This is a genomic window from Cupriavidus cauae (assembly GCF_026210475.1).
GTDB classification, from domain to species: domain Bacteria; phylum Pseudomonadota; class Gammaproteobacteria; order Burkholderiales; family Burkholderiaceae; genus Cupriavidus; species Cupriavidus cauae.
This window is the reverse complement of the sequence record NZ_CP080293.1, coordinates 3,066,096-3,181,438: the sequence shown is the minus strand read 5'-3', so window position 1 is coordinate 3,181,438 and position 115,343 is coordinate 3,066,096. Positions and strand designations below refer to the sequence as shown.

At 67.9% G+C, this 115,343-nt stretch carries 89 protein-coding genes, 6 tRNA genes and 3 pseudogenes (1 of these 98 only partly in view); 48 read left to right on the top strand and 50 right to left on the bottom strand.

Translation table 11 applies throughout. From position 1 onward, the window contains the following. Nucleotides 1–30: 30 nt before the first annotated feature. From rpsU to fdxA, 4 genes are all read right to left on the bottom strand, one after another. On the bottom strand, nucleotides 31–243 hold the full coding sequence (rpsU, locus tag KZ686_RS14175; RefSeq protein WP_006578041.1) for a 30S ribosomal protein S21: 213 nt from the start codon (nucleotides 241–243) through the stop codon (nucleotides 31–33). Between the two features lie 234 nt (nucleotides 244–477). Beyond that, nucleotides 478–553 (bottom strand) — tRNA-Asn (locus KZ686_RS14170). A 314-nt stretch (nucleotides 554–867) separates the two neighbouring features. Then, entirely contained in the window at nucleotides 868–1,974 is a 1,107-nt protein-coding gene (locus KZ686_RS14165) for an NAD(P)/FAD-dependent oxidoreductase (protein WP_149317012.1), read from the bottom strand. 107 nt (nucleotides 1,975–2,081) lie between these two features. Continuing rightward, nucleotides 2,082–2,405: a ferredoxin FdxA gene (gene fdxA / locus KZ686_RS14160; protein ID WP_226107524.1), complete on the bottom strand. Its 324-nt coding sequence runs from the start codon at nucleotides 2,403–2,405 to the stop codon at nucleotides 2,082–2,084. A 373-nt stretch (nucleotides 2,406–2,778) separates the two neighbouring features. On the opposite strand from fdxA, the gene pncB reads away from it, so the two are divergent. From pncB to KZ686_RS14135, 5 genes are all read left to right on the top strand, one after another. Beyond that, nucleotides 2,779–3,954: a nicotinate phosphoribosyltransferase gene (gene pncB / locus KZ686_RS14155; protein ID WP_149317013.1), complete on the top strand. Its 1,176-nt coding sequence runs from the start codon at nucleotides 2,779–2,781 to the stop codon at nucleotides 3,952–3,954. Between the two features lie 186 nt (nucleotides 3,955–4,140). Beyond that, the gene (locus KZ686_RS14150; protein ID WP_265632664.1) at nucleotides 4,141–4,827 is read left to right on the top strand and encodes a LutC/YkgG family protein; all 687 of its coding nucleotides are present in this window, start codon (nucleotides 4,141–4,143) and stop codon (nucleotides 4,825–4,827) included. 217 nt (nucleotides 4,828–5,044) lie between these two features. Beyond that, nucleotides 5,045–6,490 carry a sodium:proton antiporter gene (locus tag KZ686_RS14145; protein ID WP_265632663.1) on the top strand — a complete coding sequence of 482 codons (1,446 nt, stop codon included), beginning with the start codon at nucleotides 5,045–5,047 and terminating at the stop codon, nucleotides 6,488–6,490. Nucleotides 6,491–6,498: 8 nt separating this feature from the next. Beyond that, nucleotides 6,499–7,536 carry a 2-hydroxyacid dehydrogenase gene (locus KZ686_RS14140; protein WP_150083594.1) on the top strand — a complete coding sequence of 346 codons (1,038 nt, stop codon included), beginning with the start codon at nucleotides 6,499–6,501 and terminating at the stop codon, nucleotides 7,534–7,536. A 90-nt stretch (nucleotides 7,537–7,626) separates the two neighbouring features. Further along, on the top strand, nucleotides 7,627–9,024 hold the full coding sequence (locus KZ686_RS14135) for a DNA recombination protein RmuC (protein WP_150083595.1): 1,398 nt from the start codon (nucleotides 7,627–7,629) through the stop codon (nucleotides 9,022–9,024). Nucleotides 9,025–9,148: 124 nt separating this feature from the next. Here KZ686_RS14135 and KZ686_RS14130 read toward each other — a convergent pair whose 3' ends face one another. The 5 genes from KZ686_RS14130 to KZ686_RS14110 all read right to left on the bottom strand — a co-directional run bounded on the left by KZ686_RS14130 (nucleotide 9,149) and on the right by KZ686_RS14110 (nucleotide 16,449). Next, a complete protein-coding gene (locus KZ686_RS14130) occupies nucleotides 9,149–9,427 on the bottom strand; it encodes a hypothetical protein (protein WP_150083596.1) in 279 nt (92 codons plus the stop codon). Nucleotides 9,428–9,649: 222 nt separating this feature from the next. Further along, a complete protein-coding gene (gene moeA / locus KZ686_RS14125) occupies nucleotides 9,650–10,969 on the bottom strand; it encodes a molybdopterin molybdotransferase MoeA (protein ID WP_265632662.1) in 1,320 nt (439 codons plus the stop codon). Nucleotides 10,970–11,119: 150 nt separating this feature from the next. Continuing rightward, nucleotides 11,120–11,719: a molybdenum cofactor guanylyltransferase MobA gene (gene mobA / locus KZ686_RS14120; RefSeq protein ID WP_150083598.1), complete on the bottom strand. Its 600-nt coding sequence runs from the start codon at nucleotides 11,717–11,719 to the stop codon at nucleotides 11,120–11,122. Nucleotides 11,720–11,777: 58 nt separating this feature from the next. Then, nucleotides 11,778–12,902 (bottom strand): GTP 3',8-cyclase MoaA, encoded by a 1,125-nt coding sequence (gene moaA / locus KZ686_RS14115; protein ID WP_149317021.1) that lies wholly within the window; start codon nucleotides 12,900–12,902, stop codon nucleotides 11,778–11,780. 241 nt (nucleotides 12,903–13,143) lie between these two features. Beyond that, nucleotides 13,144–16,449 (bottom strand): Rne/Rng family ribonuclease, encoded by a 3,306-nt coding sequence (locus KZ686_RS14110; protein ID WP_265632661.1) that lies wholly within the window; start codon nucleotides 16,447–16,449, stop codon nucleotides 13,144–13,146. 838 nt (nucleotides 16,450–17,287) lie between these two features. Between KZ686_RS14110 and KZ686_RS14105 the strand changes: the two genes are divergently transcribed. The 4 genes from KZ686_RS14105 (at nucleotide 17,288) to KZ686_RS14090 (ending at nucleotide 20,802) form a co-directional block, all read left to right on the top strand. Beyond that, nucleotides 17,288–18,310, top strand: coding sequence for an RluA family pseudouridine synthase (locus KZ686_RS14105; protein WP_149317023.1), 1,023 nt, complete (start codon nucleotides 17,288–17,290; stop codon nucleotides 18,308–18,310). A gap of 54 nt (nucleotides 18,311–18,364) precedes the next feature. Continuing rightward, nucleotides 18,365–19,024, top strand: a complete 660-nt coding sequence (locus KZ686_RS14100) for an HAD-IA family hydrolase (protein ID WP_149317024.1) — start codon at nucleotides 18,365–18,367, stop codon at nucleotides 19,022–19,024. Further along, nucleotides 19,017–19,469: a Rieske (2Fe-2S) protein gene (locus KZ686_RS14095; RefSeq protein ID WP_149317025.1), complete on the top strand. Its 453-nt coding sequence runs from the start codon at nucleotides 19,017–19,019 to the stop codon at nucleotides 19,467–19,469. The genes KZ686_RS14100 and KZ686_RS14095 overlap by 8 nt, the downstream gene beginning before the upstream one ends. A gap of 118 nt (nucleotides 19,470–19,587) precedes the next feature. After that, nucleotides 19,588–20,802, top strand: coding sequence for a S49 family peptidase (locus tag KZ686_RS14090; RefSeq protein WP_265632660.1), 1,215 nt, complete (start codon nucleotides 19,588–19,590; stop codon nucleotides 20,800–20,802). Nucleotides 20,803–21,018: 216 nt separating this feature from the next. On the opposite strand, the gene KZ686_RS14085 is transcribed toward KZ686_RS14090, so the two are convergent. Continuing rightward, nucleotides 21,019–21,750 (bottom strand): SAM-dependent methyltransferase, encoded by a 732-nt coding sequence (locus KZ686_RS14085; RefSeq protein ID WP_265632659.1) that lies wholly within the window; start codon nucleotides 21,748–21,750, stop codon nucleotides 21,019–21,021. Between the two features lie 41 nt (nucleotides 21,751–21,791). Next, a complete protein-coding gene (locus tag KZ686_RS14080) occupies nucleotides 21,792–22,451 on the bottom strand; it encodes a Maf-like protein (protein WP_395895086.1) in 660 nt (219 codons plus the stop codon). Nucleotides 22,452–22,709: 258 nt separating this feature from the next. On the opposite strand from KZ686_RS14080, the gene KZ686_RS14075 reads away from it, so the two are divergent. From KZ686_RS14075 to nagZ, 20 genes are all read left to right on the top strand, one after another. Continuing rightward, nucleotides 22,710–23,303, top strand: a complete 594-nt coding sequence (locus tag KZ686_RS14075) for a DUF177 domain-containing protein (RefSeq protein ID WP_226107541.1) — start codon at nucleotides 22,710–22,712, stop codon at nucleotides 23,301–23,303. A gap of 133 nt (nucleotides 23,304–23,436) precedes the next feature. Next, nucleotides 23,437–23,616 (top strand): 50S ribosomal protein L32, encoded by a 180-nt coding sequence (rpmF, locus tag KZ686_RS14070; protein WP_006577657.1) that lies wholly within the window; start codon nucleotides 23,437–23,439, stop codon nucleotides 23,614–23,616. 174 nt (nucleotides 23,617–23,790) lie between these two features. Then, nucleotides 23,791–24,870, top strand: a complete 1,080-nt coding sequence (gene plsX, locus KZ686_RS14065; RefSeq protein ID WP_149317030.1) for a phosphate acyltransferase PlsX — start codon at nucleotides 23,791–23,793, stop codon at nucleotides 24,868–24,870. A 132-nt stretch (nucleotides 24,871–25,002) separates the two neighbouring features. Then, complete coding sequence (locus tag KZ686_RS14060; RefSeq protein ID WP_149317031.1) at nucleotides 25,003–25,983, top strand: beta-ketoacyl-ACP synthase III; 981 nt, start codon at nucleotides 25,003–25,005, stop codon at nucleotides 25,981–25,983. 99 nt (nucleotides 25,984–26,082) lie between these two features. Beyond that, on the top strand, nucleotides 26,083–27,015 hold the full coding sequence (gene fabD, locus KZ686_RS14055) for an ACP S-malonyltransferase (protein ID WP_149317032.1): 933 nt from the start codon (nucleotides 26,083–26,085) through the stop codon (nucleotides 27,013–27,015). A 55-nt stretch (nucleotides 27,016–27,070) separates the two neighbouring features. Then, nucleotides 27,071–27,820, top strand: coding sequence for a 3-oxoacyl-ACP reductase FabG (fabG, locus tag KZ686_RS14050; protein ID WP_053822165.1), 750 nt, complete (start codon nucleotides 27,071–27,073; stop codon nucleotides 27,818–27,820). A 138-nt stretch (nucleotides 27,821–27,958) separates the two neighbouring features. Then, nucleotides 27,959–28,198 (top strand): acyl carrier protein, encoded by a 240-nt coding sequence (acpP, locus tag KZ686_RS14045; RefSeq protein ID WP_006577662.1) that lies wholly within the window; start codon nucleotides 27,959–27,961, stop codon nucleotides 28,196–28,198. A gap of 298 nt (nucleotides 28,199–28,496) precedes the next feature. Then, nucleotides 28,497–29,729, top strand: coding sequence for a beta-ketoacyl-ACP synthase II (gene fabF, locus KZ686_RS14040; RefSeq protein ID WP_226107543.1), 1,233 nt, complete (start codon nucleotides 28,497–28,499; stop codon nucleotides 29,727–29,729). 681 nt (nucleotides 29,730–30,410) lie between these two features. After that, nucleotides 30,411–31,010, top strand: a complete 600-nt coding sequence (rpoE, locus tag KZ686_RS14035) for an RNA polymerase sigma factor RpoE (RefSeq protein ID WP_006578764.1) — start codon at nucleotides 30,411–30,413, stop codon at nucleotides 31,008–31,010. 108 nt (nucleotides 31,011–31,118) lie between these two features. Further along, nucleotides 31,119–31,757 (top strand): sigma-E factor negative regulatory protein, encoded by a 639-nt coding sequence (locus tag KZ686_RS14030; RefSeq protein ID WP_265632658.1) that lies wholly within the window; start codon nucleotides 31,119–31,121, stop codon nucleotides 31,755–31,757. Between the two features lie 8 nt (nucleotides 31,758–31,765). Next, a complete protein-coding gene (locus KZ686_RS14025) occupies nucleotides 31,766–32,839 on the top strand; it encodes a MucB/RseB C-terminal domain-containing protein (RefSeq protein ID WP_226107549.1) in 1,074 nt (357 codons plus the stop codon). A gap of 158 nt (nucleotides 32,840–32,997) precedes the next feature. Further along, nucleotides 32,998–34,479, top strand: a complete 1,482-nt coding sequence (locus tag KZ686_RS14020) for a DegQ family serine endoprotease (protein ID WP_149317037.1) — start codon at nucleotides 32,998–33,000, stop codon at nucleotides 34,477–34,479. A 450-nt stretch (nucleotides 34,480–34,929) separates the two neighbouring features. Continuing rightward, the gene (gene lepA, locus KZ686_RS14015; protein WP_150082691.1) at nucleotides 34,930–36,723 is read left to right on the top strand and encodes a translation elongation factor 4; all 1,794 of its coding nucleotides are present in this window, start codon (nucleotides 34,930–34,932) and stop codon (nucleotides 36,721–36,723) included. 98 nt (nucleotides 36,724–36,821) lie between these two features. After that, nucleotides 36,822–37,721, top strand: coding sequence for a signal peptidase I (gene lepB, locus KZ686_RS14010; protein ID WP_149317039.1), 900 nt, complete (start codon nucleotides 36,822–36,824; stop codon nucleotides 37,719–37,721). Nucleotides 37,722–37,780: 59 nt separating this feature from the next. After that, on the top strand, nucleotides 37,781–38,551 hold the full coding sequence (gene rnc / locus KZ686_RS14005; protein ID WP_149317040.1) for a ribonuclease III: 771 nt from the start codon (nucleotides 37,781–37,783) through the stop codon (nucleotides 38,549–38,551). Further along, nucleotides 38,548–39,498 (top strand): GTPase Era, encoded by a 951-nt coding sequence (gene era, locus KZ686_RS14000; protein WP_150082689.1) that lies wholly within the window; start codon nucleotides 38,548–38,550, stop codon nucleotides 39,496–39,498. The genes rnc and era overlap by 4 nt, the downstream gene beginning before the upstream one ends. Further along, nucleotides 39,491–40,378 (top strand): DNA repair protein RecO, encoded by an 888-nt coding sequence (gene recO, locus KZ686_RS13995; RefSeq protein WP_149317042.1) that lies wholly within the window; start codon nucleotides 39,491–39,493, stop codon nucleotides 40,376–40,378. The genes era and recO overlap by 8 nt, the downstream gene beginning before the upstream one ends. 7 nt (nucleotides 40,379–40,385) lie before the next feature. Continuing rightward, nucleotides 40,386–41,168 carry a pyridoxine 5'-phosphate synthase gene (gene pdxJ, locus KZ686_RS13990; protein ID WP_265632657.1) on the top strand — a complete coding sequence of 261 codons (783 nt, stop codon included), beginning with the start codon at nucleotides 40,386–40,388 and terminating at the stop codon, nucleotides 41,166–41,168. Further along, a complete protein-coding gene (gene acpS, locus KZ686_RS13985) occupies nucleotides 41,165–41,593 on the top strand; it encodes a holo-ACP synthase (protein WP_150082686.1) in 429 nt (142 codons plus the stop codon). Before pdxJ ends, acpS begins: the two co-directional genes overlap by 4 nt. Before the next feature lie 17 nt (nucleotides 41,594–41,610). Beyond that, a complete protein-coding gene (nagZ, locus tag KZ686_RS13980; protein WP_149317045.1) occupies nucleotides 41,611–42,660 on the top strand; it encodes a beta-N-acetylhexosaminidase in 1,050 nt (349 codons plus the stop codon). Nucleotides 42,661–42,766: 106 nt separating this feature from the next. Here the strand turns inward: nagZ and efp are convergent, their stop codons facing one another. Both efp and earP read right to left on the bottom strand, forming a co-directional pair. Next, entirely contained in the window at nucleotides 42,767–43,327 is a 561-nt protein-coding gene (gene efp, locus KZ686_RS13975) for an elongation factor P (RefSeq protein ID WP_006578548.1), read from the bottom strand. A 175-nt stretch (nucleotides 43,328–43,502) separates the two neighbouring features. Further along, nucleotides 43,503–44,810: an elongation factor P maturation arginine rhamnosyltransferase EarP gene (gene earP, locus KZ686_RS13970; protein WP_265632655.1), complete on the bottom strand. Its 1,308-nt coding sequence runs from the start codon at nucleotides 44,808–44,810 to the stop codon at nucleotides 43,503–43,505. Nucleotides 44,811–44,988: 178 nt separating this feature from the next. Here earP and uvrC point away from each other — a divergent pair, with 178 nt between their 5' ends. The 6 genes from uvrC to ybaL all read left to right on the top strand — a co-directional run bounded on the left by uvrC (nucleotide 44,989) and on the right by ybaL (nucleotide 50,294). Further along, entirely contained in the window at nucleotides 44,989–47,253 is a 2,265-nt protein-coding gene (gene uvrC / locus KZ686_RS13965; protein ID WP_265632654.1) for an excinuclease ABC subunit UvrC, read from the top strand. A gap of 255 nt (nucleotides 47,254–47,508) precedes the next feature. Next, nucleotides 47,509–48,108: a CDP-diacylglycerol--glycerol-3-phosphate 3-phosphatidyltransferase gene (gene pgsA, locus KZ686_RS13960; protein ID WP_150082683.1), complete on the top strand. Its 600-nt coding sequence runs from the start codon at nucleotides 47,509–47,511 to the stop codon at nucleotides 48,106–48,108. Between the two features lie 159 nt (nucleotides 48,109–48,267). After that, nucleotides 48,268–48,343, top strand: a tRNA-Gly gene (locus KZ686_RS13955). Nucleotides 48,344–48,397: 54 nt separating this feature from the next. Continuing rightward, nucleotides 48,398–48,473: transfer RNA gene (locus KZ686_RS13950), tRNA-Gly, on the top strand. Nucleotides 48,474–48,577: 104 nt separating this feature from the next. Further along, nucleotides 48,578–48,651, top strand: a tRNA-Cys gene (locus KZ686_RS13945). Nucleotides 48,652–49,061: 410 nt separating this feature from the next. Continuing rightward, complete coding sequence (ybaL, locus tag KZ686_RS13940) at nucleotides 49,062–50,294, top strand: YbaL family putative K(+) efflux transporter (protein ID WP_149317048.1); 1,233 nt, start codon at nucleotides 49,062–49,064, stop codon at nucleotides 50,292–50,294. Between the two features lie 185 nt (nucleotides 50,295–50,479). Here the strand turns inward: ybaL and KZ686_RS13935 are convergent, their stop codons facing one another. Then, nucleotides 50,480–51,409, bottom strand: coding sequence for a LysR family transcriptional regulator (locus KZ686_RS13935; protein WP_265632653.1), 930 nt, complete (start codon nucleotides 51,407–51,409; stop codon nucleotides 50,480–50,482). A 102-nt stretch (nucleotides 51,410–51,511) separates the two neighbouring features. On the opposite strand from KZ686_RS13935, the gene KZ686_RS13930 reads away from it, so the two are divergent. Beyond that, nucleotides 51,512–52,621 carry a YeiH family protein gene (locus tag KZ686_RS13930; RefSeq protein ID WP_265632652.1) on the top strand — a complete coding sequence of 370 codons (1,110 nt, stop codon included), beginning with the start codon at nucleotides 51,512–51,514 and terminating at the stop codon, nucleotides 52,619–52,621. A 292-nt stretch (nucleotides 52,622–52,913) separates the two neighbouring features. Here KZ686_RS13930 and KZ686_RS13925 read toward each other — a convergent pair. Beyond that, nucleotides 52,914–53,000 (bottom strand) — tRNA-Leu (locus KZ686_RS13925). 180 nt (nucleotides 53,001–53,180) lie between these two features. Here KZ686_RS13925 and KZ686_RS13920 point away from each other — a divergent pair. After that, entirely contained in the window at nucleotides 53,181–53,546 is a 366-nt protein-coding gene (locus KZ686_RS13920; RefSeq protein WP_265632651.1) for a hypothetical protein, read from the top strand. 159 nt (nucleotides 53,547–53,705) lie between these two features. Further along, nucleotides 53,706–54,113 (top strand): heme-binding protein, encoded by a 408-nt coding sequence (locus KZ686_RS13915; protein WP_149317052.1) that lies wholly within the window; start codon nucleotides 53,706–53,708, stop codon nucleotides 54,111–54,113. A gap of 127 nt (nucleotides 54,114–54,240) precedes the next feature. Here the strand turns inward: KZ686_RS13915 and KZ686_RS13910 are convergent, their stop codons facing one another. From KZ686_RS13910 to KZ686_RS13895, 4 genes are all read right to left on the bottom strand, one after another. Beyond that, entirely contained in the window at nucleotides 54,241–54,585 is a 345-nt protein-coding gene (locus KZ686_RS13910; RefSeq protein ID WP_265632650.1) for a hemin uptake protein HemP, read from the bottom strand. Between the two features lie 238 nt (nucleotides 54,586–54,823). Further along, a complete protein-coding gene (locus KZ686_RS13905; protein WP_149317054.1) occupies nucleotides 54,824–55,237 on the bottom strand; it encodes an ExbD/TolR family protein in 414 nt (137 codons plus the stop codon). A gap of 38 nt (nucleotides 55,238–55,275) precedes the next feature. After that, nucleotides 55,276–56,004: a MotA/TolQ/ExbB proton channel family protein gene (locus KZ686_RS13900; protein ID WP_149317055.1), complete on the bottom strand. Its 729-nt coding sequence runs from the start codon at nucleotides 56,002–56,004 to the stop codon at nucleotides 55,276–55,278. Between the two features lie 46 nt (nucleotides 56,005–56,050). Beyond that, a complete protein-coding gene (locus KZ686_RS13895; protein WP_149317056.1) occupies nucleotides 56,051–56,716 on the bottom strand; it encodes an energy transducer TonB in 666 nt (221 codons plus the stop codon). Nucleotides 56,717–57,294: 578 nt separating this feature from the next. Here KZ686_RS13895 and KZ686_RS13890 point away from each other — a divergent pair. Beyond that, nucleotides 57,295–59,595 (top strand): AAA family ATPase, encoded by a 2,301-nt coding sequence (locus tag KZ686_RS13890; RefSeq protein ID WP_149317057.1) that lies wholly within the window; start codon nucleotides 57,295–57,297, stop codon nucleotides 59,593–59,595. A gap of 147 nt (nucleotides 59,596–59,742) precedes the next feature. Here the strand turns inward: KZ686_RS13890 and murI are convergent, their stop codons facing one another. The 4 genes from murI to KZ686_RS13870 all read right to left on the bottom strand — a co-directional run bounded on the left by murI (nucleotide 59,743) and on the right by KZ686_RS13870 (nucleotide 64,215). Continuing rightward, complete coding sequence (murI, locus tag KZ686_RS13885; protein WP_265632649.1) at nucleotides 59,743–60,591, bottom strand: glutamate racemase; 849 nt, start codon at nucleotides 60,589–60,591, stop codon at nucleotides 59,743–59,745. A 121-nt stretch (nucleotides 60,592–60,712) separates the two neighbouring features. Next, nucleotides 60,713–62,236, bottom strand: a complete 1,524-nt coding sequence (locus KZ686_RS13880; RefSeq protein WP_149317059.1) for a fumarate hydratase — start codon at nucleotides 62,234–62,236, stop codon at nucleotides 60,713–60,715. A gap of 287 nt (nucleotides 62,237–62,523) precedes the next feature. Further along, a complete protein-coding gene (locus KZ686_RS13875) occupies nucleotides 62,524–63,072 on the bottom strand; it encodes a TIGR00645 family protein (protein WP_149317060.1) in 549 nt (182 codons plus the stop codon). Between the two features lie 144 nt (nucleotides 63,073–63,216). Continuing rightward, nucleotides 63,217–64,215, bottom strand: a complete 999-nt coding sequence (locus KZ686_RS13870; protein WP_265632648.1) for a DMT family transporter — start codon at nucleotides 64,213–64,215, stop codon at nucleotides 63,217–63,219. 305 nt (nucleotides 64,216–64,520) lie between these two features. Between KZ686_RS13870 and acs the strand changes: the two genes are divergently transcribed. Together acs and KZ686_RS13860 are read left to right on the top strand one after the other, a co-directional pair. Continuing rightward, a complete protein-coding gene (gene acs, locus KZ686_RS13865) occupies nucleotides 64,521–66,503 on the top strand; it encodes an acetate--CoA ligase (protein ID WP_265632647.1) in 1,983 nt (660 codons plus the stop codon). A gap of 88 nt (nucleotides 66,504–66,591) precedes the next feature. Beyond that, entirely contained in the window at nucleotides 66,592–68,643 is a 2,052-nt protein-coding gene (locus KZ686_RS13860) for a sodium:solute symporter family protein (protein ID WP_265632646.1), read from the top strand. Here the strand turns inward: KZ686_RS13860 and KZ686_RS13855 are convergent. The 9 genes from KZ686_RS13855 to KZ686_RS13815 all read right to left on the bottom strand — a co-directional run bounded on the left by KZ686_RS13855 (nucleotide 68,640) and on the right by KZ686_RS13815 (nucleotide 85,275). Then, the gene (locus KZ686_RS13855) at nucleotides 68,640–69,812 is read right to left on the bottom strand and encodes an HlyD family efflux transporter periplasmic adaptor subunit (RefSeq protein ID WP_265632645.1); all 1,173 of its coding nucleotides are present in this window, start codon (nucleotides 69,810–69,812) and stop codon (nucleotides 68,640–68,642) included. The two genes, KZ686_RS13860 and KZ686_RS13855, sit on opposite strands and share 4 nt — an antisense overlap. Nucleotides 69,813–69,816: 4 nt before the next feature. Then, nucleotides 69,817–71,988, bottom strand: a complete 2,172-nt coding sequence (locus KZ686_RS13850; RefSeq protein ID WP_407648550.1) for a type I secretion system permease/ATPase — start codon at nucleotides 71,986–71,988, stop codon at nucleotides 69,817–69,819. 166 nt (nucleotides 71,989–72,154) lie between these two features. Beyond that, complete coding sequence (locus tag KZ686_RS13845; RefSeq protein WP_265632644.1) at nucleotides 72,155–73,639, bottom strand: TolC family protein; 1,485 nt, start codon at nucleotides 73,637–73,639, stop codon at nucleotides 72,155–72,157. Nucleotides 73,640–73,868: 229 nt separating this feature from the next. Further along, nucleotides 73,869–80,057 carry an Ig-like domain-containing protein gene (locus KZ686_RS13840; protein ID WP_265632643.1) on the bottom strand — a complete coding sequence of 2,063 codons (6,189 nt, stop codon included), beginning with the start codon at nucleotides 80,055–80,057 and terminating at the stop codon, nucleotides 73,869–73,871. Nucleotides 80,058–80,351: 294 nt separating this feature from the next. Beyond that, nucleotides 80,352–81,317, bottom strand: a complete 966-nt coding sequence (locus tag KZ686_RS13835) for a helix-turn-helix transcriptional regulator (RefSeq protein WP_265632642.1) — start codon at nucleotides 81,315–81,317, stop codon at nucleotides 80,352–80,354. Nucleotides 81,318–81,853: 536 nt separating this feature from the next. Beyond that, nucleotides 81,854–82,183 carry a DMT family transporter gene (locus tag KZ686_RS13830; protein ID WP_149319773.1) on the bottom strand — a complete coding sequence of 110 codons (330 nt, stop codon included), beginning with the start codon at nucleotides 82,181–82,183 and terminating at the stop codon, nucleotides 81,854–81,856. A 124-nt stretch (nucleotides 82,184–82,307) separates the two neighbouring features. Then, the gene (locus KZ686_RS13825; RefSeq protein WP_149319774.1) at nucleotides 82,308–82,796 is read right to left on the bottom strand and encodes a GFA family protein; all 489 of its coding nucleotides are present in this window, start codon (nucleotides 82,794–82,796) and stop codon (nucleotides 82,308–82,310) included. 163 nt (nucleotides 82,797–82,959) lie between these two features. Next, entirely contained in the window at nucleotides 82,960–84,198 is a 1,239-nt protein-coding gene (locus KZ686_RS13820) for an NAD(P)/FAD-dependent oxidoreductase (RefSeq protein WP_265632641.1), read from the bottom strand. Between the two features lie 156 nt (nucleotides 84,199–84,354). Beyond that, nucleotides 84,355–85,275 (bottom strand): LysR family transcriptional regulator, encoded by a 921-nt coding sequence (locus KZ686_RS13815; RefSeq protein WP_265632640.1) that lies wholly within the window; start codon nucleotides 85,273–85,275, stop codon nucleotides 84,355–84,357. 263 nt (nucleotides 85,276–85,538) lie between these two features. Here KZ686_RS13815 and KZ686_RS13810 point away from each other — a divergent pair, with 263 nt between their 5' ends. Beyond that, nucleotides 85,539–86,468, top strand: coding sequence for a Bug family tripartite tricarboxylate transporter substrate binding protein (locus tag KZ686_RS13810; RefSeq protein WP_265633488.1), 930 nt, complete (start codon nucleotides 85,539–85,541; stop codon nucleotides 86,466–86,468). 6 nt (nucleotides 86,469–86,474) lie between these two features. Continuing rightward, entirely contained in the window at nucleotides 86,475–88,004 is a 1,530-nt protein-coding gene (locus KZ686_RS13805; protein WP_265632639.1) for an amidase, read from the top strand. Here the strand turns inward: KZ686_RS13805 and KZ686_RS13800 are convergent. Further along, nucleotides 87,940–88,842: a DUF3800 domain-containing protein gene (locus KZ686_RS13800; protein ID WP_226107574.1), complete on the bottom strand. Its 903-nt coding sequence runs from the start codon at nucleotides 88,840–88,842 to the stop codon at nucleotides 87,940–87,942. The genes KZ686_RS13805 and KZ686_RS13800 overlap by 65 nt on opposite strands. Nucleotides 88,843–89,383: 541 nt before the next feature. Between KZ686_RS13800 and KZ686_RS13795 the strand changes: the two genes are divergently transcribed. Further along, the gene (locus KZ686_RS13795; protein WP_265632638.1) at nucleotides 89,384–90,001 is read left to right on the top strand and encodes a hypothetical protein; all 618 of its coding nucleotides are present in this window, start codon (nucleotides 89,384–89,386) and stop codon (nucleotides 89,999–90,001) included. Between the two features lie 13 nt (nucleotides 90,002–90,014). After that, a complete protein-coding gene (locus KZ686_RS13790; RefSeq protein WP_265632637.1) occupies nucleotides 90,015–90,803 on the top strand; it encodes a hypothetical protein in 789 nt (262 codons plus the stop codon). 761 nt (nucleotides 90,804–91,564) lie between these two features. Here the strand turns inward: KZ686_RS13790 and KZ686_RS13785 are convergent. From KZ686_RS13785 to KZ686_RS13770, 4 genes are all read right to left on the bottom strand, one after another. Continuing rightward, nucleotides 91,565–91,655 (bottom strand) — tRNA-Ser (locus KZ686_RS13785). A 93-nt stretch (nucleotides 91,656–91,748) separates the two neighbouring features. After that, a complete protein-coding gene (locus tag KZ686_RS13780; RefSeq protein WP_226107585.1) occupies nucleotides 91,749–92,096 on the bottom strand; it encodes a BrnA antitoxin family protein in 348 nt (115 codons plus the stop codon). Nucleotides 92,097–92,112: 16 nt separating this feature from the next. Beyond that, nucleotides 92,113–92,397 (bottom strand): BrnT family toxin, encoded by a 285-nt coding sequence (locus tag KZ686_RS13775; RefSeq protein WP_190286327.1) that lies wholly within the window; start codon nucleotides 92,395–92,397, stop codon nucleotides 92,113–92,115. Nucleotides 92,398–92,573: 176 nt separating this feature from the next. Continuing rightward, nucleotides 92,574–92,951, bottom strand: coding sequence for a VOC family protein (locus tag KZ686_RS13770; RefSeq protein ID WP_407648549.1), 378 nt, complete (start codon nucleotides 92,949–92,951; stop codon nucleotides 92,574–92,576). A 377-nt stretch (nucleotides 92,952–93,328) separates the two neighbouring features. Between KZ686_RS13770 and KZ686_RS13765 the strand changes: the two are divergent. Together KZ686_RS13765 and KZ686_RS13760 are read left to right on the top strand one after the other, a co-directional pair. Then, nucleotides 93,329–93,925: pseudogene (locus KZ686_RS13765) on the top strand (copper resistance protein CopQ); the annotation flags it as partial. A 233-nt stretch (nucleotides 93,926–94,158) separates the two neighbouring features. Continuing rightward, complete coding sequence (locus tag KZ686_RS13760; protein ID WP_149319781.1) at nucleotides 94,159–94,881, top strand: TetR/AcrR family transcriptional regulator; 723 nt, start codon at nucleotides 94,159–94,161, stop codon at nucleotides 94,879–94,881. Here KZ686_RS13760 and KZ686_RS13755 read toward each other — a convergent pair. The 13 genes and pseudogenes from KZ686_RS13755 to glpK form a co-directional block, all read right to left on the bottom strand. After that, nucleotides 94,862–95,131, bottom strand: a complete 270-nt coding sequence (locus KZ686_RS13755) for a hypothetical protein (RefSeq protein WP_149319782.1) — start codon at nucleotides 95,129–95,131, stop codon at nucleotides 94,862–94,864. The genes KZ686_RS13760 and KZ686_RS13755 overlap by 20 nt on opposite strands. Beyond that, on the bottom strand, nucleotides 95,128–96,801 hold the full coding sequence (bcsG, locus tag KZ686_RS13750) for a cellulose biosynthesis protein BcsG (RefSeq protein ID WP_265632636.1): 1,674 nt from the start codon (nucleotides 96,799–96,801) through the stop codon (nucleotides 95,128–95,130). Before bcsG ends, KZ686_RS13755 begins: the two co-directional genes overlap by 4 nt. 114 nt (nucleotides 96,802–96,915) lie before the next feature. Then, entirely contained in the window at nucleotides 96,916–99,483 is a 2,568-nt protein-coding gene (gene bcsA / locus KZ686_RS13745) for a UDP-forming cellulose synthase catalytic subunit (protein ID WP_265632635.1), read from the bottom strand. After that, on the bottom strand, nucleotides 99,480–100,427 hold the full coding sequence (locus tag KZ686_RS13740; RefSeq protein WP_265632634.1) for a cellulose synthase operon protein YhjQ/BcsQ: 948 nt from the start codon (nucleotides 100,425–100,427) through the stop codon (nucleotides 99,480–99,482). Before KZ686_RS13740 ends, bcsA begins: the two co-directional genes overlap by 4 nt. Beyond that, nucleotides 100,424–100,627 (bottom strand): hypothetical protein, encoded by a 204-nt coding sequence (locus tag KZ686_RS13735; RefSeq protein ID WP_149319785.1) that lies wholly within the window; start codon nucleotides 100,625–100,627, stop codon nucleotides 100,424–100,426. Before KZ686_RS13735 ends, KZ686_RS13740 begins: the two co-directional genes overlap by 4 nt. 7 nt (nucleotides 100,628–100,634) lie before the next feature. Continuing rightward, nucleotides 100,635–102,647: a cellulose biosynthesis protein BcsE gene (bcsE, locus tag KZ686_RS13730; RefSeq protein WP_265632633.1), complete on the bottom strand. Its 2,013-nt coding sequence runs from the start codon at nucleotides 102,645–102,647 to the stop codon at nucleotides 100,635–100,637. A gap of 18 nt (nucleotides 102,648–102,665) precedes the next feature. After that, nucleotides 102,666–106,514, bottom strand: a complete 3,849-nt coding sequence (locus KZ686_RS13725) for a cellulose synthase subunit BcsC-related outer membrane protein (protein WP_265632632.1) — start codon at nucleotides 106,512–106,514, stop codon at nucleotides 102,666–102,668. Next, nucleotides 106,496–107,704, bottom strand: a pseudogene (bcsZ, locus tag KZ686_RS13720) (cellulose synthase complex periplasmic endoglucanase BcsZ). Before bcsZ ends, KZ686_RS13725 begins: the two are co-directional and overlap by 19 nt. Nucleotides 107,705–107,720: 16 nt before the next feature. Further along, nucleotides 107,721–110,054, bottom strand: a pseudogene (bcsB, locus tag KZ686_RS13715) (cellulose biosynthesis cyclic di-GMP-binding regulatory protein BcsB). A gap of 488 nt (nucleotides 110,055–110,542) precedes the next feature. Continuing rightward, nucleotides 110,543–110,926, bottom strand: coding sequence for a hypothetical protein (locus KZ686_RS13710; protein ID WP_053822121.1), 384 nt, complete (start codon nucleotides 110,924–110,926; stop codon nucleotides 110,543–110,545). A gap of 83 nt (nucleotides 110,927–111,009) precedes the next feature. Continuing rightward, entirely contained in the window at nucleotides 111,010–111,399 is a 390-nt protein-coding gene (locus tag KZ686_RS13705) for an MliC family protein (protein ID WP_226107599.1), read from the bottom strand. Nucleotides 111,400–111,481: 82 nt separating this feature from the next. After that, the gene (locus KZ686_RS13700) at nucleotides 111,482–113,092 is read right to left on the bottom strand and encodes a glycerol-3-phosphate dehydrogenase/oxidase (protein ID WP_265632631.1); all 1,611 of its coding nucleotides are present in this window, start codon (nucleotides 113,090–113,092) and stop codon (nucleotides 111,482–111,484) included. Between the two features lie 180 nt (nucleotides 113,093–113,272). Then, the gene (gene glpK / locus KZ686_RS13695) at nucleotides 113,273–114,871 is read right to left on the bottom strand and encodes a glycerol kinase GlpK (protein WP_265632630.1); all 1,599 of its coding nucleotides are present in this window, start codon (nucleotides 114,869–114,871) and stop codon (nucleotides 113,273–113,275) included. A 92-nt stretch (nucleotides 114,872–114,963) separates the two neighbouring features. Here glpK and KZ686_RS13690 point away from each other — a divergent pair, with 92 nt between their 5' ends. Then, a protein-coding gene (locus KZ686_RS13690) for an NUDIX hydrolase (protein ID WP_265632629.1) crosses the window boundary here: on the top strand, nucleotides 114,964–115,343 show its 5' end (the start). The gene runs 517 nt beyond the window's last position; only the first 380 of its 897 coding nucleotides appear in the window; the start codon lies at nucleotides 114,964–114,966; its stop codon lies beyond the right edge, outside the window.

Sequence of the window (115,343 nt, the reverse complement as noted above, 5' to 3'; positions counted from 1 at the left end):
GCCAGCGGGACTCCCGGCAGTCGAAGACGATCAGTACATCTTCTTCGGCAGCATCTGCATGCGCAGACGCTTGCGCAGGCGCGACTCGGCGGCCTTCTTCTTGCGCTTGCGCTCGGTGGTCGGCTTCTCGTAGGCCGTGCGGCTCTTCAGTTCGACGATCAGGCCATTTTGCAGAATGGCCCGGCGGAATCGCCGCATGGCGACGTCAACCGGTTCGCCCGGCTTCAAAACGATCTTGGTCAAAGCTTGTCCTTCGGGGTGCCGCTGCTGCGGCGGGGTGGAACGGTGAGCCTCGGCAGCCTCGAGCCTGTGCTCGCTGCCGATACCCGCGGAGCTGGGTGTTGGCAAAACCCCGCAAGCATGGCGGGGCAGTGGACCGGAAGGGTGGGCGTGCGAGTCGCGACAGGGTCGGTCACGCAGGATGCCAGCGCACCAGTGAAAAGGCCCGCCATCTCGGATGGCGGGCCTTTTATTCTTTGGCTCCCCGACCTGGGCTCGAACCAGGGACCTGCGGATTAACAGTCCGTCGCTCTACCGACTGAGCTATCGGGGAACAGCTGAGAAAAGGATTATAGCCAGTTTCTCGTTACTTCGTCAACAACGTTTCGACATTTTGTTGTCGTTGCGTCATCCGCAAAACGCCGCGCCGAAGTGTCCGGCCTGCCTGCGCATTCGTTGGGTCGGAAGCCCTGGGGCCGATCCGGTGCCGCGAATGTGCGTTGGCGAGGGGCGCATTATAGACGGCGGGCGAGCGGAATGCCAAGAAGAATTTGCGGGAGGCAATGAAAAACCGCCCGAAGGCGGTTCTTCAACAGACCTGCGAGACGATGCCCGGCGTTGGCCATGCATCGCTCCGTCGAGCATCGCTCAGTCGAACACCGGCGATTCGACGCCCAGGATCTTGTGCAGCTTCGGCGAGGTCGTCGTGTACTGCATGTGGATCTTCTTCTCGGGGAAGATGTACGGGGCGGCGCCGAAGGCGGCCAGCGCGGCCTCGTGGAAGCCCGACAGGATCAGCTTCTTCTTGCCCGGATAGGTGTTGATGTCGCCGACCGCGAAGATGCCCGGGATATTGGTCTCGAACTTCTCGGTATCGACCTTGATCTGCTTGCGCTCCAGGTCCAGGCCCCATTCGGCGATCGGGCCGAGCTTGGGCGACAGCCCGAAGAACACCAGCAGATCGTCCAGCGGCATGCGGCGCGTCACGCCGTCGCCGCCGGTGACCTTGATCTCGGTCAGCACGCCGTCCTTTTCCTCGTAGCCGCTGATCTGGCCGACCATGAACTGCATCTCCATCTGCTCGCACAGTTCCTTCATCTTGGCGACCGAGGCCGGTGCGGCGCGGAAGCCGTCGCGACGGTGGATCAGCACGACCGACTCGGCCTTGCCGACCAGGTCCAGCGTCCAGTCCAGCGCCGAGTCGCCGCCGCCGACGATCACCAGGTTGCGGCCGTGGAAGCGGCTCGGATCCTTGACGCGGTAGAACAGCTGCTTGCCGTCGAACTTGTCCAGGCCCTCGACCTTCAGCGTGCGCGGCTGGAACGAACCGACGCCGGCGGCGATGAAGATGGTCTTGGTCAGGAAGCGGGTACCGAGCGAGGTCTCGACGAAGAAGCGGCCGTCCTCCTGGCGCTCGACCACCGAGACTTCCTGGCCGAGATGGAAGGTCGGCTCGAACGGCTCGATCTGCTTGAGCAGGTTGTCGGTCAGCTCCTGGCCGGTGCAGATCGGCACCGCCGGGATGTCATAGATCGGCTTGTCCGGATACAGCTCGACGCATTGGCCGCCGACGACCTTCAGCGAGTCGATCACGTGCGCCTTGATCTCGAGCAGGCCGAGTTCGAAGACCTGGAACAGGCCGACCGGACCGGCGCCGACGATCAGCGCGTCGATTTCGAGGGGCTGGCCACCGCCAGCGTTGCCGCCGACCTGATTGGTGGTGTCCGCGACGGGGTTGGGGATGCTCAAGTCCATATGCGTCCTGATACGTTTGGGGGCACGGGGTGCCCGGCATTGCGGGAAAGCGCGTGGGGACGGCCTTCTCTTTGTCGCTATCGGGTGGGGGTGGCTGGCGCGTCGGCTCAGCGTTCCAGGTATTGCAGCTTGCCGGTGGCGTCCTTCCATTCCTCGGCCTCGGGCAGCGGGGCCTTGGTCTTGGTGATCGAAGGCCAGCTGCGGGCCAGTTCGGCGTTCAGTTCGATGAACTGCAGCTGGTCGCCCGGCACGTCTTCCTCGGCATAGATCGCGTTGACCGGACACTCCGCGACGCACACCGCGCAGTCGATGCACTCGTCCGGATCGATCGCGAGGAAATTGGGGCCCTCGCGGAAACAATCAACCGGACACACGTCAACGCAGTCGGTATAGCGGCAACGGATGCAGGATTCGGTGACAACGTGAGTCATTTCGGTTCCAGGAAAACGGATCGGCTTCGATGGGAGACTGTTTTGGGCCGCTTGTGCCGGTACTTGTGCCCCGTGCTTGTGTCCGCGCTTGTTCCCGTACAGCGCACGCACACGCGGGACGAGCGTCGACCGCGGCCTTTCAAAGATCGGTATTGTAGCCGACCCGTTCGTGCCGCACAGCGGCCCTATATAGCCGAATCAGATAGTTTTCTTATTTCTTTATGCGGCACTGTTCGGCATTGGTCCGCGGGTCGATCCGGTGGCCGCTTTGGTCCCGGTATGGGCCGCCGTCGCGCATTGGCCCCATGCGCGACGAGGTCGCCCGATGGGTTAGCATGTGGGCCTGATTCGGCACACTTGTGCGGGTTACGCCATGATCATCCAATCTCTGCTCGACACCGACCTCTACAAATTCACGATGATGCAGGTCGTGCTGCATCATTTTCCGGCGGCCCAGGTCGAGTACCGCTTCAAATGCCGCAATGCCGGCGTGGATTTGACGCCGTACGCGGACGAGATCCGCGCGCAGATCGAATTGCTGTGCCAGTTGCGCTTCACCGAGGACGAACTGGAATATCTGCGCGGCTTCCGCTTCATCAAGAGCGATTTCGTCGATTTCCTCGGCCTCTTCCAGCTCAACGCCAAATACGTGTCGGTGAACCCGTCGCCGACGCATCCGGGCGAAATCGACATCACGATCCGCGGCCCGTGGCTGCATACCATCCTGTTCGAAGTCCCGCTGCTGGCGATCGTCAACGAGGTGTACTTCCGCCATACCCAGCCGCAGCCCGACTGGGAGGAAGGCCGGCGCCGGCTGGTCGACAAGCTGGCGCTGCTGCGCATGCCGGGCCGCGACGACTGCGTGATCGCCGACTACGGCACGCGCCGGCGCTTCTCGCGCGACTGGCAGGAGGAGGTGCTGTCGTCGATGCAGCAACTGCTGGGACCGCAGCTGGCCGGCACCAGCAACGTGCATTTCGCCCGCAAGCACAACCTGACGCCGCTCGGCACCATGGCCCACGAATACCTGCAGGCCTGCCAGTCGCTCGGGCCGCGGCTGCGCGATTCGCAGGTGTTCGCGCTGGAGACCTGGGCGCGCGAATATCGCGGCGACCTCGGCATCGCGCTGTCCGACACCTACGGCTTCGATGCCTTCCTGAACGACTTCGATCTGTACTTCTGCAAGCTGTTCGACGGCGTGCGGCACGACTCGGGCGATCCGGTGGCCTGGGGCGAGCGGATGCTGGAGCACTACAGCAGGAACCGCGTCGATCCGCGCAGCAAGACGCTGATCTTCAGCGACAACCTCAATATCCCGCGCGTGATCGAGCTGTACGAACGCTTCGGCGGCCGCTGCCGGCTGGCGTTCGGCGTCGGCACCAATCTGACCAACGACCTGGGCTACACGCCGCTGCAGATCGTCATCAAGATGGTCCGCTGCAACGGGCAACCGGTCGCCAAGCTGTCGGACACGCCGGAAAAGACCATGTGCGACGATCCGGCCTACCTTGGCTATCTGCGCCAGGTGTTCGGCGTCGAGCCGGCCTGATCCTGGCCGGTTTCCGCAACCGCTTTCCGCCGCTGCTTTCCGCCGCCGCTTCCGGACGCAGCTTCGGGCGGCGGCTTCCGGCGGCTGCGTCCGGCGGCCGCTTCCCGCTGCGTTTCGGCGAAAGCCGCGGGCAGGGGGACTTATAATGCCCGCTGCCCCGGCCTCCCGACACCGATCGTCCGCACCATGAATACCGATTCCGCTCGCGACCGCATCTTCGCCCGTATCCGTGCCGCCCAGGGGCGGCCGGCGCAACCGACCCGAGGCGAGCGCGAGGCGGTGGCCGACTACCTGGCGCGCCATCCGCAAGGGCCGCGTCCCGGCGTGGCGGGCGATCTGGTCGAAGCGTTCAGCGTGCAGGCGCGCAAGATGGCCTCGACGGTCCAGCGCGTCGCCACGCTGGCCGACGTGCCGGCGGCGGTGGCGCACTATCTGAGCGGACTGGCGCTGCCCCCGCGCGCGGTCGCCTGGCCCGCGCTCGCCGCGCTCGACTGGCAGGCGCAGGGCATCGCGGTCGAAGCGCGGCCGCCGCTGCGCGATCCGGAGGCGGACCGAGACCATGGCGATCTGGTCGGCATCACCGGCTGCTTCTGCGCGATCGCCGAGACCGGTTCGCTGATGCTGCTGTCGGGGCCGGAAACCTTCGCCTCCGGCGCGCTGCTGCCCGAGACCCATATCGCGGTGGTGCCGGCCGGCCGCATCGTCGCCGACCTCGAGGAAGCCTTCGCGCTGGTGCGCGCCGAGCGCGGTGAGCTGCCGCGCGCGACCAACATCATCAGTGGCCCGTCCCGTACCGGCGATATCGAGCAGACCATCGTGCTGGGCGCGCACGGGCCGTATCGCGTGCACGTGGTGCTGGTCGAACAGGCCTGAGGGCGCGTTGACGTGCAGGTGCGTGCCGGAACGGTTTTCGTGCGTGCCGCAGCGTGGTTGAGCGTGGTTGAGCCGGCCTGAATATCGCTGCGCCACGGCACGCGACGCCCGTCCTGCTCTCCCGCGCCGCATCCCGTCGCGCCGGCCCTGATACGACGACGGGCATCCCGCATTCGACCCACTTCCAACAAACAGCAATAACAGGAGACCGAACACGATGCAGTCCGCCCTCGCGCCGCGCTTGTCCAACGCGCCCCGGCTGGCGCTGCCGGCCATGCTGGCGATGTTCCCCGCGCTGGCCGGCGCCGCCGAACTGGACGGCGCCGTGCTGGGGCCGCAGTGGGCCTTGCCCTTCGCCGGCATCCTGCTGTCGATCGCGCTGTTTCCGCTGCTGGCGCCGCGCTTCTGGCATCACCACTTCGGCAAGGTCGCCGCCGCCTGGGGCCTGCTGTTCCTGGTGCCGTTCGCGCTCGCATTCGGCATGCATGCCGCCACGGCCAACGTCGTGCATGCGCTGGTGGCCGAGTACATTCCGTTCATCGTGCTGATCGGCGCGCTGTATATCGTCGCGGGCGGCATCTGCGTGCAGGGCAACCTGCATGGCACGCCGAAGCTGAACACCGGCATCCTCGCGCTCGGCACCTGCCTGGCCAGCGTGATGGGCACCACCGGCGCGGCGATGCTGCTGATCCGTCCGCTGCTGCGCGCCAACGACAACCGCCGCCATGTCGCGCACGTGGTGGTCTTCTTCATCTTCCTGGTCGCCAATGCGGGCGGTTCGCTGACGCCGCTGGGCGATCCGCCGCTGTTCCTCGGCTTCCTGAAGGGCGTCGAATTCTTCTGGACCACGCGCCATATCTTTCCGCAGACGCTGTTCCTGTGCATCGCGCTGCTGGTGATCTTCTATTTCGTCGATCGCCACTACTTCCTCAATCGCGAGGAGGAACTGCCGCCGCGGCTCGATCCGACGCCGGATTCGCGCGGCATCCGCATCGACGGCAAGGCCAATTTCGCGCTGCTGCTGGCGATCATGGCGCTGGTGCTGATGAGCGGCCTGTGGCAATCGGATATCGCGTTCGACGTGATGGGCACCGTGGTGCCGTTGCAGGCGCTGGTGCGCGACGTGGCGCTGGTGGTGGTGGCGCTGGTGTCGCTGGCGATCACGCCGCACAGCGCGCGCGCCGGCAACGAGTTCAACTGGGATCCGATCCTGGAAGTGGGCAAGCTGTTCGCCGGCATCTTCCTGACCATCATCCCGGTGATCGCGATGCTGAAGGCGGGCACCGACGGTGCCTTCGCCGGCGTGATCCGCGCCGTCAGCGACAGCAACGGCCAGCCGATCGACAGCATGTATTTCTGGGCGACCGGCCTGCTGTCGTCCTTCCTCGACAACGCGCCGACCTACCTGGTGTTCTTCAATACCGCCGGCGGCGACGCGGCCACGCTGATGACGCGCGACGCCACCACGCTGGCGGCGATCTCGGCCGGCGCCGTATTCATGGGCGCCAACACCTATATCGGCAATGCGCCGAACCTGATGGTCAAGGCGATCGCCGAGGACCGCGGCGTGCGCATGCCGAGCTTCTTCGGTTATATGCTGTGGTCCTGCGGCATCCTGGTGCCGCTGTTCGGGGTGATGACCCTGCTGTTCTTCCGCGTCTGAGGTTCACGATGGCTTCGCAATCCCAACCGCAATCCCAAGCGCAATCTTCCTCGCCGCGTCCGGCCGTGCTGGTCACGCGGGCGATCTTCCCCGATGTGATCGAACGCCTCGCGCAGTATTTCGAGGTCGACCATAACCAGCCGGACGTGCCGCTCGACGCCGCCGCGCTGAAGGCACGCCTGGCCGGCAAGGCCGGTGTGCTTTCCAATGCCGCCGACCGCATCGACGCCGGGCTGATCGGCGCGCTGCCCGAACTACGCGCGGTCTGCAACATGGCGGTGGGCTACAACAACCTGGACCTGCCTGCGCTGACGGCGGCCGGCATCGTCGCCACCAACACGCCGGACGTGCTGACCGAGACCACCGCCGATTTCGGCTGGGCGCTGCTGATGGCCACCGCGCGGCGCGTCACCGAGTCGGAGCACTTCCTGCGCGCCGGCAAATGGGAGCGCTGGTCCTACGACATGTTCCTCGGCATGGACCTGCACGGCAGCAAGCTGGGCATCCTCGGCATGGGCCGCATCGGCCAGGCGCTGGCAAGGCGCGCCGCCGGTTTCGGCATGACGGTGCTGTACCACAATCGCAGCCAGCTGCCGGCCGAGATCGAGCAGGGGCTGGGCGCGCGCTACGTCAGCAAGGCCGAACTGCTGCGCGAGTCCGACCACCTGATCCTGGTGCTGCCGTACAGCGAGCAGAGCCACCATGCGATCGGCGCGGCCGAACTGGCGCAGATGAAGCCGACCGCGACGCTGATCAACCTCGCACGCGGCGGCATCGTCGACGATGCGGCGCTGGCCGAGGCGCTGCGCGAGCGGCGCATCTTCGCCGCGGGGCTGGATGTGTTCGAGGGCGAGCCCAAGGTCCATCCCGCGCTGCTGCAGGTGCCCAACGTCGTGCTGACCCCGCATATCGCCAGCGCCTCCGAAAAGACGCGGCGCGCGATGGCCAATCTCGCCGCCGACAATCTGATTGCCGCGCTCGGCGCCGGGCCCGATGCCGGCCGGCCGCCTTGTGTGCTGAACCCCGAAGTGCTGGCGCGCCGCTAGCTTGCCGCTGTGGTGGCCACCGCGCGGTGGCCACGCCCGGCCTGGCCGCGGCGGCGCCGGCTTCCACCCGGCTTCATGACTCGATCCCCGATGTCTTCCTCCTCGCTGATCCTGATCGCGCTGGCCGCGATCCTGCTGCTGACCCTGCTGACGCTCGTCGTGCTGCTGATGCGCGGGCGCGACGGCAGCGCCGGGCAGCTGCATGCGGAACTGATGCAACGCCTGGCCGACTGGCGCGAACGCGGCGAGCGCGACAGCGAACGGCTCGAACGCAGCCTGCGCGGCGAGGTTGCCGAGGCCGCGCGACTGGGGCGCGACGAAACCAGCGAGCAGATGATGCGCTTCCAGCAGACGCTGTCGGCGCAGATGACGCATATCGCCACGCTGCAGAACAACCAGATCGACATGTTCGCGCAGCAGCTCGCCAAGCTGACCGAATCGAACGAGCGGCGCCTGGGAGAGGTGCGCGCCACGCTGGAGCAGAAGCTCAAGGACATCGAGGCCAACAACGCCGCCAAGCTAGACGAGATGCGGCGCACCGTCGACGAGAAGCTGCACGCGACGCTGGAGCAGCGGCTGGGCGAATCGTTCCGCATGGTGTCGGACCGGCTCGAGCAGGTGCATCGCGGCCTGGGCGAGATGCAGATGCTGGCGCAGGGCGTCGGCGACCTCAAGCGCGTGCTGACCAATGTGAAGACGCGCGGCACCTGGGGCGAGGTCCAGCTGGAAATGCTGCTGCAGCAGATCCTGACGCCCGAGCAGTACGCGCGCAACGTCGAGACCGTGCCGAACTCGGGCGCGCGCGTCGAGTTCGCAATCCGCCTGCCGGGCAAGGAAGTGGGCGTCGGCAACGGCGGAGGGAGCGGCAGCGGCAACGGCACGGTCTGGCTGCCGATCGACGCCAAGTTCCCCAAGGAGCAGTACGAACGGCTGACCGACGCGCAGGAACGCGGCGATGTCGAAGGCGTGGCCGCCGCCGGGCGCGAACTCGAAGTGGCCATCAAGCGCGAGGCCCAGACCATCGCCGAGAAGTACCTGTCGCCGCCGGCCACCACCGACTTCGCCATCCTGTTCCTGCCGACCGAGGGCCTGTATGCCGAGGTGCTGCGCCGGCCCGGATTGACGGACCTGCTGCAGCGCAATCATCGCGTCACGGTGGCCGGCCCGACCACGCTGACCGCCGTGCTGAACAGCCTGCAGATGGGCTTTCGCACGCTGGCGCTGGAAAAGCGCTCGAGCGAGGTGTGGGAGGTGCTGGGCGCGGTCAAGACCGAGTTCGGCAAGTTCGGCGACGTGCTGGCGCGCACGCGCGACACGCTCGAGCGCGCCGCCCGCAATATCGAGCAGGCCGAGGTACGCAGCCGCCAGATGGCGCGCAAGCTGCGCAAGGTCGAGGCGCTGCCGTCCGAGGCCGCCGAGCAGCTGCTGGGCTTGCCGGAGGAGGACGACGGCGAGGCCGGGCCGAAGGATGCCGGCCCGGCGGCCTGAGCGGCGCCGGCAGGGATTCGGGCCCGCCGGCCTGGGGGCTGCCGGCGGCAGCGTCCGAGCAAAAAAAAAAGCGCATCCGCCGGGATGCGCTTTCTTTGTCGGAGAAGGGCCCGGCTGCCGGAGCTTATTGCCCCTCGGGCGGCAGATTGCGGATCGTCACCTCGATGCCGCCGAAGCGGGCCGCCACCCAGTTGTAGGCCTTGCAGGCCAGCCACAGCAGGCCGAAACCGACCAGCGCATTCAGGATCAGCGCGGTGAACACCGTGATGCCGGGCAGATCGCCGTAGCGGACAAAGGCCACGAACAACCCCATCGACACGATCGGCACCGAGAAGCACAGGTAGACCAGAACGAGCGCGCGTGCGGTCTTGACGGGGTGGAGGTAAGCGATCTCCTGATTCATGACAGCGTGGCAGTGGGGAAGAGTTGGGGTGCGGCAAGTGTAGCGAATGGGTGGCGTGGCGCATAGCCTCGCCCCGCCGGGGCGGCCGCACGCACGGCTTCGGTACGCAAAAAAACGACAGTGGCGAGGGACGAACCCGCCGGCCCGCAGGCGGATGCGCGATGGGTCGAGCGAAGGTCCAGCGATGGGGGCGGCGAGGGGGCTGGGCGCGGTGCCCCGGCCTTACAGCAGGCCCTCGAACAGCATCACCTCGACCGGATCGCCGGCCGCGACGCCGCCTTGCTCGTGGCCCAGCACGATGAAGCAGTTGGCCTCGCTCATCGAGCGCAGCACGCCGGACCCCTGCTGGCCGGTAATGCGCACCTCCCACTGGCCGTCGGCGCCGCGCGCGAGGATGCCGCGCTGGTATTCGGTGCGGCCGGGCTTCTTGCGGATGGCGTGCGCGCTGCGCACGCGCATCAGCGGCGGCGGCGCGATGTCCGCGCCCATCATCCGATGCAGCGCGGCGCGGACGAAATGGTAGAAGGTCACCATCACGGCGACCGGATTGCCCGGCAGGCCGAACAGCAGCGCCTGATGGCCGTTCGACGCGATGCGGCCGAAGGCCATCGGCCGGCCGGGGCGCATCGCGATCTTCCAGAAGGTCACGTCGCCGAGTTCGGCCATGATCTGCCTGGTGTAGTCGGCTTCGCCGACCGACACGCCGCCCGAGGTGATCACCGCATCCGCGTTCTCGCACGCGCTGCGCAGCGCAGCCTCAAGCGCGGCCGGATCGTCGCGCACCACGCCCATGTCGATCAGCTCGACATGCAGGCGTCGCAGCATGCCGTGCAGCGTGTAGCGGTTCGAGTCGTAGACGCAGCCGGCGTCGAGCGGCTCGCCGATCGAGCGCAGTTCGTCGCCGGTCGAGAAGAAGGCCACGCGCAGGCGGCGCCGTACCTTGACCTCGGCGATGCCGAGCGAGGCCAGCAGGCCGAGGTCGGCCGGCTGCAGCACGCGCCCCTGGTTCAGCGCGGGTTTGCCGCGGGCCAGGTCCTCGCCGCGCAGGCGGCGGTTGTCGCCGGCCCGGACCGCGTCGGCGGCAAAGCGCACCGCTTCGCCTGCCGCTTCGCCGCCCGATTCGCTGCCCGCCCCCGGCACGGCCTGCGTGAATTCCTGCGGGATCACCGTGTCGCAGCCGACGGGCATCACGGCGCCGGTCATGATGCGTACCGCCTCGCCGGCCGCCGGGGTCAGCCCGTGGGTCTCGCCGGCCAGCGCGGTGCCGATGACGCGCAGCGTCACCTCGCCGCCGTTCGCCGCCTGCAGCGCGGCGCTGGAGAAGGCATAGCCGTCCATCGCGGAGTTGTCGTGCGCCGGCACGTCGATCGGCGAGACTACGTCCTCGGCCAGCACGCGATCCAGCGCCGAGCGGATCGCGACCTGCTCGATGCCGCTGACCGGTTCGATCACCTCGGCGATGATCCGGTTGGCCTGCTCCACGGGCAGCGCGCTGGGATCGTAGTCGGACAGGCAGGAGATCACGGATTGCAGGGACGGCATGGCAGGGTTCGCGTTGGGGTTCGGTTCGGGTTCGGGTTCGGTTCGGGGCTCAGGCTGGCGAGGGGTCGTGCGCCGGTCGGGCAGCAGGGCAGCAGGACAGCAGGGCGGCGAGGGCGGTGGAGCAGCTCAGGGCCGCGCCTCGGCCCCCGCTCAGCGCGCCTCGAAGGTGCGCAGTTCGTCCAGCGTGTTGATGTTGGCGAAGGGCGCCGCGTCGTCGAACGGCACTTCGGCCAGCCGATGCTGCGAGGCCCAGGCCTCGATCTTGCGGCCGCCGCCGTTGAGGAAGACCACCAGGCTGTCCAGCGCGGTATGCGGCATCAGCAGGAATACCGGCTGGGTCTGACGGCGGCCCTGTTCGTCGACGGTGACCGGCATCGCCATCTCGGCGCCTTCGCGCTCGATTGCCTGCGCCAGCCGCGCGACCAGATCGGTCGGCAGGAACGGCGAATCGCACGGGGCGGTGACCATCCAGCGGGTCTGGCACTGTTCCAGCCCCGCCAGCATGCCGGCCAGCGGGCCGGCGAAGTCGGGCACCGAGTCGGTGACCACCGGCACGCCGAACGATTCGTAGGCGGCCAGATTGCGGTTGGCGTTGATCAGCAGCGCGCCGGTCTGCGGCGCCAGCCGCATCATCGTGTGCATCGCCATCGGCGCGCCGCGCAGCGACTGCAGGCCCTTGTCGGTGCCGCCCATGCGGCTGCCGCGTCCGCCGGCCAGGATCAGGCCGGTAATGTCTTCGCGTTCGATCATCGCAGGTGTCGGGGAAAAGCGGTGAAGCGTTGAACGGGGTCGGGGGCGAGGCGAACGCCTAGCCGCCGATATAGGACATCTCGATCTTGCGGGCCGCGCGGGCCGCGCGCACCTGCGCGTCGCCGCGCTGCTCCGAATAGTTGTCGGTGCGTTCGCGCCAGACACCGGCGATCGCGTTGGCGATCTCGAGATCGCTGTGCCCGCCGCGCAGCAGCGCGCGCAGGTCGTAGCCCTCGGTGGCGAACAGGCACAGGTAGAGCCGGCCCTCGGTCGACAGCCGGATGCGGCTGCAATCGCCGCAGAAGGCGTGGGTGACGCTGGAAATCACGCCGATCTCGCCGGCGCCGTCGCGGTAGCGCCAGCGCTGCGCCGTCTCGCCGCTGTAGTTGGCGGCGATCGGCTCGAGCGGGAATTCCGCGTCGATGCGCGCGACCACTTCATCGGACGGCAGCACCTCGTCCATGCGCCAGTGGTTGCTGGCGCCCACGTCCATGAATTCGATATAGCGCACGATGATGCCGCTGCCGCGGAAATGGCGCGCCATCGGCACGATCTCGGCGTCGTTGGTGCCGCGCTTGACCACCATGTTGACCTTGAGCGGCGCCAGCCCGACCGCCTGCGCGGTCTCGATGCCCTTGAGCACGTCCGCCACGGCGAAGTCGACGTCGTTCATGCGGCGGAAGGTGGCGTCGTCGATCGCATCGAGGCTGACCGAAACCCGCGTCAGCCCGGCATCGCGCAGCGCGCGCGCCTTGCGGGCCAGCAGCGAGGCGTTGGTGGTCAGCGTCAGGTCCAGCGGCTTGCCGGCGGGCGTCTCGATGCGCGCCAGCATCTCGACCAGCTTCTCGATGTTCTTGCGCAGCAGCGGCTCGCCGCCGGTCAGCCGGATCTTCTCGACGCCGTGGGCGACGAACAGCCGCGCGACGCGCTCGATCTCCTCGAAGCTGAGCAGTTCCGAATGCGGCAGGAAGGTGTAGTCCTTGTCGAAGACTTCCTTCGGCATGCAGTAGACGCAGCGGAAATTGCAGCGGTCGGTCACCGAGATGCGCAGGTCGTGCAGCGGCCGTCCGCGACGGTCGGCCAACAGCCCGGTCGGCGATTCGAGTTGCGCCGGAATCGCGGGCTGCATCGAGTGATAGCGATGCTCGCGCAGGTCGAAGATGGGGATGACGGATTCGGTCATGTCGTGATAGGTCGCCGCCAGACCGGCGCCGTTCTGCCGCCATTCTAGCCGAGCTTGCGTTGAGGGGTCGCCGAAGCGCCCGCGGGCACGCGCGGCCATGAAAAAGGGGACGGCGGTGCCGTCCCCCTGGATCGCGTCGTTCCCGCGCATGCGGGAAGCCAGCGTCGTTGCAAGCCCTCGGAGTCCCCGCTTTCGCGGAGACCACGGGGCTATCGTCGCGCTTGTTCGCGCTTGTTCGCGCCTATTGCTGCGCGGCGGACTGCTGCTGCGAGTCCATGGTGACCTCGCGGCCGCCGGTCTCGACCAGCACCATCGGGCCCTGCGGCAGCGGCGGCAGCGGCTTGCGCTCGCGCGGCACCCGCGGCGCCGGCACGATGCGGGCAGCGGCTTCCTGCGCGGCACGGTACTTGGCGCTGTCGGTGTGCACCCACTGCAGGCCGGCGGCGTTCAGCATCGGCTCGAGCGCGTCGGCCGACAGCGGTGCGGCTGCTGCGGCCGGGGCCGGGGCCTGGGTTTGGGCCTGCGCCGGGGCAGCCTGCGGCTGCTGCGCTGCCGGGGCGCTGACCGCCTCGACGGCCTGCTGGGCGACCGGCTGGGCGATCGGCTGGGCGATCGTTTCCTCGGCCGGTTGCTGCACGGCCTCGGCGGCCGGGGCCGGCGTGGCTGGCATGGCGACCTCGGACGTCACGTCGGCCAACGCTTTCGTGGCTGCTTCGGTGGCTGCTTCAGTAGCCGCTTGCGCGGGCACTGCCTCGGCGGCTGCCGTGGCAGGCGCCTGCGGCGCCGGGGCGGTCGGGGCGACGGCCTCGGCCGGCGACACCTGCGTGGCGGCCGAGCTGCCCGGGGCCAGTTCGGCGGCGATCACCGGAGCGGGGGCCGGCTGGGCCGGCACGGCCTGGGTCGGCATCGCGGCGGTCGGTGCGACGCCCGCGGTTTCGGCTTCGGCAGCCGCGACCGCGGCGACCGGCACCGGCGTGACGTCGGCAGCCTCGCTGGCCTCGGCCAGGGCCTGGCCGGTGGCCGGCATGGTGGCGATGGCGTTCTCGGCCTGGCCTTCCGCGCCTTCTGCGTCGGCGGTCTCGGACGTTTCGGTGGTGGCGCCTTCCTCGCGCTCGCGGCGATAGCGGTTGCGGCCACGGCGATTGCGGCGGCGGCGCTCCTCGCCCTCGCCGTTTTCGGCGGTATCGGCGGTTTCCGGCAGGTCGGCGCGGACGGCACCGGCCTCGTCGGTCAGTGCGGCCACCGGCAGCGGCTGGGTCGGGACGCCGGCTTCCAGGTCGGCCTGGTCGGCGTCGGCGGCGCGCGCCTCGCTGCGCTCACGTTGCCGGTCGCGCTGGCGCTCGCGGCGTTCCTGGTTGCGTTCGCGACGGTTTTCGCTGCGCTCGGTGCGCTCGCCACGTTCGCCTTGCAGGGCGTCCGGCTGGCGGGCTTCGGCCTGCGCCGGCTGCGCCTCGCCCTGGCGCGGCTGGCGCGGCTGACGCTCGGCGCGATCGCCACGTTCGGCGCGCTCGCCGCGTTCCGCACGTTCCCCGCGTTCGGCACGCTCACCGCGCTCGGCGCCACGCTCGCCGCGTTCCGCACGCTGGCCACGAGCGGCCTGGCGCTCGCCGCGTTCGGCGCGCTCACCACGTTCTGCGCGGTCGCCACGCTCCGTGCGCTCGCCGCGTTCACCGCGCTGGCCACGTTCGCCACGCTGGCCGCGCTCGCGCCGGCCGCCTTCGCCATTGCCGCCGGTGCGGGCTTCCGCCGCGGCGGGCTTGGCCGGCTGCACGGGAGCCGGCGCCGGACGGGCGCCGAACAGGCCCTTGAGCCAGGCGATGAAGCCGCCGCTGCCGATCGGCTGCGTCGCCGCTGCCGGAGCGGCCGGCTTGGCGGCCGGGGCTTCCTGGCGCGGGGCGCGCTCGGGGCGCGGCACCGATACCGGGGCCGGCTGCTCGGGGGTGATGCCCTTGACCGCGGCTTCCTGGCGCGGCTTGGCGTCTTCCTTCTTGCGGCTGCTGTAGCTGGTGTCCGCCTCCAGTTCCTTGGCGGCGGCCTCGGCCATGCGGTAGCTGGCCGTGCTCTCTTCCAGGCGCGGATCGTCGTGGCGCAGGCGCTCGAGCTTGTAGTGCGGCGTTTCCAGATGCTTGTTCGGGATCAGCAGCACGTTGACCTTGAAGCGCAGTTCGATCAGGTTGATGTCCTGGCGCTTTTCGTTCAGCAGGAAGGCGGCGACCTCCACCGGGACCTGGCAGTGGATCGCGGCGGTGTTTTCCTTCATCGCCTCTTCCTGGATGATGCGCAGCACCTGCAGGGCGGACGATTCGGTATCGCGGATATGGCCGGTGCCGTTGCAGCGCGGGCAGGTGATATGCGAACCCTCGGACAGCGACGGACGCAGGCGCTGGCGCGACAGCTCCATCAGGCCGAAGCGGCTGATCTTGCCCATCTGCACGCGCGCGCGGTCATGGCGCAGCGCGTCCTTCAGGCGCGTTTCGACGTCCTTCTGCGCCTTGTTCGACTCCATGTCGATGAAGTCGATGACGATCAGGCCGCCCAGGTCGCGCAGGCGCAGCTGGCGGGCGATCTCGTCGGCCGCTTCCAGGTTGGTGCGCAGCGCGGTTTCCTCGATGTCGGCACCCTTGGTGGCGCGCGCCGAGTTGACGTCGACCGAGACCAGCGCCTCGGTGTGGTCGATCACGATGGCGCCGCCCGACGGCAGCATCACCATGCGGGAATACGCGGATTCGATCTGGTGTTCGATCTGGAAACGCGAGAAGAGGGGCACGTCGTCCCGGTACTTCTTCACGCGGTTCATGTTGTCGGGCATCACCACGCTCATGAAGGCGCGGGCCTGCTCGTAGATGTCGTCGGTGTCGATCAGGATCTCGCCGATGTCGGGCTGGAAGTAATCGCGGATCGCGCGGATCACCAGGCTCGATTCGAGATAGATCAGCAGCGGCGCCTTGTTGTCCAGCGCGGCGCCGTCGATGGCCTTCCACAGCTGCAGCAGATAGTTCAGGTCCCACTGCAGTTCCTCGGCCGAGCGGCCGATGCCGGCGGTGCGGGCGATGATGCTCATGCCGTCGGGGACGGTCAGCTGGCCCATCGTCTCGCGCAGTTCCTGGCGGTCCTCGCCCTCGATGCGGCGCGACACGCCGCCGCCGCGCGGGTTGTTCGGCATCAGCACCAGATAGCGGCCGGCCAGCGAGATGAAGGTGGTCAGCGCCGCGCCCTTGTTGCCGCGCTCTTCCTTCTCGACCTGGACGATCAGTTCCTGGCCTTCGTGCAGCGCATCCTGGATGCGCGCGTTGCGCACGTCGACGCCTTCCTTGAAGTAGGCACGGGCCACTTCCTTGAACGGCAGGAAGCCGTGGCGCTCTTCGCCGTAGTTGACGAAACACGCTTCGAGCGACGGCTCGATGCGGGTGATCACGCCCTTGTAGATATTGCCCTTGCGCTGCTCGCGCCCGGCGGTCTCGATGTCGATGTCGATCAGTTTCTGACCGTCGACGATGGCGACGCGCAATTCCTCCTGCTGCGTCGCATTGAACAGCATGCGTTTCATCGCAAACCCTCGTTCCAATGCCGCGGCCGGCACCGGTAGTGCCGCGCGGCGTTTCGAAAGCACGCGAGGAAGCGAGAGGTGGCGTGAGAATTGCCGAAGGCGCCGGGGCGAATGCAAGCCGCCGGCTGGGCACGGGTGAAAGAGAGAGACGTCGGCGCGCTGCGCGGGGTTCGGACCGCCATGCCCGCCCTGCGCGAGCTGCGCGCAGGGTCAGGCGGCGATATCGGACGGAGGCCGGGGTGCGGGGGAGGGCAGCGACGACAGGATGCCGCTTGCGCTTCGGCTCGCACCGGGGCCGGCCACGAACGGCCAGGACGCGTCAAAGAGCAAGGTTGTCGGACGCGGCGGCATGCCACCACGACCTGAGCGACCGACAAGGCAGGCGCACCTGCTGCTTGTTGGAGTTCTGCGACCGGGCGCCGCGATTGTCACCATGTCGTCGATCAGGCGAGGGGCCAGGCAACCGGCCGGCACCGATTTCCGGTGCGGCGGGACTTTCTCTCACCGAAGCGAATGCCGTATCGGCATCCGCCTTCAAATTCTGTTCTACCTGAACACTCTGCTCCCACGTGACCGCGTCCGCGCCGAACCCGCCTTTGGGCGGTTTTCCTGCGCACAGCCGGTACCGTGCGTGCTGCTTGTTACTTTATTTACTGCTGTAGGCTGCCAGCGGAGCTGTCGGCCTGTACCGCCATTTGCCCGTCCGGCGCCTGCGGATTACGCGATGGCGGGGGACCGGGCCGGGCCAGCGGTGACCCGAAGTGTAAAATGCGACAATTCGCTTACACCGCTTGCGCTGCCGGCTATGGCCGGGGTAGCGCGGAAATTATATTTGAAAATGAATGAGTTACGCCATCGAATTGAAAAAGAGGTGCGATCCGGCACGGATGCGCCCCAGGTGGCGTATGTGACCATCGGGGAAGACGCCGACGGTCAGCGTATCGACAACTACCTGCTGCGGGTCGCCAAGGGCGTGCCCAAGAGCCATGTCTACCGGATCCTGCGCTCCGGCGAGGTACGGGTTAACAAGGGCCGCGTCGATGCGACCTACCGGCTGAAGCTGGGCGATGTTGTGCGCATTCCGCCACTTCGGGTGGCGGCGACGGCGGCGGCCGACGTCTACGTGCCCGCGGCCTCGTTTCCGGTGCTGTTCGAGGACGCGCATCTGCTGGTGATCGACAAGCCGGCCGGGGTGGCGGTGCATGGCGGCTCCGGCGTGGCCTTCGGCGTGATCGAACAGCTGCGCCAGGCGCGCCCCGAGGCCCGCTTTCTGGAGCTGGTGCACCGGCTCGACCGCGAAACCTCCGGCATCCTGCTGCTGGCCAAGAAGCGCGCCGCGCTGGTGCACCTGCACCAGCAGATCCGCGACAACGCGATGGACAAGCGCTATTTCGCCTGCGTCGCCGGCGAATTCGGCCACAACCGCCAGCACGCCCGCTTTCCGCTGTTCAAGTACACCACGCCGGACGGCGAGCGCCGCGTGCGCGTGCAGGCCGATGGCCAGCCGTCCCATACGGTGTTCAACCGTGTCGCGTCCTTCCCCGGCTACACGCTGCTGGAGGCCGAGCTCAAGACCGGCCGCACCCATCAGATTCGCGTGCATCTGGCGCAACTGGGCTTTCCCATCGTCGGCGACGACAAGTACGGCGACTTCGCGCTGAACAAGGCACTGGCGCGCGCTGGCGCCAAGCCGGGCCTGAAGCGGATGTTCCTGCACGCGCACCGGTTGACGTTCGTGCATCCGGGTACCGGCCAGCCGTTGACGCTCAGTGCGACGCTGCCGGACGAGTGCGAAGCCTTCCTGCGCCAGTTGAAGCAGATGGGACAGGCCGGCCACGCGTCCACGACCCACGCCCCCTAGCCGGATGACGTCATCGTCACCTCGGCGGCCCAATTTTTTCGATCGAGAACCCCCATGGCCCGGCAACGCTTCGACCTGATCGTCTTCGATTGGGATGGAACCCTGATGGATTCCACTCCGACCATCGCCAAATGCATCCAGCTTGCCAGCCGCGACCTTGGCCTGCCAGTGCCCGACGAGGACGCCGCCCGCCACGTGATCGGACTCGGGCTGAGGGACGCGCTCGAATATGCGATCCCGACGCTGGACCCGGTCGACTATCCGAAGCTGGCCGAGCGTTATCGGTATCACTTCCTGACCCGCGACGCCGAGCTGGTGCTGTTCGACGGCGTGCTGGAGATGCTGCAGGCGCTGCGGGCCCAGCACTATTTCCTCGGCGTGGCCACCGGCAAGACCCGCGTCGGACTGCAGCGGGCACTGGCCGCCACCGGCCTGACGGCGCTGTTCGATGCCACGCGCTGCGCCGACGAGACGTTCTCCAAGCCGCATCCGGCAATGCTGCACGAGCTGACGCGCGAACTGGGCCAGGAGATGGGGCGCACCGTGATGATCGGCGACACCACGCACGACCTGCAGATGGCGGTCAACGCCGGCGCCCACGGCATCGGCGTCTGCTATGGCGCCCACCCGGCCGATTCGCTGCGGGCGATGACGCCGCTGCACTGCGCCAGCTCGATCGCCGACCTGCACGACTGGCTGCATACCCATGGCTGATGCCGGTCCCGGACCCGATCGACCCGGCTCGGCGGCGGGCACGCCGGCTGTGCCGGCCGGCGCGCGCCGGCTGTGCGCGGCGGACGAGCTGGTCGAAGGCGGCGTCGGCGTGCGCTTCACGGTCGCGATCGGCGGCCGCGAGATCGGCGCCTTCGCGGTGCGCTACGAGGGCGCGGTGCATGGCTATCTGAACCAGTGCGCCCATGTGCCGATGGAGCTCGACTGGCAGGAAGGCCACTTTTTCGAATCGTCGGGCCTATACTTGATGTGCGCCACACATGGCGCGATCTATGCGCCCGACAGCGGACTGTGCGTCGGCGGACCGTGCCGCGGCGCTTCGCTCGCCAAGCTGCGGGTCGAAGAGCGCGACGGCGCCGTCTACTGGATACCGGAGTCGCCGTACGACGATCCGCCGGCGTCGCCGTCGCCACCGCCGGTGCCGTAGGCGGCGGACGCCGCGACCGCGCATCGGAAACCCCGAGAACCGCGATTTGACCGAGGAAACCCTCGGGGCCGCCTGCGCAACGATGTTTGCGCGGTGACACCCGTTCGAGAGTATTTGCATGACAGACCAGAACAAACCGTCGGTGAACCCGAACGAGCCGGATGCCGAACCGGGTCGCCACGACGAGGGCCAGGGCCGGCGAGAGGGCGGAAGCGAGGGCCGAAGCGAGGTCCGGCGTGAGGGCGGGAACGAGCCCGGCGAGCGGCTTGAAACCGCGCCCCACGCCGACTATCCGCTCGAGGCCGAGGTCCGGGACGCCGAGGCCGCCGCGCGCCGCGAGTCGGTCGAGCGCAAGGCGCGGCTCAAGGGCGAGTCGGCGGGGCCGGTCAAGACCGGCGCCGGCTGGGAGCGCGATGTGCTCGAGCGCGTGCTGATGGCGACCTTGCGCGAGCAGCGGGCCGCGCGCCGCTGGAAGATCTTCTTCCGTCTTGCCGGCTTCGCGCTGGTCGCGCTGGTGCTGTTCTCGCTGTTCGACTTCAAGCCCGACGGCGCCATCACCAGCGGCCGGCATACCGCGATGGTCACGCTGGAGGGCGAGATCGCCGCCGGCACGCCGGCCAGCGCCGAATCGATCAATGCCTCGCTGCAGGCCGCCTTTGCCGATGCCAACGCCGCCGGCGTGATCCTGAAGATCAACTCGCCCGGCGGCTCGCCGGTGCAGGCCGGCATCATCAACGACGAGATCCAGCGCCTGCGCTCGCTGCATCCGTCCAAGCCGCTGTATGTGGTGGTCGAGGAGATCTGCGCCTCGGGCGGTTATTACGTGGCGGCCGCGGCGGACAAGATCTATGTCGACAAGGCCAGCATCGTCGGCTCGATCGGCGTGCTGATGGACGGCTTCGGCTTTACCGGGCTGATGGACAAGCTCGGCGTCGAGCGCCGGCTGTACACCTCGGGCGCCAACAAGGGCATGCTCGACCCGTTCTCGCCCGAGTCGCCGCAGCAGAAGGCCTTTGCCGAGCAGATGCTGCGCCAGATCCACGAGCAGTTCATCGCGGTGGTCAAGGAAGGGCGCGGCAACCGCCTGAAGGACGATCCGACGCTGTTCTCCGGCCTGTTCTGGTCGGGCGAGCGCAGCATCGAGCTGGGCCTGGCCGACGGCCTGGGCAGCGCGGAATCGGTTGCGCGCGACGTGCTGAAGGCCGAGAACATCGTCGACTACACGGTCAAGGAGAACATCGCCGAACGCGTGGCCAAGCGCTTCGGCGCCGCGGTCGGCACCGCGGCGGCCAAGACGCTGATGTGGAGCTCGCGGGTGCAGTCGCTGTATTGATTGGATCGCCAGGGGGGGCGCTCGCGTACCGCGCGCGGCGCGGCTTGCTCGCCGGCTCCCGGCCTGGTGGCCTGCGTGCTTCTGGGCTTGCTCGGCCCGGCCCCGGCTGGCCGCTCCTCGGCTCCTCGGCTCCCCGGCTCCCCGGCTCCCCGGCTCCCCGGCTCCCCGGCCGCCTCGGCCCGGCCCCAAGGCCTGCCGGCCGGCGCGGCCAGCCGCTCAAGCCGCGAGGATCGAAAAGATCGCCGGCCGCTTGTGCAGTTCAAGCCGGCCCGGCTGCCAGGCCGACAGCGGCTGCGTGACGATGGTCTCGCTCGGCAGCGTCAGGTCCACCGCGATCGACAGCAGCGTGGTGCCGGCGCAGCTGGCCTTCAGCGCCGCCAGTAGCGCATCGTTGCGATACGGCGTCTCGATCCAGACCTGGGTTTGCCGGTGCCTGCGCGACCATTGCTCCAGTTCGCGCAGGCGCTGCGTGCGCTCGGCCGGATCGACCGGCAGATAGCCGTTGAACGCAAAGCTCTGGCCATTGAGCCCCGAGCCCATCACCGCCAGCAGGATCGAACTCGGGCCCACCAGCGGCCGCACGCGCACGCCGCGCGCATGGGCGAGCCGCACCAGATTGGCGCCGGGGTCGGCCACCGCCGGCACGCCGGCCTCGGACAGCAGGCCGGCGTCGCGGCCGGCCAGCACCGGGGCCAGCAGTTCCGCCAGCGCCGCCTCCGGCGTATTGACGTTCAGCTCGCGGATCTCGATCTGCTGGATCGGCCGCGCCAGCGGACAGGTCTGCCCGAGCTTCTTCAGATAGGCGCGCGCGGTCTTGGCGTTTTCCGCGACCAGGTAGTCCAGGCTCGCGGCGATCTGCTGCACGTCGGCCGGGATCACGGCCGGCAGCGGATCGGCTTCGTCGCGTTTGCCGAGCGTGTTGGGAATCAGGTATAGCGTGCCGCTCATGGGCGGATGTCCTCGACAGCGAAGAAGGAAGGCCCGGGGAATCAGGCCTTGAAGAAGGGATAGCCGGCGCGGCGCAGCATGCTGGTCAGCGCGATCAGCGGCAGGCCGACCAGCGCGGTCGGATCGTCGGACTCGACGCGCGACAGCAGCGCAATGCCGAGTCCCTCCGATTTGGCGCTGCCGGCCACGTCATAGGGCCGCTCCAGCCGCAGATAGGCTTCCAGTTCGTCGTCATCCAGCTCGCGGAAGGTCGCCTGGGTGCGCACGTCCTCCAGCTGGACCTCGCCGCTGCGGCCGTCCAGCAGGCACAGCGCCGAATGGAACGTCACGGTGCGGCCGCGCATCCAGCGCAATTGCGCCAGGGCCTGTTCGTGCGAGCCGGGCTTGCCGACCTGCGTGCCGTCCAGCGTGGCGACCTGGTCGGAGCCGATCACCAGCGCGCCGGGGTGGCGGGCCGCGATCGCCTCGGCCTTGCGGCGCGACAGGCGCAGCGCGGTCGCCTCGGGTGTCTCGCCCGGCAGCGGCGTCTCGTCGATGTCGGGCACGTCGATCTCGAACGGAATGCGCAGGCGCTCCAGCAGTTCGCGGCGATAGCGCGAGCTGGAACCGAGAATCAGCCTGGGAACCGCGGCGGGTGCCGCGTGGGAAGCCACTTCGGGCGCCGCACCGGGCGCCGCATCGCGTGTCACAGCGGAAGACATATAAGTGTTTGAAGCGAAAGAGGAATGCGCAACGGGCAAAGCGCGTTCGGTTTTGACCGCGGCGGAGATTTCGACGTATAATCACGCGTTTTACCGCGCAGGCATCCGCCGCGTGGTGTCCTGCAGGTGCCAAAGTCCGCTCGATTTGGACTTTGCGCGGCGGCCTCGTCACTCGACGGTTGCGGCGGCGACAGGACCAGCGTTCAGCAGCATTGCCAGCGCCAGCTTGGTACAAGGTACAGAGGCGCACTCAGCGACATGACTCAGCCCATCGACTTGCAAGCGTTCGATCTCTTCGAGTTCTGCCGGTCCTCGGGCTCGGCGGCCGGCGAGATCGCGGCGCGTGAATTGCCGCGCATCATAGCCGAGACCTCCGCCGAAGCGCCAGCCTCGGCCCCGGACGAAGTGTTCCGCTACACCATGAGCGGTTCCACTCAGGACGAAGCGGCCGAGCCCGGCAAGCCGGCGCGCCGGCGCCTGTTTCTCGATCTGGCGGTGCAGGGCAGCATGTGGCTGAACTGCCAGCGTTGCCTGGCGGTCTACGCCGAGCCGATCTCGACCGCGACCCGCTTCGAGGTGGTGGCCAGCGAAGCCGAGGCCGACGCCGCGCCGATGGACGACGACGAGATCGATGTCATCGCGGGCTCGCGCCGGTTCGATCTGCTGGCGCTGATCGAGGACGAGATCCTGCTGTCGCTGCCGGTGGCGCCGAAGCACGAGGTCTGTCCGGCGGTGCACGAGAGCCTGGTGACCGGCACCGACGGCAGCGTCGAGCCGGAACCCGAGGACGAGCAGGAAGAAAAGCGGCCATCGCCCTTCGCGGCGCTGGCCAGTCTGAAGACGAAGCACTGACGCCCGGACATGGTCCGCGGCGGCGCGCTTCGGCAGTAAAAACGTCGTACCCGTAATCAGCATCCGGCCGGGCCCGGCTACGCCTCGTGCGGGATGCGTGTGTTAATATCCGCAAATTCTCCAAGGAGTCATCATGGCTGTTCAACAGAACAAGAAGTCGCCGTCCAAGCGCGGCATGCATCGTTCGCACGATCACCTGTCCGTCGCGCCGCTGGCAGTCGAGCCGACCACGGGTGAGACGCACCTGCGCCACCACGTGAGCCCGAACGGCTACTACCGTGGCCGCAAGGTCGTCAAGACCAAGAACGACTGAAGCATTCGCTCGGCGCGACGCTGCGTCCCGCACGCGCTTGCAGGTAGAAGACATACAAAGAAGCGGCAAACTCCTTGCCGCTTTTTTGTTGGGCGCGGCAAGCGTGGACGCTGGCGCCGCTTTCCCTGCGAGGCCACCGCAGCGCGGATTCGGCGCCTCGCGCATCAGCAAACAATGACGATCAAACTCGCTATCGACTGCATGGGCGGCGATCACGGCGTGTCCGTGACGGTGCCGGCGGCGATCAGTTTTCTTGCCGCCCACGAGGATGCCGAGATGGTGCTCGTGGGGCGGCCGGATGCCATCGAGCCGCAGCTCAGGAAGCTGCACGCGCAGAACCATCCGCGCGTGACCGTGGTGGCCGCCACCGAAGTGATCACGATGGACGACCCGGTCGAGGTCGCGCTGCGCAAGAAGAAGGATTCGTCGATGCGCGTCGCGGTGACCCAGGTCAAGGAAGGCCGCGCCGACGCCTGCATCTCGGCCGGCAACACCGGCGCGCTGATGGCGGTGTCGCGCTATGTGCTCAAGACGCTCGAAGGCATCGAGCGCCCGGCCATCGCCACCACGATCCCGAACGAGCAGGGCTGGGGCACCACGGTGCTGGACCTCGGCGCCAATGCCGACTGCGAACCCGAACATCTGCTGCAATTCGCCCGCATGGCCGAGGCCATGGTGGCAGTGGTCGACCACAAGGAACACCCGACGGTCGGCCTGCTGAACATCGGCGAGGAAGTGATCAAGGGCAACGAGGTGGTCAAGCGCGCCGGCGAGCTGCTGCGCGCCTCGGAGCTGAACTTCTACGGCAACGTCGAGGGCAACGACATCTTCAAGGGCACCACCGACATCGTGGTGTGCGACGGCTTCGTCGGCAACGTGGCGCTCAAGAGCACCGAAGGCCTGGCCAAGATGATCGGCAGCATGATCAAGGAGGAATTCACCCGCTCCTGGTTCACCAAGCTGCTGGCCGGCATCGCGATGCCGGTGCTGACGCGGCTGGCGCGGCGGCTCGATCCCGCCCGCTACAACGGCGCCTCGCTGCTCGGGCTGCGCGGCCTGGTGATCAAGAGCCACGGTTCCGCCGATGCCCACTCTTTTGAGTGGGCTATCAAACGCGGGTATGATGCGGCCAGGAATGGCGTCATCGCCCGTATTTCGCAGGCGTTCGCCAACAAGACGAGCACCGCGGGCACCGCATCCGCGGGCCAGGAGACGGACCCGCCGGACGCGGGTCGCAGCGCACACGCCGCATGATCCTGCCCTGCATCACCCAGGCAGCGGCGACGCCGGTGCCCCTGGTCCCACGCCCCGCGCGCCAGCACCGGCCAGGCCGGCATGCCGCCGCGGCGGGGTCGCGCTGAGTCCGGCAATACGATCCGACACCACATGACAAGCTACGCAAAAATCATCGGCACGGGGAGCTACCTGCCTCCGCGGCGCGTCACCAATCACGAGCTCGCGGCGCAGCTGGCCGAGAAGGGCATCGAGACCAGCGACGAGTGGATCGTCTCGCGCAGCGGCATCTCGGCGCGCCACTGGGCCGAGCCCGATGTCACCAGCAGCGACCTGGCGGTCAAGGCCGCCGAGCGCGCGCTGGAAGCGGCCGGCATCGATCGCCAGTCGATCGACCTGATCATCGTCGCCACCTCGACGCCGGACTACGTGTTCCCGAGTACCGCCTGCCTGGTGCAGCAGAAGCTCGGCATCACCAACCATTGCGCGGCGTTCGACCTGCAGGCGGTGTGCTCGGGCTTCGCCTATGCGCTGGCCACCGCCGACAAGTTCATCCGCAGCGGCTCGCATCGCAACGTGCTGCTGATCGGCGCCGAAGTGTTCTCGCGCATTCTCGACTTCAACGATCGCACCACCTGCGTGCTGTTCGGCGACGGCGCCGGCGCGGTCGTGCTGACCGCTTCGGACGAGCCCGGCGTGTTGTCCTCGGCGATGCACGCCGACGGCAGCCATGTCGATATCCTGTGCGTGCCGGGCAATGTGGCGGCCGGCAATATCACCGGCAATGCCTTCCTGCACATGGATGGGCAGGCGGTGTTCAAGCTCGCCGTCAGCGTGCTCGACAAGGTCGCGCGCGAAACGCTGGCCGCGGCCGATTTTCCGGCCGAGAAGCTCGACTGGCTGATTCCTCACCAGGCCAATATCCGCATCATGCAGGGCACCGCGAAGAAGCTGGGCCTGCCGCTCGAGCGCATGATCGCGACCGTGCACGAGCACGGCAACACCTCGGCCGCGTCGATTCCGCTGGCGCTCGACGTCGCGGTGCGCGACGGGCGCATCCGCCCCGGCCACCACGTGCTGATGGAAGGCGTGGGCGGCGGTTTCACCTGGGGCGCGGTGCTGCTGCGCATGTAATTCGCAGGCCGGTGCCCGGCATCGGCGCGCGGCAACCGCTGCGCGACCGGATGCGTGATGGCGCACCGGCGATTCCATTTTCAAACCGATCGGAAACCGATGAAATTCTCATTCGTCTTCCCCGGCCAAGGCTCGCAGTCGGTCGGAATGCTCAATGCCTTCGCCGACAACCCGGTGGTGCGCGCGACGCTGCAGGAAGCGTCCGACGCGCTCGGCCAGGACCTGGCGCGCCTGATCGCCGAAGGTCCGGCCGAAGAGCTGAACCTGACCACCAATACCCAGCCGGTGATGCTGACCGCCGCGGTGGCGATCTACCGCGCCTGGCGCGAGGCCGGCGGCCCGGCCCCGGCGCTGGTGGCCGGCCATAGCCTGGGCGAATATTCGGCGCTGGTCGCCGCCGGCGTGATTCCGTTTGCCGATGCCGTGCCGCTGGTGCGTTTCCGCGCCCAGGCGATGCAGGAAGCAGTGCCGGTGGGCGAGGGCGGCATGGCCGCGATTCTCGGCCTGTCCGACGACGACGTGCGCGCCGCCTGCGCCGAGGCCTCGGCCGCCGGCGTGGTCGAAGCCGTCAACTTCAACGCCCCGGCGCAGGTGGTGATCGCCGGCGCCAAGGCGGCGGTCGAAAAGGCCTGCGAAATCGCCAAGGCCAAGGGCGCCAAGCGCGCGCTGCCGCTGCCGGTCTCGGCGCCGTTCCATTCGTCGCTGCTCAAGCCCGCCTCGGACCGCCTGCGCGAACGCATGGCGGGCCTCACGTTCTCGGCGCCGTCGATCCCGCTGATCAACAACGTCGACGTGGCGATCGTCAACGATCCGGAGGCGATCAAGGACGCGCTGGTGCGTCAGGCCGCGGCGCCGGTGCGCTGGGTCGAGTCGGTGCAGAAGATGGCCGCCGACGGCGTCACGCATGTGATCGAATGCGGCCCGGGCAAGGTGCTGGCCGGCCTGACCAAGCGCATCGACGGCAATCTGGTCGGCGGCGCGATCGTCGATCCGGCCTCGCTGCAGGACACGCTGGCGCTGGTGCGCGGCTGATCCGCGTACGGCAAACGGATACGGCTAGGCCAAGCGAACAAGGAGAAATAACGGGATGAGCAAGACCCTGGACAATCAGGTCGCGCTGGTGACGGGCGCCTCGCGCGGCATCGGCCGCGCGATCGCACTGGAACTGGCCCGGCAGGGCGCGCTGGTGATCGGCACGGCAACCAGCGAGAAGGGCGCCGCCGCGATCGGCGAATACCTGGCCGCCGAGCAGCTCAAGGGCGCCGGCGCGGTGCTCGACGTCAACGACGCGGCGCGCTGCGAGGCGCTGATCGACGAGATCGTCAAGAATCACGGTGGCATCCATATCCTGGTCAACAATGCCGGCATCACGCAGGACCAGCTGGCGATGCGGATGAAGGACGAGGACTGGAGCGCGGTGATCGACACCAATCTGACGGCGGTATTCCGCCTGTCGCGCGGTGTGCTGCGGCCGATGATGAAGGCCCGCGGCGGACGCATCATCAACATCACCTCGGTGGTCGGCTCGACCGGCAATCCGGGCCAGATGAACTATGCTGCGGCCAAGGCGGGCGTGGAAGGCATGACGCGGGCGCTGGCCCGCGAGATCGGCAGCCGCAACATCACCGTCAATTGCGTCGCACCGGGGTTTATCGATACCGATATGACCAAGGTGCTGTCGGAAGAGCAGCATGCCGCGCTCAAGACACAGATTCCGCTCGGCAGGCTCGGTCAGCCCGAGGACATCGCCAACGCGGTGGCTTTCCTGGCCGGTCCGCAGGCGGCTTATGTGACCGGCACCACGCTGCATGTCAACGGTGGCATGTATATGAACTGAGGGGGCGCGACGCCTTGGCGTCACCCCCTTTTTTAGAAGAACGGGCGCATTTCTTGCGAAAGACTGCGGACGGCATTTTCACGGGCCAAACCTGCTAAAATGCGCCCACTTTTTTGTCGAACTTCCCTGGAGGGCTAAATGGACAATATCGAACAACGCGTCAAGAAGATCGTGGCAGAGCAACTCGGCGTCGCCGAAGCCGACATCAAGAACGAATCCTCGTTCGTGAACGACCTCGGCGCCGACTCGCTGGACACGGTTGAACTCGTGATGGCGTTGGAAGATGAATTCGGCATGGAAATTCCCGATGAGGAAGCCGAAAAGATCACGACCGTGCAGCAGGCCATCGACTACGCCTCGGCGCACGTCAAGGCGTAAGCCTGTCGTATCCGGATTCCGGGCCACAGAAAACGGGCGAAGGGGTCGTCAGATCCCGTTGTGCCGTTTTCTGTGGCTTTCGTTTGTTCGAGCAAGCGGAGTTGCGGTGGAGCTGAACCTGGCTCCATCAGCGGCCATCGTGCCGCCGCGCTGCCGGCCCCGGATCGGGTCCGTCGGTCCGGCCGGCATGTTGGCCGATGCGCCGGTCCGCCGGCGCGGCGGAATCGCCATGGCGCCTTCACGGTGCCGCGGGCTGCCGCCCGTTCCGCCTTGCCTCATCCACCCGTAGGAAATCATAGTGAGCCGTCGTCGCGTCGTCGTCACCGGGCTCGGCCTTGTGTCTCCGGTCGGAAACACGGTTGCCGAAGGCTGGGCCAATCTGGTTGCCGGCAAGTCCGGCATTGCCACCATCACCAAATTCGATCATTCCGCGCTGGCGGTGCATTTCGCCGGCGAGGTGAAGGGCTTCAACGTCGAGGACTACATCCCGGCCAAGGAAGCGCGCCATATGGATACCTTCATCCACTATGGCATCGCGGCCGGCACCCAGGCCCTGCGCGACAGCGGCCTGGAAGTGACCGAGGCCAACGCCGATCGCATCGGCGTGCTGGTCGGCTCGGGCATCGGCGGCCTGCCCATGATCGAGGATACGCACGCGGAGCTGACCAACCGCGGCCCGCGCCGGATCTCGCCCTTCTTCGTGCCCGGCTCGATCATCAACATGATCTCCGGCCACCTGTCGATCAACCATAACCTCAAGGGCCCGAACCTGGCCGCCGTGACCGCCTGCACCACCGGGCTGCACAGCATCGGCCTGGCCGCGCGGCTGATCGAGGCGGGCGACGCCGACGCGATGCTCGCCGGCGGTGCGGAATCGACCGTGTCGCCGCTGGGTATCGGCGGTTTCGCCGCAGCGCGGGCGCTGTCGACCCGCAACGACGATCCGGCAGCCGCCTCGCGTCCGTGGGATGTCGATCGCGACGGCTTCGTGCTGGGCGAAGGCGCCGGCGTGATGATGCTCGAGGAGTACGAGTCGGCCAAGGCGCGCGGCGCGAAGATCTACGCCGAACTGTCCGGCTTCGGCATGAGCGGAGACGCGTTCCACATGACGGCGCCGAGCACCGACGGTCCGCGCCGCTGCATGGTCAATGCGCTGAAGAACGCAGGCGTCAACCCGGACGAAGTGCACTACCTGAACGCGCACGGCACCTCGACGCCGCTGGGCGACAAGAACGAGTCCGACGCGATCAAGCTGGCCTTCGGCGAGCACGCCTACAAGATCGCGGTGAACTCCACCAAGTCGATGACCGGCCATCTGCTGGGCGGCGCCGGCGGCCTGGAGTCGGTCTTCACGGTGTTGGCGCTGCATCACCAGGTCGCGCCGCCGACGATCAACATCTTCAATCAGGACCCCGAGTGCGATCTCGATTACGTGCCGAACACCGCGCGTGAGATGAAGATCGACGTGGCCGTCAAGAACAACTTCGGCTTCGGCGGTACCAACGGCACGCTCGTCTTCCGTCGTGCCTGAAGCCGGCGCCCGCCGGCCCCTCCCTTGCTTGCTGTCCCGGGGACGTCATCCGCAGCGTTGGCTGCTGACGGCGTTCCTGGGCTGCGAGCTTGCCGCGTTGCTGTGGTTGCTGTGGCGGGCAGGGCAGGGTTGGGCGGCGGGCGAGACGGCGCCGCTGTGTTGGGCGGTCCTGGCAGTGGCTGCCATGCTGTCGGGTGGCCGTACCTGGCGAGGGGCGTGGCGGGCGGCGGCATGCCGCCTTGCCGGCGTCGCGCCGGGCGGTTCGCCGGCTCGGATCGTCGTCGCGTTGCCCGACGGCGGCCAAGTCAGGGCCCGCGTGGTGGCGTGCTGGCAGTTGGGCGGGGTTGCCGCGGTGCTTCGGCTGGCGCCTGTGGAGTCCGGGCAAGCCGCCGTGCCACCCGTGCTGGTGATGGGCAGCGGTGGCGTTCCGGACGATCGGGACAGCGCCTCCGGTGCCTCGCGGCGAGCGATGCTGCGGGCGCTGCATGCGTCCTCTGGGCCGCTTTGAACACGATCGGCGGCCCAAGCGGTGCCGCTTAATGCATACTGACGCCCGGTGGCATTCGCCCCGGCTGTCAATACGCTTTTCGCTCCACGGCGGTTTCGCGGGGTGCGGCGTAGGTAAAATACAACGTTTGTTTTGACAGCGATACCAAGAGATACACTGCAGGTGAACTATTCGTGAGCGAACGCGAAGCCGACCAGCTCCTTGTTGAACGCGTCCAGCAGGGCGACAAGCGGGCCTTTGAACTGCTGGTGGCCAAATACCACCGCAAGATCATCCGGTTGATCTCGCGTCTGGTCAGGGACCCCGCTGAAGTGGAGGATGTGGCGCAGGATGCCTTTATCAAGGCATATCGCGCCTTGCCCCAATTCCGCGGGGAATCGGCGTTCTACACCTGGCTGTATCGGATCGCTGTCAACACGGCCAAAAACTACCTGGCCACGCAGGGCCGCCGGCCCGAGGCGTCCAGCGACATCGATGCCGAAGAGGCTGAAACTTTTGCGGATGGTGAGCAACTAAGGGATATCAATACGCCGGAGTCGATGCTCCATACGCGCCAGGTGGCAGACACCGTCAACCGCGCCATGGAGGCCCTGCCGGAGGAATTGCGAACCGCCATCACGCTGCGCGAGATCGAAGGCCTCAGCTACGAGGAAATCGCCGAAGCGATGGGGTGTCCGATCGGTACGGTCAGATCGCGCATTTTCCGGGCACGCGAAGCGATTGCGGAAAAATTACGCCCGCTGCTGGGAACGGCAGAAGGCAAGCGGTGGTAGAAGTCAAAGACATGTCGTGCGGCCAGCGTTGCAGCCTGCTCCTGCATCGAGAAGCGACAGTATTGTGACGGGATTGTTCGGTGTTCGATGGTTATCGAGGGGTTGGAAATGGGTCAGGCTCACAGGCAATCGGTTCATGCGCCCGAGGCAGCGGAGCAGATTTCCGCATTGATCGACGGCGAACTGGCGCCGAATGAATTCGAGGCCGTGCTGGCGCTCGCGAAAAGCGAGCCGGGCCAGGAGCAATGGTCGGTGTTCCAGTTGATCGGCGATACGCTGCGTTCCGAGGAGCTGGCCCATGCCGGCTCGACCGCGGCCTTCGTGTCGCGCTTCGCCAGCCGTCTCGAAGACGAGCCGCATCTGCTGGCGCCGGCCGCGCTGGCCGATGCGCCGGTACGCCGCCACCGTCTGCTGCTGCGCCCGTCGTGGGTGCGCCGCGTGATGCCGGGTACCGCGATCGCGGCCGCCGTCGCGGCGGTCAGCTGGGTGGTGGTGCCGCAAATGCGCGATGCCGATCCGGCCGCGCCCGGCGCCATCGTCGCCAGCACCAGTGAAGGCGTCCCCGCGGCGCCCAAGGCCACCGGCGTGCTGACCGTCGCCGCCGATGCCGGCCAGATGATCCGCGATCCGCGCCTGGACGAGTACCTGCGGGCTCACCGGGTGTCCGTGACGACCAACGCCATGGTGCCGACCATGCGCAACGTCGCCAATAGTGCAAGCTTCTCTCAGGACAACACGCAGGAATAATGCCGGACATGCAAAAAGGATGGGCGCCCGCCCATGCAGCGGGCGCACAAGGAATAAGGGCCCTGAGGAGGTCCTTTTTTCTCGCCTTGTGCCTGACGGCCGCGGTGGCGACGGCACAGACGCCCGAGCCCACGCTGGCGCGCCGCGATGCCGCGGCCTGGCTTGGCAAGATCCACCGCGCCGCGCAGCGCGAAAACTACGTCGGTACTCTGATCTACCAGCGTGGCAGCGTGATGCATGCCTCGCGCATCCAGCATTTCAGCGACCTGGTGCACAACGAGTACGAGCGGCTCGAGACGCTCGACGGCAAGCCGCGCGAGGTCCTGCGCCAGAACGACATCGTCCATAGCCTGATCCCCGAAGCCAAGCTCGTGGTGGTCGAGCGCCAGGACGCCAAGGACCGTTTCCCGGCACTGCTTGCCACCAACAAGGGCGATGTGCTCGATCTCTACGAGATGCGCAGGCTGTCGCCGGAACGCGTGGCGGGCATGGAATGCGAAGTCTTCTCGCTGGTGCCGCACGACGGCGCCCGCTATGCGGTCCGCCTCTGGGCCGAGAAGCACTCCGGCCTGCTGATGCGTGCGCAGACCATCGGCGAGGGCGGCAAGGTGCTCGAGCAGGTCGCGTTCTCGCAGATCGAGATCGGCGTGCCGTCCGAAAAGCAGAAGATCCTCGGCGCGATCAAGAGCGCCGCCAACTGGCAGCGCTACGAGATCAACTACCAGCCGGCCAATATCGCCGAAGAGGGCTGGCTGATCACGGTGCCGGTCAAGGGTTTCCAGAAGATTCGCGAGGTCCGTCGCCCGCTGGGCGATCTGCGCAGCGCGCAAGGCAGCGGCCGCGAACAGGTGTTCGAGGTGCTGCAGGTCGTCTACAGCGATGGCCTGACCGGGCTGTCGGTATTCATCGAACCGGTATCGGAGCAGCGGGTGCGCCGCGAGGGCGTTGCCTCGCTGGGCGCGACCCAGGTGGTGGTGCGCAAGGTCGCCGATTTCTGGATCACCGTCGTCGGCGAGGTGCCGGCGGCCACGGTCAAGCAGTTCGCGGCCGCGGTGGAATACCGCGCGCCCAAGCCACGCTGAGCCGGGATGCGGCGCGCGCCGGCGCGCCCGCCTGCACACGCCGGGCAATTCTTCGGATGTTCTCCGCACGGTTGCGTGGACACCCTTCGGGCTGGCCCTGACTGGACCGGACGCCCCGGCTTGCTTACCCTGTTACGCTGAACTCGCGGGAGTCGACCATGTCGTCAAACTATTACGCCGTGGCCAGGACCATGGCATTGGCCGCCGTGCTGGCGGCGGGTCCCATGCTGGCCACGCCGGTCCATGCGCAGGCCACCGCTTCCAATTACAGCCTGCCCGACTTCACCGACCTGGTGGAGCGCGTCAGCCCGGCCGTGGTCAATATCCGCACCACCGAGCGCGTGCGTTCGCGCGGCATGACGCCCGAGGACGAGGAGATGGCCGAGTTCTTCCGGCGCTTCTTCGGCATCCCGATGCCGGGCGCGCCGACGCCGCCGGGAACGCCGCGCCGCGGCCAGCCGCCGCAGGGCGAGGAGCAGAGCCGCGGCGTCGGCTCGGGCTTCATCATCAGCCAGGACGGCTACGTGATGACCAACGCCCACGTGGTCGCCGACGCCGAGACCATCTACGTCACGCTGCCCGACAAGCGCGAGTTCAAGGCAAGGCTGATCGGCACCGACCGGCGCACCGACGTCGCGCTGCTGAAGGTCGATGCCAATGGCCTGCCGCGCCTGCAGATGGGCGATTCGAACAAGATCCGCGTCGGCGAATGGGTGCTGGCGATCGGCTCGCCGTTCGGCCTGGACAACAGCGTGACCGCCGGCATCGTCTCGGCCAAGGGGCGCGACACCGGCGACTACCTGCCGTTCATCCAGACCGACGTCGCGGTCAACCCCGGCAACTCGGGCGGACCGCTGATCAATCTGCGCGGCGAGGTGATCGGCATCAATTCGCAGATCTACAGCCGCAGCGGCGGCTACATGGGCATCTCGTTCGCGATTCCGATCGACGAGGCGCTGCGCGTCAGCGAGCAGCTGAAGTCGACCGGCAAGGTCACGCGCGGCCGTATCGCGGTGGCGATCGGCGACGTCACCAAGGAAGTCGCCGATTCGCTGGGCCTGGGCCGGGCGCGCGGCGCACTGGTCGGCAGCGTCGAGCCGGGCGGTCCGGCGGAGAAGGCCGGCATCGAGGCGGGCGACATCATCCTGAAGTTCAACGGCCGCGATATCGAACGCGCCTCGGACCTGCCGCGCCTGGTCGGCGAGACCAAGCCGGGTACGCGCGTGCCCATGCAGCTGTGGCGCAAGGGCGGGACCCGCGAGGTCACCATCACGGTGGCGGAGCTGGAGCCGGATGCCAAGCCGCGTCCGCGCGCCGGCACCACGCCGGGCGATGACGGCGCGGCGGGCGCCAAGCCCAATGCGCTGGGACTGGTGGTCGGCGATCTGTCCGAGGCCAGGTTGCGCGAGCTGAAGATCAAGTCCGGCGTCGAGGTCCAGGCGGCCGAAGGCGTCGCGGCACGTGCCGGCATTCGTCCGGGCGACGTGATCCTGCGCCTGGGCGACACCGATGTGACCAGCGCCCGCCAGTTCAACGAACTGGTGCGCGGCCTGGACAAGAGCCGGATGGCGGCGGTCTTCGTGCGCCGCGGCGACGCCACCCAGGTGCTGACGCTGCGCCCGAACGGCGGCGCACGCTGAGGCAGGCCGAGTCGGGTTGAAGGGGGGCGAGTCGGACCGAGGCCGACTGGCGCGAAAAAAAACGCCCCAGATATGCGCTCCGGCCGTCCCCGCGCAAGCGGGGCGCCGGCGCCTTTCCGGGCGGACTGCGCGGTCGGTCCAGGGCGCTTTTCTGCGCCCGGACGACCGCGATATCGATGCCGCCGTCGTTGCCACGGCATTTTCCCGCTTCGCTCTGCGATTGAGCACCGGGACCCCCTTGAAAATCCGGTAAAATCGCCGTCTGGCGCGAAAGCCGCCGACCCTGTGAAACGGTCGGGCCCAAGCGCGCCACCAACCTGCGGCCGGGCCCAGGCGCGCCCGGCGGGCCGCCCGTCCCTCCGCCCATGACATGCTGTGCCGCGGCCGGATGCGCGTACGTCGCCATCGCCCGTTGCCAATGCGCTGCCGCGGCGCTCCCCTGACCAACCGATGGACCATATCCGTAACTTTTCGATCATTGCCCATATCGACCACGGGAAATCGACCCTGGCCGATCGCATCATCCAGCTGTGCGGAGGCCTTTCCGACCGCGAAATGGAGGCCCAGGTCCTGGATTCGATGGATATCGAAAAGGAGCGGGGCATCACGATCAAGGCCCAGACCGCTGCGCTGAGCTACAAGGCGCGCGACGGCAAGCTCTACAACCTGAACCTGATCGACACGCCGGGACACGTCGACTTCAGCTACGAAGTCAGCCGCTCGCTGTCCGCCTGCGAAGGCGCGCTGCTGGTGGTCGACGCCTCGCAGGGCGTCGAGGCCCAGACCGTGGCCAACTGCTATACCGCGATCGAGCTCGGCGTCGAGGTCGTCCCGGTGCTCAACAAGATCGACCTCCCGCAGGCCGATCCCGACAACGCGATCCAGGAAATCGAGGACGTGATCGGCATCGACGCGCATGACGCGACCCCGTGCTCGGCCAAGACCGGCCAGGGCGTCGAGGACGTGATCGAGGCGCTGATCGCCAAGGTGCCGCCGCCCAAGGGCGACCCCGACGCGCCGCTGCAGGCGCTGATCATCGATTCGTGGTTCGACAACTACGTCGGCGTGGTGATGCTGGTGCGCGTGGTCAACGGCACGCTGCGTCCCAAGGACAAGGTGCTGCTGATGGCCAACGGCTCGCAGCATCTGGTCGAGCAGGTCGGCATCTTCTCGCCCAAATCGATTCCGCGCGAGGCGCTGTCGGCCGGGCAGGTGGGCTTCGTGATCGCCGGCATCAAGGAACTGAAGGCGGCCAAGGTCGGCGACACGATCACCACGGTGACGCGCAAGGCCGAGGCGCCGCTGCCGGGCTTCAAGGAAGTCAAGCCGCAGGTGTTCGCCGGCCTCTATCCGGTCGAGGCCAACCAGTACGAGGCGCTGCGCGAATCGCTGGAGAAGCTGCGCCTGAACGATGCCTCGCTGCAGTTCGAGCCCGAGGTCTCGCAGGCGCTGGGCTTCGGCTTCCGCTGCGGTTTCCTCGGCCTGCTGCATATGGAGATCGTGCAGGAGCGGCTCGAGCGCGAGTTCGACATGGACCTGATCACCACCGCGCCGACGGTGGTCTACCAGGTGCAGATGCGCGACGGCACCATGGCGCAGGTCGAGAACCCGGCCAAGATGCCCGACCCCAGCAAGATCGACGCGATCCTGGAACCGATCGTCACGGTCAACCTGTACATGCCGCAGGATTACGTCGGCTCGGTGATCACGCTGTGCACGCAGAAGCGGGGCACGCAGGTCAACATGAGCTACCACGGCAAGCAGGTGCAGCTGACCTACGAGATTCCGATGGCCGAGATCGTGCTCGATTTCTTCGACCGGCTCAAATCGGTATCGCGCGGCTATGCGTCGATGGACTACGAGTTCAAGGAGTACCGCGTTTCCGATGTGGTCAAGGTCGATATCCTGATCAACGGCGACAAGGTCGATGCGCTCTCGATCATCGTGCACCGTTCCAATTCGCAATACCGGGGCCGCGAAGTTGCCGCGAAGATGCGCGAGATCATTCCGCGCCAGATGTACGACGTCGCCATCCAGGCGGCGATCGGCTCGAACATCATCGCGCGCGAAAACGTCAAGGCACTGCGCAAGAACGTGCTGGCCAAATGCTATGGCGGCGATATCTCGCGCAAGAAGAAACTGCTGGAAAAGCAGAAGGCCGGCAAGAAGCGCATGAAGCAGGTCGGCACGGTGGAAATTCCGCAGGAAGCGTTCCTGGCCATCCTGCAGGTGGAAGAGAAATGACGCGCCGGACGGCAAGCGTGGCGAATCGGCGCAGCGCCGGTCCAGCCCACACGCCCTCCGGTTCGTACCAATAAGATTTCGCCAACGATCTAGCCGTCATGAATTTTGCACTGATCCTTTTTGTGCTGGTGGTCATCACCGGTATTGCCTGGGTAGCCGACAAGCTGGTGTTTCAGAAGCAGCGCCGCGTTTCGGCGCAGGCCGCGCTGGCCGAGTTCGATGCGCGCCGCGCCGCGATGCCGGGGCACGGCTCGGGCACCGACTTCGAATCCTCGCGCAGCCGGCTGGCCGAGGAAAAGCTGCGCCAGCCCTGGTGGCTCGAATATTCGGCCAGCTTCTTCCCGGTGATCCTGGCCGTGTTCGTGCTGCGCTCGTTCGTGGTCGAGCCGTTCAAGATCCCGTCCGGCTCGATGATCCCGACGCTGCTGATCGGCGACTTCATCCTGGTCAACAAGTACGAATACGGCCTGCGCCTGCCGGTGATCAACAAGAAGATCGTCTCGCTGGGCGAGCCGCAGCGCGGCGACGTGATGGTGTTCCGCTATCCGAAGGATCCGTCGCTCGATTACATCAAGCGCGTGATCGGCGTGCCCGGCGATGTGGTGACCTATGAAAACAAGCGGCTGACCGTCAACGGCAAGCCGGCGCAATACGACGCGCTGCCCGATTATCTGGACGAGGAGCGGCTGTCGTATTCCAAGCATTACAAGGAAACCCTGCCGGGCGGCGCGCCCCATGGCATCCTGAACGACGCCGACCGGCCGGCCTTCGTGGCCGGTGCCGACCCGGATTTTCCCTTCCGCGAAAACTGCACTTACAATCAGCAGGGCGTGACCTGCAAGGTGCCCTCGGGTCACTATTTCGTCATGGGGGATAACCGGGACAACAGCCTGGATTCGCGCTATTGGGGCTTCGTGCCGGACGAGAATATCGTCGGCAAGGCATTCCTGATCTGGATGAATCTCGGCAACCTGGGCCGGGTGGGGTCGTTCCAATAAACGGCGGCCGCCGGCCGGAGCGCGCCATTCGATTACCTCTTCGGGAACGCAGTACTGACATGAACCTCGACGCCTTGCAGCAACGACTCGGCTACCGTTTCAGCAAGCCCGAATTGCTGCAGCAGGCGCTGACGCACCGCAGCCATAGCGCGCACCACAACGAGCGGCTGGAATTCCTCGGCGACTCGGTGCTGAACTGCGCCGTCGCGGACATGCTGTACGGCATGTTCGGCAAGCTCGACGAGGGCGACCTGTCGCGGGTGCGGGCCAATCTGGTCAAGCAGCAGGCGCTGTACGAGATCGCGCAGATGCTGCAGCTGTCCGAGTCGCTGCGGCTGGGCGAGGGCGAGCTGAAAAGCGGCGGTTTCCGCCGCCCCTCGATCCTCGCGGACGCCCTCGAAGCCATCGTCGGCGCGGTCTTTCTCGACGCCGGTTTCGAGGCCGCCCGCAGCCTGATTCGCAAGCTCTATATCCCGATCCTCGAGCAGGTCGATCCCCGCACGCTCGGCAAGGACGCCAAGACGCTGCTGCAGGAATACCTGCAGGGCCACAAGATCGCGCTGCCCCAGTACAACGTGATCGCGACCCACGGCGCCGCCCATAACCAGCAGTTTGAAGTCGAATGCATCGTGCCTAAACTGGAGGTGCAGGTATTCGGCACCGGGGCCTCGCGCCGCGCCGCCGAACAGGCCGCCGCCAAGCTGGCGCTGGAAGAGGTGCAGCGGCTGGTGCCCCAGCTGCTCAAGCGCAGCCGCGCCGAACGCACCGGCAAGACCCGCAAGCAGCCCGTTCCCCCGGATCCGCAGTTGTCTCTCAGGTTGAAGGAATGACCGAATCGAATCGCCCGCAGCCGGAGTCCACGGACTCCGCGGCGGCAAACCCGCCCGCAGCATTCCGCTGCGGCACCGTGGCCATCGTCGGACGGCCCAACGTCGGCAAGTCGACCCTGGTCAATGCGCTGGTCGGCCAGAAGATCAGCATCACCTCCCGCAAGGCCCAGACCACGCGCCATCGGCTGGTCGGCATCCAGACCACCGACGATACGCAGTACGTGTTCGTCGATACGCCGGGCTTCCAAACCCGGCATGCCAGTGCCCTGAACCGTTCGCTCAATCGCGCCGTGACCTCGACGCTGTCGTCGGTCGACCTGGTGCTGTTCGTGGTCGAGGCCGGCCAGTACGGGCCCGACGACGAGAAGGTGCTGACGCTGCTGCCGCGCAATACGCCGGTGCTGCTGGTGGTCAACAAGATCGACCGTCTGCCCGGCGACCGGCGTTCGGAGATCATGTTCCCCTTCCTCGAGAAGATGGGACACCAGTTTCCGTTCCGCGAGGTGGTGCCGATGTCGGCCAAGACGCGCGACCATATCGAACGCCTGCTCGGCATCATCCGGCCCTATCTGCCGGAAGGCGAGCCGATGTACGACACCGACGCGCTGACCGACCGCAGCGAGCGCTTCCTCGCCTCGGAGATCATCCGCGAGAAGGTGTTCCGCTGGACCGGCGACGAGCTGCCGTACACCAGCACCGTCGTGATCGACAAGTTCGAGACCGAAGGCCGGCTGCGGCGCGTGTTCGCCACCATCCTGGTCGAGCGCGATGCGCACAAGGCGATGGTGATCGGCAGCAAGGGCGCCAAGCTCAAGCAGATCTCCACCGAGGCGCGCCTGGACATGGAAAAGCTGTTCGACGGCAAGGTCTACCTGGAGCTGTGGATCAAGGTCAAGAGCGGCTGGGCCGACAACGAAGCCGGATTGCGTGCCTACGGATATGAGTGACCGCCCGGCGGTCCCGGCGCCTGCGCGGCGCGGGACCGCCTCCGCGCGCCGCGCGGACCCGGTGGCAGAGGAAGCCGCCGAAGTGCTCGACAGCGTCGGCGCCGAGCTGGCCGGCGCGCGCGCGATGATGGATCGCGCGATGCGGATCGTACCGGCGCGCACCGAGCTGCGCGTGGTCAATCAGCCGGGCTTCGTGCTGCATGCCTGGCCGTATCGCGAAACCAGCCTGATCGTCGATGTCTTCACGCGCGACCATGGCCGCATGGCGCTGGTCGCCAAGGGCGCCAAGCGCCCGCATTCTGCGCTGCGCGCGGTGCTGCAGCATTTCCTGCCGATCTCGCTGTCGTGGAGCGGGCGCGGCGAGGTCAAGACACTGACCAAGGCGGAGTGGATCGGCGGCATGCCGCCGCTGGCCGGCGAGGCCCTGCTGTCCGGCTTCTATCTGAACGAATTGCTGCTGCGCTTCTGCCCGCGCGAGGACGCCCACGAAGCGCTGTTCCGCCATTACATGGCGACGCTGACGCGGCTGGGGCAGGGCGAGCCGGCCGGACTGGTGCTGCGCGGGTTCGAGCGCGTGCTGCTGCAGGAGACCGGCTTCGCGGTGGCCTTCGACCGCTGTACCTCGACCGGCGAGGCGGTGCAGCCGGGGCTCGACTACGTCTACCAGCCGGAGCGCGGCGTGCGGCGCGCGCATGCCAGCGATCCATCGTCGTGGCCGGTGGTATCGGGGCAGACGCTGCTCGACATGTCCCGCGACGACTACAGCCGGCCGCAGACCGTCACGCAGGGCCGCGCGCTGATGCGCTTTCTTCTGCATTATCATCTGCAAGGCGTGCCACTGAAGACGCGCCAGATCCTGATCGACCTGCAAGCCCTGTGATCTCCCTATGATTTTCCACGCTCATCCCGGCGTCATTGCGCTCGGCGTCAACATCGACCACGTTGCGACGTTGCGCAACGCGCGCGGCACCGTCTATCCGGATCCGATCCAGGCCGCGCTGCAGGCCGAGGAGGCCGGCGCGGACCTGATCACGCTGCATCTGCGCGAGGACCGCCGCCATATCCGCGATGCCGACGTGCGCGCGCTGCGGCCGCAGCTGGCCACGCGGATGAACCTCGAATGCGCGCTGACCCAGGAGATGCTGGACATCGCCTGCGAGATCCGTCCGCAGGACGTCTGCCTGGTGCCCGAGCGCCGCGAGGAAGTGACCACCGAAGGCGGGCTCGACGTGGCGGGGCGATTCGAGCAGGTCAAGGCGGCGTGCCGCCAGCTGGCCGACGCCGGCATCCGCGTGTCGCTGTTCATCGATGCGCAGGCCGAGCAGATCGAGGCCGCCGCCGCCAGCGGCGCGCCCGTGATCGAGCTGCATACCGGCCGCTATGCCGATGCCGAGACGCCCGAGGCGCAGGCGCTGGAATTCCGCCGCATCGCCGACGGCGTCGAGACCGGCCTGAAGCATGGCCTGGTGGTCAACGCCGGCCATGGCCTGCACTACACCAATGTGCAGCCGATCGCCGCGCTGCCGGGCATCGCCGAACTCAATATCGGCCACGCCATCGTCGCCCACGCGGTATTCGCCGGCTGGCAGAACGCGGTGCGCGAGATGAAGGCGATCATGGTCGCCGCCCGGCTCGGCACGCGCTATCCCGCGCCGAAGGCTCCGGCGTGATCTACGGCGTCGGCACCGACATCATCCAGATCGAGCGCGTGCGCGGCGTGATGGCCCGCACCGGCGGCCGCTTCGCCGAGAAGGTGCTGGGCCCGCAGGAGCTTGCCGTCTATCATCGGCGCCGCGCGCGCGTCGAAAAGCGCGGCCTGGCCTTCCTGGCGACGCGTTTCGCCGCCAAGGAGGCCTTCTCCAAGGCGATCGGCCTGGGCATGCATTGGCCGATGACCTGGCGCGCGATGGAGCTGCTGAACCTGCCGTCCGGCGAGCCCTATGCGCACTGCCACGGCGAGCTGGCGCAATGGCTGGACGAACGCGGCCTGACGGTGCGCGTCAGCGTCAGCGACGAACACGACTATGCGGTCGCCTTCGCGATCGCGGAACGGACCGGGCCGGCCGAGACCTCGGGCGTGTCCCTACCCAGATAACTCCCTCTCTTTCACCGATGACCAAGAAGAACGCAGGCAAGCGACCGGGCCCGGTCGTGCTGGATGTCAAGGGCAAGCAGCTGGACGCCGACGATGCGCGCCGCATCTCGCATCCGCTGACCGGCGGCGTGATCCTGTTCGCGCGCAACTTCGAGTCGCGCGCGCAACTGGTGTCGCTGACGCGCGAGATTCGCGCGCTGCGCGACGACGTGCTGATCTGCATCGACCATGAAGGCGGGCGGGTGCAGCGCTGCAAGACGGACGGCTTCACCCATCTGCCGGCGATGGCAAAGCTGGGCGAGCTGTGGGATCGCGACGTGCTGGCCGCGACCCGGGCGGCAGTGGCGTGCGGCTATGTGCTGGCGGCCGAGCTGCGCGCCTGCGATATCGACCTGTCGTTCACGCCGGTGCTCGATCTCGATTACGGGCGCAGCGGCGTGATCGGCGATCGCGCCTTCCACGCGGATCCGCGCGTGGTGGCGATGCTGGCCAACCATCTGACCCATGGCCTGCTGCTGGCCGGCATGGCCAACTGCGGCAAGCATTTCCCGGGGCACGGCCACGTCGAGGCGGATTCGCATGTCGCGGTGCCGGTCGACGAGCGCACGCTGGACGAAATCCTGGAACAGGACGTGCGGCCCTATCAGTGGATGGGCATGACGCTGGCCTCGGTGATGCCGGCCCACGTGATCTACCCCAAGGTCGATCCCAATCCCGCCGGCTTCTCGCGCTATTGGCTGCAGGACATCCTGCGCGGCCAGCTCGGCTTCGAGGGCGTGATCTTCAGCGACGACCTCAGCATGGAGGGCGCCAGCGTCGCGGGCACCGTCACGCAGGGCGCGCGTGCCGCGCTGGATGCCGGTTGCGACATGGTGCTGATCTGCAATCATCCCGAGCGCGCCGACCAGCTGCTGGCCGAGCTCGACGTGTCGATCGACAAGGCCTCGCAACGGCGCGTGCGCCGGCTGTTCGCGCGCGGCAAGGCGATGGACTGGAACAAGCTCGAGCAGGACGCGGGCTATCGCAGCGCGCTGCGGCAGCTGCGCGACGAGGCGCTGATCGGCTGAGGCCGCAGCGCTCGCGGCAATCATCGCGCCGCAACGAAAAAGGGCAGCCGGTCGGGCTGCCCTTTTTTCGTCTCGGCACGGACCGCGAGGGTCCGTCTGCCTCGCCTTAGTTGGCGCGGCTGCGGTATTCGCCGGTACGGGTGTCGATTTCGATCTTGTCGCCGATATTGCAGAACAGCGGCACCTGCAGTTCGAAGCCGGTATTGATCTTGGCGTTCTTCAGCACCTTGCCCGACGAGGTGTCGCCCTTGACGGCGGGCTCGGTGTAGACGATCTCGCGCACCAGCGTGGTCGGCATTTCGACCGAGATGGCCTTGTCGTTGTAGAACACCACTTCGACGTTCATGCCGTCTTCGAGGTAGTGCAGGGCATCGCCCATGTTGTCGCTTTCGACTTCGTACTGGTTGTAGTCGGCGTCCATGAACACGTACATCGGGTCGGCGAAGTACGAGTAGGTGCATTCCTTGCGATCCAGCACGACCACTTCGAACTTGTCGTCGGCCTTGAACACGGCCTCGCCCGGTGCGTCGGTCAGCAGGTTCTTGTACTTCATCTTGACGACCGCGGCGTTGCGGCCCGACTTGTTGTACTCGGCCTTCTGCACGACCATCGGATCGGCACCGATCATGAACACGTTACCGACGCGGAGTTCCTGTGCGGTTTTCATCTGAACTAATCTTCCTGAATTAAAAATGTCTGGGAGTTCGGCGTGGCGAGGGCGCGCCGGGGCGGCGCGTTCGCGATCCGTGCTCAGTTCCGCGCGGGGCCCGCAGGCTCGGACGCCGTCAGGCGCCGTGCGGGCAACCCAGGATTTCCAGCCCGGTCGCCATCAAATCAACCCGCTATTTTACCCGACTTTCGCAAAACGCTACGAGGTTCGCTGCGAGATCGCCCAGCGCGGCCAGGCTGTGCTGCCAGCGCTGCGCCGTGCGCGCCAGGCCGGGCAGCGCGTCGCGCAGGCCGTCCCACGCGGCCGCGATGTCCTCGGGCGGCGCGGCGCCGTTCCACACATGCCAGAAGCGCGTCATCGCCTCGGCGTGGGCCGGCTCGCCGATCTGCTGGCGGTACAGCGCCAGGAAGGCGTCCAGCTTGACGCGATGGGCGTCGTCGGCCTGCGGATAGATGTGCCAGACGAAGGGGCGCGCGGCCCATTGGGCGCGCACGAACGAATCCTCGCCGCGCACGAAGTTGACATCGCAGGCCCACAGCAATTCGTCGAACTGTTCCTGGGGCAGGAAGGGCACCTGCTGCAGATGCAGCCGGCCCAGCGTGCAGGCCGCCCCCGGCGACGCTGCCGCCGCGGCGTCCGTGCCCGCCCAGGCGAACGCCTGCTGCGCCGCCGGGCCGGACGGCATCAGGCACTGCACCGGCTCGTCGCCGTCGCGCCAGCGGGCCAGCAGCGCCGGCAGCGCCGGGTTTGGGTAAGCGAACAGGCTGACCCGGCGCGCGCCGTCGATCGGCGTGACGCCGAGCCGATGCCACAGCCGCGCCTGTGCTGCCGGCGAGTCCGTAAAGCTGCGCCGCTGCATGGCGAGCAGCGATTCGCGCAGCACGCCGCCGGTGCCCGGCTCGAAGCCGGGGAAAAAGAAGTACTTGACCAGCGGCAGGCGCGGATGCGGCGACGCCATGCCGTGATGCTCGCGCACCCAGGGCTCGGCGCTCAGGTATTCGAGATTGACCCACACCGGCTTGCGCGGCGCCTGCGCCATCCGGGCGACGAAGGCCGGCGGCAGCTCGCAGGCGAAGGCCTCGATCACCGCGTCGTGCGGCGCGATGTCGCCCATCGACTCGCCCGCTGACTTGCCTGCCGACTTGCCCGCCGACTTGCCTGCCAACTCGCCAGCCGACTTGCCTGCCGACTCGCCCACGGTCTCTCCGGCCGTTTGGCCCCCGGACTCGCCCGCCGGCCCGGCCAGCCCCTCGTCGCTGCCCGCGACCCAGCGGCGGACCTCGACGCCGGCCAGGCGCTGGCGGTCGGCAGCGGGGTCGATGGCCGGCGCCAGGCGCGCAAAGCTGGCCAGATCGTCGACCCACAACCGCACGGCGTGGCCATGCTCCTGCGCGAGTTGGCGGGCCAGCCGCCAGCAGACACCGATGTCGCCGAAGTTGTCGATCACGGTGCAGAAGATGTCCCAGGAGCGGATGGTCATAGGGAAGTCGGCCGTTTCCGGCGCGGGCCAGGCCCGGTGAGGCGAAGACGGGGCCGCCGGTTTGGCAGGAGGCGGGCGGAATTGCTCTAAACTTGCGATTTTAGAGCCCCGCCAGCCTTCGCGCGTGCAGCGCGTCACGTTTGCGGCGGCCCCTCGCATGTCCCTGCCGCCTTCCCCGATGTCACGTCCGGATCCGCAACCCACTGGCACGCCCGCCGAGGTCGAGCCGCGCATCGACACGCCTGCCGAGGCCGAGCCGCACCTCCACGCGCCCGAGCCAGGGCCCGACACGCCCGGGTCGACGTCGCCCGCCGCCAAGGCTTCGTCGGCCGACGCTTCGGTCGCACCCGCGAAGGCCGGTGCACCGCGGCAGGAGCCGCAGCGGAAGCCGGAGCAGGGGCCGGAGCAGGGGCCGGAGCAGGGGCCGGAGCTTGAACAGGAATCGGAGCAGGAAAGCCACTTCGACCCTCGCCCCGTGATCGCCGCGCTGCCGGGCCTGCCCGGCGTCTACCGCTATTACGACGCGGCCGGCGGCGTGCTCTATGTCGGCAAGGCGCGCGACCTGAAGAAGCGCGTCTCGAGCTATTTCAACAAGACCCAGCTGTCGCCGCGCATCGCGATGATGGTGTCGCGCATCGCCCGCATCGAGACCACGGTGGTCCGCAGCGAGGCCGAGGCGCTGCTGCTCGAGAACAACCTGATCAAGGCGCTGACGCCGCGCTACAACATCCTGTTCCGCGACGACAAGTCGTACCCCCTGCTGAAGCTGTCGGCGCATCGCTATCCGCGCATGGCGTACTACCGCGGCGCGACCGATCGGCGCCACCAGTATTTCGGCCCGTTCCCGAGCGCGCATGCGGTGCGCGAAAGCATGCAGATCCTGCAGAAGGTGTTCCAGCTGCGGACCTGCGAGGACACCGTCTTCAACAACCGCACCCGGCCGTGCCTGCTGCACCAGATCCACCGCTGCACGGCGCCCTGCGTCGGCGCGATCAGCGAGGAGGATTACGCGCGCGACGTGGGCAACGCCGCGCGCTTCCTGCAGGGCCGACAGAAGGAGGTGCTCGAAGGCCTGCAGCAGAAGATGGAGCAGCACGCCGAGCGGCTCGAGTTCGAGCAGGCCGCCGCCGTGCGCGACCAGATCGGCGCGCTGTCGACGGTGCTCAAGCGCCAGGCCGTCGAGGAAGTGGGGCAGAGCAGCGATATCGATATCCTGGCCGTCGCGGTGCAGGGCGGACGCGCCTGCGTCAACCTGGCGATGGTTCGCGGCGGCCGCCATCTGGGCGACAAGGCCTACTTCCCCGCGCATGTCGAGGAGGCCGCGATGATCGTCGACGAGGAGGCCGAGGACGTCGTTGCCACCGCCGAGGGCGGCGCGCTGTCCGATCCAGCCAATTCGGTCGAACCGGCCAATTCGGTCGAACCTGCCGAACCTGCCGAGGCGGCCGCGCCTGCGGAGTCCGGCGCCGCGACGGCCGAGCGCGTCGCCGCCAACGTGCTGGCCGCCTTCATGGCGCAGCACTATCTCGATCAGCCGGTGCCGCCGATCCTGGTGGTCAGTCACGCGCCGGCCGACGGCGCGCTGATGGAGGCGCTGACGATGCAGGCTGGCCGCCGCATCACGCTGGTGCGCCAGCCGCAGGGCCAGCGGCGCGCTTGGCTGGAGATGGCGCAGCAGGGCGCGGCGCTGGCGCTGGCACGGCGCCTGGCGGAGCAGGGCAGCCAGGAGGCCCGCACGCGGGCGCTGGCGGAGACCATCGGCATCGAGCTCGACGATCTGGGCGCGCTGCGGGTCGAATGCTTCGACATCAGCCATACCGCCGGCGAGGCGACGCAGGCCTCGTGCGTGGTGTTCCATCACCATGCGATGCAGAACAGCGAATACCGCCGCTACAACATCGACGGCATCACGCCCGGCGACGACTATGCGGCGATGCGCCAGGTGCTGACGCGCCGCTATCAGAAGCTGGTCGAGCGCAGCCAGGAGGACAGCGCCGCGATGCCGCATATCGTGCTGATCGACGGTGGCAAGGGGCAGGTCGAGGTCGCGCGCCAGGTGTTCGAGGAGCTCGGTCTCGATATCGGGCTGCTGGTCGGCGTGGCCAAGGGCGAAGGCCGCAAGGTCGGCCTCGAGACGCTGGTGTTCGCCGACGGCCGGCCCGCGCTGGAACTGGGGCAGGGCAGCGCGGCGCTGATGCTGGTGGCGCAGATCCGCGACGAGGCGCACCGCTTCGCCATCACCGGCATGCGCGCGCGCCGTGCGAAGACGCGGACCACCTCGCGGCTGGAGGAGATCGAAGGAATCGGCGCGCGCCGGCGGCAGAAGCTGCTGACCCGTTTCGGCGGCATCCGCGGCGTGATGGCGGCGAGCGTCGACGAGCTCGCCAGCGTCGACGGCATTTCGCGCGCGCTGGCCGAGGAAATCTATCGGCAGTTGCACTGACGCGGCGTCCGGTTGCGGTGACCGGTTGCGGTGACCGGTTGCGGCATCGGTTGCGGCATCCGGTTGTGGGACGCCGGTGGCCGCACTCCGGTCGTGGTCCCCCCGGTTGCAGGTCCGACATGGGTTCGGCCGCCGATACCGGCCACCGCCGGCGCGGAACGTGATCGGTCGTCCCCGCTTCGAGAAATGCTCAATTGATGTCGGAATCGGCGACAATCGCGTGATTGTCCCGTCTTCGACCCTGCCGATCCGCCTATGCCGCTGAATATTCCGATCCTGCTGACCTGGCTGCGCGTGGCCATGATCCCGCTCGTGGTCGGCGTCTTCTATCTGCCCGATGCCTGGCTGTCGATGCCCGCCAAGAACCTGACGGCGGCCGTGTTCTTCATCGTGGCGGCGGCCACGGACTGGCTCGACGGATTCCTGGCGCGGCGCTGGAACCAGACCTCGTCGTTCGGCGCCTTCCTCGACCCGGTTGCCGACAAGCTGATGGTCGCCGCTGCGCTGCTGTCGCTGCTCGCGCTGGACCGCGTCAGCGATCTGATCGCCCTGGTGATCATCGGGCGCGAGATCACCATTTCGGCGCTGCGGGAGTGGATGGCGCAGATCGGTGCCTCCAAGAGCGTCGCCGTCAATTTCCTGGGCAAGCTCAAGACCACGTTCCAGATGATCGCGATCCCGCTGCTGCTGTTCGATGCGCCGCTGTTCGGCATCGACGCCGGCATGCTCGGCGGCTGGCTGATCTACGTCGCCGCCGTGCTCACCCTTTGGTCGATGTTCTATTACATGAAGCTCGCCTGGCCGCAGATCCGGGAGCGCAGCGCGGCCGCCGCCCGGGCCGCCGCGCAAAAGTGAGGATCAGTGCAAAAATATGCTTGACTTCATTGTCGGATGTTTGCATAATTTCGTTCTCGCTTCTGACGAAACAAAACGAACGAAGCGAGATGCAGCAAGAAGCGGTCTATATGCAGTGATTTAGCACCGTGTTGTTGCAAGTGCAGTACGCAGGACACTGCGGGAGTAGCTCAGTTGGTAGAGCGCAACCTTGCCAAGGTTGAGGTCGCGAGTTCGAGACTCGTCTCCCGCTCCAGAATTTTCTGGTCGATCCGGTAGCGATTTCCGGGTTTGCCGCAGCAGGTGTCATGCGGGAGTAGCTCAGTTGGTAGAGCGCAACCTTGCCAAGGTTGAGGTCGCGAGTTCGAGACTCGTCTCCCGCTCCAGTCCGAAAGGGAAGCAGCGCTTCCCTTTTTAGTTTGCGATGCTGCCGCATCGGCCTCCGGCGCCCGGAAGCCGCAGCGGCTACAATCCAGCATCCAGGTCACCCGGCGGGGTGGCAGAGTGGTTATGCAGCGGCCTGCAAAGCCGTGTACGCCGGTTCGATTCCGACCCCCGCCTCCATCGATCTTCCCCCTCTGTTGCGCCCGATCCGCGGCGCCCGATCCGCGGTTTTCGCCGCCGATCCCGTGCCCTCGCGGGCATTCACAGCGGTCTCTCGCTGACTTTTCTCTGTCTCTGCGCGGCGTTTTTGCGGTCTTATCGCGGCTTTACCGCGTGGCTCGCGTGATACATTACGTCTATCGCACCAGTCGTCGCCGTTGCTGGACCATGCTGGCAACGTGCCCAGGCCTCGCGCCCCGGGCACCGCTGCCGGTGGCGACGACTCCCATTCGGTTTCATTTCCGCAGACTGTCCGCCCGGGCGGCGCCGGCACCAGGCCCCGTCGATGGCGGCGTGTCCGCGTCGATCGGGACCGGATCGCCGTTCGACTTCCCGGCGCCACGCCGGCCATCAGAAGGAAACCACCACGCATGCATCACGCTACTCCGCTCATCAGCACCATCGTCGGCGGCATTGTCCTGGCATTTGTCCTCGGTGCGTTGGCGGGGCGTTTACGGTTGCCGCCCTTGATCGGCTACCTGTGCGCGGGCGTGGTGGTCGGACCGCATACGCCGGGCTATACCGCCGACCAGGCGCTGGCGCCGGAGCTGGCCGAGCTGGGGGTGATCCTGCTGATGTTCGGCGTGGGCCTGCATTTCTCGATCCGCGACCTGATGGCGGTGCGCAAGATCGCGATCCCCGGCGCGGTGGCGCAGATCGGCATCGCGACACTGCTTGGCATGGGCGTCGCCTGGGGCTTCGGCTGGAGTTGGGGCCAGGGCCTGGTCTACGGGCTGGCCCTGTCGGTCGCCAGTACCGTGGTGCTGCTGAAGGCCTTGCAGGATCGCGATCTGGTCGACAGCGAGCAGGGCCGCATCGCGGTCGGCTGGCTGGTGGTCGAGGATCTGGCGATGGTGCTCGCGCTGGTGCTGCTGCCGGCGCTGTCTGGCCTGCTGGTGCCGGCCGGTGCCAGCGGGGAGGCGCCGGCGGCCAGCGTCACGGACATCCTGCTGACGGTGTCGCTGACGCTCGGCAAGGTCGCGGCCTTTGTCGCCGTGATGCTGGTGATCGGCCGCCGCTTCATTCCGTGGATGCTCGAGCGCATCGTCTGGACCGGCAGCCGCGAACTGTTCCGCCTAGGCGTGCTGGCGACCGCGCTCGGCGTCGCCTTCGGCGCCTATTCGCTGTTCGGCGTGTCGTTCGCGCTGGGCGCGTTCTTTGCCGGCATGGTGCTGGCCGAGTCCGAATTCAGCCATCGCGCGGCCGAGGAATCGCTGCCGCTGCGCGACGCCTTCGCGGTGCTGTTCTTCGTCTCGGTCGGCATGCTGTTCGACCCGATGGTGCTGGTGCGCGACCCGTGGGGCGTGCTGGCGACCGTATCGATCATCGTGGTCGGCAAGTCGGTGGCGGCCCTCGGCATCGTGCGGATGTTCGGTTATTCGAACCGGACCGGCATGACGATCGCCGCCAGCCTGGCGCAGATCGGCGAGTTCTCCTTCATTCTGGCCAGCCTCGGCGTGTTCCTGCAGATCCTGCCGGAACGCGCGCAAAGCCTGATCCTGGCGGGCGCCTTGCTGTCGATCGTGCTCAACCCGCTGCTGTTCCGCTGGCTGGACCGCTATGTGGCGCGCCAGAGCGAGGCGGGCGAGGCGCAGGCGGCCTGACGATCCGGCGGGGGCCGCGTCCGGGCCTCCTGATAGGCCCCCGATTGGCCCCCCGAATGGCCTGCCGCTTGGCACGCCGATCGGTTCGCCGCGTGGATCGCCGAGCGGTTCGCCGCGTGGATCGCCGAGCGGCTCGCCGCGTGGATCGCCGAGCGGCTCGCCGCGTGGATCGCCGATCGGTTCGCTCATCCTTCCCGCTTTTCCACTTCTTCCAGTTCCAGTTGTGGCGCCGTCCGGCGCAGGTATTCGGTAAAGGCCAGCAGGCCCTGGGTCGGATACTTGTCCCGATGGACCACCAGGTGCCAGGGCCGCACCAGCCGCGGCAGGCCGCGGCGCAGCGCCACCAGCGTGCCGCGCTCCAGCTCGTCGCGCACCACATGCAGCGACAGGCAGCTGACACCAAAGCCGCTCATCACCGCGCGCTTGATCGCTTCGGCGTTGCCGAGCTCCAGCGCAAAGCGCAGCGGCCCGAGCAGCGGGGCAAGCCGTTGCTCGACGATCTCGCGCGTCCCCGAGCCGCGCTCCCGCACCAGCCAGTCCGCCTCGCGCAGCGCGCGCAGGTCGCCATCGGCCTGTGCCAACGAATGCCCGGCGCCGACGACCACCACCATCTCGTCGTCGCACCAATGCACGCTGGTCAGCTCGCGTTCGTGGCAGGTGCCCTCGATCAGGCCGATATCGGCTTCCAGCCGCAACAGCTCCTGCAGCACGTCATGGGTGTTGCCGATGCGCAGGTCCAGCGCGCAGGGCTGTTGCTGGGCCTGACGGAAGCCGGTCAGCAGGGCGGGCAGCAGATAGCTGCCGATGGTGTTGCTGGCGGCGATGCGCAACTGCACGCCGGCGTCGGCGGCGAAGCGTTCCAGCTCGTGCGCCTGGTCCAGTAGCGACAGCGCGCGGGGGAAGAACTGGCGTCCGGTCTCGTTGATGGTCAGGCGTTTGGCGACGCGGTCGAACAGGCGCCGGTCCAGCGCGCGTTCCAGATCGGCCAGCGCGGCGCTGACGGCGGACTGCGACATCGCCACCGCATCGGCGGCGGCGGTCGTGCTGCCGTGCTGGACCACGGCCACGAAAACGGCAAGCTGACGCAGCGTCAGCCGCAAGGGGCGATGTTGCATATCTATAAACCTGGTAAGAAATAACGATATTACCTGTTTTACAGATGAAATGTCGGTTGTTACGCTGGCGTCATTCCTACACGCCCGTGTCGTCCCTGCGCCATGCCGACCACCTCGATTCCTGCCGCCGCCCCCGTCGCCTCCCCAGCCCCATCCGTTCCGTGGCGCTATCGCCTGCTGACGCTTGCCCCGCTGGGCGCAATTGCGTGGCTCGCGCTGATCCTGTCCGGGCTGCCTGCGCTGTCGCAATTGGGCGTCAGCCCGCTGATGCTCGCCATGTGCGCCGGCATGGTCGCCTGCAATACCTTGCCGCGCCACTGGCTGGCGCCGCTGGCGCCCGGCATGCAGCTGGCCCGGCAGACGCTGCTGCGGCTGGGCGTGGCGCTGTACGGCCTGCGGCTGACCTTCGGCTCGATCGAGGCGCTCGGTGTCGGCGGCGTGGTGGCGCCGTTGCTGATGCTGGCGGCGACGCTGTGCGTCGGGGTCTGGGTCGGCACCCGCTGGCTGGGCCTGACCCGCCGCGAGGCGGTGGTGGTCAGCGCGGGCAGCGCGGTGTGCGGCGCGGCTGCCGCGATCGCGGTGGCCTCGATCGCGCGCACCGACGACCGGCAGACCGCGGTCGCGGTCGCCACCGTGGTGCTGTTCGGCACCGTCGGCATGCTGCTGTATCCCTATCTGTATGAACTGGTGACCAACGTCTTGCACTGGCAGGTCGGCGAACGCGCCTTCGGCATCTATACCGGCGCCACGCTGCACGAGGTCGCGCAGGTTATCGTCGCCGGCAAGGCGGTCGGCGAGTCGGCGGGCGATGCCGCCGTGCTGGCCAAGATGGTCCGCGTGCTGGCGCTCGGCCCGCTGCTGCTGGTCCTGGCACTGTGGCCGCGTGCCGAAGACCGGGTGCAAGGCGGGCAGGGTGCAACGGCCGGCGGTCGTGGGATCGACTGGGCGCGGATCCGCGCGGCGATCCCCTGGTTCGCGCTCGGCTTCGTCGCCGTGCTGGCGATCAATTCCTTCGGCCTGGTGCCGGCCGAATGGAAGCCGGGCCTGGTTGCCTTCGATAACTGGCTGCTGGCCTGCGCGATGCTGGCGATCGGTCTGCACACGCGAATCGGCGACCTGCTGCGCGCGGGCCGCAAGCCGATGCTGCTGGCGGCGCTGCTGTTCGTGTTCCTGGTGGGCGCCGGCGCGCTGCTGTGCGCGGTGCTTCTCTGACCCCGATCGAATCAGTCGGCGGCAGGGATTGAGGATTGAGGAATTGAGGGATTGAAGGTCGGCGGGCGGGGCTGCAATGGCCCCGCATCGGCTTGGTGCCGCCGGGTCGCACGGCAAGGTGCTGCCGGGGTGTGAGGCAAGGCGCTACCGGAGCGCGAGGTAAGGTGCTGCCGGGTGCGAGGAAGGTGCTAGCGGCGGTGCAAGGCAAGGTGCCGCTGGGGGGGCAGGGTACGGTGCCACCGTGGCGCGGGTCGTACCGTATAAGTACGGGCGGGGGGGCTTGCGGCGTGGTTGGTGCGGCCGACGGGACTCGAACCCGTAAGCCCGGAAAGGCGGCAGATTTTAAGTCTGCTGAGTCTACCAATTTCTCCACGGCCGCACGGCAAGCCCGGTATTGTGGGCGGTCGCCGCCCGGGACGCAAGCGCCGCATGATCGCTCCGATACCCTTGCCCGCAAGGATGTTACTGGCGGTAACAATGTAGAACTCGCCGTTGCACCTGTGATTGGGCGTAGGCCTAGAATACGGGTATAAAGATCAACCTTGCGAGGAGCAAGATCATGAAACGTTGGTTGCTCGCAGGGCTTGGCGTGCTGGCTGCGATGGCCTCAGGCGCCGCGATGGCCCGTGTCGACGTCGGCGTGGTGATCGGCGTGCCGGGCGTCGTGGTCGGCGGTCCTGCCTACTATCCCCCGCCGGCCTATGTTGCGCCCCCGCCCGTGGTGGTGGCGCCGGCGCCGGTCTACTACGGTCCCCCGCCGGTGGTGGTGCGGCCGCCGGGTTACGGCTACTACGGTCCTCCGCACTATGGCCCGCCGCGCTACTACGGGCCGCCGCGCTATTACGGTCATCCTGGCCGGCACTATCACGGTGGACGGCACGGCCACTGGCATGGCGGCCACGGCCATCGCCACTACCGCGATTGATCCGGCGAAGCGAGCGATCTGAAGCACAAGGGCCCCTGCGGGGCCCTTTGCTTTTTTGGCATGGCTGTTTTGCCCGACAAAGGTGCCCGGCGTCGTGGTCACCGAAGTGGTGCCGGCGCTATACTGCCGGCTCATTGTTTATCGATTCAGGAGAGTGGTATGCAGCAAAAGTCCGTGCTGACTGCGGAAGACGTGAAGAAGGTGATGGCCGCAGCCGAAGCCGAGGCCAAGGCCCATCACTGGGCCGTCTCGATCGCCATCGTCGATGACGGCGGCCATCTGCTGGCTCTGCAGCGGCTCGACGGCGCTGCGCCGATCTCCGCCTATATCGCGACCGAAAAGGCCCGCACCTCGGCGCTGGGCCGCCGCGAATCGAAGATCTACGAAGACATGATCAACAACGGCCGCAATTCGTTCATGACGGCGCCGGTGCTGCAGGGCATGCTGGAAGGCGGCGTGCCCATTATCGCCGGCGACCAGGTGGTCGGCGCGGTCGGCGTGTCGGGCGTCAAGTCCAGCGAAGATGCGCAGATCGGCCGTGCGGGCATTGCGGCGCTGGGTGTCTGATCCGGCGGCTTCGGCCTGATCGTTCTTCATCGGCCGCCGGCGGTTGCGGCGGCCGGGCCCGCTCCGTCCTCGAGCGGGTTGCCCGATGCCGGGATGCCGCGCGATGCGGCATGCCACGGCGAGCGGCTTACTTCGTCAGAATCAGTTTTCCGTAGCGCGTCTTGCGCAGCGTGTAGACCTCGCCGTTATGCAGGATCGGCAGCGTGGTCGCGCCCCGCATCAGCGCTTCCAGCGGCACCGCCTCGGCGGTCTGTGCGGGGGCTGCATGGGCAGCCGCATTGGCGCTGCGATTGTCGCGCACCAGTGCTTCGAGGCGGGCCACCGCCGACTTGACCGTCGCCATCGCCGACGGCGCCGCAGTCTCGCGGCGCGCGTTCGGCGCCGGATTCTCGTTCACCACCACGCGGCGCAGCGACAGGCGGCGGCGGGTGACTTCGCGCGGTTGCGTCAGCGGCAAGGCTAGGGTGCTCATCGATGGGGCTCCTGTTGGGGGATGGTCGGTTCACGGCGCCGGGAACGGTGGCTGCCGTCGTGCCGTTCATATTAAATGAGAATCGTTATCATTACAACGACTCTGTGCATGATATCGGGCGGCCGAAGGCAGCGCTGCCAAAAAACGCATTTGGTTTCATTCGAAACACAAAAGAAAAAGCCCCACCGCAGGGTGGGGCTTGGGGAAAGCGGCGCGGCACTGCGCGCCGCTGGGGGTCTTACTGCTTCGGCTCCGTGATGAAGCCGATCTTGCCGAGACCGCCGTGCTGCGCGGCGGCCATCACCTCGGCCACGCGCTCGTAGCGCACGTCGCGGTCGGCGCGCAGATGCAGCTCGGGCTGCGGCTGTTGCTGGGCCGCCTGCGCGATATTGTTCTGCAGCGTCGTGTCGTCGATCTCCTGCTGGTTCCAGAACACCTTGCCGGCCGCGTCGATCGACAGGTTGATGTTCTGCGGCTTGGGATCGTTGGGCTGATTGGTCGCACGCGGCAGGTCGATCTTGACCGCGTGATTGATCACCGGGATGGTGATGATGAAGATGATCAGCAGCACGAGCATGACGTCGACCAGCGGCGTCATGTTGATCTCGCTCATGACTGCGTCATCGTCATCGTCGAGAGTACCGAATGCCATGATGACTTCCTTTCGAGCGGAGGGCGGTCCGCGTCAGTTCAGTTCTTGACCGCGAGGCGCACCGCGTTGTCGTCGGCGGCGCGGGTGCCGGTCGGGCGCACGCGGGCGCCGGTGACGAAGTAGGCGTGCAGATCGTGCGCGAAGCGGTTCAGCTTCGAGATCACCGCCTTGTTGCCGCGCGTCAGCGCGTTGTAGCCGAGCACCGCGGGGATCGCCACGGCCAGGCCGAAGGCCGTCATGATCAGCGCTTCGCCGACCGGGCCGGCGACCTTGTCGATGGTCGGCACGCCCGAGGCGCCGATGCCGATCAGCGCGTGGTAGATGCCCCAGACGGTGCCGAACAGGCCGACGAACGGCGCGGTCGAGCCCACCGAGGCGAGGATGGCCAGGCCCGACTGCATGCGCGAAACGGCATCGTCGATCGCGCTCTTGAGCGAGCGGGTCAGCCAGTCGGAAATATCCATCACGTCATGCAGCTGCGGCTGGCTGGCGCGATGGTGCTGGGCCGCTTCCTTGCCGGTCAGCGCCAGCGTGCGGAACGGATTCGATTCGCTGCTGCCGAGCGTTTCGAGCGCATGGTCGAAATCGTCCGAATGCCAGAAGCGCTTTTCCGCGCCCTGCGCCATTTTCTTCAGGCGGACCAGATCCCACGCCTTGGTGAGAATCACGATCCATGACGCCAGCGACATGACGAGCAGAATGATGGCGGTCGCACGCATGACGAAATCGCCTTGCGCCCACAGATGGCTGAGTCCGAGGTCCTGCATGATGGTTCCTGGTAAGTCGTAAATCGTATGGAGGGTTCAGTTCAAATCAGTTCAGCTCGAAAGCGATCGGCTGCTGCGCGGTGACCGCGATCGCACGACCATTCTCGACATAAGGCTTGCAGCGCATCCGCTGGACCGCGTCGATCGCGGCCTGGTCCAGGCGCGACGAGCCGCTGGAGCTCACTACGGCGGTCTTGACGACCTTGCCGGTATCGTCGGTGGTCAGGCGCACCACGGTCTTGCCGGTCTCGCCCATCCGCCGCGATTGCGACGGGTAGGTCGGTTGCGGCGGCGTGCATTGAATCTCGCCGATCCCGACGGCGCGCGGACCGGTGGCGACCGGTGCCGGCTCGGGCGGCGGCGGAGGGGCGGGCGGAGCCGGCGGCGCGGGCGGCGCTTCCACCGCGGTCGGGGTCGGCGGCAGCGCCGGCGTCGGCTCGATGCGCGGCTCCGGCTTCGGTTGCGGCTTGGGCTGCGGCGTCGGCTTGGTGACCTTGACCTGCTTGGGCGGGGTCTCCGGTTTCGGCGTCGGCTTGGGCGGCTCCGGTGCCGGCTGCTGCGGCGGTTCCAGCGGAATGATACGGGCGATGATTTCGGGCGCGATCACCGCTTCGGTCATCTTGCGCGCGAGCCCACTCTGGATCAGATACAGCAGGCCGGCGTGGAAAAGCAGAACGGCAAGCGTGATCTTCAGGAAACGTTGATCGAACATGTGAGACAACAAATTTCGGCTAACCGGCGTTGCAGGCGCGGCCTTCCGCCCGAAGGCGGCTACGGTGTGTCGGGCGCGAGCGGCGCGGCGATTCGGCTGGTCTGCAGCCGTCCCAGCAATCTATTTACGGCGAAACAGCACCAGCGAAATACCGCAACCAACCAGCAGGCTAATCAGCAGTTCCATGATAAACGCTCCTTCAAAGTCAAAGCCCGGGGGAGCGCCACTCTCTGGCAGCGTGTCAGCGCGTGAGTATAAACGATAATGATTCCTATTTGTCGGCCTTCTCGCCACATAACCCTGCAGGAGAGCGGGTCGGCCTGGCGGCGCCGTGCGGGGGTCGCCCCGACTAACTGCGCCCGGCAAAGCGAGCTAGCATACGAAAAAGGGGGCCGGTGAACTGGCAGGCGGCCCGCACGACAAAGGGTAAAGCAGGCGGAACAGCAGGCGATCGAGGTCAGTAAAAGAGCACGCGGCAGGAACAGCGGCAAAGCAGGCCGAGAACCAAGCGAAAAAAACGGCGAAGGAAGCGGCGGCGACGGTCCTCCGTCGCTCGTCCGGGACGAGGAGCCTTGCCCATGGATTTCACCCGCAGCATCGACGAGGACCGGCCGGCGCTGTTGCGCGCGGCCCCCGGGGCGGGCGCCACCACGGCGCTCGACTGGATGTGCGCCCAGTTCGCGCTGCGCGTGGTTTGCGCGCTCGGACCGCGTTTCAATCTGCGCAGCAATATCAACGACGTGCTGACGGTCAGCGCGCAGGAGCTGGTGTGGCCCTACGGCGTGGTGATGCGCGTGCAGCGGTTCCTCGCCGCGCGCTGCGCCGACATGCCGGCCTGGCGCGGCGCGGGCCGGCTGACTCCCGAGGAATTTCTCGAGCGGCACGGCCAGTGGAACAGCGCCTTCGACGAGGGGGCCCTGTTCTATTACCTGGACGAGTACGTCAAGCACCATGCCAAGGACATGTTCACCGTGTTCGAGGTCTCGGCCGCCGCGCTGGCGGCCCGGCTCGACGGCGAGCGCGTGCTGCTGGTCCGCAATATCGACATGCTCAGCCATGTGCTGGACCTGCCCGACCACGAGCGCAAGCTGCTGCTCTTCGCCGCGCTGGCCAAGTACAAGCGCGACCTGCGCGCGGTGATGGTCGACTGCAAGGTCGCGCACAGCCAGGAAGCCTTCCAGATCCTGGCCGGGCTCACCGGGGCCGCGCCGGCCCAGGTGGCGGCGTCGCTGCGGCCGGGCTCGCGGCTCGAGACGCTGAACCTGATCGAGCAGCCGCTGCCCGAAAACAGCGTGACCGATCTGGGCGACCTGATGCGGCTGTCGGACCGGCTGCTGCATGTGCTGCTCGGCAACTACGCCGACGAGGCCGAGATGATGGCGGTGTTCACGCGCCCGGCCGCGCCGCCGACGCTGTCGAGCACCGACTACCCCCATGTCGAGAGCGACGCCCGCTATCTGACCGCGCTGCTGGCCAACGCCACGCGCCAGCATGCCGAGGGCGTCAACGTGCTGATCTACGGGCCGCCCGGCACCGGCAAGACCGAGTTCGCGCGGCTGCTGGCGCGCGAGGCCGGCTGCGAGCTGTACGAGGTCGACTGCCTGGACCGCGACGGCAACAGCCTGTCGGGCAAGGACCGCTATCGCTCGCTGCAGGTCTCGCAGGCCTTCCTGCGCGGCCGCGCCAATACCGCGCTGCTGTTCGACGAAGTCGAGGACGTGTTCCCCGGCTCGGCGCGCGAGCTGATGAGCCTGTTCGGGCAGGAGGACACGCGTGCCTCGGTCAACGGCAAGGCCTGGGTCAACCAGACGCTCGAGCGCAATCCGGTGCCCGTGATCTGGATCTCCAACTCGATCCGGCAGATCGATCCCGCCTATCTGCGCCGCTTCCAGTTCCATCTGGAGCTGCGCATTCCGCCGCCTCAGGTGCGCGAGAACATCATCCGCAAGCACCTTGGCGGACTGGCGGTCGACGATGCCTTTATCGCGTCGCTGGCGGCGCGCCGCACGCTGACGCCGGCGCAGGTGCAATCGGCCGCGCGCTTCGTGCAGCTGGCCCAGCCCGGCATCGGCGAACCGGTCGAGACGCTGATCCTGCGCCAGCTCGAACACGCCGACCGCGCGATGGGACTGCGGCCCGAAGCGGAGACGCGGCCGGTGGTCACGCATTACCGGCTCGATCGGCTCAATCTGGAAACGCGCTATCGGGTCGAGCGGATCATCCAGGCGCTGCAGGCGCGGCGACGCGGCACGCTGTGTTTCTACGGCCCCCCGGGCACCGGCAAGACCGCCCTGGCCGAGCATATCGCCGCCGCGCTGGAGCTGCCGCTGATGATCCGGCGCGCTTCGGACCTGATGAGCAAGTACGTCGGCGAGACCGAGCAGCAGATCGCGGCGATGTTCGCGCGCGCCGAGGAAGACGGCGCGGTGCTGCTGCTCGACGAGGCCGACAGCTTCATGCAGAGCCGCCAGCAGGCGGTGCGCAATTACGAGGTGTCCGAGGTCAACGAGATGCTGCAGGGGATGGAGCGGTTCAACGGCATCTTCGTCTGCACCACCAATCTGTTCGACCGGCTCGACGAGGCCGCCTTGCGCCGCTTCTCGTTCAAGATCCGCTTCATGCCGCTGCTGCCGGCGCAGCGCGAATCGATGTTCGTCGACGAGGCGCTCGACGGCGATGCGTCCGCGCTGGACGATGCGATGCGGCGCGAACTGGCGGCGCTCGACGGCCTGACGCCGGGGGACTTCGCCACCGTCAAGCGGCAATGCGCGTTGCTGGGCGAAGCGCTGACGCCGGACGAATTCCTTGCCCAGCTGCGCCAGGAGCATGCGGTCAAGCCTGAGGTGCGGGAGCGTCGTCCGCTGGGCTTCGTGCGTTGATGTTGGGCAGGGGGGCGGGCAACGAGGCCCGCAACATGGCTGGCAACGAAGCAGGCAATGAAGCTGGCAACGAGGCTCGCAAAGAAGCAGCGGCGAGGCTCGCAACGAATCAGGCACCAGCAGGGCAAGCAGCGCCCTGCCGTACCATCACAGCGAAATCGGCGCCGGTTCGATGACTACCGTTTCGGCCGCGGCATCGACATGCAGCAGCGCGCGCGCCATCCTGCGCAGATGTTCGGCGTCGCTGGTGGTGCAATAGCGCGCCACCGCGATCGGATTCGCGCCAGGTTCGATGCCCGTATTCCCGCCCATCCCGGCGTCCGCCGCCAGGCCGTGTTCGGTCAGCTTGCGCTGCAATTGCCGCGCGACCGCGACGCCGGTATCGATCAGCGTCATGCGCTCGCCGATCAGGCCGCGCACGGTCTCGCTCAGGAAGGGATAGTGGGTACAGCCGAGCACCAGCGTATCGGCGCCGGCTTCGAGCATCGGCGCCAGGCAGGTCTGCAGCCGTTCGCGAACCAGCGGCCCGTCGACATCGCCTTGCTCGATGCGCGCCACCAGTCCGCCGCCGGGCTGGCAGACGAAGCGGCACTGGTCCGCCAGCGAGTGCAGCAGCCGCGCGAACTTGTCGCTGGCGAGCGTATTGGCGGTGGCCAGCACGCCGACCACCTTGCTGCGGCTGGCCGCGACCGCCGGCTTCAATCCGGGTTCGACACCGACGATGGGCAAGGGCAGGCGTTCGCGCAGCGCCTGGATGCCGTGCGCGGTCGCCGTATTGCAGGCCACCACCAGCGCCTTGCAGCCCTGCGCCGCCAGCCATTCGCAGGCCTGCAGCGTGCGCGCCTGCACGAAGGCCTGCGGCTTGTCGCCATAGGGCGCATAGCGCGAGTCGGCGAGATAGAGCAGGGTTTCGTGCGGCAGCAGCGCGCGGACCTCGCGCAGCACGGACAGGCCGCCGAGGCCGGAATCGAAGATGCCGATGGGGGACGGGGACACGGGAGGACGGTGTGTGTTCCCTCTCCCGTGCGGGAGAGGGCTGGGGAGAGGGCTGGGAGGAGAACAGGCGGTGAATCGTACCGGGCGACCGCGTTCCGCTATCGCCCGGCAGCCACCGGCCTTAGACCGCCGCGACCGGAATCTTGCCGATCCTGGCCTGCCATTCGGCGGGGCCGGTCTTGTGCACCGAGGTGCCGCTGCTGTCGACCGCCACCGTCACCGGCATGTCCTTGACGTCGAACTCGTAGATCGCTTCCATGCCGAGGTCTTCGAAGGCCAGCACCTTGGCGCCGCGGATTGCCTTCGACACCAGGTAGGCCGCGCCGCCGACCGCCATCAGGTAGGCCGACTTGTGCTTCTGGATCGATTCGATCGCCACCGGGCCGCGCTCGGCCTTGCCGATCATCGCGATCAGGCCGGTCTGCGACAGCATGGTCTCGGTGAACTTGTCCATCCGCGTGGCGGTAGTGGGGCCGGCCGGGCCGACGACCTCGTCGCGCACCGGATCGACCGGACCGACGTAGTAGATCACGCGGTTGGTGAAGTCGATCGGCAGCTTCTCGCCCTTGGCCAGCATGTCGGCGATGCGCTTGTGCGCGGCGTCGCGGCCGGTCAGCATCTTGCCATTCAGCAGCAGCGTCTGGCCCGGCTTCCACGAGGCGACTTCCTCGGGCGTCAGGGTGTTCAGATCGACGCGCCTGGACGTCTCGGTGTTCGGCGCCCACTCGACCTGCGGCCACTGCGACAGGTCCGGCGCTTCCAGCTTCGCCGGGCCGCTGCCGTCCAGCGTGAAATGCACGTGGCGGGTCGCCGCGCAGTTCGGGATCATCGCCACCGGCTTGGACGCTGCGTGCGTCGGCGCGGCCATGATCTTGACGTCCAGCACCGTGGCCAGGCCGCCCAGGCCCTGCGCGCCGATGCCCAGCGCATTGACCTTCTCGTACAGCTCGACGCGCAGTTCCTCGATCCAGTCCTTCGGACCGCGGGCGATGATGTCCTGGATGTCGATCGATTCCATCAACGATTCCTTGGCCATCACCATCGCCTTCTCGGCGGTGCCGCCGATGCCGATGCCCAGCATGCCGGGCGGGCACCAGCCCGCGCCCATGGTCGGCACGGTCTTCAGCACCCAGTCGACGATCGAGTCGGACGGGTTCAGCATCACGAACTTGGACTTGTTCTCCGAGCCGCCGCCCTTGGCCGCGACCTGAATGTCGACCTTGTCGCCCGGCACGATCTCGTAGTGGATCACCGCGGGCGTGTTGTCCTTGGTGTTCTTGCGGCCGCCTTCGGGCGGATTGACGATCGAGGCGCGCAGCACGTTGTCGGGATGGGTGTAGCCCCGGCGCACGCCTTCATTGATCATGTCGGTCAGGCTCATGGTGGCGCCGTCCCAGCGCACGTCCATGCCGACCTTGACGAAGACGGTCACGATGCCGGTGTCCTGGCAGATCGGGCGCTTGCCTTCGGCGCACATGCGGCTGTTGGTCAGGATCTGCGCGATCGCATCCTTGGCCGCGGGACTTTGCTCCAGCTCGTAGGCACGGCCCAGGCTGGTGATGTAGTCCATCGGGTGGTAGTAGCTGATGTACTGCAGGGAGTCGGCGACGCTCTGGATCAGGTCTTCTTGCTTGATGACGGTCATGTCTTGTGGGGGAGGGCAGTCGGACAAAAGCTGACGAAAATTCCGCCCGGAATCATACACCCCCTCGCAGGACCCGTCCCGGAGGCCGGCCGGCGGTCCGGCATGGAATGTGGCGTAAATTCCATATCATGCGCGAATATCGGCCAAGAGCCGCGACATGCCGCGACATGCCGCGACATGCCGCGACATGGCGGCGCATGAAAAAACCGCGGCCGGGAGCCGCGGTCTTCGAGGGCTGGCGCAGTGCCGGCGTCGCGGCCGGCACTGCGGGAGGCCGCCGGGGCGGGTCAGAGCCCCCGATCCTGCAGCGCCGGATGCGAGTGCGTGATCATCTTGTCGACCCACGCCATCGCGATCGCCGAGAACAGGAAGGCGACGTGGATCACCACCTGCCACATGATCGTATGGGTGTCGCGCTGCCCCGCGTCGATGAAGGTCTTGAGCAGGTGGATCGACGAGATGCCGATCAGCGCCATCGACAGCTTGACCTTGAGCACGCCGGCATTGACGTGGTCCAGCCATTCCGGCTCGTCCGGATGGTTGTCGATGCCCAGCCGCGACACGAAGGTCTCGTAGCCGCCGACGATCACCATGATCAGCAGGTTGGAGATCATCACCACGTCGATCAGGCCCAGCACCACCAGCATGATCTTGTTCTCGTCGTACTCGGTGACGTGGGCCAGCAGATGCCAGACCTCCATCAGGAAGTGATAGACGTAGACGCCTTGCGCGACGATCAGGCCCAGATACAGCGGCAGCTGCAGCCAGCGCGAGGCGAAGATCAGACGGGGAATCGGCCGCATCCGTTGCGGCTCCGGCGATAAGTTCGATGCCATGGTCCTTGCGTAGGGGGTTGCCTGGGGGTGCCCAGGGATTGCGTGAGAGGTTACGAAAGAGCTTGCATGGAAACGTTGCGCTGCCGGTGCGGCAGCACGACGTGCCGGCCGGCGCCCCGATCGAGGTTCGGGGCGGCGCCCCGGTCAGCGGCCGCGGGATTGTACCGTGGCGCCGTGACCGGACCCGATGCCGGCGGCCTTGTCGCGGCTCTCGCCGCTGTCCCCGCTGTCGCCGCGTTGTGCGGCCGCCGCCCGCGCCAGCCTGCCCGGCCAGCTCGCCAGCGCGATGCCCGCCAGCACGCAGACCAGCGCGACGCCGTGTGCCCAGCCCGGCGTCTCGCCGAGGAACACGATGCCGTAGAGCGCCGCCGCGATCGGCAGCACCGAGGTGAACACGCCGGCCAGCTGCGCCGGCACATGGCGGATGCCCTTCATCCACAGCCAGAACGAGAACACGCTGGCCGACAGCGCGTACCACAGCACCATGGCCCACACATGCAGCGGCACGGTGCTCGCATCGAAGTCGAGCAGCGGCACCAGCCCGAGCGGCAGCATCAGCAGGCCGCCGATCAGGTGCGTATAGGCGCAGATCTCGATCGCGGCCAGCGTCTGCGCCAGCCGCTTGGACAGGATCACGTAGATCGATTCGCAGACCACCGCGCCCATCACCATCAGGTTGCCGAGCAGCGCATCGCCGCCGCCGCCGTGGTGGCCGCCCCGCGCGATATTCAGCTCCGCGATGCCGGCCACCGCCAGCAGCACCGACAGCACGGTGCGGCGCGACAGCCGTTCGCGCAGCACCAGCCACGACAGGATCGCCACGGTCGCGGGAATGGTGCTGGTGATGACGCCGGCGGACATCGCGCTGGTCAGCCGCACGCCGCCCAGCATCAGCAGCGTGAACAGGAAGGTCCCGAAGAAGGCCTGCAGGAACAGGTTGAACCACTCGCGGCGGGACACGCGGCGCATGCGCGCGGGCCGATACCACGGAGACAGGCAGACGATGGCGACCACGAAGCGCAGCAGCGCGAACAGCAGGATCGGCACATGGGCCACGATCGCCTTGCCGAGGCCGACATTGCTGCCGACCAGCGCCATCGAGGCGGCCAGCAGCAGGGCATTCAGGGGAAGGGAAGGGGGCACGGGATCGGTCTTCGGTGGCACTGCGCGCGGTCGGCTGCAGCGGTCGTCAGCGGACCGCAGCGCGCGCCGCCGCACGCGCCGGGCGATTATAGCTGTGCTAGCCTTAAGGCTTAGGCTTCACATGCGGACGCCATGCGCGCAACGCCAAGCCGGCACCATTGCTGCATCGCAATGCGCCTTCGGCCAGCACGACCGGAAAGGACGGGAACGGACAGCAAGGGAACAGCGTCAGGTTGCAGTAAGCCGCGCAGCGTAGCGTTGCGGCAAAAGTATCGAAGCCATACCGGCCTTTCAGGAGACGAGCTATGTCCGCCATCGAATCGGTGATGCAAGAGCATCGCGTATTCCCCCCACCCGAATCGTTCGCCAAGAGCGCAGCCATTTCCGGCATGGACACCTACCGTGCGCTGTGCGAAGAGGCCGAGCGCGACTACGAAGGCTTCTGGGCGCGCCATGCCCGCGAGCAGCTGGTCTGGGCCAAGCCCTTCACCAAGGTGCTGAACGAGAGCAACGCGCCGTTCTACAAGTGGTTCGAGGACGGCCAGCTGAACGCCTCGTACAACTGCCTGGAGCGCAATCTCGAGAACGGCAACGCCGACAAGGTCGCGATCGTGTTCGAGGCCGACGACGGCACGGTCACCCGGGTCACCTATCGCGAGCTGCATGCGCGCGTGTGCCAGGTGGCCAATGGCCTGAAGGCGCTGGGCATCGGCAAGGGCGACCGCGTCGTGATCTACATGCCGATGTCGATCGAGGGCGTCTGCGCGATGCAGGCCTGCGCCCGCATCGGCGCCACCCATTCGGTCGTGTTCGGCGGCTTCTCCGCCAAGTCGCTGCAGGAGCGGCTGGTCGACGTCGGCGCGGTCGCGCTGCTGACCGCCGACGAGCAGATGCGCGGCGGCAAGGCGCTGCCGCTGAAGGCGATCGCCGACGAGGCGCTGGCGCTCGGCGGCTGCGAGGCGGTCAAGCACGTGGTGGTCTATCGCCGCACCGGCGGCAAGGTCAACTGGGTCGAGGGCCGCGACCGCTGGCTCGACGAAGTCTGCGCGGGCCAGCCCGAGACCTGCGAGGCCGAGCCGGTCGATGCCGAGCATCCGCTGTTCGTGCTGTACACCTCGGGCTCGACCGGCAAGCCGAAGGGCGTGCAGCACAGCACCGGCGGCTATCTGCTGTGGGCCTTGATGACGATGAAATGGACCTTCGACATCAAGCCCGACGACCTGTACTGGTGTACCGCCGACATCGGCTGGGTCACCGGCCACACCTATATCGCCTACGGCCCGCTGGCCGCGGGGGCGACCCAGCTGATGTTCGAGGGCATCCCGACCTATCCGAACGCCGGCCGCTTCTGGGACATGATCGCGCGCCACAAGGTCAGCGTGTTCTACACCGCGCCGACCGCGATCCGTTCGCTGATCAAGGCCGCCGAGGCCGACCAGGCCGTGCATCCGAAACAGTACGACCTGTCGAGCCTGCGCCTGCTGGGCACCGTCGGCGAGCCCATCAATCCCGAAGCGTGGATGTGGTACCACGAGAATATCGGCCGCGGCCGCTGCCCGATCGTCGATACCTTCTGGCAGACCGAGACCGGCGGCCACATGATCACGCCGCTGCCGGGCGCGACGCCGCTGGTGCCGGGCTCGTGCACGCTGCCGCTGCCCGGCATCATGGCGGCGGTGGTCGACGAGACCGGCCAGGACGTGCCCAACGGCAGCGGCGGCATCCTGGTGGTCAAGCGTCCGTGGCCGGCGATGATCCGCACCATCTGGGGCGATCCGGAGCGCTTCAGGAAGAGCTATTTCCCGGCCGAGCTGGGCGGCAAGCTCTATCTCGCCGGCGACGGCGCGGTGCGCGACAAGGAGACCGGCTACTTCACCATCATGGGCCGCATCGACGACGTGCTGAACGTGTCGGGCCACCGCATGGGCACGATGGAGATCGAGTCGGCGCTGGTGGCCAATCCGATCGTCGCCGAGGCCGCGGTGGTCGGCCGTCCCGATGACACCACCGGCGAGGCCATCTGCGCCTTCGTCGTGCTCAAGCGCGCGCGTCCGAACGACGAGGAGGCCGTGCAGATCGCCAACGAGCTGCGCAACTGGGTCGCCAAGGAGATCGGGCCGATCGCCAAGCCGAAGGACATCCGCTTCGGCGACAACCTGCCGAAGACGCGCTCGGGCAAGATCATGCGCCGCCTGCTGCGGTCGCTGGCCAAGAACGAGGAAATCACGCAGGACACCTCCACGCTGGAGAACCCGGCCATCCTCGAACAGCTGCGGCAGGCCAAGTAAGACCCGCCGCGCGAAGCGGGCGCCGTTGCCGCGGCGCCCGCTTCGCGTTTGATCGTCGCCTTCCTCGCTCCCGATTCCGCTCCCGCCCATGGCCCAAGCCCAGTCGCGCTTTCGCCGCCGGCTGCTGCTGTACTACGGCCTGTTCACGCTCGGACTGTTCGGCTTCATCGGCATGATGGGGCTGCTCGAGCGATCCAATGCCGACGCGCTCTGGCTCGGCTACGTCTTCCTCTTCATCACCATCGCGATCTATGCCTGCATCGGGCTGATCTGCCGCACCGCGGACCTGCACGAATACTATGTCGCGGGCCGGCGCGTGCCCGCGATGTTCAACGGCATGGCGATCGCCGCCGACTGGATGAGCGCGGCGTCCTTCATCGGCCTGGCCGGCATCCTGTACGCCTCGGGCTACGAGGGGCTGGCCTATGTGATGGGCTGGACCGGCGGCTACTGCCTGGTGGCCTTCCTGCTTGCGCCGTATCTGCGCAAGTACGGCGGCTACACGATTCCCGATTTCCTCGCCGCGCGCTACGGCAACGGCAAGCCGGGCGGCAACCTGCCGGTGCGCGGCATCGCGGTGCTGGCCGCCTCGCTGTGTTCCTTCGTCTATCTGGTCGCGCAGATCCAGGGCGTCGGGCTGGTGGTCACGCGCTTCATCGGCGTCGACTTCGCCGTCGGCGTGTTCTTCGGCCTCGCCGGCATCCTGGTCTGTTCCTTTCTCGGCGGCATGCGCGCGGTGACCTGGACGCAGGTCGCGCAGTACATCGTGATGATCGTCGCCTTCCTGACCACGGTGTCGATGATCGCGTGGAAGCATCACGGCGAGGCGGTGCCGCAGCTGGGCTACGGCACGGTGCTGACCGACGTCGCGCAGCGCGAGCGCGAGCTGCTGCGCGATCCGGGCGAGCTGGCGGTGCGCGAACATTACCGGCAGCAGGCGATCGAGCTGCAGGAGCGCATCGCGCGGCTGCCGCAGTCCTTCGACGAGGTGCGCGACGGGCTCAATGCGCGGCTGCTGGAGCTGCGCGCCCGCAATGCGCCGCTGCGCGAGATCAAGGCGGTCGAGCGCGAGCGCGCCGACTATCCGGCGGACCCGGCCGCGGCCCTGCAGCAATGGACGCAGCAGCGCGAGGACGCGCTGGCGCGCAGCCAGCCGCCGGTGCCCGCCACCGAGCCCTATCCGTCGCCATCCGAGGCGGAGCGCAAGACCGAGCGGTTGAACTTCGTGCTGCTGACCTTCTGCCTGATGCTCGGTACCGCCAGCCTGCCCCATATCCTGACGCGGCTCTACACCACGCCGTCGGTCAAGGAGAGCCGCAATTCGGTGGCCTGGGCGGTGTTCTTCATCGCGCTGCTGTACGTCAGCGCGCCCACGCTGGCGGCGCTGGTCAAGTACCAGTTCCTGCATCATCTGGTGGGCACGCCCTATGCCGATCTGCCGGCGTGGGTCATGCAATGGCGGCGCATCGACCCGCCGGTGTTCGGCATCCGCGACGTCAATGGCGACGGCATCGTGCAGTGGGCCGAGGTGATGATCCAGCCCGACATGATCGTGCTGGCCGCGCCGGAAATCGCCGGGCTGCCTTACGTGATTTCCGGGCTCGTCGCCGCCGGCGCGCTGGCCGCGGCGCTGTCGACCGCCGACGGGCTGCTGCTGACGATTGCCAACGCGCTGTCGCACGACGTCTTCTATCACATGGTCGATCGCGGCGCGAGCCAGCAGCGGCGCGTGACCACCGCCAAGATACTGCTGCTTGGCGTGGCCCTGTTCGCGGCCTACGTGACCTCGCTGCGGCCCGGCAACATCCTGTTCCTGGTCGGCGCGGCGTTCTCGCTGGCGGCGTCCAGCTTCTTCCCGGTGCTGGTGCTGGCGATCTTCTGGAAGCGCACCACCGCGGCCGGCGCTTTCGCCGGCATGCTGGCAGGGCTGTCGGTGTCGATCTACTACATCTTCGTCAACTACCCGTTCTTCACGCGGATGACCGGCATCTTCGGCGACCGCTGGTTCGGCGTCGATCCGATCGCCTCGGGCGCCTTCGGCGTGCCGGCGGGGTTTGCGGTCGCCATCGTGGTAAGCCTGCTGACGCGGCGCAATGCGCCGGTGATCGACCGGCTGGTGACCTATCTGCGCAAGGGCTAGCGCTCGCGCAGTGCCTCCGCGGCGCGGTTCAGCGGCTTGACCAGGTAGTCCATCACGGTGCGGCGGCCGGTGCGGATCTCCGCGGTCGCCACCATGCCCGGCAGGATCGGATGGCGCTTGCCGTCCTTCGTCTCCAGGAACGCATGCTGGGTCAGCACGTAGACGCGGTAGTAGTAGATGCGCCGGTCGACCTGGTCCTCGATGGTGTCGGGCGAGATGCGGTCCACCCTGGCCGGCAGCGTGCCGTAGATCGACGGCTCGAACGCGGTGATCTTGACCGTGGCCTCCTGGTTCGGATGGATGAAGGCGATGTCGCGCGGCGACAGCCGCGCCTCGATCAGCAGCTGGTCGCCCAGCGGCACGATTTCCATCAGCACGCCGCCCGGCGTGATCACGCCCCCGATGGTCGAGACGCGGATGTCCTTGACGATGCCGCGCGCGGGCGAGGTGATCGCGGTGCGCCGCAGCTGGTCGGCGCGTCCCTCGCGCACCTTCAGCAACGGGCCCAGGTCCGCCATCGTCTTGGCGTAATCGGCTTTCAGCGCGACGTAGTACTCGCTCTGCGTCGAATCGAGCTTGGTGGCGAACTCGGCCACCTTCTGCCGCAGCCGCAGGATCTCCACCTCGTTGGTGGCGCCGGTGCGCAGCAGCGGCAGCGCGATCTGCAGCTCCTGTTCGGCCAGGCGCAACTGCTGGCGCAGATTGGCGAGGTTCTCGCGGAAGGCGCGGCGGTTGGCGATGAACAGTTGCCGCTCGCGCTCGACCACGGCGGTGTCGCGCGCCAGCTCGGCGGGGAAGACGACGGCGTCGGCGTCGTTCATCTCCGCATGCAGCCGCGCGGCGCGCGCCTGCAGCGCGGCGATGCGCTCCAGCGTCTCCTCCATCGACGAGCGCGCCTGCACCGGGTCCAGCGTGGCCAGCTGCTGGCCGGCCTCGACCACGTCGCCTTCGCGCACCGCCAGTTCGGCCAGGATGCCGCCCTCCAGGCTCTGGATGATCTGGCCCTTGGAGGCCGGCGTCACCTTGCCTTCGCCGACCGCCACCTCGTCCAGGCTGGCGAAGGCGGACCACAGCAGGAAGGCTGCGATCGCGCCGATGCCCAGCCACAGCAGCAGGCGCGCGCCGCCGGCGCCGTCCTCGAATCGTGCACGCATCGAGATCTTGTTCATGGGGCTACTCCGCGGCCGGGACCGCGTGGGCGGGCGCCGGCGACGATGGTTGCGCGGATGGTTGTGTCGGCGGTTGGGCCGATGCCGCCGGCCGTGGCGGCGCCGTGCGCTTGAGCGCGGCCAGCACCTCGTCCTTCGGCCCGTCGCGCACGATGCGCCCGCGGTCGACCACGATGATGCGGTCGACCAGCGACAGCACCGGATAGCGATGCGTCGCTACGATCAGCGTGCGCCGGCCCATCCATTGCCGCATCCGTTCGATCACCGCGAGCTCGGTGCCCTCGTCCAGCGAAGCGGTCGGCTCGTCCAGCAGCAGCACCTGCGGGTCGCGCAGGAAGGTGCGGGCGAGGACCAGTACCTGCTTCTGGCCGCCGGACAGGCCAAGCCCGTTCTCGCGGATGCGCAGGTCCAGCCCGTGCGGCTGGTTCAGCAGCAACTGGTCGGCGCAGGCAATGCGCAGCGCGCGCAGCAGCTGCTCGTCGGCGGCCAGCGGATTGGCGATCAAGAGGTTGTCGCGCAGCGTGCCGTAGAAGGGGCTCGATTCCTGCAGCACGCTGCCGATGTCGCGGCGGATGTCGGCGACATCGATCAGTTCCATCGGCGTGTCATCGAGCACGATGCGGCCCTGCGTCGGCGAGGCCAGCCCGCCCGCGAGCCGCAGCAGCGTCGACTTGCCGGCGCCGACGCGCCCCAGGATCGCGATGCGCTCGCCCGGCGCGATGCGCAGCTGCGGAATCGTCAGCACCGGCCTTTCCTGCGGATCGAAGCTGAAGGCCACGTTCTCGAAGCGATAGCCGCCGCGCAGCACGGGCTTGTGATAGGCGTCCTTGTCGGGATCGTGGTCCACCGGCAGCCGCAGCAGCTCGTCCAGCGCCTTCTTGCCGACGCGCGCATTCTGGATGCGGCCCAGTACCGCCGGAATCTGCGCCAGCGGCGCGATGGTGCGGCTGGTCAGGATCGAGCAGGCCAGCACCGCGCCAAAGGAGAGATTGCCGTCGAGGATGCCGTAGACGCCGGCGATCACCACGCCGACATAGGCGATCTGCTGCACCGTCTGCGACACGTTGACCAGCAGCCCGGCGATGAAGCGCTGCTTCAGCCCGATCTCGCCGTTGACGTGGTTGGCCTGGTCCCACAGCCCGCGAAAGCGTGGCTCGGCCTGCAGCGACTTGATGTCCTCGGCGCGGTAGATCGATTCCATCAGGATCGCATTGCGCAGCGCGGCCTCGGCCATCCCTTCGCGCGACAGCCGGGCCAGCGGTATCTGCGCCAGCAGCCCCGGCAGGATCAGCAGCGGAATCGCCGCCAGCGGAATCACCACCAGCCAGCCGCCCAGCACCCAGATGATGAACAGGAAGGCGGCGACGAAGGGCAGGTCGATCAGCACGCCCAGCGTGCTCGAGGTCAGCAGCTCGCGCAGCTGTTCGAGGTCGCGCAGCTGCGCGATCAGCGTGCCGGGCGAGCGCGGCCGCGCATCGTTGCGGATATCGAGCACGCGGGCGAAGAACATCGCCGACAGCTTCATGTCGACGCGCTTGCCGAAATGATCGGTGATGGAGACGCGCGCTGTGCGGATCAGCAGCTCCAGCGCGAGGGCGAGCGCCACGCCCGAAGCCAGCACCCACAGCGTATGGAGCGAGCGCGCCGGCACCACGCGGTCCCACACCTGCATCGCGAACAGCGAGGTGCCGACCGCCAGCAGGTTGCCGAACAGCGAGCCCAGGCCGAGGTCCAGCATGGTGCGCCAGTGCGCGGTGAAGATGCCGGTCAGCCACGAGTCCGGCGCCGCGCGCAGATAGGCATCGAGCCGGTCGCCGCGGCGAGCGGTGCGCGCCTGCACCAGCAGCAGCTGGCCGCTCGCCTCGCGCGCCAGCGCGTCCAGCGTCAGGCTGCGCTCGACCGGCTTGCCGTCGAGCGGCAGCAGCAACGTGGCCACGCCGTTGACCACGGCGATCACCATGCCGACCTGCTGGCCCAGCGGCACCAGCACCGGCAGCATCACCGGCGACAGCGAGGCCGGCGGCAGCTCGACGAATTGCGCGGACAGACCGGCCGATGCGGCCAGCTCGACGATGGCGGTGTCGCTCTGCTGCTCGCCGCGCCCGACCCACGCCGCGGCATTGCGCAGCTGCTCGGGCGAGGCCTGCACGTTGAGCCGCCGCGCGGCGAGCAGCATCGCATCGATCCACGGCTGCAGCGTGGCATCGGCCTCGGGCTCGGCATGCTGCGGCGCGGGCGCTGGCGGTGGCGGTGGCGTTTGCGATGGCATTTGCGGTGGCGCTGACGCTGGCGTGTGCGGGGACTGCCCGGCGGCCTGCGCCAGCGCGCTCAACGGAGTGGGGTCATTCATCGCGTGCGCCTTCCTGCTGCCGCAGCAGCTCCACGAACTTGCCGACCGCGGCATACGCCTTGATGCGGGCGCGGATGCCGTCGGCCATGGCGTTGATCCATTCTTCCTCGGCGAGGAAGATCTCGCGGTCGCGCGTGATCACCTCGGTCAGCGAGCGCTTGTTCAGCATGTATTCCTGCCAGTACAGATTGCGCGACGAGCGCGACAGCTCGATCACGTTGCGGTAGCTGGCGAGCCGCGCGGCCGCGCCTTCCGCTTCGGTCTGCGCCGCGTACAGCGCGGTGCGCGTGCGCAGCCGCTGGTTTTCCAGCGCATCGGCGGCGGCGCGCTCCTGCGCCTGCGCGGCGGCGATGCGGTGCTGGGCGAGCCGGCCCAGCGAGAAGTCGCCGCGGATCGACAGGCCGACCCAGGTGTCGTCGTTGGCGTTGGCGCGTCCGGTCGACAGCGAGCGGCTGACGCCGACGCTGACCGAGGGATAGCGCTCGGCCTTGGCCAGATCGACGTTGGCGGCGGCCGCATCGACCGCCGCGCGTGCCGCCAGCACCGACGGCGTGTCGTCGATCTGGTCGTCGCGTCCGCCCCCGCCGTCGCGCGTGATCCGCTCGATCACGCCGCCGGTGTTGGCCAGGTCCGCCACCTGCTGCGGACGCGCGCCGATCAGCTCGGCCAGCTTGGTGGCCGCCACATCGAAGCGGTTGCGGGCCTTCAGCACCTCGGCGCTGGCGCGTAGCGTGGCTACCTCCGCCAGGTCCCGGTCGGACGACACCGACAGTCCCGCGCGCACGCGCTCGCCGATGCGGGCGCGCGTTTCGTTCATCGATTCCACCTGCCGTTGCGCGGCCGCGATCACGGCCTGGCTGGCGGCCAGTTCGACGAAGGTGTCGGCGGTATTGGCCGCCACCGTCTCGACGGTATCGGCGAGCTGATGCTGGCTCTTGCCCAGATTGGCGTCGGCCGCCGAGACCTTGCTGCGGGTGCGGCCGAAGTCGTATAGCAGCTGGCTGGCGCCGACCGAGGCGCGCGAGCCGAGATCGTTGCCGCCGCTGCCGAAGCTGCCGCCATAGCCGGGCTGCACGCCGTATTCGATCTTCGGATACCAGGCGGCCTTGGCCACGGAGATTTCGGAGAGGTTTTGCGTAACCACCGCGTTGGCGCGGCTGATGTCGGGATGGCGCGCGATCGCGATGCCGACCGCGTTGCGCAGCGTCAGGCCGTCGAGGGCGATGCGTTGCGGTGCCGGGGGGCCCGGCATGCCGGCCGAGCTTGCCGGGGCCGTGGACGTCGAAGCGGTATAGGGCGCGGCCGACGCCGGCCCGGAGCAGGGCAGCACCAGCAAGGTCAGCGCGGCCAGCGCGGCCGGCGCAGTAAAGGCGGACAGCGTCGCCGACGAGGGCGTAATGCGCAGCGTGTACCCGGCGGGAAGCCGGGAAAGGAGCGCGCGCTGCCGGGTCCGCGCTCCGTTGGCAAAGAGGGCCACGATGGATCTCAACAATGTCGGTTTCACGAAATCACCACGCTTCGCGGTGAAGGCTTTGACATGTGGCCACGCATCGGTCGCGAGGCAGCGTCGCGGCCGACGGGGTATTGCAGGGTGGATCGATGCGGTGGGGCGGGTCTCCTTGTCGTGGTGTGAATGCGGTGAGAGCGCGGCGAGAAAGCGTCTGGCGAAGCGGGCGGCGGAACGGGGGGACCGCCGCCCGCTTCGCTCAGACGAGAACCTGGCGATTGGCCAGCAGCGTCTCCAGATCGGTGTTGACGTTGGTCAGCGTGACCAGCGTCTCCGAGCCGAAGGCGGCGCCGGTACCGTCGCGGTCGATATGGATGACCGTATTGGTGCCGTCGTTGGTGACGCTGAGGTAGTCGCCGATGTTGTCGCCGTCGTCGATCGTCGCCACGCCGTTGACGTAGTGCGCCGGGCCATCGCCGTCGCCGGTGTAGCCGACCAGCAGGCTCGACAGGTCGATCACGTCGGATGCCGCCTGGCCCGGCGCGGTCCCCACCGTGAAGTCGGTGATGACGTCGCTGCCGTTGCCACCGGTACCGTCGTTGGCGGTGACCTCGTACAGGAACACGTCGCCGCCCGCGCCGCCGCTCATCGTGTCGTTGCCGGCGCCGCCGATCAGCAGGTCGTTGCCGTTGCCGCCGTTCAGCGTGTCGTTGCCCGCGCCGCCGCGCAGCAGGTCGTTGCCGTCGCCGCCGTTCAGCGTGTCGTCGCCGGCGTAGCCGTACAGGCGATCGCTGTTGCCGGTGCCATCGACCGTGTCGGCGGACGAGGTGCCTTCGACGATCGCGGTGGACTGGCTCGAGCCGAGCAGGCCGGCGAGTACCTCGGCGCTGGCGAGCTGGGTGGCGTTGGCGGTATCGGTCAACCCGGTGGTGTCGGTCGCGGTGATCGTGAAGTTCGACAGCAGGTCCAGGCTGACGCCCAGCAGCCCGCCTTCGATCGTCACCGAGCCGAGCAGCTCGTTGAGCCGCAGCGTATCGATCGGCCCGCCGTCGGCGGAAGTGATCGTCAGCGTCGACACTGCCGCGATCACGCCCAGGATGCCCGGGTCGTGCAGCGGAACCACGTTGATGCCCAGCTCCGCGGCAAGCTCGGCGTTGTATCCCAGCCGCTGCAGCGGCAGGCCGATCAGGCCGCCGTAGCGCAGCACCACCTGCTGGATGTTGTTGTTGTAGTCGCTCGCGCCGAACACCTGCTGCGAGCTCAGGTCGATCAGGCCCAGCACATTGGCGTCGACGATGCCGAGCAGCCCGCCCGATTCCTGCGCCGACACCTCCGGAGCGACATTGGTGGAGATCGTGAAGGTCTGCGTGTCGCTGCTCGCGCCGATATTGCCGGCGGCATCGATCAGCCGCACCGTCACCGAGTGGTTGCCGTCGGCGAACTGGTGATTGGGTGCCGACCACGACCAGCTGGTGCCGTTGACAGTGGCCTGCGTCCAGGTGGTGCCGCCGTCGTAGCTGACCTCGACGCGGTCGCCGTCGGCCAGCGGAGCGCTGAGCGTTCCCGAGAAGGTCGGCGCGGTATCGCCGGTGGTCCAGTCGCCCGCGGTGCCCGTGTCGTCCGTCATGCCGGTGATGGCGAGCGTCGCGGCCGGTGCCGCGGTATCGATGGTCAGATCGAAGGCCGTGCTGCTGCCGCTGGCATTGCCCGCCGCGTCGGTGGCGACCGCCGTCAGCGAATAGCTGCCGTCGGCCAGCGCCGTGGTCGGCGTGAAGGACCAGTTGCCGGTGCCATCGGCGGTCGCCGTGCCGACCAGCGTGGTGCCGTTGAAGATGCGCACGGTGCTGTTGGCCTCGGCTGTGCCCGCGATGGTCGGCGTGCCATCGTTGGTGCTGCCGCCGGAGGTCAGCGGGCCGCTGGCCGGGTCGACATCATCGGTCACGCTGACGATGACCGGCACGATTGGCGCCACGGCGTCGACCGTCGCGCTGCCCGGCGCGCTGGTGTTGCCGGCGGCGTCGGTGGCGGTGGCGCTGACGACGGTACCGTCGGCCAGCGGGGCGGTCGGCGTATAGGTCCAGTTGCCGCTGCCGTCGGCGGTGACGGTGGCATCGGGCGTGCCGTCGCCATTGGTGTCGATCGCGATCGTGCTGTTGGCCTCGGCGGTGCCTTCGATCACCGTGCCGTTGGTCGGCGCGATGACCGGGGCGGCCGGTGCGACCGAATCGATGGCGATGGTGGCCGGTGCGCTGGCGTTGCCGGCGGCATCGGTCGCCGTCACGCTGATGGTCGTGCCATCGGCGATCGGCGTCGTCGGCGCATAGCTCCAGTTGCCGCTGCCATCGGCGGTCACGGTGGCATCGGGCGTGCCGTCGCCATCGGTGTCGATGGCGATGCTGCTGTTGGCCTCCGCGGTGCCGGCGATGGTGCCGCCATTGGCTGTGGTGATGACCGGGGCGGCCGGCGGAGCGGTGTCGACCGTGAAGTCGAACGCGCCGCTGGCCGGGCTGATGTTGCCCGCCGCGTCGGTGGCGACTGCCGTCAGCGAGTAGCTGCCGTCTGCCAGCGGCGAGGTCGGCGAGAACGTCCAGTTGCCGGTGCCGTCGGCGGTTGCCGTGCCGATCAGCGTGGTGCCGTTGAAGATCTGCACCGTGCTGTTGGCTTCCGCGGTGCCGGCGATCGTCGGCGTGGCGTCGTTGGTGCTGTCGCCGGAGGTCAGCGGCGCCGAGACCGGATCGGCGTCATCGACGACCGACGTGATGGCCGGGGCTGCGGGTGCCGCCGCATCGACCGTGGCGGTGGCCGGTGCGCTGGTATTGCCGGCGGCATCGGTGGCCGTGACGGTAACGACGGTGCCGTCGGTCAGCGGCGTGGTCGGCGTGTAGGTCCAGTTGCCGGTGCCGTCCGCGGTGACGGTGGCGTCGGGCGTGCCGTCGCCGTTGGTGTCGATGTTGACGGTGCTGTCAGCCTCCGCGGTGCCTTCGAGGACCGAGCCGTTGCTCGGCTCGATCGTCGGCACGGCGGGAGCGGCGGCATCGACGGTGGCGGTGGCCGGGGTGCTGGTATTGCCCGCGGCATCGGTGGCCGTGACGCTGACGACCGTGCCGTCGGCCAGCGGGGTCGCCGGCGTGTAGGTCCAGTTGCCGGCGCCATCGGCGGTGACCGTGGCATCGGGCGTGCCGTCGCCATTGGTATCGATACGGACGGTGCTGTTGGCTTCGGCGGTGCCCTCGAGCTGGATGCCGTTGGTCGGCGCGATGGTCGGCGTGCCCGGGGGCAGGGCATCGACCGTCGCGGTGGCAGGAGTGCTCGCGTTGCCGGCGGCATCGGTGGCGGTCACGCTGACCGTCGTGCCGTCGGCAAGCGGCAGGCCCGGCGAGAAGCTCCAGTTGCCGCTGCCATCGGCGGTCACGGTGCCGTCCGGCGTGCCGTCGCCATTGGTGTCGATCGCGATGCTGCTGAAGGGGTCGGCCGTGCCCGTGATGGTGTCGGCGCTGGCCAGCAGGATGACCGGAGCGGCGGGCGCGGCGGTATCGACGGTGAAGTCGAAGGCGGCGCTGGCCGGGCTGGTGTTGCCCGCCGCGTCGGTGGCGACTGCCGTCAGCGAGTAGCTGCCGTCGGCCAGCGGCGTGGTCGGCGAGAAGGTCCAGTTGCCGCTGCCGTCGGCGGTCGCCGTGCCGATCAGCGTGGTGCCGTTGAAGATCTGCACGGTGCTGTTCGCTTCCGCGGTACCGGCGATCGTCGGCATGGCGTCGTTGGTGCTGTCGCCGGAGGTCAGCGGCGCGGAGACTGGATCGACATCGTCGACGACGGTGTCGATCGAAGGCGCGCTCGGTGCCGCGGCGTCGACGGTCTCCGTGGCCGGCGCGCTGGTATTGCCGGCGGCATCGGTGGCGGTGACCTCGACGACGGTGCCGTCGGCCAGCGGCGCGGTCGGCGTATAGGTCCAGTTGCCGGCGCCGTCGGCGGTCACCGTGGCATCGGCCGTACCGTCGCCGTTGGTGTCGATATTGACGGTGCTGTTGGCTTCGGCGGTGCCCTGCAGCAGCGTGCCGTTGGTCGGTGCGATCGTCGGGGTGCCCGGTGCCACCGCATCGACGGTGGCGGTGGCCGGTGCGCTGGCGTTGCCGGCGGGATCGGTGGCGGTGACACTGACCGTCGCGCCATCGGCCAGCGGCGTGGTCGGCGTGTAGGTCCAGTTGCCCGCACCGTCGGCGGTGACCGTGGCGTCGGGCGTGCCGTCGCCGTTGGTGTCGATGGCGATGGTGCTGTTCGCGTCCGCGGTGCCGGCGATCGTGTTGCCGTTGGCCTGCACGATGACCGGAACGGCCGGCGGCGCGGTATCGACCGTCAAGTCGAATGCCGTGCTGGCCGGGCTGGTGTTGCCGGCCGCATCGGTCGCGGTGGCCGTCAGCGAGTAGCTGCCGTCGGTCAGCGGCGTGGTCGGCGTGAACGTCCAGTTGCCGCTGCCGTCGGCGACGACGGTGCCCAGCAGCGTGGTGCCGTTGAAGATCTGGACCGTGCTGTTCGCTTCCGCGGTGCCGGCGATCGTCGGCGTGGCGTCGTTGGTGCTGCCGCCCGAGGTCAGCGGGCCGCTGACCGGGTCGGCGTCGTCGGTGACGCTGGCGATGGCCGGTGCAGTCGGCGCGACGGAGTCGATGGTGGCGGTGACGGGCGCGCTGCCGTTGCCGGCGGCATCGATAGCGGTCACGCTGACGACGGTGCCGTCGGGCAGCGGCGTGGCCGGCGTGTAGCTCCAGTTGCCGCTGCCGTCGGCGGTGACGGTGGCATCGGGCGTGCCGTCGCCATCCAGGTCGATCGCGATCGTGCTGCCGGCTTCGGCCGTGCCGGCCAGCGTGGTGCCGTTGGCCTGGGAGATGGCGGGCGCGGCCGGCGGCGCCGTATCGACCGTGATGATGAAGGCGGTACCGGGACCGCTGACATTGCCGACCGCATCGGTGGCCGTGGCGGTCAGCGAATAGTTGCCGTCGGCCAGCGGCGTGGTCGGCGTGAAGGTCCAGTTGCCGCTGCCGTCGGCGACGACGGTGCCCAGCAGCGTCGTGCCGTTGAAGATCTGCACGGTGCTGTTCGCTTCCGCGGTACCGGCGATCGTCGGCGTGGTGTCGTTGGTGCTGCCGCCCGAAGTCAGGGGCCCGCTGACCGGATCGGTGTCGTCGGTGACGCTGGAAATCGCGGGCGCGGCGGGGGCGGCCGCGTCGACGGTCGTGGTCGCCGGGCCGCTGGTATTGCCGGCCGGGTCGGTCGCGACCACGGTCACCGTGGTGCCGTCCGGCACCGGCGAGGTCGGCGTGTAGGTCCAGTTGCCGCCGCCGTCGGTGACGACCGTCGCATCGGGCGTGCCGTCGCCGTTCAGGTCGATGCCGACCGTGCTGCCGGCCTCGGCGGTACCGCTCAGCGAGGTGCCATTGGTCGGGTTGACGGTTGGGGTGGCTGGCGGCTGGGCGTCAACCGTCGTCGTGGCCGGCTCGCTGGTGTTGCCGGCGGGGTCGGTCGCGACCACGGTCACGGTGGTGCCGTCGGGCAGCGGCGAGGTCGGGGTGTAGGTCCAGTTGCCGTTGCCGTCGGCGATGACGGTGGCATCCGGCGTGCCGTCGCCGTTCAGGTCGATGCCGACCGTGCTGCCGGCCTCGGCGGTACCGCTCAGGGTCCCGCCATTGGAGGGGTTGAGCGTCGGCGTGGCCGGCGCCGTGGTGTCCACCGCCAGGTCGATCACCGTGGGCTCGCTGGTCTTGCCATCGGCGCCGGTCTGCGTGACGACGATCTGATGCTGGCCGGCGGCCAGCGCCGGCGGCGTGTAGCTCCAGTTGCCGTTCGCGTCGGCGTTGACGGTCACCGGCGGCTGGCCATCGATCGAGATCTGGATGCGGCCGTTGGGTAGGGCACCGGTGCCCTGCAGCGTCGGCGTCGCGTCGTTGGTTGCGCTGCCGTTGGCGATCGTTCCCGTCACCGGAGACTGGTCGTCCAGCAGGCTGACGGTCGGACGACCGGGCGCCGGCCGGCTGTCATCGCCACCGCCGCCGCCACCGCCCGCTGCCGCCGCGATCACGCCGGCGCCCGCCGCCAGGCCGAGGATGCCCAGCAGCGCCGCGCTGCTGTCGGCGATCGGCTCGTAGACCACCGCCGATTCGAGGACATTGTCGCCGCCTGCCATCAGGGCCTGGTCGAACGTGGCCAGCCAGCGCGCATCGTCCTGGACGAACACCAGATTGTTGAAGTTCACGCCATTGGCGAAGAAGCCCTGGATGCGCAGCGTCTGTCCATCCTTGAACTCGATCAGCAGGTCGTTGCCTTCGCGCGCATAGTTGGCGACGTTGTCCTTGTTGCCTGCGACCAGGAAATTGGCGGCACCCTCGGGCGCCGCGATGGTCTTGGTCCCGACGGGCACCGCGACATCGATGTGGTTTTGCAGAACTGCTGACGAAGCCATGCCTATCTCCTTGGGTCGATCGAGATTACTGCTCGCTATTGGAGATGCAGCGTATAAGTGATTCGCAAGTGGCGATATGGCTCTGTCTGTTCGGTAAGCGATATAGTGCGTGCGATTGATATGGTTTGCGTTTTTTTGATAATGAATCGTCTGGCAGTCATTAATACCACGGGGTGGTTTTAAAGAAAAAATACCCCTACGCCGGTAGGCGAAGGGGTATTAATACTCGATTCTATTAATTCTGATTTAAACCGTATTTATTTGGCTGGCGACAATTAACCTCGACAATTGCCGTCAATCGCCGCGACGGGTCTCGGAAGGCGTTTCGCCGAAGGCCATGCGATAGTCCCTGGCGAATTGTCCGAGATGGCTGAAGCCCCAGCGCCGCGCGATGTCGGCGATCGACTGTTCCGCGCCGGCGGTCCGCAGGTCGGCGTGGGCGCCCTCCAGGCGCACCCGCTTCACGTAACCCATCGGCGTGAAGCCCTTGAACTTGGCAAAGCCCGCCTGCAGCGTGCGGATGCTGACGCGGGCGGCGTTGGCGATGTCGGCCAGGCCGAGCGCCGCGGTGGCGTTGGCGTGGATGTACTCGATCGCCCGGCGCACATGGCGCGGCGAAGGGCCGGTATGCCGGCGCGCCATGTAGACCGAGTAGTTGTGCGGGATCTCCTTGAGCATGGCGAAGATCACGGCGTCCTGCACGCTCTGCACGATGTCCGGGGCGATGGCGTGCGGGCCGCCATCCGCATTGAAATAGCGCCGCGCCGCCCGCACCAGCTCGCCCGCAAAGCGCACGCCGGAAGGCACGCTGTCTCCCGCCGGCAAGAATTTCACGCGGTGCGGCACCGGGCGTTCGATCGACTGCGACAGCCGGCCGTGGAGGCGGGCCGCATCGATCAGGATGGTTTCGTAGCGGCCCGGACCGAAGCTCCAGGCGGTGACGCGCCTGGCGTCGACGACGGCCGCGCCGGCTGGCAAGGGCTGCAGCTCGTCCTGATCGGCCGCCAGGGCGAGCTGCCCTTCGGCGTGGGTGACCAGCACATAGCCGTCGGTCTGGCAAGGCAGCCGCAGGCAAAGCGTGGTGTCGGTGACCAGCGTATGCACGGCCATGCCGTCGAGATAGTCGATCTGGATTTCGAGCCTGGGCCGGCTGCCATCGGCCTCGATCGTGATGCCGGGATAGTGGCGAGCGAGCCAGTCCTGCGCCTGCGCGCAGCTGGACGCGATGATTGCGTCCGTTCCAATGCGGGTTTGAGCCATACGCCAGTTCTGTCCTGCCAAAAAACGAGCGCACGCCGGGACGGCGAACGCTACAGGCGATCCCACAAAGGGCCGCGGCAAAACCGCGGCAAAACGGGTTGGCTGAATCAGGCGATGGCGACAGACCGCGACAATGACCCTGGATATTCCATGGCAATGGAATATCCATCAATTGGCATGGGCTGCGCCCGGATGCCCCCCCGGAATTCTCTGGTCAAGACTGGCGCTGGAATTCGATCTGGCCGCTGCAATGAAATGACCGCGCGGTTTCGTCGAACTTCCGATTGCCGGTTGCTTGATTTTAGTTTTGTTTAAATCGATATTTACTGATAACTTAAATCGATTGTTATTAGAGTACTGCAGTTTTTACAAATTATGGTCGCTTCCAACGCACTTTTGAAAGTGCTTACATTTGTTTGCACTTGGTAGGGTGCCGGTAGGGTGCGCGCAGGGTGTGCAGGTAGGGCGCAGGCCGGTTGCGTCAGCGCAAGAGGAAAGGCGCGGAAGCGGTCAAGGCGCGCGAAGGCGTCTGCATTTCAATGCGTGACCGACTTCGACCACAGATTGATGACCAGCACGCCGGCCATGATCAGCGCGATGCCGAGCAGCGCCGGCAGATCGAGCCGCTGGCCGAACAGCAGCCACGCCGCCACCGACACCAGCACGATGCCGACGCCGGACCAGATCGCGTAGGCGATGCCGATCGGCACGCTGCGCAGCGTCAGCGACAGACAGAAAAAGGCGATCGCATAGCCGGTGACGACGACCAGCGAAGGTAGCGGACGGGTAAAGCCGGCGGCGGCCTTGAGCGCCGTGGTGGCAATGACTTCGGCGACGATGGCGATGGACAGGTAGATCCAGTGCATGGGATGGCGCGGTGTCGTGTATCGACGGAGCGCCAAGCATAGCAGCGGTGCCCTGTCACCCCTTGCTGCACGGCGTGGCGCGCGGCAAGACGCACGGCAGCGATACGCCCCTGTGCGGCGCGGCTCAGCGCTGCTCCAGGCCGTGTCGCCGATGCCATTGCGCCAGCGTCTCCTCGGGCCACTGTGCGCAATGCACATGTCCCTTGCCGCTCGGCACTTCGACCCACGACGCCGCGGAGTCGAGCTCCGCTTCGACGATCTCCGGCGGGCGCGGCAGCGGCGTATCGATGGCCGACGCATGCGGATAGACGCGCTCGGGCTCGTCCGGTGTGCGTATCCACAATGCGCTGCCGCACTTGGTACAGAAGTGCCGCTCCATCGGCGATCGCCTGGCGCGTTTGCCGGGCTCACGCATCACGGCGTGATAGATGCCGATATGCTGCCGGCCGCGTATGCGCAAGGTGTCGTTCAGCGCGCCGATGTTCGCGGCATAACCGCCCGCGCCCGCGGTCTTGCGGCAGATCGAGCAGTAGCAATGCAGATAGGGGTAGGGCCAGGGCGATTCCACGCTGAAGCGGACCGCGCCGCAGTGACAGGAGCCTTCGAGATGCATGCGACCTCCCATGGGGTAGGGCGAGCGTCGCCGATGCGTTGCCCGCCGTTGCTGCCATTGGATTTTGCATGACATCGAACCCGTATTCGAGCCCTTGTTCGGGCCCTTGTGGGGCCTTGTTCGGGCCCATGCTCGCGCACTGGTTGGAGGCCCGATTCGCGCCCTATTCGAATCGCGCAGGATCGTAGGGCCACGGATCGACGTAGGGCGTCTCGCCGTCGATCAGCTCGGCGAGCAGCCGCGCGGTCGCAGGGCCGAGCGTGAAGCCCTGATGCGCATGACCAAAATGGAACCACAGGCCGCGATGGCGCGGAGCGCGGCCCACCACGGGCCGCATGTCGGCCACGCAGGGCCGCGCGCCCATCCACGGTTGCGCTTCCACCGGCGCGCCGAGATCGACGAGGTCGCTTGCGTAGCGCTCGGCCGCCGCCAATTGCACCGGCGTCGGCGGCGCGTCGTGGTGCGCGAATTCCGCGCCCGTGGTCAGGCGAAGGCCGCGACGCATCGGCGCCAGCACGAAGCCGCGTTCCGCGTCGAGCAGCGGCAGCGACGGCATGCGCGCGCTGGCGTAGTGGCGGTGGTAGCCCCGCTTGATGAACAGCGGCAGCCGATACCCGAGCGGCCGTGTCAACGTCGACGCCCACGGACCCAGCGCAATGACGGCCTGGGCGGCCGACAGCGGACCGGCGTCCGTCATCACGCGCCAGCCGCTGCCGTCCGGCTGCAGCGTCGCGGCATCGCCACGGCGCACGATGCCGCCTTGCCGCTCGAACAGCGCGGCATAGCGTTGCACCAGTTCGCCGGGATCGCTGACGGTCCACGGGTCGCGCCAATGGATCGCGCCGGCGAGGCCGCCATGCAGCGCGGGCTCGGCGGCCTGCAGCGCGGCACCGTCGAGCACGGCGCAATCGAGGGCGTGCTCGCGCGCCACCATCGTCGCCGTGCGCACCGTATCGTCGAACGCGCGTTGGCTGCGGTATGCCTCGAGCCATCCCGCCTTGCTGACGAGGTCCTCCGCACCGGCGGCGGCGATCCACTGTTCGTGTTCGCTGACGCAGTGCCTGACCAGGGCCGCATAGGCGGCGATCGTGCCGGCGTAGCGGTCCGGTGCCGATTCGCGCCAGTACCGGGCCAGCACCGGCAACAGGCGCAGCATCGCACCGGGGTGGTAATGCACGTCGTTGCCCCGGCGGGCGATCACACGCAGGATCGTCTTCCAGTCGCGCGGGAACGCATACGGCTGCACCGCCTCGCGCTGGATGAAGCCTGCATTGCCGTAGGAGGTTTCGGTGCCCGGCGCGGCGCGATCGACGAGGACGACATGGTGCCCGCGATGGCGCAGGGCCAGGGCGGTGCTGACACCGACCATGCCGGCGCCGAGAACGAGGATTTCCTGTGACATGAAGGCAGCGACTCGCGGGAAAGGTGGATCGGGAGGATGAGCTGGGTCAGATGGATCAGGTGGATCAGGTTCGTACCTGGATTTTCGCCGCGCCGCGCCTGCGTGAAGGCATGCGGCACGCGCAATATTCCGAATCCTCGATTGCGGTTTCGGCAATCACGAATTTGGAAACTCGATCAGTCCCTGCCGCAGATGGTCGACGAAGGCACGCGCGGCCGGCGGCAGCTTGCGGTTGGCCAGCGTCTGCACCTCGATCTGCCGCTCGTTCATCTCGCGGTCGCGCAGCGGCACCGCGGCGATGGTGCCGGCCTTGAGCCTGCCGCGGATCGATACCTCGCCGTAGAAACAGATCGCGCCGCCGCCGGCCGCCGCGAAGCTGACCAGGGAATCAAGCTGGTTGCTGGAGAACACCGTCTGGTAGCGCAGGCCCTGCCGGCTGCAGCCGGCATCGAGCAATTGCCGCACGGAGCTGTCCTTGGGCGGCAGCGCCAGCGGATAGGTGGCGACCTGCGCGAGCGACAGTTGCCGATGCCGCGCCAGCGGATGGTCCGGCGCCATCACGGCCAGCACCGGAGCGGGGTGCCGCAGCTCCACGTGGATTTCCGGCTCGGGCAACCACGCCAGCGTGATGCCGATATCCGCTTCGCCGTCGCGGATGCGACGCGCGATATCGCCCTGCGGACAGACCTCGAGCTCGAAGTGAATGCCCGCATGGGTCTCGCGAAAATTGGCGGCCAGATTCGGCAGGAATTCGTGCGCGATGCCCTCGACGGCAGCGAGCCGCACGCGCCCGACGCGCAGGCCACGCAGCGCCTGGATATCGCCGGCCACGCGCTCGATGTCCTGCTGCGAACGCTTGGCGAATGCAGCCAGCAGCTCGCCCGCGGCATTGGGGACGAGGCCGCGCGCGCGCCGGTCGAACAGCAGCGTGTCCAGCTCGCTTTCGAGCTTGGCGATCTGCCGGCTGACGGCCGACGGCGCGACGTTCAGCTTGATCGCCGCATCCTTGACCGAGCCGGTGCGAACCACTTCGAGGAAGTAGCGCACCGCGGTCTCCTGCAGGGCCCGATAGGACATGGGATATCGAGGTGAAAAAGGGGAAAAGGGTCGCGGGCGTCCTGGGGAAAACCCGCTCAGGGATTGCGCCAAGGATTGCCGTTTCGGCAATCGACTGTTCGAAACATTGCGACGATTCTATGCGAAGTTTGACATTAGGATGACATCGAACCGACCCGCTTATGCCGGCGTTGCCCTGGATTCCTACGAGAGAGCATCCCATGCGTTCTTCCGCCTCACCCGTCCGTTTGCTGTTTGCCGCCACCGGCCTGGCGCTCGTTGCGATGGCGCCGTCGGCCGCGTCGGCGCAGGACAGCTTCCCCGTCAAGCCGATCCAGCTGGTGTTGCCGTTCCCGCCCGGCGGCGCCACCGACGTGGTGGGGCGCATCGTCGCGCAGAAGCTTGGCGAACGGCTCGGCAAGACCATCGTGGTGGAAAACCGGCCGGGCGCCGGTACCGTGGTCGGTGCCAGCTATGTCGCCAAGGCCGCGCCGGACGGCTACACGCTGCTGGCCAGTTCCGGCACGACGTTCACGGTCAATCCCGCGGTCTATCCGAAGCTGCCGTACGACCCGCAGAAGAACTTCGAGCCGATCGGCCTGATCGGCGTCACCGGCCTGATCCTGCTGGCCAACCGCGATGTACCGGTGAACCACCTGAAGGAGTTCGTGGCCGCGGCAAAGAACGAACCGGGCAAGTACTCGTACGGTTCGTTCGGCGCCGGTACCACCGCGCATTTCGCCGGCGAGCAGTTGCTCAATCTGACGGGCGCGAAGATGCTGCACGTGCCGTACAAGGGCAGCGCGCCCGCGATGACCGATCTGATCGGCGGCCAGATTCCGTTCAGCATCGACACTGTGGCGGCGGCGATCCCGCAGGTGCGCGCGGGCAAGGTCAAGGCCATCGCGGTGACGACAGCCAGGCGCTCGTCGCTGCTGCCCAATGTGCCGACCGTTGCCGAGGCCGGCTATCCCGGCATGGACGCCAGCACATGGATCGCGCTGATGGCGCCCCGCGGGCTGCCGGCCGAGGTGCACGCAAAGCTGGAGAAGGCGCTGGCCGATACGATCGCCGACCCCGATACGCGCAAGAAGCTGGCCGACAACGGCATCGAGCCGTCGTTCGCAACGGGCAAGCAGGTCAGCGCGATGATCGAGAAGGAAATTCCGCAGATGCGGGCCATCGCGCAGCGCGCCAACATCAAGCTGGACTGACCCGCCATGTCCGACCAGAACCAACTGACTTCGCTGTCCGCCGTCGAGCTGCGTCGCCTGATCGGCGCGCGCCAGATTTCGCCGGTGGAACTGCTGGAAGCCTGCATCGCGCGGATCGAGCGCTATAACCCGCTGATCAACGCGATCACCGCCACCTGCTACGAGCGCGCACGCGAGGAGGCGAGGGCGGCGGAACAGGCGGTGATGCGCGGCGATACGCTGGGCCTTCTGCATGGCCTGCCGCTCGGGGTCAAGGATCTCGAGGCGACGGCCGGCCTGCTGACGACCTACGGCTCCCCGCTGTACCGGGGCAATGTGCCCGCGCAGGACAACACGCTGGTCGCGCGGCTGCGGCAGGCCGGCGCCGTGGTCGTCGGCAAGACCAATATTCCCGAGATGGGCGCGGGCGCCAATTCGCGCAATGCCGTGTGGGGCGCCACCGGCAATCCGTTCAATCCGAACCTGAACGCCGGCGGCTCGTCGGGCGGATCGGCGGCCGCGCTGGCGGCGGACTTTCTGCCGGTCTGCACGGGTTCGGATACCGGCGGGTCGCTGCGTATCCCCGCTGCGAAATGCGGGGTGGTGGGCTTTCGCCCGTCGCCGGGGCTGGTGCCGAACTCGCGCAAGCTGCTGGGATGGACGCCGATTTCCGTGGTCGGCCCGATGGGGCGCACGGTGGCCGATGCCTGCTTGCAGCTGGCCGCGTCGGCCGGGGAATCGGCCGGCGATCCGCTCAGCCACGCGGTCGATCCGCTGGCGTTCCTGACGCCGGCACGCGTCGATCTGTCCGGGCTGCGCGTGGGCTGGACCGAGGACTTCGGCAGCTGCGCCGTCGATGCCGATATCCGCGGCGTGTTCCGCGCGCGGATCGCCGCGATGCGGCACCTGTTCAAGTCCTGCGACGAGGTCGCGTTCGACCTGGGCGACGTGCATCGCTGCTTCGACGTGCTGCGCGCGGAGAGCTTCGTCGCGTCGCTGCGCGACACCTACGAGCGCGACCCCGACAGCCTCGGCCCCAATACGCGCGCCAACTACGAGATCGGCGCGCGCATGTCGCTGGTCGACAGCGCGTGGGCGCAGGCCGAACAGACTCGCGTTTTTCAGCGCTTCCAGCAGGCGTTCCGCGACTACGACGTGATCCTGTCCCCGACCACGCCGGTGTCGCCGTTCCCCTGGACCACGCTCTACGCGGACGTCGTCGAGGGGGCGAAGCAGGAGAACTACTACCGCTGGCTGGCGCTGACCTATGTGGTGACGCTGACCACCCATCCCTGCCTCGCCTTGCCCTGCGGCACCGACGAGGCCGGCATGCCCTTCGGCCTGCAGATCACCGGCCCGTTCCGCGGCGATGCACTGACGCTCGGCGTGGCACAGGCGATGGAATCGGCGTTTGCATCGATGCCCGGCTTGTCGCGCCCGAAGCCGGACCTAGACAGGCTGACGCCCGCCGAGCCGGGATTGCGGTCGATTGTTACGGCGCCGCCGGAGGGGGTGGAGACGGACAAGGCGGGGACTGGGACGGTGTCGGCCGTGTAGTGGGACCAACGGCCGGCAGAGCTGAAGCGCCGCGGCTAGGGCAGCCCATGCGATGCCTTGACGTCGGTGTTCGTTCGCTCGGTGCCGGAAAGGGAAACGTCGGGACGGAAAGGCGCGCCAGCCGTTGGTGCGTCTCCTCCGTCAGCGAAGCGATCAGACCGGTCCGGGCCCTCTTCCTGCCGTGAATGTACGGCGCGATGAGTCGGTAACCCCTGTCGTCCCCGCTTTCGAAGTAGCGGAATATCCAGTACGCAATCAGGTCCGCCATCTGGATGAGACGAGAGGCCTTCGAATCGAGGAAGAGCGGCACTTCAGCAAAGTTGCGCAGCTTGCCGTTGGTATGCCCCTGGTGTTTGAAAACGCGCGACAGTGCCTGGAGCTTTTCTTCATAGCTGTTCTTGTCGACGATCACGAGCCCTCGCTGCGCGTTGGAGCGCTTGGCCCGGTACAGCGACGTCAAGTACCGGTCGAACTCGCGCGCGACGTTCTCGAAGCTTCGTTGGACGATCTGGTCGGTCGCCATCGTGCTTTTCTCGATCACTGATGCGAACACCTTGAGTTTCAGTCGGGGGTCGGCCAGCAAGCCAAGAATATCGACTACCGCCTGCACTCGATCCGCGGGCTTGATGCCCTGCCATTCGTCCTTTCCGGTGCGCATTGGCGCACCGTGGAACTCTATGTTTCCAGGGTCGGTAGTGCTGAACCGCTCTGCAATCGGATCGATATGCGACTCAAGCCAGTGAGTCTGTCGCTCAAACACACAGAATCCGGCCAAGACGAAGAATTTCGTCGCCGGATCATGGACGTGGCCCGACTCATCCAGGTAGAGAAGATACACAGCGCACCTGCTAACGAAAAAGCGGACCGCTTTGCGGTCCGCTCAGGTATGAGGTAAGCCGAGTGGAGCGATCGTCCAACGCACCGATGTCTCAGCGCTCTCGACTATTCGGTCAGTCTAGCTTTGCCCTCAAGCGTCCGCAAGCGTCATCTCCTCACGAGAAGGGGGCGTCGGTACAAAACAACCAGAGTTGGACGGGAATCTGAAGTTGTTTGAGTCGGGCTGCAGCATGTGCGCCGCGAGGGAGGGGCTCGTGCCGACCGGCCGTACCCACGGAACTGATCCTTCGTGAGACGCCGGCGGTAGTGGCGATGGTCATGCCGGCGCCCGGCCGTGCTCCCGTGACGTATTCTTGGTCTGCTCGTGAATGTCGTTCTGCCCATATCGGGCGTGACCTGAGGACCGGCAGACTTGCGAGAAAGGGGGGGACTTATTTGTCATCGAGGCCATACGAAGGTGGGGAGAAAAATGGCCCGTGTCTGCTACGCAGCACGTTAAAATGGGGAGCCAATCTGGGTCCTAGCCGAGGGAAAGGTCACAAATGTCAAAGTTCAAGATGAAGCTGAAATTGACGGGATTCGAACTTGAGATTGAGGGGTCGCGGGAAGATGTTCCACTGATTGCGCAAAATGTTGGGCAGCAGCTCTCGACCCTGCTGCAACCGGCAGGCGCAATTATTGAGGGGGACGGTATTGTCGCCTCGGCTGCGCCGGCGCCGCTATTGCCCGGAGACGAAGTACAAATTTCGTCACCGGCGCGTAGGCGTGCAAAGAGACCGCGAGTTAAGTCAACGGGTGATGAGTCGGCCGAGGCCGTCGTTGTCAACTGGAAACACGACCCGCTAAAGTATGGCACCCCCCAGCAAGGATGGAGCACAGCGATAAAGGCCATGTGGTTGCTCTATGTCGTTCTCCAAGAAACTGGGGACGGAGAATTGAGCGCCAAAACAATTTCTGAAACGTTCAACCGGCACTTTAAGCAGGCGGGGAAAATACTGCCCTTCAATGTGTCGCGCGATCTTGGAAAGCTGAAAGTTAAGTCCGGCGGCCTAGCGCCGGTCGCAGAAGGCACGAACAAAGTTCCTTCGACGTGGTACTTGACCCAAGAGGGTATACGCTTGGCTCAGGAATCTATCAAACAACTTCTTAGCAAAGGCTGATTTTGGCCGCGAGATGATGGCTCTCATTGAAAAAAAGAAGCTGTTAGAAAAAATTAGTCCACCTCTCGATCCGCTTCTTTGCTCGCAGCTACTTGATGAATTTATCTCGGCAGAGAAGCGGTTTATCCAGAGAGATTGGGAGCCCGCGGAACTCGATGGTGGGCAGTTCTGCGAAATTCTCGCCCGGCTTCTCTACCACCAAGATTCGGGAACACTTAGTCAATCAAAAGGATTTGATGAGTGCTGTAAGTACCTGGAGAGCGATCAGGTTAAGCACAGCATTCACCCGCGCCATGACGCCATACATCTTGTGCGCGTGTTGCGGACGGTGTACAAATTTCGGAGTCAGCGCGGCGCGGTCCACATCTCGCCGACATACTCGCCGAACCACATGGACTCGAAGCTTGTCATCGAATGCGTTCGATGGGCAATGAACGAAACGCTCCGGATATTTTGGCAAGGTGACAGGGATGTGGTTGCAAAAGCTATTAGAGAGCTTCTGCAGTTTGACGTGCCGTGCGTGGGGGTATTCTCCGATGCACTGCTCGTTCAGAGGACCGATCTGTCTTCAGAGGAAGAGATCCTTGTGCTGCTGCATTTTGCGGGTGAGGAAGGATTCTCCCGGACGGAACTTGGAAAAGCTGCGCGTCGGGCCCCATCAACTGTCACCAATGCGCTGCAAAAGCTGACCGCGAGCAATTCGCGACAAGTATTTCAGCTTGGGAATGGCAGATACAGGCTTACGGATCTCGGATCAAAGAGAGTTCGTGAGCATCTATCGAGCAAGCTACTGCTAGGCTAGTTTTAGCAACAGAAGCCGGGCCATCTGCTCGGGCCTGTACCGCATAGGTCGTTCCACGGCCCGCCGCTCCTCGACCATCGCGGTTTTCTCGGCATGGTTCGCCTCCACCAAGCTAGGTGCTTGGCGATGCCGAGCAGGATGCGGAGGAAGGATAAGCTGGCATTGATAGAGCCGATTACCTTGTCAGCGTCCAGCAGCTTGTTCGGGTAGCAACGATGGTCTGCCGGGTGATGGTCGACACGTCCTGGTCGCGTATCTCTGCCACTGCCACATTGCGATGTCTACAGTCTCTTGCGCTGGCTTCTTCCGCTCGCACTGCCACATGGGCATGAGCATTCGAGTGTGTGGCCTGATGCCGCCTTGACAGGCCATTTCCTATGGCTCGTCCCTCGGCATCCCAATGCGCGACCATTTCCATGCGTTGGACGGGGATGGCTTGGTCATTGGCTCCGCCGGTGTCGCTGAGCGGCGGACAGCCTCTAATTCATCATCGAGGGCGACAGATATGCATGCAGCGGGATTCGCGCTCGGCCAAGGTGCCATCTTGGCACCAAGACTGCGGACAATCTCGCGCTTGCCGCTGTGTTGCTCAATCAGGTCTAGAGGATTCTGCGGCGGATGCAATAGACGTTGCCGCGCTTCGTGAGGTGGTGGGCCGTTCGGGTTTCTCCGGCGCCTGTGTAACACCCGCGCGGCATAGTGCACTGCGTGAAACCCTTATCCCACCTGCTTTTCCAAGCCAGACAAGGCTTAGAGGTATCTGGCGGAGAGAGGGGGATTCGAACCCCCGATGGGCTATTAACCCATACACGCTTTCCAGGCGTGCGACTTAAACCACTCATCCATCTCTCCGGGAACCCGCGATTATATCAGACTCGCCTGCAGAAGCCACAGTTTCGTGATGAGAGCAGGGGCGGGAGAGACGTTGGTAGCAGGCGAGTGCTGTTACGCCGCTTTCCGGCGGGGCTTGGGCCCAGGCTCACGTTGTTCCTCTCGCGCCTGGTCGCGCTCGTTGCTGACCTCGATGACGATCCGTTTCATCTCCGAGGTGGCGAAACGCGTAAGCGCTTCGCGCATCAGCGGCTGGTAGCCCATCTTGTGATATTGGGCAATGGCCTTGTATTGCTCCAGCAGGTCCTTGGGCAGGCGAATCGAGATCGCCTGCATCCCCAGCGACTGATTCACCGAGTCCTGCAGGTCCTTGGGCGCAACGGCCACGTAGTGCTCGTCTTCGCCCAGCGTACCGTTGTCCCATGCCTCTTCGGTACCCGGGATCTTGGCGGCTTGAGTCATACCCTCTCCTGGTCAGTTACTTTCCGAACTTGTTGTAGATGGCCTGGATCTTCTCGGAGGCGTCGTATGCGGACTTGACGACGTTGTTTCCTTCCTTGTGGATGAAGATCACCTTGAGCAAGCGGCCCGCGTTGGTCTCCGCAACGAACCACAGCGTTGGCGGGTCGGTGGCATGTTCCTCTCGGGTGTCGATAAGGAGTTGGCCGCAAATGTTGGAGAACGCCTCTCGCACCTCCGCCTCGGAAACATTGTGCTTGGTCCGCAGCTTCTCAATGATTCGAGGCGCGAGAACTATGCTCATGATGAGAGTGTATATACAGTAAGTGAGTTCGAAATAAAAGTGGCGCACCGTGATAAATACTTGATGCGCCATGTTGAGGCCTATTTAAGCACTTTGTCGGCCGATTTTCTTGGTCATGCTGCCGAAAAGCAAAATCTTCTGTATATACGCGATGCTCGCCGACTTCCCGGCCGGGCTCACCAACTGACCACCACCGCCTCCGCCGACCGCTGGTGCGGCCCGTGGTACACCGCCTCGACGTTGTTCCCGTCCGGATCCAGCAGGAACGCCGCGTAGTAGCCGGGGTGATAGTCGCGCTCGCCGGGGCCGCCGTTGTCGCGGCCGTCGGCGGCGAGGCCGGCCTTGTAGAAGGCGTCGACCGTTTCGCGGTCCTTGGCCTGGAAGGCGAAGTGGGCGTGGGAGATCTGGCCCGGCGTGCCTTCGTCGACCCACAGCTCGTCGGCGTAGAAGTAGCCATCGCCGTCGGTGATGTCGATGCCCAGCACGCCGAGCACCGCGCCGTAGAAGCGGCGCGACGCGCCGAGGTCGCGGACCTTGAGGTGGAGATGGTCGATCAGGCGGCCGCGTTGGATCTGAATGGGTGTCTCCTGGGTGAGGATTCGATGGTGGCAATCCGAGGCCGGTGAGGCATCGGAGTGACTTTATCGGCGCACCACGGCTGGGTGGCCGGTATCGAAGCATTATGGTCTCCGCCCACCCGAACGGAAGCGCCCGAAAAACTCCTTGACTATCTACCTAGTAGTAGATAAAGTGAGGCTCATGGATGCGGCGCCGCAGCGAAGAAGAAGTGAAGCGGCACCAGTCCAACGCAACAACCCCGGGAATCCGGGATTTTTTTGAGTCGGGTTATCTATCTATTAGTAGATTCGACAGCCGGATTCCAACCCAAATCGATTCGAGCCGCGATGCGGCTTCCTGAAAGGAGCAAATCATGACCGACCGTACCTTCGCCAAGACCCTGTTGACCGCCGCCACCCTTGCCGCCGCCTTCGTGGCTGGCACCGCGCAGGCTGCCACCGTTCCCGCCGACAAGTACGGCTACGAGTTCCGCGCCGGCGAGCGCAGCACCTATGTCGACGGTGCCCGCAGCGGCAATCGCAACACCTTCGTTGACGGCGCCCGCAGCGGCAAGGCGGATCCGTACGCGGACGGGGCTCGCACCGGCAAGGCCGACCCGTACACCGATGGCGCCCGCATCGTCGCCGGCCTGGACCGCACCGGCGTGTCGGCCAGCCCGGCTCGCAGCGTGAACCAGTTCACGGACGGCGCCCGTAGCGGCAAGTTCGACCCGTACACCGACGGCGCGCGCGTCGTCGCCGGCTTGGATCGCTCCGGCGTGTCGGCCAGCCCGGCTCGCAGCGTGAGCCAGTTCACCGACGGCGCCCGTGGCGGCAAGTTCGACCCGTACACCGACGGCGCCCGCATCGTCGCCGGCCTGGATCGCACCGGCGTGTCGGCCGAGCCGTCGCGCAGCCCGTACACGGACGGCGCGCGCCAGGGTCGCTTCGATGTCTTTACCGAAGGCGCTCGCCAAGGCCAGTTTGACGTGTTCACCGAAGGCGCGCTCGTCGCCGGCCTCGATCGCACCGGCGTGTCGGCCGAGCCGTCGCGCAGCCCGTACACCGACGGCGCCCGCCAGGGCCGCTTCGATGTCTTCACCGAAGGCGCTCGCCAGGGCCAGTTCGACGTGTTCACCGAAGGTGCCAACGCTTGAAGGGCAATACCGCAACGGCCGCTCGTGGTAGCGGGGGAGGGCATGTCATGAAAGACGCTTCGACTTCCCGCTCCGCCGGCCGGGGTCACCCCTCCGGCGCGAGCTCGACGGTCCGTGACAGGCTGCTCGAACACACGCTCGACCTGATCCGCAAGCGGGGCTTCAACGGCTTCAGCTACCGCGATCTGGCCGAGCGCGTCGGCGTCAAGACTTCGAGCATCCATTACTACTTCCCGACCAAGGAAGACCTGGCACTGGAAGCGGTGAACGCCTACAGCGAACGCTCGGCGCGTTACCTGGAGGGCATCGATCCGGCGCTGCCGCCGCTGGAGCAGGCCAAGCGTTATCTGGCGTCGTGGCGGCGCGAATGCAGCGGGCAACAGGTGTGTCTTGCCGGCATGCTGTCGACGGAGGCGCTGTGCCTGCCGCCGGCGGTGCATCACGCGCTGCAGGAGTTCCATCGGATCAACGAAAGCTGGCTGACGGCGCTGCTGGAGCGCGCCCGCGCGCAGAACGGCGGCGATGCGCAGCCGGCGATCGGCTCGGCGGCGCTGGCGCAGGTATTGTTCGCGGCCTTGCAGAACAGCCTGGTGTCCGTGCGGCTGTTCAATCAGGCCGAGCGGCTCGAGCCGGCGGCGAATCTGCTGCTGGCCGCGGTGGCGGGACCCGATGTGCCGGCAGGGTTGTCGTCGGCTTCGACCTCGGCCGCGGGCAACGCAACGAACGAGCCAAAGGCCGAGCCGCAGGCGCTCAACGCGGCGACGGCTTGAGCGCCGGTGCGTCGACGGCGCCGTGGCTCTCCGCCTCGCCGTCCTTCCCATAGCCCAGCCATCCCGCCAGCCGTGGCCACCGCGCCGCGGCGGCGCGGGCCGCCTGGGCTTCCTGCTCGTCGACATAGCGATGCGCGGCGAAGCCCGGCACCTTCATCGCCAGCGCCTCGATATCGTTATTGGGCCGCGGTGCGTGCCGCGCTCGCAGGCCGCGCCGCAGTCCGGCGCGTTTGCGCTCGCCGTCGCTCATTTGCCATCCACCCATACGCCGTCGGGCGTGCGCACCACGTAGCCGGTGCCGCGCTTCATCATCACGGTCGCCTCGTTTTCGCCGACCATGCGCGTTTGGGGCAGGTCCGCCGCGTATTGCGACGGCGCGGGGGCGCCCTGCCGGAACGGACTGTCGGCGACCAGGTTCGACAACAGCTGCGACAGCGCCAGATAGCTGCTCGGCGCGTGGATCGTCACCGGCCCGCCGGCGCCATTGCCGTTGCCCTGCGGATTGCCTGCCGCATGACTTGCCGCATTGCCACCCGCATTGCCGCCCGCGTCGCCTCCAACCTCGCCGCCCGCCTTGCCACCCTGCAGACCGATCAGCTTGACCCCCACCGGCACATGCACGATCCGCGGCGTCGGAATCTCGCGCATGCCGGCGATCTGGTTGGCATCGCCACGCAGCGCCGCGCCGTGCTCGGGCACGAACACCACCACCGCCTTGCGGCCCGACTGCTCGATCAGCGCGATCAGCTTGTCGATATCGTCCAGCAGCCGCGTCAGCCGCAGCGGATACGACTGGATGCTGGTCAGCTTCGAATCCGGCAGGCGGTTGCCGTCGTGCAGCGTGACCGTGTTGTAGTACAGCGCCAGCGGTCCGCTGTTCTGCGCGAGTCGCGACTTGTACCACTTCTCCAGCACCGCGTAGTCGCCCAGGATCGGCGAATTGTCGAAGGCCCGCATCGCCGGCGGCACGCCGTCGACCGGCACGTGCGTGACGTTCGGAATGCCGATCTCCTTGTCGACGAAGCCGCGGAAATTGTCGAAGCGGCCATCGTGGTTCATCAGCACGCGCGTATCGAAGCCGGCCTGCGCCAGCGCCTCGAACAGATGGCATTGCGGCTGCGCCGGCGAGTACAACGCCTGGTGCGGCTGCTGCCCGCAGGTTGCGCGCAGCAGCCGGATCGCCGCCGGACCGCTGTAGCTGGCCGCCGAACTGAACTCGGTGAACAGATAGTCGAAGCGCGACAGCAGCGGATGGTTGCGTGCCTTGGCGACGTCGAGATCGTCCCAGGACAGCGAGCAGACATGCAGCACGATGATGTCGAACTGGCTGTCGGGCGAGGCGCTCAACGGCGTGAACGCGACCTGGCGCGAGGCCTCCTGCGTGCGGAACGCGTTCAGCTGCGCCTCGTTGTCGCCGACCTCGGCCGGGCTGTCGATCCGCATCGTCGGAGCCGGGCGCTGCGCGACGCGCGTGGCGGCGGCCCCGGTCGCCGCGGCGCCCGTCGAAGCCGTGCCGGCCCCTTGCCACAGCGGCACCAGGACCAGCGCGAGCAGCACGAAGGTGGTGACGCGCACCCAGCGGTTGATCACCAGATAGGTCAGCGTGACAACGATCGCGCCCAGCACCATCTGCGGACTGACGAAGCGCTGCAGCAGCTCCAGCAGATAGGCCGGCGTGAAGGCGCTCAGATTCGAGAACTGCGAGACCACCCGCGCGAACGGCGGCAGGTTCGATTCGTGGTACAGCAGCGCCACGCCGACGACCACGGCCAGCACCTGGCGCAACACGCGCAGGCCGCGGTGTTCCACCGGCAGCACCAGCCACAGCGCGAACAGCAGGTTCAGCAGCCAGCGCGGCTGCACCTGTCCGATCGCGAACAGGTAGAGCTTGGCGGCGAAGTAGAGGTTCCAGATTCCCATGGGGTTGGCGGTTCGGGATTGCGGTTCGGGGTGCGTGGATGGGTGCGTTGATCGATGCTATGACGTGCGATGGCGGTGCGAGGGCGTTTGCAACGACGGTGCGCGTGCCCGGACTCAGGACTGCCGCGTTCGCCGCCGCACCAGCGCGGCCTCGAGCATGTCGATCGCGGCGTCGTACAGGCGCAGGAAGCCTTGATAACCCATCTCGATGACCTCCTTGAGCCCGCGCAGCGGCGCGTCGCGCGGCTGGTCGTCCAGCCAGTCGATCCACGCGTCGGCACGGCCGAAGGTGCACTGGATCAGCTGCGTCTCGGCTTCCGGGCTCAGGTCCTGCATCCGCACGCCCAGGTGGCGGTTGACGTTGCGCGCCACCGTGGCGGCGAAGTGGTATTCGCGCGCACCGCGCGACAGGCAGACGCCGACGCGTTCGCCTTCGCCGAGCGCCACGTCGATCGGCAGCAGCAGTCCCAGGCCGCCCAGCGAATAGTTCTCGGTCTTGCACGCCAGCGTGGTGCCGTCCGGCAGCAGCAGCGTGGCCGGCACGCGCATCGGAATCCGGTGCGACACGCGCACCTGGCGCGCTTCCTTGGCGACGCCGATGGCCGTGCCGAGCATCAGCAGGTTGACGGTCGCCCAGACCATGTTCATCACGACCGTGCCGGGTTCCGTGGTGGTGCCCATCAGCAGCCGGCCCACGCCCATGCCCAGGCCCGCCACGTTCAGGGCGAGCAGCAGCAGATAGGGCTTGGAGATCGTCCAGTCCAGGTAGTCGTCCTCGATCCGGCCGCCCTTGGCCGTCACGTTGAACTTGCCGAGCCGCGGATTGATGAAGGCCATCGTGGTCGGCAGCACGATGTACCACGCCAGCACCGATTCGTAGACCTCGGCCCAGAACGAATGCCGGTACTTGCCCTGGATGCGCGAGTTGGTGATGTTGGCGATCACCAGATAGGGCAGCACGTAGGCCGCGATCATCGCCGCCGAGGTGTTGATCACGTGCATGCCGAACACCAGATAGGCGAGCGGCATCGTCAGGAAGATCAGCCGCGGGATGCCGTAGAAGAAATGCAGCATCGCGTTCGAGTAGCACAGCCGCTGGAACAGCTTGAGCCCCTTGCCGAGCAGCGGATTGTCGATGCGGAAGATCTGCGCCATGCCGCGCGCCCAGCGGATGCGCTGGCCGATATGGCTGGCCAGGCTTTCGGTGGCCAGCCCAGCCGCCTGCACGGTGCGCAGGTACGCGGTGTTGTAGCCGCGCCGGTGCAGCTTCAGCGCGGTGTGCGCATCCTCGGTCACGGTCTCGACCGCGATGCCGCCGATCTCGGCCAGCGGCGCACGCTTGATCACCGCGCACGAGCCGCAGAAGAAGGCCGCGTTCCACAGGTCGTTGCCGTCCTGGATCAGCCCGTAGAACAGGCTTCCTTCGTTGGGCACGCGGCGGAAGGTATCGAAGTTGCGCTCGAACGGATCGGGCGAGAAGAAGTGGTGGGGCGTCTGCACCATCGCGCAGCGCGGATCGGCGATGAACTCGCCCATCGTCATCTGCAGGAAGGAGCGGGTCGGAATGTGGTCGCAATCGAAGATCGCGATGTAGTCGCCCTGCGTCACCGACAGCGCATGGTTGATATTGCCGGCCTTGGCGTGCCGATTGTCGTTGCGCGTCAGGTAGTGCACGCCGGCCTGCTCCGCGAAGGCCTGCATCTGCGGCCGCCGGCCGTCGTCCAGCAGATAGATGTTCAGCTTGCCGCTGGGCCAGTCGAGGCTGCGCGCGGCGTAGACGGTCGGCTGCACCACCGACAGCGGCTCGTTGTAGGTCGGGATATAGACGTCGACGGTCGGCCATTGCGCCGGATCGGCCGGCATCGGCTTGGGCCGGCGCGACAGCGGCCAGGCGGTCTGCACATAGCCGAGGATCAGCACCAGCCAGGTGTAGGCCTCGGCGGCGAACAGCAGAAAGCCGATGGTGACCTCCATCGGCGTGGCCAGGTCCAGCGTCTCGGTGGCACGCCACCAGATATAGCGCAGCGTCATCAGCAGCGACAGCGCCATCATCGTCAGCGTGGGGAAGCGCCCCGGGATCCTGCGCAGCACCATCACCGCGATCCAGACCAGCGCGAACACGGTCAGCTGTCCGCCCAGCGGCAGCGGCGTGGTGCACAGCACCAGCCCGGTCAGCGCGGCCAGCACCAGCAGCGTGGGCGCGAGGCCGCGCACGCGATGCACCAGGGCCGCCACGTGGGCCAGGCCGCTGCTGGCACGCATCCAGTCGACGCGCGGCAGGCGCGCCGCCAGGCGCCGCCGCTTGCGCGCGACGTAGCGGTAGGCCGGCTCGAGCCGGTGATCGAGCCAGCGGCGCAGCGGCGATTGGGGCGGCGCCTGTTCCTGCGGGCTGCGCCGGCGCGTCGGCGCGGCCAGGCGCCGGCGCGGCCGGGGCGGGCGCACGAACAATCGCCATACGCGACGCGGCAGGCTGTGCCGTGGATCGATGCCAAGACGCTCGGCGGAGCGGGCCGACAGCCACGCGGCAAACTCGGCCGGCCAGTCGCGCTTGCCGGGCCGCGCCGGGCGGAAGAACAGGCGCACCAGCCATTCGTTGCGCGCGGGCCGCTCGCCAAGATCCAGGCCTTGGGCCAGCGCGGCACGCAGCCGCAGGGTCAGGTCGAGCAGCACGCCGAGGATCATCTGCGTGTCCCCGCGTCTTGCGCGGCCGCACCAAGCGATGCCGCGATCCATTGCGACAGCCAGGCTGCGATGCCCTGCAGATCGTGCGCGGCCTGCGAATGCGGCATCGCGCGGCAGAAGTTCTCGCCGCGCGCCAGCGCTTCGGGCAGGCCGTGATCCAGATGCACCTGATAGGGCAGCAGCCGCTCGCGCAGCCGGGTGCGCAGCAGCGCCAGCACATCGCCATGCAGCTGGCGCGCGGGCTGGACCCGCGTTGCCACCACGCGATAGGGCAGGCCGATCCGTTCCAGCGCATGTTGCATGCGCGGCAGCGTGGCGCAGACCTCCGGCTCGGGCGGCGCCAGCACCAGCGCCAGATCCGCGGCGGCGAGCGCCTGCGTGGCATGCAGGGCCGGCCAGGCGGGCGTATCGATCAGGACAATGCCGTCGTCGGGCAGGTCGACCTGCGCCAGCAGCGCGCGCAGCCAGTGCGGCTGCTCGATCAGGCAGCGCGTGGCGACGGCCTCGGCGTCATCATCGGTGCCGCCGCGTTCGCGTTCGCGTTCGCGTTCGCGTTCGCGTTCGCGTTCGCGTTCGCCGTCGCCGTGGCTGTGGCCGTGGCCGTGGCCGTGGCTGTGGCTGTGGCTGTGGCCGTGGCCGTGGCTGTCGCCACCACCGTTGTCGCGAGGCAATCCATCCACCTGACCCCACGGCACCAGCAGCACGTCGTCGTCGCTGCGCAGGGCCGCGGTGGCCCAGTCGCTCGCCGACGGCCGCAGCGCCGCGTCGACCAGCCCGCGTTCGACCGGCTCGCGCAGGCCAAAATGCAGGCCGAGCAGATTACGCGGATCGCACTCCAGCGCCAGCACCGCATGCCCGCGCCCGGCCAGCAGCGAGGCCAGCGCGGCGGTCATCGTGCTGCGGCCCGCGCCGCCTACCGGCGCGACGATGGCGATCGTCTTCATCGCGTGCCGTCCTTCGGCGCCTGCCACCGCTTGCCGCGGATCACGATGCCTTCGAGCTGGGGCGGCAGCCGCACCGCGCGGCGCTGGCGCGGCTGGAACCAGCGCGGCATCACGCGCATCAGGTCCAGCTTCCAGATCAGCCAGGCGACGGGGGCGGCCAGTATCAGGCCCCAGATGAAATATCCGATAAAGACGCGCATGGCGATGCTATTCCCGGGCTTTGAGCGGCACCGCGGCCGGCGTCGGCGCGGTGCGGGGTTTGGAATGCGTGGCGTGAGCCGCTGCGGCCGGCCGCAGCGCATCGAGCGGGGACAGCAGCGGCAGCGCGGGGCCGGCGCGATGTTCTGCGCGATGTTCGGCGTGATCCTCGGCGCGATTCCGCGCGCGATTTTCACCGGTGATTTCGGCGCGAATGTCGGCGCGATGTTCGCCGCGGTCCTCGGGCCAGGCACCGGCTCCGGCCTGTGGACTTGCCTCGGCCGGCATGGCGAGCACCGTGGCGCCTTCGGCCACCGTAGCGCCTTCCGCCACCGCCGCCGCGCTGGCTTCCTCCCGTGCCTGCAGCCAGCCGCTGTAGTCGGGCAGCGTCCGCTCCGCGGCCTGCTGCGCGAACGCGTTCAGCGCGGCCTCGATGGTAGGCGCGTCGCCGCAGCGCAGCTCGCCCGAGAACAGCGCCTCCAGCGGCCGCTGGAACACGCGCCGGCAGACCGCGTCGGCGTCGTCGAGCCGGCAGGCAAAGAAGAACACATAGACGCTGTCGGCATCGGCGCTGCAGATATCGCCGGTACGGTTCATGCGGCAGGCGCGCAGCGCGTCGATATGCGCGACCTCCGGCAGCAGCGTCAGGCGCAGCAGCACGTGCGGCAGCCGGATGGTCCGGCCCTGTTCGACCGCGCCGCGCACCGTGTCGATGAATTCGGCCGGGGGCACGTAGCCGATCGCCGAGCCCGTTAGCACCGCCGACAACGCGGTGCGGTAGTCCGCCGGCAGCGGACGCGAGAACACCTGTCCCTGCACGCCCTCGAGCATCGCCTGCACGCGCGCGAACGGCGTGCGCCGCGCGATCACCAGGTTGGCGCCGAGATTGAGCAGCAGCAGCTCGTAGTGCTGCCGCATCGCTTCCTGGTCCTCGCGCACGACGATCTTCAGCGCGCTGCCGCGCGTGCGCCGCAGCCGGTGCACCTGCTCGGCCAGCGTCTCGAAGGCGCGGTTGCCCTGGTAGTGCAGCAGCACGGTCGCCGCCACCGCGCCGCCGGCGCTGGCCACCGCGGCCTCGTTGCTGTCGACCAGCTGCCAGGACTCCGGCACCCAACGCTCGTGGGCGACGGCGTCGCGGCAAACGATCACGCGATGTTCGTCGGGCGCGAGCAGGCCGGCCGCCGCCGCTTCGCCTTCGCCGTCCGCGCCGGCGCCGCTGACCATCAGGCGATGCTCGTCGGCGGCGAAGCGCAGCGGCAGCGAGCGGCTGGCGAGCACCGCTTCGCGATCGCGCCAGAACGCCACCTCCCAGGTGTATTGGCCCTGCACCTGGGACAGATGCGCGGCACCGGCGAAGCGGGCGTGCAGGCTGCCGAGATCGGCCGGCCGCCGGATCTCGTCGAGGTCGTCCGTCGGCGGCGCCAGCACCAGCAGCAGCGACAGCCGCTCGCGCGCGCACCACGCGGCGAGCCGCGCGCCTTCGCGCGACAGGCGCGCGCCGTCGTCCCAGGAGAAGCAGGCCTCCGCGCCTTCGACCATCACCACGCTGTGGCGGGCCGCGCATTGGTCTGCCAGCGCCTGCAGCGCATCAGTCAGCGTGTCGATGCCGGCGGCGCGGCTTCCATTGCCGTTGCTGCTGCCGTGAGCGCGGCCGAGTCGCAGCCCGCACAGATTGGCGCGATGATGCAGCGCGCCGCCGACGTCGATATCGAGGCCGTGCTCGCGCAGCGCCTGCGCGATGCCGTCGACCGGACGTGCGGACAGCACCGTGGCCGGTCCGCGCAGCGCGTTGGCGGCGGTCTGCCAGAACAGCGCATCGCGCGCCGGCGACGGCTCGGCATAGACGATATGCACGTGGCCAGGCGCCAGCGTCGCCAGTTCGGCCGGGAGGCCGTCGATCGCCAGCGAGGGCCGCGCCTGCAGCCGCGCGAACAGCGCCGAGCGCGGCGGGGCGGGCGTCGCCGTCGTCGCGGCGGAGGACGGTGTCAGGGAGGTGGTGGCGGGCCTCGTCGATGGGTTCATGATTCGCGTCGATCCGATCTAGTACGAGGAATACGGCCGAACCGGCTCGGGCGGGAACGGCACCGGCCCGCGCTGCGGTTCGAAGTGATAGCGCAGATAGGCGATCGCGCGATTGGGCGCATAGTCGCGCGAGCGGTCGATCTGCAGCGCCATGCCGGCGACCCACTTCGGCGCGAAGCGGTATTCGACCGCGGCCAGCGCGGTATAGCTGAAGCCGCCGCCGTTTCCGCCGCGGAACGTCCGATCGCCCGCCATGCGCTGCAGGTCCGGCCGGGTCGGATAGTAGGGCATGTCCTTCTCGTAGGTATCCGACCAGCCGGCCGAGCCGCCCAGCCGCCACGACCACGCGCCGCGCCGTCCCGTCCATTCGAGCGGCACCGCCAGCGACAGATAGCGCTGCGGGCTGTAGTAGCCGCCGTGGCCGAAGGTGTAGTAGCGCAGGTTTTCCTGGTAGCGCCAGTAGTTGACCACCAAGCCGCTGGTCACGCGCTGGTTGCGCGCATCGAGCAGCGGCCAGTCGAAGCCGGCGCGCACCGTGAACTCGCGATTGGTGCGGACGTTGTGCCCGGTCAGCATGCCGGCGCCAACGGTGGCGAACACGCTGCCGCGCCCGACATCGTGCGAGTACCCAAGCGTGATGCCGTTGCGCGCCACGCCGCCCCAGCGTTCGCCGCTGGCCGGATCGATCGCGCCGGCGTAGGAGATCAGGCTGCTGGTGACCGCGCGGCGCGACACGTCGACCGTGGCCGCGGCGCGGTTCAGTTCGGCGCGATAGCGCAGTCCGCCCACCACGGTCTGCTGCAGGAAGCCGAGCGGGGTCGTGCCGAGATCGGCGCGCCAGCTGTCGTAGGCGCCGTTGTACGCATAGCCCGCGGCCAGCGCCACGCCCTTGTCGGATTGCCCGCGCGGCGCGATGCCGGCGCCGCCGCGCGCGGCGATCTGGCCGAACTCGTCGGCGCCGTTGGCGACGTCCGTGCGCAGCGTGCCGGCATCGAGCAGCACGGTATCGGCGTGGAAGAACACATGGCCGGTGTAGCCATGCGGAATCCGCACGTAGAGCGGGATTTCGGTGGCGCTCAGCTCGGAAATGCCGCTGTCGCCGGACTTGCGCGAGAACAGCGTCGCGGTGGCGACCTGGCCGTCGCGACGCGCATCGAGATCCTGCAGCGCGCGCTGCGCGGCGGTGCCGCCGGCCGCGGGCGCCGCGGCCTCGGCCTGTTCGAGCGTGCGGGCCTGCCGGTACAGCGAGGCCGCCTCGTTGAACTCGCCGCGCGACTGCGCGATGCGCCCCTGCTGTACGACGATATCCGCGCGCTGTGGATAGCGCTGGCGCAGCGCGTCGACCACCGCGGCCGCTTCGCCGTCGCGGCGCAGCGCGGTCAGGCGCCGCGCTGCCGACAGCCGCGTATCGATATCGTCCTCCGCCGTGCCGGCCAGCACGTCGCGCACGATGCGCAGCGCCTCGTTGTTGCGCCCGGCGCGTTCGGCGAGCCGGGCCAGCGTCAGGCGCGCCTCGGCATCGTCCGGGCTGCGTGCGAGCACCGTGCGCGCGGCAGCGGCGGCGCCATCGAGATCGCCTTGCCGCTCCCGCACGTCGGCCAACGCGAGCGACCAGCGCCGGTCCTGTTGCTGTCCGGCCGGCACCGCCGCCAGCACGCGCAGCGCACCGGCGGGATCGTCGGCGTCGAGATGGCGGTCGGTGTCGCGCAGCGCGAGCCGCAGCGCCTGGTCGTCCAGCGCGGCGCGCTGCCCGGGTTCGAAGGCGCCCCGTTGACCGCGGGTCCGCGCATCGCGGGCACGCAGGTCGTCCAGCCACGCGCGCAGCGCATCGTCGCGGCCCGCGGCGGCCAGCAGCTCGCCGTAACGCAGCCGCACGCCGATGGCCGGGTCGTCGGGATGCGCGGCCAGCCACTGTTGCACGAGCCCGAGCCCATAGTCGGCCTCGCCCAGCGCGATCGCTTCGCGGCCGACGGTGGCCAGCATCTGCGGGTCCGCCTGCGTCGCGTCGGCGGCTTGCCGCAGCAGCGCGCGCGCCTCGTCGGGACGGCCGGCGGCCAGCGCCAGGCGGCCCTGCCGCAGCCACTGCTGCGCGTGCAGATTGCCGCCGAGTTCGCGCATGCCCTCGGTGCGCTCGGTGTCGGGAATCTGCGCCAGCAGCGTGGCGGCGGCATCGGGGTCGTCGACCGAATTCAGGAACAGCGCGCCCGCATAGCGCATGTCGGCGCCCGGCGCGAGGCGCAGGCCCTCGTCCATGGTCTCGCGGCCCAGCGCAGGCAGGCCGAGATCGCGATAGGCCCGCGCCAGCGTGTAGCGCGTCCAGGGCGCGTCGGGTGTCAGCCGCAGCGCCTCCTCCAGCCGGGCGATCGCCGGGCTCGCGCGGCGCTCCGCCAGCAGCTGGTCGGCCTGGCGCGTCAGCAGCTCGGCGCGCAACTGGCGCAGCGTTTCCGCATTGGCCGGCGATTTCTGCAGGCGCGCTTCGGTCGCGGCCAGCAGCGGTCCGATCTCGGCGTGGCGGCCGCTGTTCTGCAGCAGCGCCACCAGCCGGCGCAGCGCGCCAGGGTCCGGCGTGCGGCCGGCCAGCTGCTGGCGCAGCAGCGTCTCGGCTTCAGCCTCGCGTTGCTGCGCAACCAGCGCGTCGGCCAGGATGACGAGCGCATCGGCGTTGTCGGGCTGGCGCGCCAGCGCCTGCCGGGCCAGTGTCTCGGCCTCGGCGGGCTTGCCCTGCGTGCCGGCCAGCCGCGCGCGTGCGATCGTGCCCCAGAAGGTGGCGGTATCCAGCAGGCTGCGCCACTTGTTGCGCTGCTCGGGATCGAGCTGCAGCGCGCGGGAAAACAGCGCGCGCGCCTCGTCGTGGCGGCCCTCGCGCAGCCGCACCAGGCCCAGGCCGCCGACCACCTCGGCATCGTTGCCGCGCGTGCGCATGGCCTGTTCGAAGGCGGCCTGCGCTTCGGCAAGGTTGCCGCGCTCGAGCTGCCGCAGGCCGCGCTGGCGCGCCTGCCAGGCGGGATCGGCCAGCATGCGCAGATGCGCCTCTCGCCTGGCCTCGAGTTCGGCCAGCGTCTGCCGCGCGATGTCGTCGTCGGGCACTTCCTTCAGATAGCGCTCGAACCAGACCGCGTAAGCGGGATCGTCATTGACGCGATACAGCGTGCGGCGCCAGATGTCGAGCGCGGTCTTGCGGTCGGCGTCGGTGCGCTGGCTCAGTCGATACAGCAGATCGAGGCCTTCGGCGCGCGTGGCGGGGCGGTCGGTCAGCAGGTCCCCCAGCACCAGCGCGAGGCGCGCATCGTCGGGCCGCTGCGCCAGTTGCCTGCGCAGTTCGGCGATGGCGCGCGGACGGCCGGCGTCGGTGCCCGCCAGGATCCGGTAGTAGTCGATCGCCAGCTCGCCCTGCGGCGGCCCGTCGGGAAACAGCCGCTGCAGCCGTTCGAGCGCTTCCTTCTCGTTGCCGCCGCGCGCCAGCATGCGCACCGTCGCCATCTCGCGCTTGTCCTGCGTGGCGATGCGGTAGGTGTCCTCGAGCTCCCGGGTGGCCGGATGCTTCGGATGATGCTGGCGCAGGCGCTGCAGGATACGTTGCGCCTCGGCTGGGCGGTTCGAGCGCAGCTCGATCTGCGCCAGCAACAGCAGCGCATCGGGCTGCTGCGGCTCGATCGTCAGGATCTTGTCGAGGGCGCTGCGCGCCAGGTCGGCGCGATTCTTGGCTTCCCACATGCGCGCCGAAGACAGCAGGCGGGCGAGCTCCGCATTGGCTGAGGACGTGGCCGGCGCGGCGGGCGCCGCTGGCGCGGTTGGGGCCTGCGCTGCCGCGGGCATCGCCGGGACGAGCAGTACCGCGGCGGCGGGGATCAGCGGCGAACGGGGCATGTCGCTGTCCAGGCCGGCGTCAGCGCGCCGTCGGCTTCGAAACGGTACAGGCCATCGAGATGGCCGAGGGCGAACAGCGCCAGCACCTGGCTGAAATAGCCCAGCGGCTGTTCCGCGGCCAGCTTGCGCATCCGCTCGACCTGGCGCTGCGCCGCGGCGGCTTCGCCGAGCGCGGAGAGGTACGGCGCCACCGCGGCGGAAAAGCCCCCGTTGCCCGAATTCGGCCCGACGGTGCCGGAGCGCGTATCGACGCGCTCGGGCGGATGGCCGTGCGCGATGGTGTAGTCCGCCATCGGGCGATAGGTCTTCAGCAGCGGGGTGCGCAGCGGATCCTGCGGCGCCAGCATGCCGGCCCACAGATAGACGCGGATCGCGTTGTACGCGCCTTCGGCCTGCGTCTGCTGGTCGGGGCGGAAGCCCGGTTTCGCACCCGCGTGATATTCGACCCAGTCGGGCGAGAAGCCGCGCGGCGCGGTATCGAGCAGCAGGCGGGCCGAACTGGACAGCAGCTGCGCCCATTCCGTCTGTTGCGGCCACAGCGCGGCAAACCGGCGCATCAGCTGCGGCGGCACATAGCTCGGATTGAGCCGCCACATCGTCGGCGAAGGATGAAAGCCCATCGGCCCGGGCAGCAGCGTGCGGCCCAGCCCCGGCAGCAGCGCGGTCTCCTGGCGCACCACCTGGCGCGCGATCACGGTGCCGAGCGCGGTGTAGCGGCGCTCCTGCCAGAGCCGGCCGGCCTCAAGCAGCGCGTAGGCGATCCACAGATCGGCGTCGGAGGCGGGGTTTGCGTCGAGCACGCCCCAGCTCTCGGGCTTGCCGTCGGCGGCCTCGCGCTTGCCCTAGATCCATGCCGGCAGACGTGAAGCGAGATCGCCCTCGGCGAGGTTGTTCTCGGTCCAGGCGAGCAGCCGCTCGAAGGTCGGCCGGTCGTTGGCGACCAGCGCGAAGAACAGCGCATAGGCCTGGCCTTCGGACACCGTGGTCTGCTGCGGCGTGCTGGCGTCGATCACGCGGCCGTCGGCGCTGATGGTGTCGCGCTTGAAGCTGTCCCAGGCGGGCCAGGGACAGGACGCCGCGGCGCAGCCGAGCGACGCGGTCAGCAGCGCGGCGCCGAGCAGCGCGCGCGACGCCGCCGCGAGCCGGCGGACGTTACCGCGCAGGCACGCAGCCATCGCGACCCCCGCCATCGCGAACGCTGCCATCTCAGCCTCCGTTGCGCCGCGCCGCCAGCCTGGACAGCGCCCAGAACGCGCTCAGCGCCACGGCTAGGCCGGCCAGGATGCCGGCGATGCCGAGGAAAACCGGATGCGAGGACACCCGCACCCACACCCGCGCATACCAGGGGAAATCGCCGACGAAATAGCGCTCGCCGAGCCGCAGGCCTTCCACTTCCTTGGCGCGCACCACCGTCAGGTCGCCGCGGATCTGTGCGACCTTGGTCGGATCGTCCAGGGCATCGAGCACGTCGCCGAGCCGGTCGGCCTCGGTCGCGGTCACCGCGACCACGCTGTGCCGTTCGCGATAGGGCGATTCGAAGCCGACCAGCGCCGCCAGCGGGCCGTCGGCCGACAGGATCGCGCGCCCGGCCGGCGTCATCGACTCCGGCTCGCCGTCGCCGAGCCAGTTCGACCACGCGCTGGCGCGCTGGTCGCGCAGTGCCATCTCGGTCTTGCCGCGCGCGATCATCAGCGGCAGCGACTTGCCCCAGCGCGCCAGCAGCTCGCCCGCGCTGCCGTTGCCGACGATCAGCAGATTGCGCTGGCCGACCGATTCGACGTCTTTCGCCGGCACCACCGAAACGCGCAGCGCCGGCAGCCCGGTCCAGCGGCCCATATGGCCGAGCAGCGTCAGCAGGGCCTCCTGGTCGATCGCACGCGGCGCGTCGGGCAGCACCACCGCGGTATCGGCCAGATCGGCCAGGCGCGTGAACGGATAACCGCTGTTGGCGAAGAAGGCCAGGTTCGGCATCGCGGCGTAGTGCGCGAAGCCGCTGAAGTCGATGCTCGAATCCGGATCGATCGCCGCGCGGGCGACCTTGGCCGGCGTCGAGGCGCACAGGCCCGTCTTCTGCGAATCCAGGTGGAAACGGAACTGCATCTGGTTGTCGCTGCCGACGCGGAAGGCCGGCACGCGGATCTCGTTGGAGACCACCGCGTCGCTGCCCGACAGCAGCGGCACGCTGACCAGATTCTCGTCGTCGCTGCCCGACAGCGGACGCAGCCGCTACGAGCGCACGAGCTGCTCGTTGATATCGACGTTCAGCACCGAGTCGTTGTAGGTCGATGGTGCCGTGTAGCGGTATTTCAGGTTCAGCGGCACGCTGCGCTGGTTCCAGCCGTACAGGTCGGCCGGCACGCGCAGGTTGACGCGGATGGCCTGCGGGTCGTTGCCCGAAACCTGCAGCTGCTGCGGATCGGTGACCAGCTCGCGGAACAGCACCGGGCGATGGACCGGCGCCCAGTTCGGCGCGTCATACGGCGCGCGCGGCGGTCCGAGGTCGACGGTCTGAATCAGTGCCTGACGGCCTGCCATTGCCGCCTTGCCGAGCACCAGCGCATTGGCCGCCGTCTGCAGCTCCTCGGCATTGCGGCCGGCGATCACCAGCAGCTTGTGGTCGGGGCTGTTCGGATTGGGCATCACCGTGACGGACGGCCCGGCGATCTCGCGCAGTCCGAGCGCGGCCGCGGCAGGGCCGGGCAGGGTCAGCATGATCGCGTGCTGGCCCTCCGGGGCGCTGCGGGCCACCGGGAAGCGCGCGCCGCGGTAGTCGGCCAGCGCGCCCAGCCACGACGCCACCACGCCGGCCGCGCGCAGCGTCGCCATGTCCGCGTTCTCGGCGAGCACGAACGGCACGGTGACGCGGCGATTGTCGCGGCGATCGAAGAAGGGCAGCGGCAGCAGCGCCAGATTGTCCGGCAGCCGCAGTGCGGCGGTGGTCAGCGTCAGCGTGCTGTTGGCGCTGATATCGGTCCACAGCGCCGAATGCGCGGCGTCCTCGCAGTGATCCACGGTGTAGTGGCCGATGAATTCGATGGCGAGCCGATTGAAGTCGGTAAACAGCCGCGGCTCCAGCGCAATCTCGCGCGTGACCTGCTGGCCCGCGCGATTCGCTTCCAGCGGCAGCGTGGCGACGACCTCGTCGTTGAGCTTGACCTTCAGATGCGACAGCTGATAGATCAGCGACGGCGAGTAGGTGTAGTGCAGCCGCAGCGTGGCGCTGGTAACGACCTCGTCGGCACGGATGCCGACGTTGAGCACGCGTTCGGGATCCAGCCCGCGCAGCGCGATCGGGCCATAGGCGCCCATCTCGGCGACCGTCAGGGTCTGGCGGCGCGCCGGCGTGCCGGCCGGCGCCGCTGGCGCGCTGGCGGCGGACGTGGCGCTGCCTCCGTTGCTGCTCGGGCCTTCGATTGCCGTAGCGGGGGAAGCGGGTTGGGAGTGCGCCGGCGGCAAGGCCAGCGCGGCCAGAAGGCATGCCGTGGTCAGCATGGCGCCACGTCGGCGCGGCGTGGCGGCGGTCAGATCGATCCTCGTCATCAATGCCAAATAAACGATGAACGCCCGTGTAGCGTCCGTCTGGCCATGTTCCCCTCGATAGCAGCGGCGGGGGCGGCGCTCTGTGGCAATACGATGCGCCTTGTCCGGCGGAGTCTACACCAATGTGTTTGGACGACCGCTGCGGCGGGATGGCGGCGCGCAATAAAAACGTCCGCCTTGCGGGCGGACGTTGGATCGTTGCCACATGGGGCGTGGCCGACGGCGAGACGGTCGCGGAGGCCGCCGGCCACGTCCGCGGATCAGTGCGCGAACAGCCAGATCAGGACCAGCACGAAGGCCGGTACACCCAGCAACCAGGCGAGGATATAAGGCATGGTTTCGCTCCTTGTCGTGAACTCCATGGCTTCACTATAGGGAGCGGGGGCGGGGCCTACTGTCGGGACCCCTCCGCTAGGTTTGTAGGACTGGGCCGACCGGGTGTCCGACTGTCTGTGCCCCCTGCGGCCCGTTTTCGGCGGGTTTGCGGCTCAATCCTCGTCATCCTCGCTGTCGAGGAAGTCGCGGCGGATCATCCAGTTGCGGATGGCCTCGTCGCAGACCTTCTTCAGCTTCTGGCGGTCGGGCAGCTTGTCGAACAGCTCGAAATTGACCAGCGCCATGCCGGCATCGGTGATGTAGAACAGGCGTGCGGGATCGTCGTAGTGGACGATGCGGCCGTCGATGCCGGACTCGTCGCTCTCGGTGGGCATGTCCTCGAGCTCCACCACGCGGCAGGTGAAGCGCGGGCTGCGGGTATGCGTCAGATACTCGAATTCGTCGTGCATCACTTCGCCCCCCTTGCCGGTGGCGATGGCGAAGCCCCAGATGAAGCGGGGCATCGGCAGATCGGACAGATCGTCTATCTCGTCCATGGTGTTCTCCCTGATTCGATGACCCGCATTATCGCTCGGACACCATGGCCGCGCCCACCCTCCGCGCGTCTGGCGCGGCGCGCTTATCGCTGCGCGTGGCAATTCGCGTAGACGGGAGGCGCGTTTTCGCCCTGCGTGATGTCCTGCAGCATCGCGTCGTCGCCCCTGGTCCACCAGACATGCTGGCCATGCGCATAGCGCGCGCCGGACGCGCTCAGCACGGTGACGAACAGCAGCGGCTTGCCGTCGAGCCGCAGGATCGCGATCTGGTTGTCGGGGCTGTTGAAATAGCGTGCGGTCAGCTGTTTGCCGCCGTCGCAGCGGTAGCGCACGGTGACCGGCGGGTCGAAGCGTACGCCATCGATGCCGGGGCGGGCCTGTGCCGGCGCGGTGAAGGAGACCGCCGCAATCAGCGCGGCGCAGGGCATCAGCGCGGCGCGGCGAAGGGAAAAGGACGGACGGGGGAAGGGCATGGCCATATCGGTTGGTTCCTGCAGCGAAGCGGTAAAAGGCAATCGATGAAGGGGCGCCGGCACATGAAGCGCAACGTCCCGCTCAACGTCCCGCGCCGCCATCGAGCCGGTAGCTTGCCGCGAGGCTGCGCAGACTGTCGATCTCCGCCTGCTGCCAGGCGGCATCGTGGCCCAGCTCTTGCGCGAGGATCGCGGCCACGCGGGGGGCCGCGGCCTCGGCGGCGCGGGCATCGAGGAACAGCAGCCGGTTGCGGCGCGCCACCACGTCCTCGACCTTGCGCGCCAATTCGTAGCGCGCGGCGAAGCGGACATGCGCTTCGGTCAGGCCCGATTCCGGCGCGATCACGTTGTCCGCGCCCGGCAGGCTGCGCAGCAGACCGAGGTCGCCGCCATAGTAGCGGTCCGGCGCGTTCAGGTTGGCCTGCTGGCCGGCCCACGCGCCGGCGCCATGCAGCGGCAGGTCGGCGGTCACGCAGGGCGCGGCGCGCAGCATCTGGCGGCGAATCGCGGTGTCCACCACGTCCTCGGCCATCTTGCGATAGGTGGTCCATTTGCCGCCGGTCACCGTGATCAGGCCCGCTTTCGATACCACGATGGTGTGTTCGCGCGACAGCGAGGCGGTCGAGCTTTCGCCGGTCGCCTTGACCAGCGGGCGCAGTCCGGCCCAGACACTGGTGACATCGGCGCGAGTGGGGTCGCGCGACAGATAGCGCGCCGCCGTCTCGAGGATGAAGTCGACGTCGTCGTCCTCGGCGCGCGGCTCCAGCGGCAGGTCGCGGCGCGGCGTGTCGGTCGTGCCGACGATCGTGTGGCCGTTCCAGGGCACCAGGAACAGCACGCGGCCGTCGTCGGTCTTGGGCACCAGGATCGCGCGATCGCCCGGCAGGAAGCTGCGCGGCAGCGTCAGGTGCACGCCCTGGCTGGGCGCCACCATCATCTGCGCGCGCTCGTCCTCCATGCGCCGCACCGCGTCGACCCAGACGCCGGTGGCATTGATCACGCACTCGGCATGCAGCGTCAGTTCGGCGTCGCCGAGCTCGTCGCGCACGGTAACGCCGCCGACCACGCCGGCCTGCATCACGAGCCCGCTCACGCGGGCATAGTTCAGCGCGATGCCGCCCAGATCGAACAGCGTGCGCATCAGGGCGATCGCCAGGCGTGCGTCGTCGAACTGCCCGTCGAAATACAGGTTCGCGCCGCGCAGCGGGCGGCCGCCGACATGCTCGGCCAGCGTCGGCGCCGCGGCCAGCGCCTCCTGGTGGTTCAGCCAGCGGCTGTCCATCAGGTTGCGGCTGCCGGCCAGCATGTCGTAGACCTTCAGGCCGATGCCGTAGAAGGGCTGGTCGAACAGCTGATAGGCGGGCACCACGAAGCCGAGCGGCCACACCAGATGCGGCGCGTTGCGCGCCAGCATGCCGCGCTCCTGCAGGGCCTCGCGCACCAGCCCGATATTGCCCTGGGCCAGGTAGCGCACGCCGCCGTGTACGAGCTTGGTGGCCTTGCTCGAGGTGCCCTTGGCGAAGTCGGCGGCCTCCAGCAGCAGCGTGCGATAGCCGCGTGCGGCGGCATCGACGGCGGTGCCGAGCCCGGTTGCGCCGCCGCCGATCACGATCACGTCCCAGCGGCGCTCGCGCTCCAGCGTGGCGAGCAGCGCCGCGCGATCCGGGGGCAGGGTAGGGTTGGGTGTCTGCATGGCAAGGAAGAGCGGTGCGAATCGGGTCGGTGGTGGCGGTTCTTCGGCGCGTCGGCGGATTGTGGGGATCGTCGGCGGGGCGTCGGAGGCGGTCGGTTATGGGCGGCTATCGGCGGCTGTCGGCGGCTGTCGGTGGTTATTGGCGCTTGATGGCGTTGTTGGCGTATCGAGGCAACGCGCTCAGCCGGCCGGCGAGGCACTGGCTGATGCCCCATCGTCCCGCGCCCAGTCGCGCGCGCGCTCCACCGCGCGATGCCAGCGCGCGAGCTGGCTCTCGCGTGCATCGGCCGACAGCCGCGGCTCGAAACGCTGTTCGATCTGCCATTGGCTGGCCAGTTCCTGCTGGTCGCGCCAGAAGCCGCAGGCAAGGCCCGCCAGATAGGCCGCGCCCAGCGCGGTGGTTTCGGTGACGCGCGGACGCACGACCGCGGTGCCCAGCAGATCGGCCTGCATCTGCATCAGCAGGTCGCTGCGCGAGGCGCCGCCATCGACGCGCAGCTCGGCCAGCGCGATGCCGGCGTCCTTCTGCATGGCATCCAGCACGTCGACGCTTTGCAGCGCGATCGCCTCGAGCGCGGCGCGCGCGATCTGCGGACGACCGGTGCCGCGCGTGATGCCGATCAGCGTGCCGCGCGCAAACGCGTCCCAGTGCGGCGCGCCGAGGCCGGCGAAGGCGGGGACCAGCACCACGCCGCCGGTGTCGTCGCATTGCCGCGCCAGCGGCTCGACCTCGGGTGCGCTCTGGATGATCTGCAGGCCGTCGCGCAGCCACTGGATCGTCGCGCCGCCCATGAAGACGCCGCCTTCGAGGCAGTATTGGGTGCTGGCTTGCGCCGTGCCTTGCGCCGGACCTTGCCCCGTGCCGCCGGAGCCCGCGCCAAGCTGCCAGCCGATCGTCGTCAGCAGCCGGTTCTGCGAGACCACCGGCGCCGAGCCGGTGTTCATCAGCAGGAAGCAGCCGGTGCCATAGGTGTTCTTGGCCATGCCGGGCGACAGGCAGGCCTGCCCGAACGTGGCTGCCTGCTGGTCGCCCGCGATGCCGGCGATCGGCAGTTCGGCGCCGAACACGCGTTGCGAGGTACGCGCGACCTCGCCGCTGGATGGCACCACGTCGGGCAGCAGGCTGCGCGGAATGTCGAGCAGCGCCAGCAGTTCGTCGTCCCAGCGGAATTCGTGGATGTTGAACAGCATCGTGCGCGACGCGTTGGAGACGTCGGTGACATGGCGCGCGCCATCGGTCAGCTGCCAGATCAGCCAGCTGTCGACGGTGCCGAAGGCCAGCTCGCCGCGTGCCGCGCGCTCGCGCGCGCCGTCGTAGTGGTCGAGCATCCAGCGCAGCTTGGTGCCGGAGAAATAGGCGTCGATGACCAGGCCGGTCTTCGCGCGGAAGCGCTCGCCATGGCCGTCGCGCTGCAGCGCCTCGCACATCGGCGCGGTGCGGCGGTCCTGCCAGACCAGTGCGCGGCCGACCGGCTCGCCGGTGCGGCGGTCCCACAGCACCGCGGTCTCGCGCTGGTTGGTGATGCCGATCGCGCGGATCTGGCCGGCCGACACGCCGGCGCCGTTCAGCACTTCGTGCGCGACCGCCAGCTGCGATTGCCAGATCTCGTAGGGATCGTGCTCGACATGGCCGGGCTGCGGATAATATTGCCGGAACTCGCGCTGGGCGATCCGCACCACATTGCCGGCATGATCGAACAGGATTGCCCGCGAACTGCTGGTGCCCTGGTCGAGCGCCAGGATGTATTCGCCGCGCGCTGGCGTCGTGCTGTCGGTCATGGCTGCCATCCTGCTGATTTCGATTTCAATGATTCCGTGGTTTCGTACCGGGACCCGTACGGAGAACGCCCTTGCCGGGCGCCAATATGCCGATGTCCGATTCCCTCGACCTTGCCCAACACATTGCCGCCGACCTCGCCGCGGACCTCGCCACCAGGCTCGCGGCCAACCTCGCCGCGCGCTCGCGCTTCGATCCCGCGCGGCATCTGCGGCTGACCGTGGAGGGCCGGCAGGTCGGCTGGCTGCCGCGCCGGCATGCGCGGACGCTGCGCAAGCTCGAAGGAGCGGAGGGCATCGACTTCGCCGTGCTGGGCGCCGAGAGCGCGGACGCGGTCGCGTTGTTGCCGGACGTGCAGGGCTTCGAGGCCCGCAGCGCGGCACTGGCCAGGCTGGCCCGCCGGCTGGCCGCGCATAACCTGCTGCGCGGCTGGCGCGACGAGCCGTTCGCCGTCACGCCGGCGCTTGCTCACCC

Coding starts and splice junctions, on each gene's coding strand:
- KZ686_RS14165 (WP_149317012.1), bottom strand. CDS start 1,974: ATGGACTTGAGCATCCCCAACCCCGTCGCGGACACCACCAATCAGGTC.
- fdxA (WP_226107524.1), bottom strand. CDS start 2,405: ATGACTCACGTTGTCACCGAATCCTGCATCCGTTGCCGCTATACCGAC.
- pncB (WP_149317013.1), top strand. CDS start 2,779: ATGATCATCCAATCTCTGCTCGACACCGACCTCTACAAATTCACGATG.
- KZ686_RS14150 (WP_265632664.1), top strand. CDS start 4,141: ATGAATACCGATTCCGCTCGCGACCGCATCTTCGCCCGTATCCGTGCC.
- KZ686_RS14145 (WP_265632663.1), top strand. CDS start 5,045: ATGCAGTCCGCCCTCGCGCCGCGCTTGTCCAACGCGCCCCGGCTGGCG.
- KZ686_RS14140 (WP_150083594.1), top strand. CDS start 6,499: ATGGCTTCGCAATCCCAACCGCAATCCCAAGCGCAATCTTCCTCGCCG.
- KZ686_RS14135 (WP_150083595.1), top strand. CDS start 7,627: ATGTCTTCCTCCTCGCTGATCCTGATCGCGCTGGCCGCGATCCTGCTG.
- KZ686_RS14130 (WP_150083596.1), bottom strand. CDS start 9,427: ATGAATCAGGAGATCGCTTACCTCCACCCCGTCAAGACCGCACGCGCG.
- moeA (WP_265632662.1), bottom strand. CDS start 10,969: ATGCCGTCCCTGCAATCCGTGATCTCCTGCCTGTCCGACTACGATCCC.
- mobA (WP_150083598.1), bottom strand. CDS start 11,719: ATGATCGAACGCGAAGACATTACCGGCCTGATCCTGGCCGGCGGACGC.
- moaA (WP_149317021.1), bottom strand. CDS start 12,902: ATGACCGAATCCGTCATCCCCATCTTCGACCTGCGCGAGCATCGCTAT.
- KZ686_RS14110 (WP_265632661.1), bottom strand. CDS start 16,449: ATGAAACGCATGCTGTTCAATGCGACGCAGCAGGAGGAATTGCGCGTC.
- KZ686_RS14105 (WP_149317023.1), top strand. CDS start 17,288: ATGAATGAGTTACGCCATCGAATTGAAAAAGAGGTGCGATCCGGCACG.
- KZ686_RS14100 (WP_149317024.1), top strand. CDS start 18,365: ATGGCCCGGCAACGCTTCGACCTGATCGTCTTCGATTGGGATGGAACC.
- KZ686_RS14095 (WP_149317025.1), top strand. CDS start 19,017: ATGGCTGATGCCGGTCCCGGACCCGATCGACCCGGCTCGGCGGCGGGC.
- KZ686_RS14090 (WP_265632660.1), top strand. CDS start 19,588: ATGACAGACCAGAACAAACCGTCGGTGAACCCGAACGAGCCGGATGCC.
- KZ686_RS14085 (WP_265632659.1), bottom strand. CDS start 21,750: ATGAGCGGCACGCTATACCTGATTCCCAACACGCTCGGCAAACGCGAC.
- KZ686_RS14080 (WP_395895086.1), bottom strand. CDS start 22,451: ATGTCTTCCGCTGTGACACGCGATGCGGCGCCCGGTGCGGCGCCCGAA.
- KZ686_RS14075 (WP_226107541.1), top strand. CDS start 22,710: ATGACTCAGCCCATCGACTTGCAAGCGTTCGATCTCTTCGAGTTCTGC.
- rpmF (WP_006577657.1), top strand. CDS start 23,437: ATGGCTGTTCAACAGAACAAGAAGTCGCCGTCCAAGCGCGGCATGCAT.
- plsX (WP_149317030.1), top strand. CDS start 23,791: ATGACGATCAAACTCGCTATCGACTGCATGGGCGGCGATCACGGCGTG.
- KZ686_RS14060 (WP_149317031.1), top strand. CDS start 25,003: ATGACAAGCTACGCAAAAATCATCGGCACGGGGAGCTACCTGCCTCCG.
- fabD (WP_149317032.1), top strand. CDS start 26,083: ATGAAATTCTCATTCGTCTTCCCCGGCCAAGGCTCGCAGTCGGTCGGA.
- fabG (WP_053822165.1), top strand. CDS start 27,071: ATGAGCAAGACCCTGGACAATCAGGTCGCGCTGGTGACGGGCGCCTCG.
- acpP (WP_006577662.1), top strand. CDS start 27,959: ATGGACAATATCGAACAACGCGTCAAGAAGATCGTGGCAGAGCAACTC.
- KZ686_RS14030 (WP_265632658.1), top strand. CDS start 31,119: ATGGGTCAGGCTCACAGGCAATCGGTTCATGCGCCCGAGGCAGCGGAG.
- KZ686_RS14025 (WP_226107549.1), top strand. CDS start 31,766: ATGCAAAAAGGATGGGCGCCCGCCCATGCAGCGGGCGCACAAGGAATA.
- KZ686_RS14020 (WP_149317037.1), top strand. CDS start 32,998: ATGTCGTCAAACTATTACGCCGTGGCCAGGACCATGGCATTGGCCGCC.
- lepA (WP_150082691.1), top strand. CDS start 34,930: ATGGACCATATCCGTAACTTTTCGATCATTGCCCATATCGACCACGGG.
- lepB (WP_149317039.1), top strand. CDS start 36,822: ATGAATTTTGCACTGATCCTTTTTGTGCTGGTGGTCATCACCGGTATT.
- rnc (WP_149317040.1), top strand. CDS start 37,781: ATGAACCTCGACGCCTTGCAGCAACGACTCGGCTACCGTTTCAGCAAG.
- era (WP_150082689.1), top strand. CDS start 38,548: ATGACCGAATCGAATCGCCCGCAGCCGGAGTCCACGGACTCCGCGGCG.
- recO (WP_149317042.1), top strand. CDS start 39,491: ATGAGTGACCGCCCGGCGGTCCCGGCGCCTGCGCGGCGCGGGACCGCC.
- pdxJ (WP_265632657.1), top strand. CDS start 40,386: ATGATTTTCCACGCTCATCCCGGCGTCATTGCGCTCGGCGTCAACATC.
- nagZ (WP_149317045.1), top strand. CDS start 41,611: ATGACCAAGAAGAACGCAGGCAAGCGACCGGGCCCGGTCGTGCTGGAT.
- efp (WP_006578548.1), bottom strand. CDS start 43,327: ATGAAAACCGCACAGGAACTCCGCGTCGGTAACGTGTTCATGATCGGT.
- earP (WP_265632655.1), bottom strand. CDS start 44,810: ATGACCATCCGCTCCTGGGACATCTTCTGCACCGTGATCGACAACTTC.
- uvrC (WP_265632654.1), top strand. CDS start 44,989: ATGTCACGTCCGGATCCGCAACCCACTGGCACGCCCGCCGAGGTCGAG.
- pgsA (WP_150082683.1), top strand. CDS start 47,509: ATGCCGCTGAATATTCCGATCCTGCTGACCTGGCTGCGCGTGGCCATG.
- ybaL (WP_149317048.1), top strand. CDS start 49,062: ATGCATCACGCTACTCCGCTCATCAGCACCATCGTCGGCGGCATTGTC.
- KZ686_RS13935 (WP_265632653.1), bottom strand. CDS start 51,409: ATGCAACATCGCCCCTTGCGGCTGACGCTGCGTCAGCTTGCCGTTTTC.
- KZ686_RS13930 (WP_265632652.1), top strand. CDS start 51,512: ATGCCGACCACCTCGATTCCTGCCGCCGCCCCCGTCGCCTCCCCAGCC.
- KZ686_RS13920 (WP_265632651.1), top strand. CDS start 53,181: ATGAAACGTTGGTTGCTCGCAGGGCTTGGCGTGCTGGCTGCGATGGCC.
- KZ686_RS13915 (WP_149317052.1), top strand. CDS start 53,706: ATGCAGCAAAAGTCCGTGCTGACTGCGGAAGACGTGAAGAAGGTGATG.
- KZ686_RS13910 (WP_265632650.1), bottom strand. CDS start 54,585: ATGAGCACCCTAGCCTTGCCGCTGACGCAACCGCGCGAAGTCACCCGC.
- KZ686_RS13905 (WP_149317054.1), bottom strand. CDS start 55,237: ATGGCATTCGGTACTCTCGACGATGACGATGACGCAGTCATGAGCGAG.
- KZ686_RS13900 (WP_149317055.1), bottom strand. CDS start 56,004: ATGCAGGACCTCGGACTCAGCCATCTGTGGGCGCAAGGCGATTTCGTC.
- KZ686_RS13895 (WP_149317056.1), bottom strand. CDS start 56,716: ATGTTCGATCAACGTTTCCTGAAGATCACGCTTGCCGTTCTGCTTTTC.
- KZ686_RS13890 (WP_149317057.1), top strand. CDS start 57,295: ATGGATTTCACCCGCAGCATCGACGAGGACCGGCCGGCGCTGTTGCGC.
- KZ686_RS13880 (WP_149317059.1), bottom strand. CDS start 62,236: ATGACCGTCATCAAGCAAGAAGACCTGATCCAGAGCGTCGCCGACTCC.
- KZ686_RS13875 (WP_149317060.1), bottom strand. CDS start 63,072: ATGGCATCGAACTTATCGCCGGAGCCGCAACGGATGCGGCCGATTCCC.
- acs (WP_265632647.1), top strand. CDS start 64,521: ATGTCCGCCATCGAATCGGTGATGCAAGAGCATCGCGTATTCCCCCCA.
- KZ686_RS13860 (WP_265632646.1), top strand. CDS start 66,592: ATGGCCCAAGCCCAGTCGCGCTTTCGCCGCCGGCTGCTGCTGTACTAC.
- KZ686_RS13855 (WP_265632645.1), bottom strand. CDS start 69,812: ATGAACAAGATCTCGATGCGTGCACGATTCGAGGACGGCGCCGGCGGC.
- KZ686_RS13850 (WP_407648550.1), bottom strand. CDS start 71,988: ATGCTGCTCGCCGCGCGGCGGCTCAACGTGCAGGCCTCGCCCGAGCAG.
- KZ686_RS13840 (WP_265632643.1), bottom strand. CDS start 80,057: ATGGCTTCGTCAGCAGTTCTGCAAAACCACATCGATGTCGCGGTGCCC.
- KZ686_RS13835 (WP_265632642.1), bottom strand. CDS start 81,317: ATGGCTCAAACCCGCATTGGAACGGACGCAATCATCGCGTCCAGCTGC.
- KZ686_RS13830 (WP_149319773.1), bottom strand. CDS start 82,183: ATGCACTGGATCTACCTGTCCATCGCCATCGTCGCCGAAGTCATTGCC.
- KZ686_RS13825 (WP_149319774.1), bottom strand. CDS start 82,796: ATGCATCTCGAAGGCTCCTGTCACTGCGGCGCGGTCCGCTTCAGCGTG.
- KZ686_RS13820 (WP_265632641.1), bottom strand. CDS start 84,198: ATGTCACAGGAAATCCTCGTTCTCGGCGCCGGCATGGTCGGTGTCAGC.
- KZ686_RS13815 (WP_265632640.1), bottom strand. CDS start 85,275: ATGTCCTATCGGGCCCTGCAGGAGACCGCGGTGCGCTACTTCCTCGAA.
- KZ686_RS13810 (WP_265633488.1), top strand. CDS start 85,539: ATGGCGCCGTCGGCCGCGTCGGCGCAGGACAGCTTCCCCGTCAAGCCG.
- KZ686_RS13805 (WP_265632639.1), top strand. CDS start 86,475: ATGTCCGACCAGAACCAACTGACTTCGCTGTCCGCCGTCGAGCTGCGT.
- KZ686_RS13795 (WP_265632638.1), top strand. CDS start 89,384: ATGTCAAAGTTCAAGATGAAGCTGAAATTGACGGGATTCGAACTTGAG.
- KZ686_RS13790 (WP_265632637.1), top strand. CDS start 90,015: ATGATGGCTCTCATTGAAAAAAAGAAGCTGTTAGAAAAAATTAGTCCA.
- KZ686_RS13780 (WP_226107585.1), bottom strand. CDS start 92,096: ATGACTCAAGCCGCCAAGATCCCGGGTACCGAAGAGGCATGGGACAAC.
- KZ686_RS13775 (WP_190286327.1), bottom strand. CDS start 92,397: ATGAGCATAGTTCTCGCGCCTCGAATCATTGAGAAGCTGCGGACCAAG.
- KZ686_RS13760 (WP_149319781.1), top strand. CDS start 94,159: ATGAAAGACGCTTCGACTTCCCGCTCCGCCGGCCGGGGTCACCCCTCC.
- KZ686_RS13755 (WP_149319782.1), bottom strand. CDS start 95,131: ATGAGCGACGGCGAGCGCAAACGCGCCGGACTGCGGCGCGGCCTGCGA.
- bcsG (WP_265632636.1), bottom strand. CDS start 96,801: ATGGGAATCTGGAACCTCTACTTCGCCGCCAAGCTCTACCTGTTCGCG.
- bcsA (WP_265632635.1), bottom strand. CDS start 99,483: ATGATCCTCGGCGTGCTGCTCGACCTGACCCTGCGGCTGCGTGCCGCG.
- KZ686_RS13740 (WP_265632634.1), bottom strand. CDS start 100,427: ATGAAGACGATCGCCATCGTCGCGCCGGTAGGCGGCGCGGGCCGCAGC.
- KZ686_RS13735 (WP_149319785.1), bottom strand. CDS start 100,627: ATGCGCGTCTTTATCGGATATTTCATCTGGGGCCTGATACTGGCCGCC.
- bcsE (WP_265632633.1), bottom strand. CDS start 102,647: ATGAACCCATCGACGAGGCCCGCCACCACCTCCCTGACACCGTCCTCC.
- KZ686_RS13725 (WP_265632632.1), bottom strand. CDS start 106,514: ATGCCCCGTTCGCCGCTGATCCCCGCCGCCGCGGTACTGCTCGTCCCG.
- KZ686_RS13710 (WP_053822121.1), bottom strand. CDS start 110,926: ATGGACGAGATAGACGATCTGTCCGATCTGCCGATGCCCCGCTTCATC.
- KZ686_RS13705 (WP_226107599.1), bottom strand. CDS start 111,399: ATGCCCTTCCCCCGTCCGTCCTTTTCCCTTCGCCGCGCCGCGCTGATG.
- KZ686_RS13700 (WP_265632631.1), bottom strand. CDS start 113,092: ATGCAGACACCCAACCCTACCCTGCCCCCGGATCGCGCGGCGCTGCTC.
- glpK (WP_265632630.1), bottom strand. CDS start 114,871: ATGACCGACAGCACGACGCCAGCGCGCGGCGAATACATCCTGGCGCTC.